The sequence below is a fragment of the Pseudomonadaceae bacterium SI-3 genome, from assembly GCA_004010935.1.
Classification (GTDB): Bacteria; Pseudomonadota; Gammaproteobacteria; order Pseudomonadales; family Pseudomonadaceae; genus Stutzerimonas.
In genome coordinates this window covers 2,818,017-2,931,937 of sequence record CP026511.1, presented here as the reverse complement: position 1 = coordinate 2,931,937, position 113,921 = coordinate 2,818,017, and the positions used below count along the sequence as shown (strand labels likewise).

106 protein-coding genes and 2 tRNA genes (1 of these 108 only partly in view) are annotated in these 113,921 nt (G+C 58.5%); 67 read left to right on the top strand and 41 right to left on the bottom strand.

Annotated elements, in window-relative coordinates; all coding sequences use genetic code 11:
- The 4 genes from C1896_13665 to C1896_13650 all read left to right on the top strand — a co-directional run.
- Positions 1-1,300, top strand: the 3' portion of a protein-coding gene (locus C1896_13665) for a phenylalanine--tRNA ligase subunit beta (protein ID AZZ45853.1). The gene continues 1,079 nt to the left of window position 1, outside the view; only the last 1,300 of its 2,379 coding nucleotides appear in the window; its start codon lies beyond the left edge, outside the window; the stop codon is at positions 1,298-1,300.
- Positions 1,301-1,303: 3 nt separating this feature from the next.
- Positions 1,304-1,606 carry an integration host factor subunit alpha gene (ihfA, locus tag C1896_13660; protein ID AZZ45852.1) on the top strand — a complete coding sequence of 101 codons (303 nt, stop codon included), beginning with the start codon at positions 1,304-1,306 and terminating at the stop codon, positions 1,604-1,606.
- Entirely contained in the window at positions 1,587-1,943 is a 357-nt protein-coding gene (locus tag C1896_13655) for a MerR family transcriptional regulator (GenBank protein ID AZZ45851.1), read from the top strand. The genes ihfA and C1896_13655 overlap by 20 nt, the downstream gene beginning before the upstream one ends.
- Before the next feature lie 82 nt (positions 1,944-2,025).
- Positions 2,026-2,102 (top strand) — tRNA-Pro (locus C1896_13650).
- A gap of 913 nt (positions 2,103-3,015) precedes the next feature.
- Here C1896_13650 and gltA read toward each other — a convergent pair.
- Positions 3,016-4,287, bottom strand: coding sequence for a citrate (Si)-synthase (gltA, locus tag C1896_13645; protein ID AZZ45850.1), 1,272 nt, complete (start codon positions 4,285-4,287; stop codon positions 3,016-3,018).
- Positions 4,288-4,649: 362 nt separating this feature from the next.
- Here gltA and sdhC point away from each other — a divergent pair, with 362 nt between their 5' ends.
- The 17 genes from sdhC to C1896_13560 all read left to right on the top strand — a co-directional run bounded on the left by sdhC (position 4,650) and on the right by C1896_13560 (position 25,609).
- Entirely contained in the window at positions 4,650-5,024 is a 375-nt protein-coding gene (sdhC, locus tag C1896_13640) for a succinate dehydrogenase, cytochrome b556 subunit (GenBank protein ID AZZ45849.1), read from the top strand.
- The gene (gene sdhD / locus C1896_13635) at positions 5,018-5,386 is read left to right on the top strand and encodes a succinate dehydrogenase, hydrophobic membrane anchor protein (protein AZZ45848.1); all 369 of its coding nucleotides are present in this window, start codon (positions 5,018-5,020) and stop codon (positions 5,384-5,386) included. Before sdhC ends, sdhD begins: the two co-directional genes overlap by 7 nt.
- Before the next feature lie 3 nt (positions 5,387-5,389).
- Positions 5,390-7,162 (top strand): succinate dehydrogenase flavoprotein subunit, encoded by a 1,773-nt coding sequence (locus tag C1896_13630; protein AZZ45847.1) that lies wholly within the window; start codon positions 5,390-5,392, stop codon positions 7,160-7,162.
- Positions 7,163-7,172: 10 nt separating this feature from the next.
- Entirely contained in the window at positions 7,173-7,877 is a 705-nt protein-coding gene (sdhB, locus tag C1896_13625; GenBank protein ID AZZ45846.1) for a succinate dehydrogenase iron-sulfur subunit, read from the top strand.
- Between the two features lie 291 nt (positions 7,878-8,168).
- The gene (locus tag C1896_13620) at positions 8,169-11,000 is read left to right on the top strand and encodes a 2-oxoglutarate dehydrogenase E1 component (protein ID AZZ45845.1); all 2,832 of its coding nucleotides are present in this window, start codon (positions 8,169-8,171) and stop codon (positions 10,998-11,000) included.
- A 68-nt stretch (positions 11,001-11,068) separates the two neighbouring features.
- Entirely contained in the window at positions 11,069-12,292 is a 1,224-nt protein-coding gene (locus tag C1896_13615; GenBank protein ID AZZ45844.1) for a dihydrolipoyllysine-residue succinyltransferase, read from the top strand.
- Between the two features lie 93 nt (positions 12,293-12,385).
- Positions 12,386-13,822 (top strand): dihydrolipoyl dehydrogenase, encoded by a 1,437-nt coding sequence (gene lpdA / locus C1896_13610; protein AZZ45843.1) that lies wholly within the window; start codon positions 12,386-12,388, stop codon positions 13,820-13,822.
- Between the two features lie 177 nt (positions 13,823-13,999).
- The gene (locus tag C1896_13605; GenBank protein AZZ45842.1) at positions 14,000-15,166 is read left to right on the top strand and encodes an ADP-forming succinate--CoA ligase subunit beta; all 1,167 of its coding nucleotides are present in this window, start codon (positions 14,000-14,002) and stop codon (positions 15,164-15,166) included.
- A complete protein-coding gene (locus C1896_13600; GenBank protein AZZ45841.1) occupies positions 15,166-16,053 on the top strand; it encodes a succinate--CoA ligase subunit alpha in 888 nt (295 codons plus the stop codon). The genes C1896_13605 and C1896_13600 overlap by 1 nt, the downstream gene beginning before the upstream one ends.
- 272 nt (positions 16,054-16,325) lie before the next feature.
- Complete coding sequence (gene brnQ, locus C1896_13595) at positions 16,326-17,645, top strand: branched-chain amino acid transport system II carrier protein (protein AZZ45840.1); 1,320 nt, start codon at positions 16,326-16,328, stop codon at positions 17,643-17,645.
- Between the two features lie 83 nt (positions 17,646-17,728).
- A complete protein-coding gene (locus tag C1896_13590; GenBank protein ID AZZ45839.1) occupies positions 17,729-18,454 on the top strand; it encodes a DUF599 domain-containing protein in 726 nt (241 codons plus the stop codon).
- Between the two features lie 54 nt (positions 18,455-18,508).
- Positions 18,509-18,967: a PaaI family thioesterase gene (locus C1896_13585; protein ID AZZ45838.1), complete on the top strand. Its 459-nt coding sequence runs from the start codon at positions 18,509-18,511 to the stop codon at positions 18,965-18,967.
- Complete coding sequence (locus C1896_13580; protein ID AZZ45837.1) at positions 18,964-19,410, top strand: PaaI family thioesterase; 447 nt, start codon at positions 18,964-18,966, stop codon at positions 19,408-19,410. The genes C1896_13585 and C1896_13580 overlap by 4 nt, the downstream gene beginning before the upstream one ends.
- Positions 19,411-19,453: 43 nt before the next feature.
- Entirely contained in the window at positions 19,454-20,701 is a 1,248-nt protein-coding gene (locus C1896_13575; protein ID AZZ45836.1) for an MFS transporter, read from the top strand.
- A gap of 143 nt (positions 20,702-20,844) precedes the next feature.
- Positions 20,845-22,752: a molecular chaperone HtpG gene (locus C1896_13570; protein ID AZZ45835.1), complete on the top strand. Its 1,908-nt coding sequence runs from the start codon at positions 20,845-20,847 to the stop codon at positions 22,750-22,752.
- Between the two features lie 176 nt (positions 22,753-22,928).
- On the top strand, positions 22,929-23,951 hold the full coding sequence (locus C1896_13565) for a 5-oxo-L-prolinase (protein ID AZZ45834.1): 1,023 nt from the start codon (positions 22,929-22,931) through the stop codon (positions 23,949-23,951).
- A 419-nt stretch (positions 23,952-24,370) separates the two neighbouring features.
- The gene (locus C1896_13560; protein AZZ45833.1) at positions 24,371-25,609 is read left to right on the top strand and encodes a serine/threonine transporter SstT; all 1,239 of its coding nucleotides are present in this window, start codon (positions 24,371-24,373) and stop codon (positions 25,607-25,609) included.
- Positions 25,610-25,731: 122 nt separating this feature from the next.
- On the opposite strand, the gene C1896_13555 is transcribed toward C1896_13560, so the two are convergent.
- Together C1896_13555 and C1896_13550 are read right to left on the bottom strand one after the other, a co-directional pair.
- Positions 25,732-26,949, bottom strand: a complete 1,218-nt coding sequence (locus C1896_13555; protein ID AZZ45832.1) for a beta-ketoacyl-[acyl-carrier-protein] synthase I — start codon at positions 26,947-26,949, stop codon at positions 25,732-25,734.
- An 11-nt stretch (positions 26,950-26,960) separates the two neighbouring features.
- Positions 26,961-27,476, bottom strand: coding sequence for a 3-hydroxyacyl-[acyl-carrier-protein] dehydratase FabA (locus tag C1896_13550; GenBank protein ID AZZ45831.1), 516 nt, complete (start codon positions 27,474-27,476; stop codon positions 26,961-26,963).
- Positions 27,477-27,893: 417 nt separating this feature from the next.
- On the opposite strand from C1896_13550, the gene C1896_13545 reads away from it, so the two are divergent.
- The 8 genes from C1896_13545 (at position 27,894) to C1896_13510 (ending at position 34,187) form a co-directional block, all read left to right on the top strand.
- Positions 27,894-28,916 carry an NAD(P)H-dependent glycerol-3-phosphate dehydrogenase gene (locus tag C1896_13545; protein ID AZZ45830.1) on the top strand — a complete coding sequence of 341 codons (1,023 nt, stop codon included), beginning with the start codon at positions 27,894-27,896 and terminating at the stop codon, positions 28,914-28,916.
- A gap of 19 nt (positions 28,917-28,935) precedes the next feature.
- Positions 28,936-29,274 (top strand): DUF4389 domain-containing protein, encoded by a 339-nt coding sequence (locus C1896_13540; protein ID AZZ45829.1) that lies wholly within the window; start codon positions 28,936-28,938, stop codon positions 29,272-29,274.
- Complete coding sequence (gene sixA / locus C1896_13535; GenBank protein AZZ45828.1) at positions 29,271-29,729, top strand: phosphohistidine phosphatase SixA; 459 nt, start codon at positions 29,271-29,273, stop codon at positions 29,727-29,729. Before C1896_13540 ends, sixA begins: the two co-directional genes overlap by 4 nt.
- 76 nt (positions 29,730-29,805) lie before the next feature.
- Complete coding sequence (locus C1896_13530; GenBank protein AZZ45827.1) at positions 29,806-30,261, top strand: esterase; 456 nt, start codon at positions 29,806-29,808, stop codon at positions 30,259-30,261.
- Between the two features lie 107 nt (positions 30,262-30,368).
- Positions 30,369-31,175, top strand: a complete 807-nt coding sequence (locus C1896_13525) for an alpha/beta hydrolase (protein ID AZZ45826.1) — start codon at positions 30,369-30,371, stop codon at positions 31,173-31,175.
- Positions 31,172-32,029 carry an alpha/beta hydrolase gene (locus tag C1896_13520; GenBank protein AZZ45825.1) on the top strand — a complete coding sequence of 286 codons (858 nt, stop codon included), beginning with the start codon at positions 31,172-31,174 and terminating at the stop codon, positions 32,027-32,029. The genes C1896_13525 and C1896_13520 overlap by 4 nt, the downstream gene beginning before the upstream one ends.
- Before the next feature lie 178 nt (positions 32,030-32,207).
- Entirely contained in the window at positions 32,208-33,011 is an 804-nt protein-coding gene (locus C1896_13515; protein ID AZZ45824.1) for a DUF4892 domain-containing protein, read from the top strand.
- 81 nt (positions 33,012-33,092) lie between these two features.
- Complete coding sequence (locus tag C1896_13510; protein AZZ45823.1) at positions 33,093-34,187, top strand: AI-2E family transporter; 1,095 nt, start codon at positions 33,093-33,095, stop codon at positions 34,185-34,187.
- 29 nt (positions 34,188-34,216) lie between these two features.
- Here the strand turns inward: C1896_13510 and C1896_13505 are convergent, their stop codons facing one another.
- Positions 34,217-35,203 carry an alpha/beta hydrolase gene (locus C1896_13505; protein ID AZZ45822.1) on the bottom strand — a complete coding sequence of 329 codons (987 nt, stop codon included), beginning with the start codon at positions 35,201-35,203 and terminating at the stop codon, positions 34,217-34,219.
- Between the two features lie 174 nt (positions 35,204-35,377).
- Here C1896_13505 and C1896_13500 point away from each other — a divergent pair, with 174 nt between their 5' ends.
- The 8 genes from C1896_13500 (at position 35,378) to C1896_13465 (ending at position 43,519) form a co-directional block, all read left to right on the top strand.
- Entirely contained in the window at positions 35,378-36,412 is a 1,035-nt protein-coding gene (locus C1896_13500; GenBank protein ID AZZ45821.1) for a selenide, water dikinase SelD, read from the top strand.
- On the top strand, positions 36,412-37,518 hold the full coding sequence (locus C1896_13495; protein AZZ45820.1) for a tRNA 2-selenouridine(34) synthase MnmH: 1,107 nt from the start codon (positions 36,412-36,414) through the stop codon (positions 37,516-37,518). The genes C1896_13500 and C1896_13495 overlap by 1 nt, the downstream gene beginning before the upstream one ends.
- A gap of 27 nt (positions 37,519-37,545) precedes the next feature.
- A complete protein-coding gene (locus tag C1896_13490; protein ID AZZ45819.1) occupies positions 37,546-37,824 on the top strand; it encodes a hypothetical protein in 279 nt (92 codons plus the stop codon).
- A gap of 89 nt (positions 37,825-37,913) precedes the next feature.
- A complete protein-coding gene (locus C1896_13485; GenBank protein AZZ45818.1) occupies positions 37,914-38,516 on the top strand; it encodes a flavin reductase family protein in 603 nt (200 codons plus the stop codon).
- A gap of 177 nt (positions 38,517-38,693) precedes the next feature.
- Positions 38,694-39,611 carry an AAA family ATPase gene (locus C1896_13480; protein ID AZZ45817.1) on the top strand — a complete coding sequence of 306 codons (918 nt, stop codon included), beginning with the start codon at positions 38,694-38,696 and terminating at the stop codon, positions 39,609-39,611.
- Between the two features lie 31 nt (positions 39,612-39,642).
- Positions 39,643-40,605 (top strand): DUF58 domain-containing protein, encoded by a 963-nt coding sequence (locus C1896_13475; protein AZZ45816.1) that lies wholly within the window; start codon positions 39,643-39,645, stop codon positions 40,603-40,605.
- The gene (locus tag C1896_13470; protein ID AZZ45815.1) at positions 40,602-42,623 is read left to right on the top strand and encodes a DUF3488 domain-containing protein; all 2,022 of its coding nucleotides are present in this window, start codon (positions 40,602-40,604) and stop codon (positions 42,621-42,623) included. The genes C1896_13475 and C1896_13470 overlap by 4 nt, the downstream gene beginning before the upstream one ends.
- A gap of 98 nt (positions 42,624-42,721) precedes the next feature.
- Entirely contained in the window at positions 42,722-43,519 is a 798-nt protein-coding gene (locus C1896_13465) for an acyl-CoA thioesterase II (protein AZZ45814.1), read from the top strand.
- Positions 43,520-43,584: 65 nt separating this feature from the next.
- Here the strand turns inward: C1896_13465 and C1896_13460 are convergent, their stop codons facing one another.
- Positions 43,585-45,057, bottom strand: coding sequence for a methyl-accepting chemotaxis protein (locus tag C1896_13460; protein ID AZZ45813.1), 1,473 nt, complete (start codon positions 45,055-45,057; stop codon positions 43,585-43,587).
- 109 nt (positions 45,058-45,166) lie between these two features.
- The gene (locus C1896_13455; protein AZZ45812.1) at positions 45,167-45,979 is read right to left on the bottom strand and encodes a hydrolase TatD; all 813 of its coding nucleotides are present in this window, start codon (positions 45,977-45,979) and stop codon (positions 45,167-45,169) included.
- Between the two features lie 174 nt (positions 45,980-46,153).
- Between C1896_13455 and C1896_13450 the strand changes: the two genes are divergently transcribed.
- Positions 46,154-47,566 (top strand): lytic transglycosylase F, encoded by a 1,413-nt coding sequence (locus C1896_13450; GenBank protein AZZ45811.1) that lies wholly within the window; start codon positions 46,154-46,156, stop codon positions 47,564-47,566.
- A 4-nt stretch (positions 47,567-47,570) separates the two neighbouring features.
- On the opposite strand, the gene C1896_13445 is transcribed toward C1896_13450, so the two are convergent.
- The 5 genes from C1896_13445 to C1896_13425 all read right to left on the bottom strand — a co-directional run bounded on the left by C1896_13445 (position 47,571) and on the right by C1896_13425 (position 53,633).
- Positions 47,571-48,593, bottom strand: coding sequence for a lipase chaperone (locus C1896_13445; GenBank protein AZZ45810.1), 1,023 nt, complete (start codon positions 48,591-48,593; stop codon positions 47,571-47,573).
- Positions 48,594-48,642: 49 nt separating this feature from the next.
- The gene (locus tag C1896_13440; GenBank protein AZZ45809.1) at positions 48,643-49,584 is read right to left on the bottom strand and encodes a lipase; all 942 of its coding nucleotides are present in this window, start codon (positions 49,582-49,584) and stop codon (positions 48,643-48,645) included.
- A 302-nt stretch (positions 49,585-49,886) separates the two neighbouring features.
- Positions 49,887-50,384, bottom strand: a complete 498-nt coding sequence (greB, locus tag C1896_13435; protein AZZ45808.1) for a transcription elongation factor GreB — start codon at positions 50,382-50,384, stop codon at positions 49,887-49,889.
- A gap of 64 nt (positions 50,385-50,448) precedes the next feature.
- Positions 50,449-52,950 (bottom strand): ABC transporter permease, encoded by a 2,502-nt coding sequence (locus C1896_13430; protein AZZ45807.1) that lies wholly within the window; start codon positions 52,948-52,950, stop codon positions 50,449-50,451.
- Positions 52,947-53,633 (bottom strand): ABC transporter, encoded by a 687-nt coding sequence (locus C1896_13425; GenBank protein ID AZZ45806.1) that lies wholly within the window; start codon positions 53,631-53,633, stop codon positions 52,947-52,949. The genes C1896_13430 and C1896_13425 overlap by 4 nt, the downstream gene beginning before the upstream one ends.
- A 10-nt stretch (positions 53,634-53,643) precedes the next feature.
- Here C1896_13425 and C1896_13420 point away from each other — a divergent pair, with 10 nt between their 5' ends.
- The 3 genes from C1896_13420 to C1896_13410 all read left to right on the top strand — a co-directional run bounded on the left by C1896_13420 (position 53,644) and on the right by C1896_13410 (position 55,607).
- On the top strand, positions 53,644-54,249 hold the full coding sequence (locus C1896_13420) for an arylesterase (GenBank protein AZZ47671.1): 606 nt from the start codon (positions 53,644-53,646) through the stop codon (positions 54,247-54,249).
- A 45-nt stretch (positions 54,250-54,294) separates the two neighbouring features.
- Positions 54,295-54,576 carry a hypothetical protein gene (locus C1896_13415; GenBank protein ID AZZ45805.1) on the top strand — a complete coding sequence of 94 codons (282 nt, stop codon included), beginning with the start codon at positions 54,295-54,297 and terminating at the stop codon, positions 54,574-54,576.
- Positions 54,577-54,644: 68 nt separating this feature from the next.
- Positions 54,645-55,607, top strand: a complete 963-nt coding sequence (locus C1896_13410) for a hypothetical protein (GenBank protein ID AZZ45804.1) — start codon at positions 54,645-54,647, stop codon at positions 55,605-55,607.
- Positions 55,608-55,695: 88 nt separating this feature from the next.
- Here C1896_13410 and C1896_13405 read toward each other — a convergent pair whose 3' ends face one another.
- The gene (locus C1896_13405) at positions 55,696-55,950 is read right to left on the bottom strand and encodes a hypothetical protein (protein AZZ47670.1); all 255 of its coding nucleotides are present in this window, start codon (positions 55,948-55,950) and stop codon (positions 55,696-55,698) included.
- A gap of 423 nt (positions 55,951-56,373) precedes the next feature.
- Here C1896_13405 and C1896_13400 point away from each other — a divergent pair, with 423 nt between their 5' ends.
- The gene (locus tag C1896_13400; GenBank protein AZZ45803.1) at positions 56,374-56,664 is read left to right on the top strand and encodes an N-acetyltransferase; all 291 of its coding nucleotides are present in this window, start codon (positions 56,374-56,376) and stop codon (positions 56,662-56,664) included.
- A gap of 40 nt (positions 56,665-56,704) precedes the next feature.
- Here the strand turns inward: C1896_13400 and C1896_13395 are convergent, their stop codons facing one another.
- On the bottom strand, positions 56,705-57,781 hold the full coding sequence (locus tag C1896_13395) for a 3-deoxy-7-phosphoheptulonate synthase (GenBank protein ID AZZ45802.1): 1,077 nt from the start codon (positions 57,779-57,781) through the stop codon (positions 56,705-56,707).
- 264 nt (positions 57,782-58,045) lie between these two features.
- On the opposite strand from C1896_13395, the gene C1896_13390 reads away from it, so the two are divergent.
- Positions 58,046-58,993, top strand: a complete 948-nt coding sequence (locus C1896_13390; GenBank protein ID AZZ45801.1) for a 2-dehydropantoate 2-reductase — start codon at positions 58,046-58,048, stop codon at positions 58,991-58,993.
- 320 nt (positions 58,994-59,313) lie between these two features.
- On the top strand, positions 59,314-60,288 hold the full coding sequence (locus tag C1896_13385) for an HTH-type transcriptional regulator CysB (protein ID AZZ45800.1): 975 nt from the start codon (positions 59,314-59,316) through the stop codon (positions 60,286-60,288).
- A 109-nt stretch (positions 60,289-60,397) separates the two neighbouring features.
- On the opposite strand, the gene C1896_13380 is transcribed toward C1896_13385, so the two are convergent.
- Positions 60,398-61,132, bottom strand: coding sequence for a phosphoadenylyl-sulfate reductase (locus C1896_13380; protein ID AZZ45799.1), 735 nt, complete (start codon positions 61,130-61,132; stop codon positions 60,398-60,400).
- Positions 61,133-61,317: 185 nt separating this feature from the next.
- Here C1896_13380 and thrH point away from each other — a divergent pair, with 185 nt between their 5' ends.
- Positions 61,318-61,935 (top strand): bifunctional phosphoserine phosphatase/homoserine phosphotransferase ThrH, encoded by a 618-nt coding sequence (gene thrH, locus C1896_13375; GenBank protein AZZ45798.1) that lies wholly within the window; start codon positions 61,318-61,320, stop codon positions 61,933-61,935.
- Between the two features lie 41 nt (positions 61,936-61,976).
- On the opposite strand, the gene pabB is transcribed toward thrH, so the two are convergent.
- The 4 genes from pabB to C1896_13355 are packed head-to-tail and all read right to left on the bottom strand — an operon-like array spanning position 61,977 to position 66,428.
- Positions 61,977-63,326 carry an aminodeoxychorismate synthase, component I gene (pabB, locus tag C1896_13370; GenBank protein AZZ45797.1) on the bottom strand — a complete coding sequence of 450 codons (1,350 nt, stop codon included), beginning with the start codon at positions 63,324-63,326 and terminating at the stop codon, positions 61,977-61,979.
- Positions 63,327-63,373: 47 nt separating this feature from the next.
- The gene (locus C1896_13365) at positions 63,374-64,357 is read right to left on the bottom strand and encodes an alpha-L-glutamate ligase-like protein (GenBank protein ID AZZ45796.1); all 984 of its coding nucleotides are present in this window, start codon (positions 64,355-64,357) and stop codon (positions 63,374-63,376) included.
- 3 nt (positions 64,358-64,360) lie between these two features.
- Complete coding sequence (locus C1896_13360; GenBank protein AZZ45795.1) at positions 64,361-65,887, bottom strand: hypothetical protein; 1,527 nt, start codon at positions 65,885-65,887, stop codon at positions 64,361-64,363.
- A 4-nt stretch (positions 65,888-65,891) separates the two neighbouring features.
- A complete protein-coding gene (locus C1896_13355) occupies positions 65,892-66,428 on the bottom strand; it encodes a hypothetical protein (protein ID AZZ45794.1) in 537 nt (178 codons plus the stop codon).
- Positions 66,429-66,694: 266 nt separating this feature from the next.
- Between C1896_13355 and C1896_13350 the strand changes: the two genes are divergently transcribed.
- From C1896_13350 to prpF, 5 genes are all read left to right on the top strand, one after another.
- The gene (locus tag C1896_13350) at positions 66,695-67,417 is read left to right on the top strand and encodes a GntR family transcriptional regulator (GenBank protein AZZ45793.1); all 723 of its coding nucleotides are present in this window, start codon (positions 66,695-66,697) and stop codon (positions 67,415-67,417) included.
- Entirely contained in the window at positions 67,414-68,301 is an 888-nt protein-coding gene (locus tag C1896_13345; GenBank protein ID AZZ45792.1) for a methylisocitrate lyase, read from the top strand. Before C1896_13350 ends, C1896_13345 begins: the two co-directional genes overlap by 4 nt.
- A gap of 77 nt (positions 68,302-68,378) precedes the next feature.
- The gene (locus C1896_13340; GenBank protein ID AZZ45791.1) at positions 68,379-69,506 is read left to right on the top strand and encodes a 2-methylcitrate synthase; all 1,128 of its coding nucleotides are present in this window, start codon (positions 68,379-68,381) and stop codon (positions 69,504-69,506) included.
- A gap of 70 nt (positions 69,507-69,576) precedes the next feature.
- Positions 69,577-72,186, top strand: a complete 2,610-nt coding sequence (acnD, locus tag C1896_13335) for a Fe/S-dependent 2-methylisocitrate dehydratase AcnD (GenBank protein ID AZZ45790.1) — start codon at positions 69,577-69,579, stop codon at positions 72,184-72,186.
- 105 nt (positions 72,187-72,291) lie between these two features.
- The gene (gene prpF / locus C1896_13330) at positions 72,292-73,479 is read left to right on the top strand and encodes a 2-methylaconitate cis-trans isomerase PrpF (GenBank protein ID AZZ45789.1); all 1,188 of its coding nucleotides are present in this window, start codon (positions 72,292-72,294) and stop codon (positions 73,477-73,479) included.
- Between the two features lie 112 nt (positions 73,480-73,591).
- On the opposite strand, the gene C1896_13325 is transcribed toward prpF, so the two are convergent.
- Positions 73,592-74,410, bottom strand: a complete 819-nt coding sequence (locus C1896_13325) for a kinase/pyrophosphorylase (GenBank protein AZZ45788.1) — start codon at positions 74,408-74,410, stop codon at positions 73,592-73,594.
- Between the two features lie 156 nt (positions 74,411-74,566).
- Between C1896_13325 and C1896_13320 the strand changes: the two genes are divergently transcribed.
- The 7 genes from C1896_13320 to C1896_13290 all read left to right on the top strand — a co-directional run bounded on the left by C1896_13320 (position 74,567) and on the right by C1896_13290 (position 81,596).
- Entirely contained in the window at positions 74,567-76,939 is a 2,373-nt protein-coding gene (locus tag C1896_13320; GenBank protein AZZ45787.1) for a phosphoenolpyruvate synthase, read from the top strand.
- A gap of 216 nt (positions 76,940-77,155) precedes the next feature.
- On the top strand, positions 77,156-77,644 hold the full coding sequence (locus C1896_13315; GenBank protein AZZ45786.1) for a ribonuclease E inhibitor RraA: 489 nt from the start codon (positions 77,156-77,158) through the stop codon (positions 77,642-77,644).
- Positions 77,645-77,712: 68 nt separating this feature from the next.
- Positions 77,713-78,705, top strand: coding sequence for a zinc transporter ZntB (locus C1896_13310; GenBank protein ID AZZ45785.1), 993 nt, complete (start codon positions 77,713-77,715; stop codon positions 78,703-78,705).
- Between the two features lie 53 nt (positions 78,706-78,758).
- Complete coding sequence (locus C1896_13305; GenBank protein ID AZZ45784.1) at positions 78,759-79,004, top strand: CrfX protein; 246 nt, start codon at positions 78,759-78,761, stop codon at positions 79,002-79,004.
- A 2-nt stretch (positions 79,005-79,006) separates the two neighbouring features.
- Positions 79,007-79,831 carry a transporter gene (locus tag C1896_13300; protein AZZ45783.1) on the top strand — a complete coding sequence of 275 codons (825 nt, stop codon included), beginning with the start codon at positions 79,007-79,009 and terminating at the stop codon, positions 79,829-79,831.
- 106 nt (positions 79,832-79,937) lie between these two features.
- On the top strand, positions 79,938-80,504 hold the full coding sequence (locus C1896_13295) for an RNA polymerase subunit sigma (GenBank protein ID AZZ45782.1): 567 nt from the start codon (positions 79,938-79,940) through the stop codon (positions 80,502-80,504).
- Between the two features lie 99 nt (positions 80,505-80,603).
- On the top strand, positions 80,604-81,596 hold the full coding sequence (locus C1896_13290; GenBank protein AZZ45781.1) for a porin: 993 nt from the start codon (positions 80,604-80,606) through the stop codon (positions 81,594-81,596).
- Between the two features lie 559 nt (positions 81,597-82,155).
- On the opposite strand, the gene C1896_13285 is transcribed toward C1896_13290, so the two are convergent.
- From C1896_13285 to C1896_13240, 10 genes are all read right to left on the bottom strand, one after another.
- Entirely contained in the window at positions 82,156-83,751 is a 1,596-nt protein-coding gene (locus C1896_13285; protein ID AZZ45780.1) for an isocitrate lyase, read from the bottom strand.
- Positions 83,752-84,260: 509 nt separating this feature from the next.
- Positions 84,261-85,067: a secretin gene (locus C1896_13280; GenBank protein AZZ45779.1), complete on the bottom strand. Its 807-nt coding sequence runs from the start codon at positions 85,065-85,067 to the stop codon at positions 84,261-84,263.
- Positions 85,064-85,690 (bottom strand): histone acetyltransferase HPA2, encoded by a 627-nt coding sequence (locus C1896_13275; GenBank protein AZZ47669.1) that lies wholly within the window; start codon positions 85,688-85,690, stop codon positions 85,064-85,066. Before C1896_13275 ends, C1896_13280 begins: the two co-directional genes overlap by 4 nt.
- Before the next feature lie 6 nt (positions 85,691-85,696).
- Entirely contained in the window at positions 85,697-86,122 is a 426-nt protein-coding gene (locus C1896_13270; protein AZZ45778.1) for a GNAT family N-acetyltransferase, read from the bottom strand.
- Complete coding sequence (locus C1896_13265) at positions 86,115-87,281, bottom strand: cupin (protein ID AZZ45777.1); 1,167 nt, start codon at positions 87,279-87,281, stop codon at positions 86,115-86,117. Before C1896_13265 ends, C1896_13270 begins: the two co-directional genes overlap by 8 nt.
- A gap of 76 nt (positions 87,282-87,357) precedes the next feature.
- A complete protein-coding gene (locus tag C1896_13260; GenBank protein ID AZZ45776.1) occupies positions 87,358-88,728 on the bottom strand; it encodes an adenylosuccinate lyase in 1,371 nt (456 codons plus the stop codon).
- Positions 88,729-88,837: 109 nt separating this feature from the next.
- Complete coding sequence (locus C1896_13255; GenBank protein AZZ45775.1) at positions 88,838-89,461, bottom strand: lysogenization regulator HflD; 624 nt, start codon at positions 89,459-89,461, stop codon at positions 88,838-88,840.
- Entirely contained in the window at positions 89,458-90,537 is a 1,080-nt protein-coding gene (locus tag C1896_13250; GenBank protein AZZ47668.1) for a tRNA 2-thiouridine(34) synthase MnmA, read from the bottom strand. The genes C1896_13255 and C1896_13250 overlap by 4 nt, the downstream gene beginning before the upstream one ends.
- A 118-nt stretch (positions 90,538-90,655) precedes the next feature.
- A complete protein-coding gene (locus tag C1896_13245; GenBank protein ID AZZ45774.1) occupies positions 90,656-91,096 on the bottom strand; it encodes an NUDIX hydrolase in 441 nt (146 codons plus the stop codon).
- A gap of 116 nt (positions 91,097-91,212) precedes the next feature.
- The gene (locus tag C1896_13240) at positions 91,213-93,438 is read right to left on the bottom strand and encodes an NADP-dependent isocitrate dehydrogenase (protein AZZ45773.1); all 2,226 of its coding nucleotides are present in this window, start codon (positions 93,436-93,438) and stop codon (positions 91,213-91,215) included.
- A gap of 366 nt (positions 93,439-93,804) precedes the next feature.
- On the opposite strand from C1896_13240, the gene C1896_13235 reads away from it, so the two are divergent.
- The gene (locus tag C1896_13235; GenBank protein ID AZZ45772.1) at positions 93,805-95,061 is read left to right on the top strand and encodes an NADP-dependent isocitrate dehydrogenase; all 1,257 of its coding nucleotides are present in this window, start codon (positions 93,805-93,807) and stop codon (positions 95,059-95,061) included.
- 57 nt (positions 95,062-95,118) lie between these two features.
- Here the strand turns inward: C1896_13235 and cspD are convergent, their stop codons facing one another.
- Positions 95,119-95,376, bottom strand: a complete 258-nt coding sequence (cspD, locus tag C1896_13230) for a cold shock domain protein CspD (GenBank protein AZZ45771.1) — start codon at positions 95,374-95,376, stop codon at positions 95,119-95,121.
- Between the two features lie 213 nt (positions 95,377-95,589).
- Here cspD and C1896_13225 point away from each other — a divergent pair, with 213 nt between their 5' ends.
- Positions 95,590-95,952: an ATP-dependent Clp protease adapter ClpS gene (locus C1896_13225; protein ID AZZ45770.1), complete on the top strand. Its 363-nt coding sequence runs from the start codon at positions 95,590-95,592 to the stop codon at positions 95,950-95,952.
- A gap of 28 nt (positions 95,953-95,980) precedes the next feature.
- The gene (gene clpA / locus C1896_13220; protein AZZ45769.1) at positions 95,981-98,251 is read left to right on the top strand and encodes an ATP-dependent Clp protease ATP-binding subunit ClpA; all 2,271 of its coding nucleotides are present in this window, start codon (positions 95,981-95,983) and stop codon (positions 98,249-98,251) included.
- A 186-nt stretch (positions 98,252-98,437) separates the two neighbouring features.
- Here clpA and C1896_13215 read toward each other — a convergent pair whose 3' ends face one another.
- The 4 genes from C1896_13215 to trxB all read right to left on the bottom strand — a co-directional run bounded on the left by C1896_13215 (position 98,438) and on the right by trxB (position 101,188).
- Positions 98,438-98,656, bottom strand: coding sequence for a translation initiation factor IF-1 (locus tag C1896_13215; GenBank protein AZZ45768.1), 219 nt, complete (start codon positions 98,654-98,656; stop codon positions 98,438-98,440).
- Between the two features lie 99 nt (positions 98,657-98,755).
- Positions 98,756-99,463 carry an arginyltransferase gene (locus C1896_13210; GenBank protein AZZ45767.1) on the bottom strand — a complete coding sequence of 236 codons (708 nt, stop codon included), beginning with the start codon at positions 99,461-99,463 and terminating at the stop codon, positions 98,756-98,758.
- A gap of 52 nt (positions 99,464-99,515) precedes the next feature.
- The gene (locus tag C1896_13205; GenBank protein ID AZZ45766.1) at positions 99,516-100,196 is read right to left on the bottom strand and encodes a leucyl/phenylalanyl-tRNA--protein transferase; all 681 of its coding nucleotides are present in this window, start codon (positions 100,194-100,196) and stop codon (positions 99,516-99,518) included.
- A gap of 44 nt (positions 100,197-100,240) precedes the next feature.
- The gene (gene trxB / locus C1896_13200) at positions 100,241-101,188 is read right to left on the bottom strand and encodes a thioredoxin-disulfide reductase (protein AZZ45765.1); all 948 of its coding nucleotides are present in this window, start codon (positions 101,186-101,188) and stop codon (positions 100,241-100,243) included.
- A 261-nt stretch (positions 101,189-101,449) separates the two neighbouring features.
- Between trxB and C1896_13195 the strand changes: the two genes are divergently transcribed.
- The 6 genes from C1896_13195 to cobA all read left to right on the top strand — a co-directional run bounded on the left by C1896_13195 (position 101,450) and on the right by cobA (position 109,125).
- Positions 101,450-103,804 (top strand): cell division protein FtsK, encoded by a 2,355-nt coding sequence (locus C1896_13195; protein AZZ47667.1) that lies wholly within the window; start codon positions 101,450-101,452, stop codon positions 103,802-103,804.
- A 15-nt stretch (positions 103,805-103,819) separates the two neighbouring features.
- A complete protein-coding gene (locus C1896_13190; GenBank protein ID AZZ45764.1) occupies positions 103,820-104,446 on the top strand; it encodes an outer membrane lipoprotein carrier protein LolA in 627 nt (208 codons plus the stop codon).
- A 75-nt stretch (positions 104,447-104,521) separates the two neighbouring features.
- Complete coding sequence (locus C1896_13185) at positions 104,522-105,847, top strand: recombination factor protein RarA (protein ID AZZ45763.1); 1,326 nt, start codon at positions 104,522-104,524, stop codon at positions 105,845-105,847.
- Positions 105,844-106,218 (top strand): fluoride efflux transporter CrcB, encoded by a 375-nt coding sequence (locus tag C1896_13180; GenBank protein ID AZZ45762.1) that lies wholly within the window; start codon positions 105,844-105,846, stop codon positions 106,216-106,218. The genes C1896_13185 and C1896_13180 overlap by 4 nt, the downstream gene beginning before the upstream one ends.
- Positions 106,219-106,287: 69 nt before the next feature.
- Positions 106,288-107,568, top strand: coding sequence for a serine--tRNA ligase (locus C1896_13175; protein AZZ45761.1), 1,281 nt, complete (start codon positions 106,288-106,290; stop codon positions 107,566-107,568).
- A gap of 159 nt (positions 107,569-107,727) precedes the next feature.
- Entirely contained in the window at positions 107,728-109,125 is a 1,398-nt protein-coding gene (gene cobA, locus C1896_13170) for a uroporphyrinogen-III C-methyltransferase (protein ID AZZ45760.1), read from the top strand.
- Between the two features lie 29 nt (positions 109,126-109,154).
- On the opposite strand, the gene C1896_13165 is transcribed toward cobA, so the two are convergent.
- From C1896_13165 to C1896_13135, 7 genes are all read right to left on the bottom strand, one after another.
- Positions 109,155-110,153: a glutathione-dependent reductase gene (locus tag C1896_13165; protein AZZ45759.1), complete on the bottom strand. Its 999-nt coding sequence runs from the start codon at positions 110,151-110,153 to the stop codon at positions 109,155-109,157.
- Positions 110,154-110,237: 84 nt separating this feature from the next.
- On the bottom strand, positions 110,238-111,218 hold the full coding sequence (locus C1896_13160) for a glycosyl transferase family protein (GenBank protein ID AZZ45758.1): 981 nt from the start codon (positions 111,216-111,218) through the stop codon (positions 110,238-110,240).
- Positions 111,215-111,550: a TusE/DsrC/DsvC family sulfur relay protein gene (locus C1896_13155; GenBank protein ID AZZ45757.1), complete on the bottom strand. Its 336-nt coding sequence runs from the start codon at positions 111,548-111,550 to the stop codon at positions 111,215-111,217. Before C1896_13155 ends, C1896_13160 begins: the two co-directional genes overlap by 4 nt.
- Positions 111,547-111,849, bottom strand: coding sequence for a sulfurtransferase complex subunit TusB (gene dsrH / locus C1896_13150; GenBank protein ID AZZ45756.1), 303 nt, complete (start codon positions 111,847-111,849; stop codon positions 111,547-111,549). Before dsrH ends, C1896_13155 begins: the two co-directional genes overlap by 4 nt.
- Positions 111,849-112,208 (bottom strand): sulfurtransferase complex subunit TusC, encoded by a 360-nt coding sequence (locus C1896_13145; protein ID AZZ45755.1) that lies wholly within the window; start codon positions 112,206-112,208, stop codon positions 111,849-111,851. The genes dsrH and C1896_13145 overlap by 1 nt, the downstream gene beginning before the upstream one ends.
- Positions 112,208-112,600, bottom strand: a complete 393-nt coding sequence (locus C1896_13140) for a sulfurtransferase complex subunit TusD (protein ID AZZ45754.1) — start codon at positions 112,598-112,600, stop codon at positions 112,208-112,210. Before C1896_13140 ends, C1896_13145 begins: the two co-directional genes overlap by 1 nt.
- Before the next feature lie 88 nt (positions 112,601-112,688).
- The gene (locus C1896_13135; GenBank protein ID AZZ45753.1) at positions 112,689-113,357 is read right to left on the bottom strand and encodes a BAX inhibitor (BI)-1/YccA family protein; all 669 of its coding nucleotides are present in this window, start codon (positions 113,355-113,357) and stop codon (positions 112,689-112,691) included.
- A gap of 128 nt (positions 113,358-113,485) precedes the next feature.
- Here C1896_13135 and C1896_13130 point away from each other — a divergent pair.
- Positions 113,486-113,575, top strand: a tRNA-Ser gene (locus tag C1896_13130).
- The last annotated feature ends 346 nt before the right edge of the window (positions 113,576-113,921 follow it).

Here is a 113,921-nt window from a genome sequence, read left to right as displayed (position 1 = left end):
GCGAGGGGTAGACTCTCAGCTGGCCCGCCGGGCCATGGAGCGGGCGACTGCACTGTTGTTGGATATTGTCGGCGGTAGCGCCGGGCCCGTAATCGAAGCTGCCAGCGACGCCGATCTCCCGCGCGTTGCACCGATTCAGCTACGCAAGGATCGAATCGAGCAGATGCTGGGGTTGAGTATGGCGGGCGATCAGGTCGTCTCGCTGCTGTCAGCTCTGGGTCTGGGTGTTGCCGAACAGGGCGAAGAGTCATGGGAAGTCAGCGTTCCCAGTCACCGATTCGATATCAGTCTAGAGGTAGATCTGATCGAGGAGTTGGGGCGTCTGTATGGCTACGACCGCTTACCGGTGCGTTATCCCCAGGCACGTCTGGCGCCTGAGGCCAACCCTGAATCCCGAGCCGAACTGCCCGCCCTGCGCCGCTTGCTGGTTGCCCGTGGCTACCAGGAAGCGATCACCTACAGCTTCATCGACCCAAAAATGTTCGAGCTGTTCAGCCCTGGCGTCGAGCCGCTGCAATTGACAAACCCGATCTCGTCGGACATGGCGGCGATGCGCGCGACGCTATGGCCAGGATTGATCAAGGCATTGCAGTACAACCTGAACCGACAACAGACGCGGGTGCGTCTGTTCGAGAGCGGCCTACGTTTCGTCGGTCAGCTTGACCAGTTGAAGCAAGAGCCGATGCTGGCCGGTGTCATCACCGGCAGCCGTTTGCCGGAGGGTTGGGGCAACGATAGAGCCGCAGCTGATTTCTATGACATGAAAGCCGACGTCGAAGCCTTGCTTGGATATGCCGGTGACTCTACCGCCTATGGCTTTGCCGCCACCGAGCATCCTGCTCTACATCCTGGACAGACTGCTCGAATCGAGCGGGAAGGGCGTCTGGTCGGCTATATCGGAAGTCTTCATCCTGAGGTGGCCGCCACGCTGGGTATAGATCAGCCCGTCTATCTGTTCGAGCTGTTGGTCGCCGAAATCAGCGAAGGCCGGCTGCCGCGTTTTAGTGAGCTGTCCCGTTTTCCTGAAGTGCGTCGCGACCTGGCGATTCTGGTGACACGTGAGGTTCCTGCTGCCGATGTGTTGCTATGCATTCGTAAGGCCGCGGGCGAGAACCTGACGGACCTCAAGCTATTTGATGTGTATCAGGGTAAAGGTATTGATCCTCTTAGCAAAAGTGTGGCAGTCGGCTTGACCTGGCAACACCCTTCGCGCACTCTAAACGACGACGAGGTGAGTGGTGCGATGCAGCAAATCCTCTCCTCCTTGGAAGAAAGGTTCAACGCCACGTTAAGGAAATAGCGTATGGGGGCTCTGACGAAAGCTGAAATGGCGGAACGTCTATTTGAAGAGCTAGGCTTGAATAAGCGCGAGGCAAAAGAGTTGGTCGAGCTCTTTTTCGAGGAGATTCGCCAGGCGCTTGAGCACAACGAGCAGGTGAAGTTGTCCGGGTTCGGCAACTTCGACCTGCGCGACAAGCGACAGCGTCCTGGGCGTAACCCGAAGACCGGCGAAGAAATTCCCATCACGGCGCGTCGTGTCGTGACATTCCGGCCCGGCCAAAAATTAAAAGCCAGAGTCGAAGCATATGCTGGAACCAAGTCATAACGACGAACTGCCAACGATACCTGGCAAGCGCTATTTCACTATAGGTGAAGTGAGTGAGCTATGTGCAGTTAAGCCGCATGTGCTGCGCTATTGGGAGCAGGAATTTCCACAGCTGAATCCTGTGAAGCGTCGTGGAAACCGGCGCTACTATCAGCGTCAGGATGTGCTGATGATCCGGCAAATCCGTTCGTTGCTTTACGAGCAGGGCTTTACCATTGGCGGTGCTCGCCAGCGGATGTCAGGCGATGAGGCTCGTGAGGACACTACCCAATACAAGCAGCTCATCAGGCAGATGATAACTGAGCTTGAAGACGTGCTTCAGGTGCTTAAAACCTAAGCCCTGGTGACGAAAAAACTTTCACATATTCAGTCGCTTAATGTATAGTTCGTTCCGTTTTCAGCGAACCTGAAGATGCAGTCGGGGCGTAGCGCAGCCTGGTAGCGCACTTGCATGGGGTGCAAGGGGTCGAGTGTTCGAATCACTCCGTCCCGACCAAAAGTCCCCAGAAAATCCAGTCACTTAACGGTGACTGGATTTTTTTATTTCTGAGGTTTTGTGATGCCTCAGAGTTTTCCCGCTTTCTGCTTGCCGCTGAGGTCTGCCGGGTTTGTGAGCGCTCGGGCTACAAATCTAACAGCGCCTGCTGGGTGGCGATGCGTGGTAATGGTTTTGTCGCTTCGGTATGGCTCTCTGACGGCAAAATTGCGGTAGCTCGAGGCGCACAACTCTTCAGTGGTGTTGTGTCGTTTGCGGCTAGCGGCCTCATCATATCCCTCCTCGTTGTCCCAGTGCTGAGGAAGGCGCCCTCACTCCTTTAGTGTCAGCGAGTCGTGCTACTGCCCGGCTGTGCCTGGGAGCGCCCCAAGCTTCGCCGGCTTGGATTCATGCTTGTACTGGTGCAACTTTTGCAGCGTGCGCCCTTGGCTGGCTGTAGGACATAAAATGCAGCCGGTTCTGGGGCGCTAAGGTCTGGGGCGGCAAGCTGGACGTAGCGATGCGTCAGGAAGCGGCGCGGAGGGGAAAGCTGCTCGTCGATTTTTTGTGTCACTCACTCGTGCCCGCTATCGGGCGCCTGCCTCGGCTCAGGCGTGCTATGTATTAATTCTCGCTCGGGACGCCAGTGCTGCAGCCGAGCTAAATCAGCGCATCCAGCGCGGCATGGGTGATGAGGGTTGCGGCTATCATCAGGGCGTTCTGAGTGAGTCAGCGAAAATGAGGTGCTGCCTCGGCCGCACCACGGTCTCGATCGGCTCGTAAGCTAGGTGTGGAGTGATCGGCAATCACAATGGTGGGTGCGGACCGATTCGGTCCAGAAATAAAAAAAACGCCCAGTGCGCTGCACTGGGCGTTGAGGTAGCTGACCCTAAAAAGCTGTAGGTCTATTCAGGGTAAGGCGGTTCGCGCTGCCTTAGCGATTCAGGTCCCGTTGCGGGTGGCCGGTGTACAGCTGGCGTGGACGACCGATCTTCTGACCCATCGCAATCATTTCTTTCCAGTGCGAGATCCAGCCGACAGTACGTGCAAGCGCGAAGATCACGGTGAACATACTGGTTGGAATGCCGATCGCCTTGAGAATGATGCCGGAGTAGAAGTCAACGTTCGGGTAGAGATTGCGTTCGGCGAAGTAGGGATCGTTTAGTGCGATCTCTTCAAGCTTCATTGCAAGTTCGAGCTGCGGGTCGTTGATGCCGAGTTCGCTGAGTACTTCGTCGCAGGTCTGCTTCATGACCTTGGCGCGTGGGTCGAAGTTTTTGTAGACGCGGTGGCCGAAGCCCATCAGTTTGAACGGATCGTTTTTGTCCTTGGCCTTGGCAAGGAATTTTTCGATGTTCGAAACGTCGCCAATTTCGTCCAGCATTGTTAGTACGGCTTCGTTGGCGCCGCCATGTGCCGGGCCCCACAGCGCTGCAATGCCAGCAGCAATGCAGGCGAACGGGTTGGCGCCGGTCGAGCCGGCCAGGCGTACGGTGGACGTCGAGGCGTTTTGCTCGTGGTCCGCATGCAGAATGAAGATGCGGTCCATGGCTTTTGCAAGAACCGGGCTGATCGGCTTCACTTCGCAAGGTGTGTTAAACATCATGTGAAGGAAGTTTTCAGCGTAATTCAGATCGTTACGCGGGTACATCATCGGCTGGCCCATGGAGTATTTGTAAACCATGGCGGCCAGTGTTGGCATCTTCGCGACCAAGCGAACCGCCGAAATTTCGCGGTGGTGCGGGTCGTTAATATCCAGAGAGTCGTGATAGAAGGCCGAGAGCGCGCCTACAACACCGCACATGATGGCCATCGGGTGCGCATCACGACGGAAGCCGTTGAGGAAAGACTTGAGCTGTTCATGAACCATCGTGTGGTTCTTGACGGTGCTGATGAACTTTGCTTTTTCCTCAGCAGTAGGCAGCTCGCCGTTCAGCAAGAGGTAGCAGGTTTCGAGGTAATCGGCTTTTTCGGCCAGCTGCTCGATCGGGTAGCCGCGATGAAGCAAAATTCCTTTGTCACCGTCGATATAGGTGATCTTGGATTCGCAAGAGGCGGTGGACATAAAGCCGGGGTCGAAGGTAAAGCGACCCGTGGAGGTCAAGCCTCGTACGTCGATTACGTCGGGCCCTACGGTGCCGGATAGAACGGGCAGTTCGATGGCGTCTGCGCCTTCGATGATCAACTGCGCTTTTTTGTCAGCCATGTATGGCCTCCTGTTTTATGCTTGGAATCATCATGGCCCCCCACGCAGGGCCCGCATCACTATAGTGAGATAAATCACAAAGTCAATTTGGGCGAGCGGCCAGTTGTAGAGGGGGTTAGGGGTGAATTCGCAACACAGAAAAAGCTATTTACGCGAATTACAAACCGAGGCGCCATCCGCCTTTAGTGGCACTTCACCACATTGTCATTAGCGACCTAACTGTTTATAATCGGCGACCGACCGGCAGGGGCCTTACAGGCAGTTTCCTGTGGGTTGTCACTCGTGGGTGGCGGGTACCGCTGCGTGCTCTTCCCAACAACTTTGCCCTGCGGTTTCGGGGCTCTCAAGTGTGAAAAAAAGCCGTGAAAAGCCAACGACCTGTAAACCTAGATCTTAGGACAATAAAACTCCCAATCACTGCTTACACCTCAATCCTTCACCGCATTTCTGGCGTGATCTTGTTTGTTGGTGTGGCCGTCCTGCTGCTTGCGCTTGATGTCTCTTTGTCTTCTGTCGAAGGCTTTGAAGAGGTGAAGGCGTATCTCGGTAGTCCGCTGGCGAAGCTGGTGGTCTGGGCTTTGCTCTCTGCGTTGCTGTATCACCTGGTGGCCGGTGTGCGCCATCTGGTCATGGATACCGGCCATGGCGAAACGCTGGAAGGCGGGAAGCTGGGCTCGAAAATCGTTTTGGCCGTATCGGCGGTGCTGATCGTTCTGGCGGGAGTTTGGATATGGTAACCAATGTCACCAACTTTTCCCGTTCGGGTCTGTATGACTGGATGGCCCAGCGCGTTTCAGCGGTGGTCCTGGCGGCTTATTTTCTCTTTCTGATTGGATACCTCATTGCGAATCCGGGGCTGGATTACGCTCAGTGGCATGCGCTGTTCTCCGCTCAGTGGATGCGCATCTTCAGTCTCCTTGCACTCGTTGCCCTCAGTGTTCATGCATGGGTTGGTATGTGGACGATTTCCACCGACTACCTGACCAGCATGGCAATCGGTAAGTGGGCTACCGGCGTGCGTTTTCTCTTCCAGGCGGTGTGTGGCATAGCTATGTTCACCTTCTTCGTCTGGGGCGTGCAGATTCTTTGGGGTATCTGATCCATGGCTAGCATTCGTACTCTTTCTTATGACGCCATCATTATTGGTGGCGGTGGTGCGGGCATGCGCGCCGCACTGCAGTTGGCCCAAGGTGGTCACAAAACTGCTGTGGTAACCAAGGTTTTCCCGACCCGCTCGCATACCGTATCCGCACAAGGTGGCATCACCTGTGCGATCGCTTCGGCTGACCCGAACGATGATTGGCGCTGGCACATGTACGATACCGTTAAGGGCTCCGATTACATCGGCGACCAAGATGCTATCGAATATATGTGTTCCGTTGGTCCGGAGGCTGTTTTCGAGCTGGAACACATGGGCTTGCCGTTCTCCCGAACCGAGCAGGGTCGCATCTACCAGCGTCCGTTCGGTGGTCAGTCGAAAGACTATGGCAAAGGTGGGCAGGCTGCTCGCACTTGCGCGGCCGCTGACCGTACTGGTCATGCGCTGCTGCACACTCTGTATCAGGCCAACCTGAAGGCGGGCACGTCCTTCCTCAACGAATGGTATGGCGTGGATCTGGTGAAGAATCAGGATGGCGCCATCGTGGGCATCATCGCGATCTGCATCGAAAATGGCGAAACGGTCTATATCCGGTCCAAGGCTGTGGTCTTGGCTACCGGAGGTGCGGGGCGTATCTACGCATCGACCACTAACGCGCTGATTAACACCGGTGACGGTATTGGCATGGCGTTGCGCGCAGGTGTGCCGGTTCAGGATATTGAGATGTGGCAATTCCATCCGACCGGTATCGCTGGTGCCGGTGTGCTGGTAACCGAAGGTTGCCGTGGTGAAGGTGGATACCTGATCAATAAGCACGGCGAGCGCTTTATGGAGCGTTACGCGCCGAACGCGAAAGATCTGGCGGGTCGTGACGTAGTTGCTCGCTCCATGGTTAAAGAAATCCTGGCTGGCAATGGCTGTGGTCCAGATGGCGACCACGTGATGCTGAAGCTCGATCACCTGGGCGAGGAAGTACTGCACAGCCGTCTGCCGGGCATCTGCGAGCTGTCGAAAACCTTTGCGCATGTCGATCCTGTCACTGCTCCGGTGCCTGTAGTTCCGACCTGTCACTACATGATGGGTGGTGTCGCCACTAACATCCACGGCCAGGCAATGACCCAGGATGCCAATGGGAATGACAAGATCATTGAAGGGCTGTTCGCGGTAGGCGAAGTGGCGTGCGTATCGGTTCATGGCGCCAACCGTCTGGGTGGCAACTCTCTGCTTGACCTCGTTGTATTCGGTCGCGCCGCCGGTCTTCATCTAGAAAAAGCTCTGAAGGACGGTATCGAGCACCGCGGTGCCACTGAGACCGATCTGGACGTTGCGCTGAGTCGTCTCGCCAGCTTGAACGAGCGGACCGAAGGCGAAGACGTCGCTTCGCTGCGTAAAGAGCTGCAAAGCTGCATGCAGAACTACTTCGGTGTATTCCGTACCGGCGAGTACATGCAGAAGGGCATTGCCCAGCTTGCTGATCTCCGTCAGCGCATCGCCAATGTGAAGATTTCTGACAAGAGCCAGGCCTTCAATACCGCCCGTATCGAAGCGCTGGAGCTGCAGAATCTGCTGGAAGTGGCTGAAGCAACTGCCATCGCTGCAGAGAATCGCAAAGAATCGCGCGGCGCGCATGCCCGCGAGGATTTCGAGGAGCGTGATGACGAGAACTGGCTGTGCCACACCCTGTACTTCCCGGGTGAGAAGCGCGTAGCCAAGCGTGCCGTGAACTTCTCTCCGAAGACTGTTCCGACTTTCGAACCTAAGGTTCGGACTTACTGAGGTCGCTGATATGTTGCAAGTGAGCGTATATCGCTATAACCCGGATAAAGACGCCAAGCCCTACATGCAGGACTTTCAGGTCAATACCGATGGTAAGGACCTGATGGTGCTGGACGTGCTCGCCCTCATCAAGGAACAGGACGAAGGCTTCTCTTATCGTCGTTCATGCCGTGAGGGGGTTTGTGGCTCTGACGGCATGAACCTGAACGGCAAGAATGGGCTGGCCTGCATCACACCACTCTCGTCTGTAGTCAAAGGCAACAAGCTTGTGGTTCGTCCGCTACCTGGTTTGCCAGTTATTCGTGACTTGGCGGTGGATATGGGCATCTTCTATAAGCAGTACGAGAAGGTTCGCCCTTATTTGATGAACGATACACCGGCTCCGGCTATCGAACGTCTGCAGAGTCCGGAAGATCGAGAGAAGCTCGACGGTCTGTACGAGTGCATCCTTTGCGCTTGTTGTTCGACGAGCTGCCCGTCCTTCTGGTGGAATCCAGATAAGTTCCTCGGGCCCGCTGCGCTGCTGCAGGCATATCGCTTCCTGGCCGACAGCCGCGACACCGAAACCGAGAGCCGTCTGTCTGCGTTGGACGATCCGTTCAGCGTGTTTCGCTGCCGGGGTATCATGAACTGCGTCAGCGTCTGTCCGAAAGGGTTGAATCCGACCAAGGCTATTGGCCATGTTCGGAACATGCTGCTGCAGAGCGCAACCTGATGCCCCCGAGGTGTCTGCGGTTATTGATGGTAGTTGCAGATCCTTAATGCTTCACCGCGACACCTACGGCGCCAGAGTTCAAACTCGGCGCCGTAGTCTTAGTAGGAATCCCAGCTCACAAAGCCGGGGTTTCGCTCTGAAAATTTGATGACCAGCAGGGGCATCCGGGGTGGTTCTCGGAAACTATCTGCGCGGTCCGTAGTGGCTTTACCTGGGTCGCTGCTTCAGAACTTGGGAAGTCATGCTGCGGTCTCCACGCTGGTGGTGTCTCCTTATCGAAGGTGACCAGACATGCAAGAAAGCGTAATGCAGCGCATGTGGGACAGTGCCCACCTATCCGGTGGTAACGCTGCCTATGTGGAAGAGCTCTACGAGCTCTACCTGCACGATCCCAACGCTGTGCCCGAAGAGTGGCGCACCTATTTCCAGAAGCTGCCGGTCAGCGGTGGCGCTGCGGCCGATGTATCGCATTCGACAATCCGCGATCACTTCGTATTGTTGGCCAAGAACCAACGTCGTGCTCAGCCTGCTTCAGCCGCTAGCGTCAGTAGCGAGCATGAGAAGAAACAGGTCGAAGTCCTGCGTCTGATCCAAGCTTATCGGATGCGTGGCCATCAGACTGCTCAGCTCGACCCGCTTGGGTTGCAACAGCGCCCGGCTCCAGCTGATCTGGCTATCAATAACTATGGCTTGACCGACGCAGATCTGGATACGGTGTTCCGTACCGGCGACCTTGCCATGGGCAAAGATCAGGCCACCTTGCGTGAGATTCACCAGGCGCTGCAAGAGACTTATTGCCGCACTATCGGGGCTGAATTTACCCATATCGTCGATTCAGACCAGCGCACCTGGTTTATCCAGCGGCTCGAGAGCGTTCGTGGACGTCCGTCCTTTTCGCCTGAAATCAAGAGCCACCTGCTTGAGCGCCTTACAGCTGCTGAAGGTCTCGAAAAGTACTTGGGTACCAAGTATCCGGGTACCAAGCGTTTTGGTCTGGAAGGTGGTGAGAGCCTTATTCCGTTGCTGGACGAAATTATCCAGCGATCAGGCTCTTACGGCACCAAGGAAATCGTCATTGGCATGGCCCACCGCGGCCGTCTCAACGTGCTGGTCAATACCTTCGGTAAAAACCCACGCGACCTCTTCGACGAGTTCGAAGGCAAGAAGGTCGAAGGGCTCAGCTCCGGTGATGTTAAGTATCACCAGGGCTTCTCCTCGAACGTCATGACTCCGGGTGGCGAAATACACCTGGCGATGGCGTTTAACCCTTCGCACCTGGAAATTGTTTCGCCAGTGGTTGAGGGCTCAGTTCGCGCTCGTCAAGATCGTCGTTGCGATGCGGTGGGTGACAAGGTACTGCCGGTCACCATCCACGGTGACGCCGCCGTTGCGGGGCAGGGCGTCGTTATGGAAACCTTCCAGATGTCCCAAACTCGTGCATACCGCACGGGCGGCACCATCCGGATCGTGATTAATAACCAGGTTGGCTTCACCACCAACAAGCAGGAGGACGCGCGCTCCACCGAGTACGCGACCGACGTCGCAAAGATGATTCAGGCGCCGATCTTCCACGTGAACGCGGATGATCCTGAAGCGGTTCTGTTTGTCACCCAGCTTGCTGTTGACTACCGGATGCAGTTCAAGCGCGATATCGTCATCGACCTGATCTGCTATCGGCGTCGCGGTCACAACGAAGCGGACGAGCCCAGCGGCACTCAGCCGCTCATGTATCAGAAAATCGCCAAACAGCGCACCACGCGTGAGCTGTATGCCGATGCTCTAACGCAATCGAGCGTGCTCGACAATGATCAGGTCCAGGCCAAGGTCGACGAATACCGCGCCGCGCTTGATAACGGTCTTCACGTGGTCAAGAGCTTGGTCAAGGAGCCGAACAAGGAGCTGTTCGTCGATTGGCGGCCGTACTTGGGCCATACCTGGACTGCTCGATACGACACGCGTTTCGAGCTAAAAGCGCTGCAGGAATTGTCCAGCAAGATGCTGGCGGTGCCGGAAGGCTTCGTCGTTCAACGTCAAGTGTCGAAAATTCTCGAAGACCGCCAGAAGATGGGTGCCGGTGCGCTTGCCATCAACTGGGGCTATGCCGAGACACTGGCTTACGCGACCCTGCTGTTCGAAGGTCATCCAGTTCGCATCAGTGGCCAGGACGTTGGCCGCGGGACCTTCTCGCACCGCCACGCGGCGTTGCACAACCAGAAGGATGGCAGCACTTACATCCCGCTCCAGCATCTCTACGAAGGCCAGCCTCGCTTCGACCTGTACGACTCCTTCCTGTCGGAAGAGGCGGTACTGGCGTTCGAGTACGGCTATGCCACCACCATGCCTAACGCATTGGTAGTATGGGAGGCGCAGTTCGGTGACTTTGCCAACGGTGCTCAGGTCGTCATCGACCAATTCATCACCAGTGGCGAGCACAAGTGGGGCCGTCTGTGCGGATTGACGATGCTGCTGCCGCACGGTTACGAAGGCCAGGGGCCGGAGCATTCGTCCGCGCGCCTGGAGCGTTACCTGCAGCTGTGCGCCGAGCACAACATTCAGGTATGCGTGCCGACAACGCCCGCTCAGGTCTATCACATGTTGCGCCGCCAGGCGATCCGCCCGCTGCGCAAGCCTCTGGTAGCGCTGACGCCGAAGTCGTTGCTGCGTCACAAGCTGGCAACGTCGACCCTGGAAGACTTGACCCAAGGTTCGTTCCTGACTGTGATTCCGGAAATCGATCAGATCGATCCGATCAAGGTCGAACGCGTTGTCATGTGCAGCGGCAAGGTCTATTACGATCTGCTGGATAGGCGTCGCAACGAAGGCCGCGAAGACATCGCCATTGTTCGCCTGGAGCAGCTATATCCGTTCCCGGAAGATGATCTGGCTGAGGTGCTAGCGCCTTACCAGAACGTCAAGAGCATCGTCTGGTGCCAGGAAGAGCCGATGAACCAGGGTGCCTGGTATTGCAGCCAACATCATATGCGTCGCGTTGCCGTCGCGCATAAGAAGGAGCTGTTCCTGCAATACGCGGGTCGTGAAGCCTCTGCAGCACCTGCAGTCGGTTATGCCTCCATGCACGCCGAACAGCAGGAAAAACTGCTGCAGGACGCCTTCACCATTTAATCATTCTTGCAAGAGGCCGCGGACACCGCGGCCTCGATGTAAAAACCGAATCAAATAGGACCCAGCTAATGGCTATCGAGATCAAAGCCCCTCAATTTCCGGAATCGGTTGCTGACGGCACCGTTGCGACCTGGCACAAGCAACCGGGCGATGCGGTAAAGCGTGACGAACTGATTGTCGACATCGAGACCGACAAGGTTGTTATGGAAGTGCTAGCCGAAGCGGATGGCGTGCTGACCGAAATCGCCAAAAACGAAGGCGACACTGTGCTCAGCGGTGAGCTGCTTGGCAAGCTGGACGCTGGCGCTACGGCTTCAGCTCCAGCTGCTGCGCCTGCAGAAGCCGCCGCTCCGGCAGCCGCTCCAGCATCGGCACCTGCAGCGGGTGGAGAAGACGCGATCCTCGCGCCTGCCGCGCGCAAGCTGGCCGAAGAAAACGGCATCGATCCGAACAGCGTAAAGGGCACTGGCAAGGATGGGCGGGTAACCAAAGAAGATCTGGTTGCTGCCATCGAGGCCAAAAAATCGGCTCCGGCAGCCGCCAAGCCCGCCACTAGTGCAGCATCGGCCCCTGTTTCTGCTGCTGGTGACCGCACCGAGAAGCGCGTGCCGATGACGCGCCTTCGCGCGAAGGTTGCCGAGCGCCTGGTTGAAGCACAGTCGAACATGGCGATGCTGACCACCTTCAACGAAGTCGACATGACCGAAGTCATGGCGCTGCGCTCGAAGTACAAGGATCTGTTCGAAAAGACCCACAACGGCGTGCGTCTGGGCTTCATGTCCTTTTTCGTCAAGGCTTCCGTCGAGGCTCTGAAGCGCTTCCCCGCGGTCAACGCGTCGATCGACGGTACCGACATCGTCTACCACGGCTATCAGGACATCGGCGTCGCTGTCTCCAGCGATCGTGGTCTGGTCGTTCCGGTGCTGCGCAATGCCGAGCTGATGAACCTGGCCGAAGTTGAAAGCGGCATCGCCACTTTTGGCAAGAAAGCGCGTGATGGCAAACTGTCGATTGATGAGATGACTGGCGGCACCTTCACCATCACCAACGGCGGCACCTTCGGTTCGATGATGTCGACCCCGATTGTCAACCCGCCGCAAGCCGCTATCCTGGGCATGCACAACATTCTGCAGCGTCCGATGGCCGTTAACGGCCAGGTGGTCATCCGACCGATGATGTATCTGGCGTTGTCCTACGACCATCGCCTTATCGATGGCAAGGAAGCGGTCAGCTTCCTGGTGACCATCAAAAACCTGCTGGAAGATCCGGCCCGTTTGCTGCTGGACATCTAACAAGCGTCACGGGCTGCAGTTGGCAGGCTAGGCAAGTGCCGGGCCTGCTGTCTGCGGCCTTTGATTTTTTAGCTGCACTCAAGAGGATTCGTAATGAGCCAGAAATTCGACGTCGTCGTGATCGGTGCCGGCCCCGGCGGTTATGTTGCAGCCATTCGCGCAGCGCAACTGGGTCTGAAGACCGCCTGTATCGAAAAATATCAGGGCAAGGAAGGCAAGACCGCGCTTGGCGGAACCTGTCTGAACGTCGGTTGCATTCCGTCCAAGGCGCTTCTGGACAGCTCCTACAAGTTCCATGAAGCCCACGAGAGCTTCAAGGTTCACGGCATCAGCACTGGCGAAGTGGCCATGGACGTTCCGACCATGGTGGCCCGTAAGGACCAGATCGTTAAAAACCTGACTGGCGGTGTTGCCGGTCTTATGAAGGCGAACGGTGTAACCGTGTTCGAGGGTCACGGCAAGCTTCTCAGTGGGAAGCAGGTCGAGGTCACTGGCCTGGATGGCAACACGCAGGTACTCGGTGCGGAGAGTGTAATCCTCGCCTCCGGTTCCAAGCCCGTCGATATCCCGCCGGCGCCGGTCGATCAGAAGATCATTGTCGACTCGACAGGCGCTCTGGACTTCCAGAGCGTGCCGAAGAAGCTTGGCGTTATCGGCGCCGGTGTCATTGGCCTCGAGCTGGGATCGGTCTGGGCTCGCCTGGGTGCAGAAGTCACCGTCCTCGAAGCCATGGACAAGTTCCTGCCGGCCGCCGACGAACAAATTTCCAAGGAAGCCTTCAAGGTCCTGAGCAAACAGGGCCTGAATATTCTGCTGGGCGCCCGTGTGACCGGTTCGGAAGTGAAGGGTGACGAGGTCACCGTCAACTTCACCAACGCTGAGGGAGAGCAGCAGCAGACCTTCGACAAACTGATCGTTGCAGTTGGTCGCCGTCCTGTGACCACCGATCTGCTGGCCGCTGATGCAGGCGTCGACATGGATGAGCGTGGCTTCATCTTTGTCGACGACCAGTGCGCGACCAGTGTTCCAGGCGTTTATGCCATTGGTGACGTGGTCCGTGGCGCGATGCTCGCGCATAAGGCATCGGAAGAGGGTGTGATGGTTGCCGAGCGGATCGCGGGCCACAAATCGCAAATGAACTACGACCTGGTTCCGTCGGTCATCTATACCCATCCGGAAATCGCATGGGTCGGTAAGACTGAGCAGGCGCTGAAAAGCGAAGGCGTAGAAATCAACGTGGGCACCTTCCCGTTCGCAGCCAGTGGCCGTGCCATGGCTGCCAACGATACGGCGGGCCTGGTCAAGGTCATCGCTGACGCCAAGACCGACCGTGTACTGGGTGTGCATGTCATGGGGCCGGCTGCAGCCGAACTGGTTCAGCAGGGCGCCATCGGCATGGAGTTCGGCACCAGCGCCGAAGATCTGGGCATGATGGTCTTCTCGCACCCGACCATGTCCGAAGCGCTGCACGAAGCTGCGCTGGCGGTGAATGGTCACGCGATTCACATCGCTAACCGCAAGAAGCGCTAATAGCGCAGCAACGAGCAGCGGCTCGCGCTGGGCTTTTATAGGCCTGGCGCGGCCGTCGAATACCTTCAAGCAAGGTATGACAGGTCCCTGAAAGGTATCTTCGATAGTTTTCAGCGACTTGAGGTGACGCCGCTGCAATGTGGCGTCTGATGCACATCAAACCGAACGGTAGCTAAGATGAATCTTCACGAATATCAGGGTAAGCAACTGTTTGCCGAGTACGGATTGCCGGTTTCCAAGGGTTATGCGATCGACAGCCCCAAAGAAGCGGCTGAAGCCTGTGATCAGATTGGCGGTACCGAGTGGGTAGTTAAGGCTCAGGTACATGCTGGCGGTCGTGGCAAGGCGGGTGGCGTCAAGCTGGTCCGTAGCAAGGACGAAGCCCGCGCATTCGCCGAGCAGTGGCTAGACAAGCGCTTGGTGACCTATCAAACCGACGCCAATGGACAACCGGTCAGCAAGATTCTCGTTGAAGCCTGCACAGACATCGATAGAGAACTGTACTTGGGCGCCGTGGTTGACCGTGCTACTCGTCGGGTGGTCTTCATGGCCTCCACCGAAGGTGGCGTCGACATCGAAAAGGTCGCTCACGACACGCCGGAAAAAATCCTCAAGGCAACCATCGATCCGCTCGTCGGCGCTCAGCCGTTCCAGGGCCGCGAGTTGGCATTCCAGCTCGGCCTGAAGGGTGATCAGGTCAAGCAGTTCGTCCACATTTTCGTGGGCCTGGCCAAGCTGTTCGTCGACTACGATCTGGCTCTGCTCGAAGTCAATCCGCTGGTCGTCAAGAAAGACGGCAATCTGCACTGCCTTGATGCCAAGTTGAATATCGATAGCAACGCGATCTATCGCCAGCCCAAGCTGCGCGGTATGCAGGACCCGTCCCAGGATGACCCGCGCGAAGCTCACGCAGCGAAGTGGGAGCTCAACTACGTTGCACTGGAAGGCAACATCGGCTGCATGGTCAATGGTGCAGGTCTGGCCATGGGCACCATGGATATCGTCAATCTGCACGGCGGCAAGCCGGCGAACTTCCTCGACGTCGGCGGCGGCGCTACAGAAGAGCGCGTGACTGAAGCGTTCAAAATCATCCTGTCCGATGAAAACGTCGCGGCTGTCCTGGTTAACATCTTCGGCGGCATCGTCCGTTGCGACATGATTGCTGAAGGCATTATCGGTGCGGTCAAGGAAGTCGGCGTCAAGGTTCCTGTGGTCGTCCGTCTCGAAGGCAACAATGCTGAACTCGGCGCCAAGATGCTGGGTGAAAGTGGTCTGAATATCATCGGTGCGACGAGCCTGACCGATGCGGCCATTCAAGTCGTCAAAGCCGCGGAGGGCAAGTAATGAGCGTCCTGATCAATAAAGACACCAAAGTTATCTGCCAGGGTTTCACCGGTTCGCAAGGTACCTTCCACTCCGAGCAGGCCATCGAATACGGCACCAAAATGGTCGGTGGCGTGACTCCTGGCAAGGGCGGCACAACTCATCTGGGCCTGCCGGTATTCAACACGGTTAAAGAAGCAGTCGAAGCGACTGGCGCGGATGCATCAGTGATCTATGTTCCGGCACCGTTTTGCAAGGACTCCATTCTTGAAGCAGTGTTCGGCGGTATCAAGCTGATCGTCTGCATCACCGAAGGCATCCCAACTCTCGACATGCTCGAAGTGAAGATCAAGTGTGACGAAATGGGTGTTCGCCTGATTGGCCCGAACTGCCCAGGTGTGATTACGCCTGGCGAGTGCAAGATCGGTATCCAGCCGGGTCACATCCACATGCCGGGTAAGGTTGGCATCGTGTCTCGTTCGGGCACTCTGACCTACGAAGCGGTCAAGCAGACCACCGACGCTGGTTTCGGTCAGTCCACCTGTGTGGGTATCGGTGGCGATCCTATTCCAGGATCGACCTTCATCGACATCCTCAAGTTGTTCCAGGAAGACCCGCAGACCGAAGCGATCGTCATGATCGGTGAAATCGGCGGTTCCGCCGAAGAGGAGGCAGCCGCCTATATCAAGGCCAATGTCACCAAGCCGGTGGTCTCCTACATTGCTGGTGTGACGGCTCCGGCGGGCAAGCGCATGGGGCATGCCGGTGCGATCATTTCCGGCGGCAAGGGCACCGCGGACGAGAAATTCGCTGCGCTGCAAGACGCTGGCGTGAAGACTGTTCGTTCGCTCGCCGATATCGGCAAGGCGCTGGCGGAAGTCACTGGCTGGGACGCCAAGCAGGCCTGATCCCCACCTAGTGGCACCCGATGCCAGTCAGCTTCTCTGACTGGCATCTTCGTTTCTGCAGGACGATAACGGCGTTCTGGCTTGGTCCGAGCGAATATGCCTAGCGGCGTCCGTCTTCTCGCACCATCTCGTTTTGGGGAGTACGACTCCTCGCCCTCGCTAGTCATTTCGATTAAGGTGCGTGCTTTTTTCGCGCGGCGCAGCATGAGCCGTATCCGGGAGTTCACGCTTGGTGCGTGTCGTGCCAGAACCTTCTGTAGTGGGATAGTTCAATGATTCGACTGAAAGGCCTTGATCTGCTGGCCCTAGGCTTCATGACGTTCGCGCTGTTTCTCGGCGCAGGCAATATTATCTTTCCACCCAGTGCCGGGCTGGCTGCAGGGCACTCGCTCTGGTTTGCAGCACTGGGGTTTCTGTTGACTGGCGTCGGGTTGCCTTTGTTGACTGTGGTCGCGCTGGCACGGGTCGGCGGCGGCATGGATCGCTTAACCGCCCCGCTGGGGCGTGGCGCCGGCACGCTGCTGGCGGTAGCGGTGTACCTGGCCATTGGTCCACTGTTCGCTACGCCTCGGACGGCAGTGGTGTCGTTTGAAATGGGCGTTGCGCCCTTTACCGGCAACGCAGCTATCCCCCTTTTCGTTTATACGGTTCTGTTTTTTTCGGCGACATTGTTCCTGGCGATAAATCCAGGTCAGTTGGTGAACCGGGTCGGCAAGTTCATCACGCCTGTATTACTGGCTGCGTTGCTGGTGCTGGGCGGCGCTGCGGTGTTCGCGCCGGCTGGCGACATCGGGACCACAGCTGAGAGCTACCGTAACGGTCCCCTGCTGAAAGGATTTCTAGAAGGCTATCTGACCATGGATACCTTGGGCGCGCTGGTATTCGGCATTGTGATCGCGACCGCCATCCGTGATCGAGGCGTATCCGAGCCGGCGCTGGTGACCCGTTACTCGATGATTGCTGGCGCCATAGCCGCGCTTGGTCTGTCGCTGGTGTACCTCGCGCTGTTCTACCTGGGCGCAACTAGTCAGGGCATTGCCGGTGAGGCGCAAAACGGCGTGCAGATCCTTACGACTTACGTGCAACACACCTTTGGTACTACGGGCAGTCTGCTGCTTGCAGTCGTGATTACGCTGGCCTGCCTGACAACCGCAGTCGGTTTGACGACCGCCTGTGGCGAATTCTTCAGCGGCTTGATGCCCGTCGGCTATCGCACTGTCGCCGTGGTATTCACGCTTTTCAGCCTGTTGGTGGCCAATCAGGGCCTGACCCAGCTGATCAGTGTGTCAGTGCCCGTGCTGGTCGGGCTCTACCCGCTGGCGATCATGTTGGTCGCATTGAGTCTGCTGGATCGCTGCTGGGTTTCGCCCAGTCGGGTGTTCATCCCGGTAATGGCCGTCACGCTGGTGTTCGGTGTTGCCGATGGGATGTCGGCAGCGGGCTTCACCGACCTGGTTCCCGTGTTGTTTACCAGGCTCCCCTTGGCCGCGCAGAGCATGGGTTGGCTGGTTCCAGTGCTGGTGACTCTGGCGATCGCGTTCGCCGTGGATCGGCTGCTTGGTCAACGCCGACTCGCATCAGATGCCGGTTGACTCGGCCGCACGATTGGTTCTCGAGACGTCTAGCAAGCGGTTTCGCTGGCTATAATCAGGCGCATGCGTCCAGAGGGTTCTACATGCTCATTCCCAATCATTTGCTGCCTCATCTGGTTGCTGTCGCGTGGTTCGTACTGTGCTGGGCCGGCTACACCCGCTACGCAAGCTGGCGGGGCAGGGACACCGCATGCCTCGCCAGTGTCCTGCATTTGTATCGGCAGGACTGGATGCGGCGCATGCTGCTGCGCGATAACCGCATCGCCGATGCCAATGTGATCGGCAACCTGGAGCGCAACGCGGCATTTTTCGCATCCAGCACCTTGATCATCCTGGCTGGCATACTGACCGCGCTGGGCGCGTCCGAACGTGCTGTTTCGCTGTTGGCGGATCTGCCGTTCGCACAACCGGTCAGCCGTGGGCTTTCGGAAATCAAGCTGTTGGCGTTGGCGGTGGTGTTCGTTTATGCGTTTTTCACTTTCAGCTGGTGCATGCGGCAGTACAACTTCGCTGCTGTGCTGATTGCCTCGGCGCCGATGGCGGGTGAGCGCAATGTGAATGACCTTGAGCGCAAGTCATTCGCCGAGCGGGCTGCAAGGGTCATCTCGATGGCGGCAAACCAGTTCAACTTCGGCCTGAGGGCTTATTACTTCGGAATGGCCACCTTATCCTGGTTCATTCATCCCTGGTTCTTCATGACCGTAACGACCGGGGTGGTACTGGTCTTGTATCGCCGAGAGTTTCATTCCGATGTGCTTGAAGTCATGGTGTTCACGCCAACCTTGCCTATCGAGCCGCCCAAGGAGTGAGGGGCTAGCCAGTAGAGCCGGTAAACTCTGTGGTTTGGACTTTTGAGAGTTCGCATGAGCGATAGTTTGATATTGGAGCGCACCCAGCGCTTTCTTTCCCTGTTACGCCACTGTCAGGTCCTGGGCATGCGTGTCGAGCATGCGAGCGCCAAGGGGCTCACGTTGTGCCTTCCTTATAGTGAAAAGATCGTCAGCAATCCTGAGACCGGACGCGTCCACGGCGGGGCGATCACGACATTGATGGACACCACTTGCGGTATCTCCACGGCGTGCGCACTGCCTGAGCTCGAGATCTGTCCCACGCTTGATCTACGCATTGATTACATGCATCCCGCCGAACCAAATCATGATGTGTTTGGCTTTGCTGAGTGCTACCGCGTAACACCGACAGTCATTTTCACCCGTGGAGTCGCTTATCAGCGTGATATCAACGAACCGATTGCACACGTTGTGGGTGCTTTTATGCGCATGGGCAAGAACAGCCTAATGAAAGCACCGGAGGCACCGCAATGAGTGTTCCGGACCTGGACGCGTTGGTCCGTGAGGCTCACGCCAGCAATGATTACGATGTGCTTCTGAACATGGTGCCGTACGCCAGGCTCATCGGTATCGAGTGCTTGCGGCTGGGCGATGAGATGGTGTTTCGGCTGCCAAAGAACCAGGACAATATCGGCAATCCTACGCTTCCAGCCATCCACGGCGGCGTGATTGCTGGCTTCATGGAGCATGCGGCAATGCTCCATCTGCTGATGTTCATGGGCGCGCCACATTTGCCCAAAATCATCGACTTCTCGATAGATTATCTTCGAGCGGGTCACTATCGTGACACCTTCGCCGCCTGCCAGGTCTGGCGCCAGGGCCGCCGTGTGGCCAATGTTGCCGTGACGGCCTGGCAAACCAATCAGGCCGAACCGATCGCTACTGCACGTTGCCACTTCAAGGTCAACGAGCCCTGATAGGCCTGGCCGGTGCCACTAGTAGTTGTCTCGAAGGTGTTGAATGGATGCGTTGCTGATACTGGGTGGGCTACTGCTGATTGTAGCGGGTCTGGTCTGGTTGATCGTTCTGGCGTTCGGTACGGGCTTGTTGTGGGGCGTCGGCTGTCTGCTACCCCCGGTGACTCTGCTCTATATCGCGCGCCACTGGAATAACGCCCGGAAGGCGGTGGGGCTGTCCGCTTTGGGCTTTATCCCTCTTGTAGTTGGGTTTACGTTGCTTGCTAACCACGATCCGGAGCGAATCGCAGCCATCACGAGCCTTGAATGGCTCGAGTCGGATGAGAAGCAGGACCAGCAGCTGAGTTTTCGCTTGCACGGGCAGCTCGATGGCAGGCCCTTCGAGCCTAGGGTTGGCAGCTTCACGGATGGCGTACTCATACTGCGTGATGGGGATCAGCTGTTTGCCCAGCAGGAAGTGAGCATTCGCCTTGGCGAAAAGCCGCCTGGAGCTGTGCAGGTCGATGTGCTTCCCGAGGACACCGGTGCTGTCCCGGAGATAGAAATCAACTGGATGCGTCCAGAACAACAGCTACCTGAGGCGCGCCGAGTTCGAAGCGGCTACACCTTACATCTGGATCTGCAGCCGGTGCCGCCGAACAAGCTGGCCGGTGACTTCCATCTGGTCTTGCCGGCCCATTACCACACGAGCCTCAGTGGACACATCGAACTGTTCACCGACAACCTGCGTTATCGTTCGGGCCAGGTGGATCTGACGCATGACTCGGCTGACACACTCGCTTATGTGGCCAAGGATCATCTGCAGCGACGCTTCGAGACGCGGGCAGTGACCATCGGGGCGCTGCCTGCTGTTACCTTCCCTGCGCCGAGCATGATCCTCTCGGTGCAAGCCGAAGTTGAAGGTTCGCCGAGTCTTTTCGAACTCAATATGCACAAGGGTGACCAAGGCTGGGAGGTCGTCGACGATACCTATCCGCCGCTGAAGGCTACAGTCGAAACCCAGCCAAAGGTTGCTACGACCCAAGCAACACCACTGCCCGATAGCGCCGCTTCGGCCCGAATCGATCGCCGCCAGCGGTTCTCTCTGGCGCGGTTGCTGCGCAATCCGGAACGCTACGAACATCTGCAAATACGCGCCCATACCAAGCGCGGTGGTGTTGCGGAAGGGCGCTTCAAAGGGCTTGATCGGGACGGCAACCTGTCTATTAGGCAACGGCTGAAAGGGCCGGGGGAGGCAGTGTTCAATCTCAGCCCCGACGATATCGTTCGGCTTGAGCTACTCGAGCCTTAGTGGGCCTAGCAGGAAGTCGCTGTACAAGGTCTGCAATGGCACCCAGGCATGCATTGCACTTGAATTTTAGCGCCAAGCCCCCATCTGCTTGTCATCGCCGCAGTCGCGGTCCGTGCCATTGACGATGTGGAGTTTGCAAGACGATGAGTGTGGAGACTCAAAACAAAGAAACCCTGGGCTTCCAGACCGAAGTGAAGCAGCTGCTTCACCTGATGATCCATTCCTTGTATTCAAATAAGGAGATCTTCCTTCGCGAGCTGATTTCCAACGCCTCGGATGCTGCTGACAAGCTTCGCTTCGAGGCGCTGGCCAAGCCTGAGCTGCTTGAGGGTGGAGCCGATCTGAAGATTCGTGTCAGCTTCGATAAAGATGCCAAGACCGTCACTCTCGAAGACAACGGCATCGGCATGAACCGTGAAGACGTCATCACCCATCTGGGCACTATCGCCAAATCGGGTACGGCTGATTTCATGAAGCACCTGACCGGTGACCAGAAGAAGGATTCACACCTGATCGGTCAGTTCGGCGTGGGCTTCTATTCCGCCTTCATCGTCGCGGAGCAGGTTGAGGTGTTCAGCCGCCGCGCCGGTACGTCTGCAGAAGAAGGCGTGTATTGGTCCTCGAAAGGCGAGGGCGATTTCGAGGTTGCGAACATCGAAAAGCCGGAACGTGGCACTCGCATCGTTCTGCACCTCAAGTCTGGCGAAGAAGAGTTTGCCGACGGTTGGCGCCTTCGCAACATCATCAAGAAATACTCCGACCACATTGCGCTGCCGATCGAATTGCCGAAAGAGTTTCATGGTGAGGAGAAAGACAAGCCGGCCGAGACCGAGTGGGAAACCGTCAACCGAGCCAGCGCCCTCTGGACCCGTCCACGCACCGAGGTGAAGGACGAGGAATACCAGGAGTTCTATAAGCACGTCGGGCACGACTTCGAGAATCCGTTGGCCTGGAGTCATAACAAAGTTGAGGGCAAGCTCGAATACACGTCGTTGTTGTTCGTTCCTGGCCGCGCGCCGTTCGACCTGTATCAGCGAGAAGCACCCAAAGGACTGAAACTCTATGTCCAGCGGGTCTTCATCATGGATCAGGCCGATGAGTTCCTGCCGTTGTACCTGCGCTTCATCAAAGGGGTAGTCGATTCCAACGACCTATCGTTGAACGTGTCCCGCGAGATCCTGCAGAAGGATCCGGTGATCGATTCGATGAAGTCGGCACTGACCAAGCGCGTGCTGGACATGCTGGACAAGCTGGCCAAGGACAAGCCGGAGGACTACAAGAACTTCTGGAAGCAGTTCGGTCAGGTATTGAAAGAAGGCCCGGCGGAAGATTTCGCGAACAAGGAGAAGATAGCCAGTCTGCTGCGTTTCGCTTCCACCCACGATGGTTCCGGCGAGCAAAGCGTGTCGCTGGCTGAGTACCTAGCTCGCGTCAAGGATGGGCAGGACAAGGTCTACTACCTCACCGGCGAGTCGTATGCGCAGGTCAAGAACAGCCCGCATCTGGAAGTCTTCCGCAAGAAGGGTATCGAGGTGTTGCTGCTGACCGATCGTATCGACGAGTGGCTGATGAGCTACCTGACCGAATTCGATGGCAAGCAGTTCGTTGATGTCGCCCGCGGTGATCTGGACCTCGGCAAGCTGGACTCCGAAGAGGACAAGAAGGCTCAGGAAGAGATCGCCAAAGCAAAGGAAGGCCTGGTAGAGCGCCTCAAGACAGCGCTTGGTGATGAGGTTGCTGAAGTGCGCGTATCGCACCGTCTGACTGATTCGCCGGCAATTCTGGCGATTGGTGAGCAAGACCTGGGCTTGCAGATGCGCCAGATCCTCGAGGCCAGCGGACAGAAGGTGCCGGAATCGAAGCCGATTTTCGAGATCAACCCGGCACACCCGCTGATTGAAAAACTCGACGCCGAGCCGGATGAAGACCGCTTCGCCGATCTTTCGCACATCCTCTTCGATCAGGCTGCGCTGGCGGCAGGGGACAGCTTGAAGGACCCTGCAGCTTATGTGCAGCGCCTCAACAAGCTGCTGGTTGAGTTATCCGCTTAACCTGATCTGCCGCAAAAAAGGCCCGTCACTGACGGGCCTTTTTCGTTCAGCTGCGTTTGCTGAAAGAATCAGGGTAAACCAGGCATTAAACGCGGCTCGCTTGTAACAGCGTTATCGCGTTATGAACCGCCAAGCGACTGGACGGTCTATCTGCGTGCTCATCAGGAGGACATCGGTTGCTCAACATACGAAACTGTCTCGCCGCGTTTTGCCTGGTTGTCTCGGCTGCACCGGTACAGGCACGGGACTACCACTATAGCGACGCCCATCTGCATTTCGTCGACTTTTTCCAGGAAAGCGATGGCATGGACCAGCTGCTTAAAGCCATGGACAAGGGCGACATTGATCACGTGATGATCAGCGGTATACCGGTCGCTAAGAAATGGCACGAGAACGAGCCCAAACGCCCTCGCTACTACGCGGGCGATGACGCGGCCGTCTACTGGTACAGCGCGACCGATGTGGTGGTCGCTGCGGCGCTCAAGGAGTTAGACGAAGAGCAGCGCAAGCGCTTCCATCCGTTTCTGTCGGGCTTCAATCCGAATGACAAGAACGCCGACGCGCATATCCGTCGGATGCTCGATATGGACCCAGGTCTGTGGCAGGGACTTGGTGAGATCTTCACTCGGCATGATGATGTGACGGCTCTGACTCAGGGCGATACGCCCCGTGCCAACAACGAAGCGTTAACGCGGGTCTACCACCTGGCAGCCGAGTTCGATCTGCCGGTCATGCTGCACTCAAACATCACCTCCAAGCGCGAGCGCAATCCGCTCTATCTGGCTGAATTGGAAGAGCCGCTGCGTAACCACCCGCATACACGCTTTATCTGGGCGCATGCTGGTACCAGCAAGGAGCTTCATCGTCACCAGAAGAAGCTGGACTTCCTGTTACCTACCGTCAAACGCCTGCTCGATGACTATCCGAATCTATACGTCGATTTGTCATGGACCATGCTTCGTCCGTATCTGCTGGACAGCGCAGGCGCACCCGATCCCGACTGGGTGGCTTTGGTCGCGCGGCATCCTACGCGCTTCATGATTGGTTCAGATGTTGTGGGGCGCTTCGAAGGTTTGGGAGAGGCGATGCACGCATTTGATCCTTTCCTCGATGCGTTGCCCGAGGCCGTGGCACGCAAAGTGGCGCGTGACAATTTTCTCGCTGTACTTCCGCGTAAGCGGCAGGCGGAGGTGCGGTAAACACTGAAGTGGCGCCAGTTGGCCGTCGGATGGCTCCATGTGCCGCTCTTCACGCCTTCTCAACGCCAAGATTTCAAGATGCCCGTTCCTGCTGATTGATGAAGATTCGTGACCTGTCTCTTCAGCCATCTTTGGGTTCTAACCAGGCCAGCGCCCCGAGCCAGGAGCGGGCATCGCTGGGATTAATCTAAACGAGCGGGTAGTACGATTTACCATCTGGCCCGCTTTGTTTCGGCGACGCCCTGCAAGGGGCTTCGTGTTCTGCACTGTGCTACAAGGTGTCAGTCCATCCGTTTTGCCCCGAAGCTGGGCAGATCGGGTGGAGATGCGTACCATCCGGCGTTTTTCGCAGGGCTTCGGCTGTCGCTTCCAGGGCGATGGGCCTCGCCTGATCCAGCCGTCTACGCCGAGACTTCGCTATGTCCAATCCCTCATCTCCTCTAATTCGAGCTTATAACCGTATCGGTCTGGTCACGCAGATTGTGGTCGGCCTTGTTGCGGGCTGTCTTCTGGCCTGGCTGTGGCCCGAGGCCGCAGCGTCAGTCAGCTTGCTGGGAAGTCTGTTCGTCGCAGGATTGAAGGCGGTTGCGCCGGTATTGGTGTTCGTTCTGGTCACTGCGTCGCTAGCCAACCACAAGCGCGGACAGCCGACGCACATTCGTCCGGTTCTGATGCTCTATGCGTTGGGCACGGTCAGTGCGGCAGCCGTAGCTGTTATCGCCAGCTTCATGTTCCCGACAAGCCTGACGTTGGTCAGCCAGGCAAATGACGTCGTACCGCCTGCAGGTGTCGGGGCTGTTTTGAAAACGTTACTGTTCAACGTCGTGGATAACCCGATCCATGCGCTGATCGAAGGTAATTTCATCGGCATCCTGGCGTGGGCGATTGGACTTGGGTTTGCGTTTAGGCACGCGCGTCAGAGCACTCGCGATCTGATCGCCGATGTCTCGGAAGGCGTTACCTTGATCGTCAAGGTCGTCATCGGGTTTGCTCCGCTGGGTATCTTTGGTCTGGTAGCGGGGACCTTAGCCGAGTCCGGCTTTGCCGCGCTGGCCGGTTACCTGCAGCTCCTGATGGTGCTGGTGGGCAGCATGCTGTTCATGGCGCTGGTGGTTAACCCCTTGATCGTGTTCTGGCAGATTCGCCGCAACCCTTACCCGTTGGTGTTCACCTGCTTGCGGGAGAGCGGTATCACTGCGTTCTTTACCCGCAGCTCCGCAGCCAACATCCCGGTGAACATGCAATTGTGCGAGCGCCTCGGGCTGCATAAGGACACCTACTCGGTTTCGATCCCGCTTGGTGCGACCATCAATATGGGTGGGGCGGCTATTACCATTACGGTGCTGACATTGGCAGCCGTGAACACGCTGGGCATCGTTGTGGATATCCCGACGGCGATCTTGCTCAGCCTGCTCGCGGCGGTTTGTGCCTGCGGTGCCTCTGGTGTCGCTGGCGGTTCGCTGTTGCTGATTCCGCTGGCTTGCAGCCTGTTTGGGATTTCCAACGATTTGGCGATGCAGGTCGTCGCTGTCGGCTTCATCATCGGAGTAATTCAGGATTCGGCCGAGACTGCGCTGAACTCCTCGACGGATGCGCTCTTTACAGCCGCATCATGCATAGCGCATGGGGATGTGGAAGGACAGATGCAGGCTTCCTGATCTACTGATTTTGTCCAGGTCGCGTTCCGGTTTGGTTACGCGATCTGATGATGGCGACATATAAACATCCACAAACAACAACGGCGCCCTGAGGCGCCGTTGTCGTTTACCAGCTGTGGTGATCAGCCTTTCCAGCGCTTCAGTACCAACGTTGCGTTGGTGCCGCCGAAGCCAAAGCTGTTACTCATGACGGTGTCGATCTTGGCATCTTCGCGGGTTTCGCGAACGATCGGCAGATCCGCGACTTCTGCATCGAGCTCTTCGATGTTGGCCGAGCCGGCAATGAAGTTGCCCTGCATCATCAGCATGCAATAGATCGCTTCGTGAACACCTGCGGCGCCCAGTGAGTGGCCTGACAGGCTCTTGGTCGAGCTGATGGCTGGGATCTTGTCACCGAACATGTTGCGTACGGCCTTGCTCTCAGCGACGTCGCCCACAGGAGTGGAGGTGCCATGGGTGTTCAGGTAATCGACATCACCTTCAACCGTGGCCATCGCCTGCTGCATGCAGCGCAGCGCGCCTTCGCCGCTCGGTGCGACCATGTCGTAGCCATCGGAGGTCGCGCCGTAGCCGACAATTTCCGCGTAGATTTTAGCGCCGCGCTTGAGCGCATGCTCCAGCTCTTCGACCACCACCATGCCGCCGCCACCCGCGATGACGAAGCCGTCACGCTTGGCATCATAGGCGCGCGAGGCCTTTTCCGGCGTCTCGTTGTACTGGCTGGAGAGGGCGCCCATGGCGTCGAACAGGCAGCTCTGGCTCCAGTGCTCTTCCTCTCCGCCGCCGGCAAAGACGACGTCCTGCTTGCCCATTTGGATCTGTTCCATCGCATGGCCGATGCAGTGTGCGCTGGTGGCGCAGGCCGAGGCGATGGAGTAGTTGATGCCCTTGATGCGGAACGGCGTCGCCAGGCAAGCGGAAACCGTGCTGCTCATGGTACGCGGTACACGGTATGGCCCGATGCGCTTGACGCCCTTCTCGCGAAGGATGTCGATGGCTTCCATCTGATTGATGGTAGAGGCGCCACCGGATCCTGCAATGAGGCCGATGCGCGGGTTGGAAATATCCTCGGCGCTGAGGCCTGAGTCTTCCAGGGCCTGTTGCATCGCCAGATAGGCGTAAGCTGCCGCATCGCCCATGAAGCGCAGAACCTTGCGGTCGATCAGCTCTTCGAGGTTCAGATCAACCGAGCCGGAGACCTGGCTACGCAGGCCCATATCGGCATAGGCCTGATTGAAGCGAATACCGGGGCGACTGGCCCGTAGGTTGGCGGAAACGGTGTCTTTGTCATTGCCGAGGCAGGAAACGATACCCAGGCCGGTGATTACGACGCGACGCATGCGGAAGTCCTTCAGAAGCTATCAGTAGATGTAAACAGGCCGACACGCAAACCTTCGGCACTGTAAATCTCGCGACCATCCACGCTGACGGTGCCATCGGCGATACCGAGTACCAGAGAGCGGCTGATGGTGCGTTTGATATGGATGTTATAGGTAACCTTCTTGGCGGTCGGCAGGACCTGACCAAAGAATTTGACCTCGCCAGAACCCAGCGCACGACCACGGCCCGGGTTGCCCTGCCAGCCCAGATAGAAGCCGACCAGCTGCCACATGGCATCGAGGCCCAGGCAGCCAGGCATGACCGGGTCACCTTCGAAGTGGCAGGCAAAGAACCAGAGATCAGGGTTGATATCCAGCTCTGCAACCAGCTCGCCCTTGCCGTACTTGCCGCCGACTTCGCTGATATGAACGATGCGGTCAACCATTAGCATGTTCGGCGCGGGCAGTTGCGCATTACCGGGGCCGAACAGCTCGCCGCGGCTGCAACGGAGCAGATCTTCCCGAGTAAAGGCCTGTTGTTTGGTCATGCGTATTCCTCAATGGTCCCTTTATGGAGGGCTTGCTGCGTTCATCCGACTCGAATAAGCGAGTCCGGCCATAAGACTAGTCATAGACTGCCGCCTTGCGCTGAAAGTCACAGCACAGGGACATGGGTACCGCTCGTTTCGACCAACCACGAGACCACCACGGTAGAAACGGGCCGATACTTTAACACTCCTGATCCGTGACAACGACCATGTGACGTTCTGCCTCTTATAGACCATTGGGGAATGCCGCCCCAGGATGCTGACAACGCAAGCCTGGCCACACGGTCTTTCGCTGTCGCTCGGCGCGACCGGAAATTGTAATCGGATGATTCTGCTGGCATCAGGGTTTGCACTGGTTGCGTGCGGAGCGCTACGTATAATGCTGACCATTGCACTCTGTGCCTAAACGGATCCCCCATGACTGAACAGCAACCCATAGCGGTGCTTGGCGGCGGCAGCTTCGGAACCGCTATCGCAAACCTGCTTGCCGAGAACGGCCACAGCGTCCGTTTGTGGATGCGCGATGCCGAGCAGGCCGAGAGCATTCGCACGCACCGCCAGAATCCGCGATATCTGAAAGGTGTGACGCTGCTGCCAGGCGTCTGCCCTGTCACCGATCTTGGGCAGACGTTGGCTGACTGTCAGCTGATCTTCGTCGCATTGCCTTCCAGCGCCTTGCGCCAGGCCTTGGCCCCTTTCGCTGATCATCTATCGGGGAAGATGTTGGTTAGCACTACGAAAGGTATCGAGGCCCAGGGCTTCATGCTGATGAGCCAGATCCTGGAAGAAATCGCGCCACAGGCCCGAATCGGGGTGATTTCAGGACCTAACCTGGCGCGAGAAGTAGCCGAGCATGCACTGACCGCGACGGTTGTCGCCAGCGACGATGAGGCGCTTTGCCGTTGCGTGCAGCAGGCGCTGCATGGGCGCACGTTTCGTGTCTATGCCAGTTCTGACCGGTTTGGCGTCGAGCTTGGCGGAGCATTGAAAAATGTGTACGCGATCATGGCTGGTATGGCCGCAGCCCTCGGCATGGGCGAAAACACCCGCAGTATGCTGATCACGCGCGCCCTGGCTGAAATGACTCGCTTTGCTGTTAGGCTCGGCGCAAATCCGATGACGTTTCTCGGGCTGGCAGGGGTGGGAGACCTGATCGTCACGTGCACCTCGACGAAGAGTCGCAACTTTCAGGTGGGCCATGCTCTTGGTGAGGGGTTGAGTCTCGATGAGGCGGTGTCGCGGCTGGGTGAAGTGGCCGAAGGCGTCAATACCATCAAGGTATTGAAGACCAAGGCCGAGGAGCTACAGGTCTACATGCCACTGGTCGCGGGTCTGCATGCCATTCTGTTTGAGGGGCGTACGCTGGATCAGGTGATTGCGCTGCTGATGCGCGGTGAACCGAAGACCGACGTGGATTTCATTTCCACCGACGGTTTCTGATACGACAACGGAGCTACCAATGAACACATCACACCGCAGCGCAGAGCGCGAGTCGCTGATTCTGCGCGCACTCTGGATGCTGATTTTCTTTTTTGTCTGGCAGTTGGCCGAACTGGCCCTGCTGGTTGTAATCGTGGCGCAGTTGGTGCTGCAGGCGGTGAACGGCAAGGCCAACGACAGCTTACTGGAGTTCGGTGACAGCCTCAGCCAGTACGTGGCGCAGATAGGCCGTTTCGGCACGTTCAATACCGATCGCAAGCCTTGGCCGATGTCCGATTGGCCGAAACCGCGTCCGGCCGATAGGGAAGCGGTGCCTCCAGTACAGCCGGCCCCACCAAAACAGGAGCCGCAGCCATGATGTTGTGGCTGTTGCGCCACGGCGAAGCCGAGCCCCGCAACCGGACCGATGCCGAGCGTAACCTCACCGCTGCGGGTCGAGTCGAAGTGGAGCGCGCCGCCGCGCATCTACAAGGGCAACCGCTGCAGGCCATTCTGGCAAGTCCCTATCAGCGAGCCCAACAGACCGCTGAGATCGTCCGGCAGGCGCTCGGTTTTAGCCGATCGGTGGAAACCGTACCCTGGTTGACGCCGGAATCTGATCCGGCCGATGCGCTGCTTTATCTCGATCGTCGTAGCGAACAGCACGTGTTGCTGGTCACCCATCAGCCCTTTGTCGGTGTGTTCGGCGGGTGGCTGGTCAGTGGTCACCGCGACGCGCCCATTCCGATGGCAACCGCTAGCCTGGCTGAGTTGGAAGGGGAGCACGTTGCGGCGGGGTTGATGCGCCTGGTTGCGCTGCGGCATCCAGTCTAATTGCACTAGCTACTATCGATGCTGCGCTTGCAACTGCAAGTGACTTGCGCAGACAAAACAAAAACAGGAGCGATACGTGAGCATTTGGCAGCGACCACCGAGCCTCGAACAACTCAACGCCAACCGTCAGAACACCATTGTCGAGCTGCTAGATATTCGTTTCGAAGCAGTCGAAGAGGATTGCCTCACAGCCAGCATGGTCGTTGACTCCCGTACTCACCAGCCCTATGGGTTGCTGCACGGCGGTGCTTCGGTAGTGCTCGCTGAGACCGTTGGGTCCATGGCCAGCTACCAATGCATCGACCCGAGCCGATTTTATTGTGTCGGCCTCGAAGTGAACGCCAACCATATCCGCGCGGTACGCAGCGGTCGTGTCACCGCGGTCTGTCGTCCGGTTCATCTGGGACGGTCCAGCCACGTCTGGGACATACGGCTGCACGGGGATGACGGCAAGCTGAGCTGCATTTCGCGTTTGACTGTTGCGGTCGTGCCGATTGGCGAAAACAGTCCGCAGCCTATGGAGGCGTCGTAGGCGCTCTGTTTGGCAGGACTGCCTTTGCTTCTGCCGCTTCGGCCGATTGCCGTTAAGGGAAGGGGCGCCAGACAATGGCCGTCGTGTCCATCCAGCGCCTATAACTCATGACGCAACGCATTTTTTTCGCTCACGCCAACGGTTTTCCATCTGCCACCTATCGCAAGCTGTTTGAAGACCTGACGCCCGAGTACGCAGTCACCCACCTCGATCAGCACGGTCATGACCCGCGCTTCCCGGTCGATGACAACTGGCAGAACCTGGTGCAGGAGCTGATTGAACAGCTAGCGGCGTTGCAGGAGCCGGTCTGGGGAGTCGGGCATTCGCTTGGTGGAATGCTGCACTATCACGCCGCCTTACAACGCCCGGAGCTTTATCGCGGGGTGGTCATGCTCGATTCGCCTATGCCGACCTGGCTGGATCAAACCTTGATCTGGGCGGGTAAACGCTTTGGTTTCATTGATCGTCTGACGCCCGCGGGGCGTACCCTTGGTCGTCGCGAACAGTTCAGTTGCGTCGACGAAGCGCGGCGTTACTTCGCCAGCAAAGCACTGTTTCGCGCTTTCGATCCTGCCTGCCTGGATGCGTATGTCGAGCATGGGCTCGAGCCGACTGCTCAAGGGGTGCGTTTGCGCTTCGACCCGGAGACTGAAATTCGTATCTATCGCAGCGTGCCGCATGTGACGCCCGGCTGGCCCCATGCGCTGAAGATGCCACTGGCTGTCGTGCGGGGACGTGAAAGCCGAGTTGTGCTGCCCCATCATCTTTATCTGCTACGACTGGTCGCCCACGGCGAGGCGCATACCTTGCCCGGCGGGCATATGTTTCCGCTCGAGCGACCGGGTGAAACCGCGGCCCTGCTCAGGCAGTTGTTCGGTCGCTGGACCGAACTGGACAGGCGGGGTGCCGCATGAGTGTCACGTTCGAAGAGATCCGCCTGAGCCTTCCACATATCGAGGTAGCGGCTCACCTGTACGGTCCGGAGGACGGTCAGCCGGTCATTGCTTTGCACGGCTGGCTGGACAATGCGGCCACCTTTTCGCGTTTGGCGCCGTTGCTTGAGGGCGTCCGGATCGTTGCGCTAGACCTGCCAGGGCACGGGCATTCCGATCATCGACCGCTTGGGGCGGCGTACAACATCTGGGACTACGCGCACGACGTCTTGCAGACGGCCGAACAGTTTGGCTGGAAGCGGTTTTCTTTATTGGGGCACTCGATGGGCGCCATCGTGTCGGTGTTGCTGGCCGGTGCCATGCCTGATCGGGTCGAGCGACTGGCCCTGATCGACGGGGTGATCCCCTATACCGGCGAAGCCGAAACGGCGCCGCAGAAGCTTGGGGAATCGCTGCAAAAGTTGCTTGTCGTCGACGACAAGCGAAAGCCGGTCTACGCCAGCTTCGAGCAGGCTGTCGCGGCGCGCATGAAAGGCGTGGGGGCTGTCAGCCATGAGGCAGCCGAGCGGCTCGCGCAGCGAGGGTTGATGCCGGTTCCCGGTGGTTATACCTGGCGCACTGATGCGCGTTTGATGCTGCCGTCGTCGATGCGCCTGACTCGTGCCCACGCGTTGGCATTCGTGCATGGCGTGGCCTGTCCGGCGAGCCTGGTGCTGGCAGAACAAGGTTTGCTGACCCAGCCGGCCATGCTCGAACTGACCCAGGCCTTGCCATTCGTGCTGCATCGGTTGCCCGGCGGCCATCACCTGCACTTGGACGATGAAGTCGGGGCCGAAGCGGTGGCGGCAGTTTTCAACCCGTTCTTCGCAGGGTGAATCGAGGCAGGACGGGATTACGCAAGAATCTGTCGCAAAGCCCCGCTTGACTTGCATTTGCCAACTGGTGACGCTGGGCTATCGCCTCAGCAGGGAACACCGCAATGATCAACCTCCATACCACTGCCACCTCTAAGGGTCTGGACCTGCCGTCGGTGGTGACCCATTGAGGTGTCGTATGCGAGTTAGATGGGTAACAGCGCTGATCTTGGCTATCAGCACCGCTGATGCGGCGGATCTTCCGGGCAGCAGAGACTTCGACTTGCTTCCGCGATACCCGCAATCTGAAATCGTGGGCTTCAAAGAGCGGGACGTGCTGGACCGAACCTATCCGCTGGATTCGATACGGCGTATCAGCGGGCGGCTACGCATGAGCGATCAGATCGCCGCCAGCGGCCACCTGACGGCCGTTACCTATCTTCTGCCCGATGTCCATACCGGCATCGAAGCGTTCGAGCGTGGACGAAATCGTCTGTTGAACGAGGGCGCTGAACTGCTCTTCTGGTGTGAGGGGCGTGAGTGCGGATCGAGCAGTCTATGGGCTAACGAGGTGTTTCATCGCTCTACGCTGTACGGCCCAGAGGCGAGGCAAGCCTATTTGCTGGCGCGCCTGCCAGGCGATTCGGATCGGCTGATGGCGCTATACGGTGTAACCCGTGGCAACGGTCGTCCTTATCTGCACGTGGAGCAGTTCGTGCCTGATCAGCCGCTCGGTATCATCCTGCCAAATCCGGGCACCCTGTTGCGTCAGTTGAAAAGCACTGGCGAACTCTGGCTGCCTCGATTGCCGCAAGAGCCGACGGCAGAGTGGGGCGCGCTGCTGGCCAATGTCCTGCGGCTCGACAGCACGATACGGGTCTCGCTGAAAGGCAAAGGCGTTGCGGCTTGGTACGAAGCGCTTACCCAGGAGCGAATCAAGGCGCGGCGCATGGAGGCGGAGGCCTCCGACGAGGATGGGCTACGTATGACGCTGTTGCGTTGAGGGTATATTTCAGACTGCAATAGCCACTGCTTCTGGTGCACTTTGCTCCAAAGTGCACCGCCTTCTTCCATAGGTAACACCATGCTTAACAACGATCGTCTGCTGGTGCAGATTCTGCTCCTGGTGCTGCTCGGTGCCTGTGTGTGGGTGCTGGCCCCGTTTGCCTCGGCGCTATTCTGGGCAGCGGTGCTGGCATTCGCCAGCTGGCCGATCATGCGCGTGCTGACCCGTTGGCTGAAGGGCAATTCCACGCTTGCCGCAACCCTGTTGACCGGCGGTTGGATGGTGCTGGTGGCCGTGCCGCTGGTCTGGCTCGGATTCAACATTGCCGACCAGATCCGCGAGTTCAACGTGCTAGTGCACAACCTGCAAGTGCAGGGACTGCCAGCACCGCCGGCGTGGCTCGCTGAGCTGCCACTGATCGGCGACAACCTGTTGAATATCTGGAACACGCTGGACGAGCAAGGGACGGCCTTCTTTGCGACGATCCGGCCCTATGTCGGTCAGGTCGGCAACTGGTTGCTGGTGCGCAGCGCGCGCGTAGGCGGGGGGATGCTGGAACTCGCGCTCAGCCTGGTACTCGTGTTCTTTTTCTATCGCGACGGGCCAAAACTGGCGGCATTCGTCCATAGCCTGCTGCACCGTTTGATCGGTGATCGCGCTGATCATTACCTGGAGCTGGTGGCTGGGACAGTTCAGCGCGTCGTCAACGGTGTGATCGGCACTGCTGCTGCCCAGGCGATTCTGGCGTACGTCGGCTTCAGCATTGCAGGCGTACCCGGTGCACTGATCCTCGGTCTGCTGACGTTCGCTTTCAGTTTCCTGATGGTCCCACCCTTGGTCTGGGGCCCTGCCACACTCTGGCTCGCCTGGCAGGGGCAGTACGGCATGGCGATATTCCTGGGTATCTGGGGAATGTTCATTATCAGTGGGGTGGACAACGTGCTGAAACCCTACCTGATCAGTCGCGGAGGCAACCTGCCATTGGTGGTGGTGCTGCTTGGCGTGTTTGGTGGCGTGCTGGCGTTCGGTTTCATGGGGCTGTTCCTCGGCCCGACGCTGCTGGCAGTTGCCTACAGCCTCCTGGAAGACTGGCTGGTCAAGGAAGTGCCTGGGGTCGTCACGCCAGCAAAACTACCGGGCAATCAATCCAACGATGCAGCAGTCCGCGACTAGCCGGCTGTTGCTGATTGTCGGGTCCCTGTTTAGAGCTGTTCGCGCTCGTACTTATCAAGCGCGTCGCTGGCAATTATCTGCCCCAGCTTGATCAGCTCCGGTGCTTTGTAAAACTCGTAGAAACGGCAAGCGCGCTTGGGAATGTTGACCAGCACGTTGGGTGGGTAGCCGGCAATCTTGTATTGCGTCAGTGAGGATTGCATCACCTCGAAGCTCTGGTTGATGAGTTCCAGCAAGGATGCCGGGCCACCCACGTCGATCACCATCGAACCCTCGGCTGACTTCGGTGCGCTTTGCCCAGACGGGGCGCCCGGCGGCTGGCTCGCGCCAGGCCCATCGACAGCAGTGAGTTCGGCTATATGCTCTTCAAGCCCCTTGCTGCGCCAGAACGGAAGGTGCGAGCTGATCGAGCTGACCATGGCATCGAAGCGCCCTGGTCGGACCATTTCCGGCAGGGGGTATTGTCGATGGTTATTGGCGTTGAGGTTGACGGCGATGATGATGTCGCTGTGGCTTGAGACCACCGGCACGATTGGTAATGGGTTGAGTATCCCGCCGTCGACCAGCATTCGGTTGCCTTGCATGACCGGCGTGAACAGGCTTGGGATGGCTGCTGAGGCACGCATGGCCAGTTCCAAGTTGCCCTCCTGGAACCAGATCTCCTGCTGGTTCGTCAGATCGGTCGCAACGGCCGTGAACGGAATCGGCAAATCCTCAATGTTGACCGATCCGAGCATCTCTCGGATCCGTCCGAAGATCTTCTCGCCGCGTATCGCCCCGAGGCTGAAACTCGGATCGACCAATCGCAGCATGTCGAAGTAATCCAGGCTTTCGATCCATTCGCGGTACTCTTCCAACTTGCCTGCTGCGTAAATACCGCCTACGACTGCACCCATCGAACAACCTGCGACGCAGGTGATCTCGTACCCCCGGGTTTCGAGTTCTTCGATCACGCCGATATGCGCATAACCGCGTGCGCCTCCCGAACCCAGTACCAGTGCGACCTTGTTGCCCATGTGATTCTCCCTTTGGCATGGGGCGGTAGCTTCAAGCTTCGGGCTGCAAGCTTCAAGCTAAAGCCGCAGAGCCGGCCGCTTCATTGCAACCCTATTGGCCATGGCGCAGCGATGCGGTGACCAGCCTTGCTACAATCGTCACCCGTTTTGCCAGCATCACGAGACCTTTCCCAGATGAGCGAACCCATCCGCCTCACCCAATACAGCCACGGTGCCGGCTGCGGCTGCAAGATTTCACCCAAGGTGCTGGACGTGATCCTCGCCGGCAGCGGGGCACAGAATCTCGATCCGCGTTTGTGGGTCGGAAACGCCTCGCGTGATGATGCTGCGGTGTATGGCATCGATGAAGAGCGCGGGGTTGTATCGACTACGGATTTCTTCATGCCGATCGTCGATGATCCCTTCGATTTCGGCCGCATCGCCGCGACCAATGCCATCAGTGACATATACGCCATGGGCGGGGACCCGCTGATGGCGATCGCCATCCTTGGCTGGCCCGTCAATGTGCTGCCGCCGGAAATAGCCCGCGACGTCATCGCAGGCGGTCGCGCCGTGTGTGAAGCCGCGGGCATTCCACTGGCAGGCGGGCATTCAATCGACGCGCCTGAGCCGATCTTTGGTCTAGCGGTCACCGGCCTGGTCAACAAGAGCCAGATGAAGCGCAACGACACGGCCACGGTTGGATGCAAACTCTACCTGACCAAGCCCTTGGGAATCGGCATCCTCACCACTGCGGAGAAAAAGGCCAAGTTGCGACCCGAGGATGTCGGCAGGGCGCGTGACTGGATGTGCACGCTCAACACGCCCGGCAGCCACTTCGGCAAGCTTGACGGCGTGCGGGCAATGACCGATGTCACCGGTTTCGGGTTGCTTGGCCATTTGGTCGAAATGGCCGATGGCAGCTCTGTGACCGCGCGCATTGACTACGCCTGTGTCCCGCGTCTGGACGGCGTCGAGTACTACCTCGAACAAGGCTGTGTGCCCGGTGGCACCGGCCGTAACTTCGACAGTTATGGCGACCGCATCGCGGCCATTGACGAGGAGCAGAAACAGCTGCTTTGCGACCCGCAAACCAGTGGCGGATTGCTGGTTGCGGTCGCGCCGGAAGGCGAGGCGGAGTTCCTCGCGGTTGCCGCCGAACTCGGCCTGACGCTCAAGCCCATCGGTGAAGTGATCGAAGCCGGCGCCTATGCCGTTGAGGTACGTTGATGCGTGGTGATACCGAAAATTTCGCTGAGCTGTTCCTTAACGATGTGCCGATGATGGATGCGCGAGCGCCTGTGGAATTTGCCAAAGGCGCATTCCCCGGCGTGGTCAACCTGCCGCTGATGAACGATCTCGAGCGGCAGAAGGTTGGCACCTGTTATAAGCAGCATGGGCAACAAGCGGCGATTGAACTCGGCCACCGGTTGGTGAGTGGTCAAGTCAAGGCCGACCGCATTCAAGGTTGGGCCGACTTCGCGCGCAACAACCCTCAGGGCTACATCTACTGTTTCCGCGGCGGGTTGCGTTCACAGCTGGTGCAGCAGTGGCTCAAAACCGAGGCGGGGATCGACTATCCGCGCGTGACCGGTGGCTATAAAGCGATGCGGCACTTTTTGCTTGAAACCATTGAGCATGCCGCCGCGCATGACAATTTCGTGCTGGTCGGCGGTATGACTGGGACGGGTAAAACCGAGGTGCTGGCACGCCTGGACGACGGAGTCGATCTGGAAGGCATTGCCAATCATCGCGGTTCAAGCTTCGGCAAGCGCGCCACTCCGCAGCCGGTGCAGATCGACTTCGAGAACGCCCTGGCGATTCGCTTGTTGAAGATGCAGAAAGCGGGTGCGAGGCAGTTCGTTTTGGAGGATGAAGCGCGGCTGGTCGGTCGTTGTTCGATTCCGCTGCCCTTATTTCAGGGGATGCAGCACTATCCGCTGGTCTGGCTCGAAGACAGTTTCGATGGACGGGTGGACCGCATCCTCAAGGATTATGTGATCGACCTCTGTGCAGAGTTCACCGTTGAGTACGGCGCAGAAGGATTCACCGCATTTGCCGAGCGTTTGCAGCAAAGTCTGGTCAATATCAGCAGGCGGCTTGGCGGCGAATGCTATACACGGCTGGCGGCAATCATGAATCAGGCGCTTGCCGAGCAAGCGAGTACCGGCTCGGTTGATCTCCACCGCGAGTGGATTGAGACGTTGTTAAGGCAGTACTACGATCCGATGTACGCCTACCAGCGTGAAAGCAAGGCCGCCCGGATCGAATTCGCAGGTGAACAGGACGCGGTCGTGGAATTCTTGCGCGAGCGCGCCGCGGTTCAACAAAACTGAGCAGGTCTCGGAAAAGAGGATGTATCGATGAAGAACATTATCTGTCTATCGCTGTTGGCACTTGCCCTTACCGGTTGCGCAGCCAAGACGGCCTATCGAGACAGCTGCGCATCTCAGCTGAACGCCGCTTGGGAAGAGCAGAGCCTGGCCGAGGCGGAAGGGTTCGCCGGCACGGTTAGCTATTCCAAGGCGATGGCACTGCTGACTGGCGCCAAGACCCAGCAACAATTCGAGGCTTACCAGGGCTGCGTGGAGAAGGCCAAGAAGGCGCGCTTCTATCTGCGTGAATCGCGCGCAGGCCGCTAATACCGCTGCGATTCTGTGGCAGCCGTCCGGCTGCCACTTCTTATCCATCGGTTCTGGCCGAGTGCCAGACCGACTCAGTAGGAATCCGCATGCTGCTCGATTTTTCCAACCTGGCGCCGGTCGAGGCCTACCGCTGGCTGGCGTCCACCATCACACCCCGACCGATTGCCTGGGTCTCGACGTGTTCGACCGCAGGCGTCAGCAATCTTGCGCCTTTCAGTTTTTTCCAGGTGATCAGCAGCAACCCGCCAACGCTGCTGATCAACGTCGGACTCAAGGACGGCCTGCCGAAAGACACCGCTCGCAACGCGCACGAAACGGGGGAGCTCGTTGTGCAGCTTGTCAGTGCAGAGCAAGCCGAAGCGATGAACGCCTCTGCGGCTGCATTGCCTCATGGCATCAGCGAATTTGAACACTGCGGGATTGCCAGCGAATCCGCGAGCCTTGTGAAGGTACAGCGGGTCGCTGGCGCACCCGTTGCCTTCGAATGCCGTGTCGCGCAAATCCTGCCGTACCCTTCCGAGTCGCCCAATTGTCAGCTCATCTTCGCTGAGGTGTTGTTGGCGCATATCGATGACCGCGTGCTAGATGAGCGTGGTCGTGTTGATTCCGCGCGGCTCGATCTAGTCGGCAGGCTCGGCGGTGCTGCATATAGCTATACGCGCGAGCGTTTCGAGATGCAGCGACCCTAGTGGGCGCGTACGTTTCCGACCGTTTGAGTGATGGCGCGCGATCCGGGCTTTGATGAGGCACAACGTCAGCGCACAGGATCAAGCGTCATATCACAAGTTCGTAACACCAGGTTTTCACCGCTTTGCTTGAGCTAGGCCGGGTCAGTAGGATCGACGGATAAAACAAAGGAGAGTTGCATGCGCACCCGATTGGATGTCTGTCTGCGGGCGATCAATGAAGTGCTGCTCGGCAAGCAATCGCAGGTGCGATTGGCCATGGCTTGCCTGCTGGCGAGGGGGCATCTGCTGGTGGAAGACCTGCCTGGCATGGGCAAGACGACGTTGAGCCATGCGCTTGCAAAGGTCATGGGGCTGGACTTCCAGCGCATCCAGTTCACCTCCGACCTGCTGCCCGGCGATATCCTCGGTACCTCTGTTTTCGACAAGGATAGCGGTCAGTTCGTATTCCACCCTGGACCGATCTTCGCCGAGTTGGTGCTGGCTGACGAAATCAACCGGGCCACACCGAAAAGCCAGAGCGCGCTGCTTGAAGCCATGGAAGAAGGGCAGGTAACGATTGAGGGCGCGACGCGACCTTTGCCGGAGCCCTTCTTCGTGGTCGCCACGCAGAACCCGGTCAGCTCTGGCGGCACCTTCGCGTTACCCGAATCCCAGCTGGATCGCTTCCTCATGCGCCTTTCGCTGGGCTACCCGGCCAAAGCGGCGGAGAAAGCGTTGCTGCTCGGTGATTCGCGTCGTGATTTGCTCACTCGGTTACAACCCCAGCTGGATCGCGCCGAGCTAGCTGCTATCCAGCAGACGGTGAGCGCCGTTCGCGTCAGTGATGCTCTGGTCGATTACGTCCTGCGCTTGGTCGAGGCCACGCGCACCCAGCCGCAATTCGCCTGGGGCTTGTCACCTCGCGCCAGCCTGGCGCTGCTGGCGGCAGCCCGTGCCTGGGCCTTTCTCGACGGCCGAGATTACGTGATTCCGGAAGACGTCCAGGCGGTGCTGCCCTCGGTGGTTGGCCATCGGTTGCGCGAACGCGCCGATGCCACCGGGCATGGCGGCGGCGCGCTGGTGCAATGGCTGTTGCGCGAAGTGCCGGCGCTTTGATGCCGCCGCTGCTGGGCTGACGGGGGGCGCTATGCGAGTGCTACCACGGATACGAGACCGCTGGCTGCTGAAACGCATCCCTCCGGGTCCTAGCGTACGCCTCAACCAGCGGCGTATCTTCATCATGCCCACAGCGGTCGGGATGAGCTTCCTGGTCGCGCTGCTGTTGATGCTGCTTGCCGCGATCAACTACGAGAACAGTCTGGCTTATGCCCTGACGTTTTTGCTGGGCTCGGTATTTGTCGTGGCGATTTTGCATACCTGGCGCAACCTGGCGGGTCTCGAATTGCAAGCAGGGGGCGCGGAGGCAGTTTTTCTTGGCGAGCAGGCGTGTTTGCGGGTGCGCCTGGAGAGTCGCGGACGCCTTTACCAAGCCGTCTCGGTCGGATGGCCCAAAAGCGGCCTGCAGTTGGTTGACGTACCGGCCGCAGGCACCTGCGAACTGCAGCTTAGCCTGCCCACCGAGCGCCGTGGCTGGCTACGACCAGGACGGTTGCGCGTTGAGAGTAGATTTCCCTTGGGCATTCTCGTGGCGTGGAGCTGGGTGGATTTGCAGCTCGCCGCGCTGGTGTACCCACGCCCACTCGCGGGTGATCTGCCCCAGGCCGTCGGGCTGGACGAAGAGAGCGGTGAAGGTTCGCGGGCGCTGGGCAGCGGCATCGACGATTACCAGGGCTTGCGTCCCTGGCAACCAGGCGACTCGAAAAGACGATTGCACTGGAAAGCCTATTCCCGCGGTCAAGGCTTGCTGGTGAAGGATTTCACTGCGCTGTCCGGTGAGGACCCGCTACTGGATTTCGATGAACTCGCCGGTGATATCGAATCCCGGTTGTCGTTGCTCTGTCATTGGGTCGTAGAACTGTCGTCGCGCCAGCAACCCTTCGCCCTCCGAATAGCGGATACCACCATCGAGGCCGCTGTGGGCGTGGAGCACCGTAACCGTTGTCTGCGAGCACTGGCGCTATTCGGCCAAGAATCGGCGGCGCCGCAATGAGCAGCTTGCAGCCTATCCCACGCAACGGCCTGGTCTGGCTGTTGGTCGCGCAGGTGCTGGTCATCCTGCCGCATCTGGCTCATCTGCCACTGTGGATCATCGGTCTCTGGCTGGGTTGCGCGATCTGGCGGGTGCAGATCTTCCGCATGCGCGCTCCATACCCGCGGAGCTGGATAAAGGCACTGATGATGCTGGGCGCCGCATTTGGCGTTTATTTCTCACGCGGGGGGCTGATCGGGCTCGATGCAGGCGTGGTGCTGCTGATCGCGGCGTTTATTCTCAAACTGGTGGAAATGCGCAGTCGTCGCGATGCGTTGGTACTGGTCTTTCTTGGCTTCTTTGCCGTGGTCACCAGCTATCTGTTCAATGACGGCCTGCTCGCCGGGATCTACAGCCTGGCGCCGATCATCGCGCTGCTGGCGGCGATGATCGGCTTACAGCAGAGTCCTGCGGGCACTCATCCCTGGCCGACGTTGCGACTGGCCGGTTCGTTGCTCCTGCAGGCGATCCCACTGATGCTGGTGCTGTTCGTCCTGTTTCCGCGCCTAGGGCCGCTTTGGTCATTGCCTCAGCCGAAGGATCGCGGCGTCACCGGTCTGGCTGACAGCATGTCGCCAGGCGATATGGCCGAGCTGAGTCGCTCGAGTGCCCTGGCATTTCGCGCCAGCTTCGAGGGCCCGATCCCTGATAGGGATCAGCTGTACTGGCGAGCAGTAACCTTTGAGCGTTTCGATGGACGGCGATGGTCGCAGTCTTTCAAATCGCAGCTTCCGCAGACCCCAGAATGGTCACCGCGGGGCGCACCGGTTGCATACAGCATCGTCATGCAGCCCAGTGGGCGGCCATGGTTGTATGGATTGGACGTAGCGCAGGTCGACGCGGGCGATGTGCGACTGATGAGTGATTTCCACCTGGCGCGCCCTCGGCCAGTCGACAAACCGCTGTTGTACCAAGCGACTTCCTGGCCGGAGGCACTGCGCGAGCCAAATGCTGGACCTGCTGTTCTGGGAAGGGCTTTGGAACTGCCGGCCACAGGCAACTTACGCAGTAGGGCCTGGGCGGCGGAGCTGCGACGCGCGCATCAGACGCCCAAGGCAACAGTGCAAGCGCTGCTCAGCCATTTCAACCAGCAGCCGTACAGCTATACCTTGCGACCTTCGCCGGTGGGCGAGGACATCGTCGACGGTTTTCTCTTCGATACGCTGAACGGATTCTGCATTCATTACGCAGGCGCGATGACCTTCGTGCTGCGCGCGTCCGGTATCCCCGCGCGGGTGGTCGCTGGCTATCAGGGTGGGGAGGTCAACCCTTCGGGCAACTACCTGTCGGTGCGTCAACTTGATGCCCATGCCTGGGTTGAATATTGGGAGGCGGGCAGCGGTTGGGTCAGTGTGGATCCGACATTCCAGGTCGCGCCGGAACGGATCGAGCGCGGGCTGGAGGAGGCGCTTGACGCTGAGCAGGATCTGATCGAAGGCGCCATCATGGACCTCCGGCGCTACCGCGACATTGGTTGGCTGAACGACCTGCGTTTCGGCTGGGACAGCCTCAATTACGGCTGGCAGCGCTGGGTCCTTAATTACCAGGGCGAACGTCAGCTGGAAGTACTGCAAGGATTGTTCGGCAAAGTCGACTCCCGCAAGCTCGGTCTACTGATGGTCGCCACGGGGGCGTTGCTGGTTGTCCTGCTGGCGCTTCTGCTCCTGAAGCCTTGGCGCCGGGAACAAGATGCGCAACTGCGCCAGTTTCAGGGCTTCGAACGATTGCTGGCGCGGCATGGCGTGGCGCGGCAGGCAGGCGAGGGTGCGCGCGACTTCGCCCAACGTGCAGCGGTGTGGCTGCCAGGTGCTGCCGCCCAGATTCAAGCGTTCGCTGGACTGTACGAACAGGCCCGCTATGCGGGTCAGCCAACTGACCTGGCCGAGATGAAGGCTGCACTCCGCAGCTTGCGACGCCAGCTGCCTTGGCGTGCCACCGTGAGCAAGCCTCGGGGTGGTATCGACGGCGACAACCTATAGCTGCTCGAGATGGCATGACATCACCAACTGTTCGGCGATGCCTCCGCTGGTCCGCGCAGCGATAAGATGAACCGCAATAACAACGAGTCGAGGTAGGAATGACCCTGTCCGAACTGCTACAAGCCGTGCGTGAAACCCCTCAAGATGTCGTCGTGCCTGCCAGCTGGGGGCAAGGCCGGGCCGGTTTTGGAGGGTTGGCCGCGGCGCTGGTATTTGAGGCCATGCACGCCAAAGTGCCGAGTGATCGTCCGGTGCGGTCGCTGTCGATCACCTTTGTTGGGCCGCTTGCGGTTGATGCGCCCGTCAGCTTCGAGGCTGAAGTGCTGCGTGAAGGCAAGGCGGTCAGTCAGGTACTTGGCCGTGCCATCCAGAACGGTCAGGTGGTGACGCTGGTGCAAGGCAGCTTCGGCGCAGCGCGCGTCTCCGCCGTCAGGGTGGAGGCTGAGCCGGCCCCAGAACTGCCGCCGGTGGAGGCCTGCCAGGAGCTGCCCTACATCAGCGGTGCAACACCTGAGTTCACCCGCCATCTGGTCATGCGCTGGGGCATTGGCGGTCTGCCTTTCTCAGGTAATACATCGCGAGAAATGGGCGGATGGGTTCGTCAGCGTGGCGAGGTCGACCGGGAGCCAGTAACCGTCTCGCATCTGCTTGCGCTCGTCGACGCATGGCCACCGGCCGTGCTGCCACACCTGAACAGTTTCGCGCCGGGCAGCTCGCTGACCTGGACCATCGAGTTTGTCCAGCCACTGCCAATACTCGATACCCACGAATGGTGCCGGTACCGCGCGGTGATCGAGCACGCTCAGGACGGCTACGGTCATTGCGCGGCCGCGTTATGGACCGGCAGCGGTGAACTGGTTGCATTGAGTCGACAGACGGTAACCGTCTTCGGATAAGCAGAGCGCCGCCCGCTGGCTCTTACGCCGGCGGGCCAATAGGCCATCCGTACACGCTGATGCGGTCAAAGCTTGAGCTGGTGAATCGCTTTGCTGAGTTCGCCGGAGAGCGCCGCGAGTTCTGCGCTGGTGTTTGCCGATTCGACGGTTTGCTGGACAGTTCGCTCGGTGACGTCGCGAATGCCGGTGACTGAGCGGTTCAGCTCCTCGGCAACTTCGCTCTGTTGTTCAGCGGCCACGGCAATTTGCGTGTTGCTTTCGCGCATCTGTGCGACTGCCGCAGTAATGGCTTCGAGCGCGAGTCCTGCCTCGCGTGCTTCGCGCACGCAGTCGTCTGCCTTGAGTGAGCTTTCCTGCATGAATTCGACGGCGTCGCGGGTCATGGTTTGCAGGCCGGTGATCATCTGGGTGATTTCGTCAGTCGATACCTGAACGCGTTTGGCCAGGCTGCGCACTTCATCTGCAACCACAGCGAAGCCGCGGCCCATTTCACCGGCACGTGCGGCTTCAATCGCCGCGTTCAGTGCTAGCAGGTTGGTTTGTTCGGCGATGCTGTGGATAACGCTGACCACGCCGTTGATTTTCTGGCTGTCGGCCGCAAGCTGGCCGATCGTTTCGGCCGTTTGCTGGACGCCCTGCGACAGGCTGGATATAGAGCGCTCGACCCGTCCCACGACATTTTGCCCGTTGCCCGCGAGGCGGTCGGCACTCTGAGACTGGTCGCGTGTTTCCCTGGCGTGTTCGGCGATGTGGTGGACAGTGGCGGTCATCTCGTTGATTGCAGTTGCTGCCTGGTCGGTTTCGCTCTGCTGGCCGAGCATGCCCTGGCGGACCTCGCTCATGCTTGATGCCAGCCGAGCGGCTCCGTCATCGAGCCGGGTCGCCGCCTGGGCAACGGTGCTGACAATGCGTTGGTAACCGGCTTGCATTGCGTTGAATGCCGCAGCCATCTCGCCGACTTCATCACCGCTGGCCAAAGGTACTCGCATCGACAGGTCGCCGCTGCGCTCGACATGCACCATTACGTTCTTGAGCGTGTTGAGATGGCTTAGCAGGAAGTGGATCAACAACTGTGATGCGGCCAGCAGCACCAACATCAACACAGCAACAGCAACGGCATAGCTGAAGAAATGTTCACCCAGCAGCTGCATGGTGCTGGGCACACGAGCCAGCACGGCCAGAGTGTCCCCGCCCGGTCGGGCTACCAGTTGGGTGCCCACGATCGGTGTCTTGCCGAACAGCTGGTCATGCTCGATTGCAACCCACCCTTGGCGGGCGGTTACAGGTTGCCCCTCGATCGCAACTGCCTGACCAGCCGGAAATACCTGAATGTCGGCGTCCCTGGGTATTGCGGAGCCTTCTGGCCAGGCCTGTAGTAGAGCCCCCAATTGCTGCGCATTGTTCTGAGCATCGTGGCTTCGCGACTGCTGTTCGAGTTGTAGGGCAAAGAGCACCAGTAGCAGCGTGGTAGCGAACGACACCAGGTTCAGCGCCCAGAACTTGTACTTCAGTGAGAGATCGCGAATCCATAAAGCCATTGCATGCTCTTCTTATGTCGATGACCGGAACGTTCGTCGCGCAGTGGCATCGCCGCCTTTTTGCGAACCCGTTCTGTTAACGGCCGAAAGTGGTTGGGCTTGAGCCAGTTCAGTGTTCATTCAGCGGCTCGATGCGGAAGAATTCCTGAGCACAGCGGGTCGTGCTCTGCGCCAGCTGTTCCTCGCTGACACCTCGATGCTGCGCCACTTCACGGAGTACTTCAGGAAGAAATGCCGGCTCGTTCTGGCCACCTTTAGGTTTCGGCCGCAGCGTGCGTGGCAGCAGGTAGGGTGCATCGCTTTCGAGCATCAAGCGAGCTTCAGGGATTTCGCGCACCAGTGGATGCAGGTGAGTGCCGCGGCGCTCATCACATATCCAGCCAGTGATGCCGATGTGGAGGTCGAGATCGAGGTAGGCATAGAGCGCGCGTTTCTCGCCGGTAAAGCAGTGCACGACCGCAGCGCTGAGCTTGTCACGGAACGGCCGAAGTATTTGTACCAGACGCTGGTCGGCGTCGCGCTCGTGAAGAAACACCGGCAGGCCGGTTTCTACTGCCAGCTGCAGGTGTTCTTCCAGGACCCGTTCCTGCTGTGCGCGAGGGGACAGATCCCGGTTGAAATCCAGTCCGCACTCGCCGACCGCGCGCGTCTCGGGTTCGGCGAGTAGGGCTTTGAGCTGTGCACTGGTACTGGATGCCCATTGGCTCGAGTCATGAGGGTGGATACCCGCGGTACAGAACAACCGTTGCCGGCCTTCATCCAGCTCCCGGCAGAGGGCCAGTGCTGCTTCGCTTTCAGCAAGGCTAGTGCCGGTCAAAACCAATTGTGTGACGCCCGCCGTGTAGGCGCGCTGCACAACTGCACGGGGATCACGGGCAAACGTTGGGTGGGTGAGGTTGACGCCGATGTCGACAAGTTGCATGAAGCGTCTCGCTTATAAGATCAAATTATATAGATAAAAATCATGTAGTTGCAGCTGTTAATTAAAGACCATTAGAAGGTGTCGCTGGCGGCCGGGCGAAGGCTATGAGAGTCTTCGCCACCTTGCGGCAGGGTGCCGCTGTGCATTTTGTCTCATTCGAGCCGATACCCGGAAATGACCCGATTATTTTCCCTGCTGCTGTGTCTGCTGGTGCTTGCACCCTGGCCGGCGGTTGCACGGGTGATGGGGCCTCCAGCCTGGCAGTCGGCGGATACCGTACGCGATCTCGCTGATATTCGCCGCAGTGGCGTTCTTAGGGTTCTGGTCAATCAAAGCCGCAACAGTTCCGGCGAGGTCAAAGGCGAGCCCATCGGTGTGGAATACGTGCGCCTGCGCGCCTTCGAGCAGTATCTCAATCGTGGTTCGAAGGGCACGCCGATCAGCTTGAAGATCATTCCCAAGGCTAAGGACCAGCTGCTCGGTGCGCTGCAACGCGGTGAGGGTGATCTGGTTGCCCCTGGAGAGATCTTGCCGCAAGGCGCGGCGCGCCGGATAAGCCGTAGCCGTGCTGTGATCGCTCAGGTGCCGATGGTGTTGGTGAGTCGACAGGGTGGCCCTCGTTATAAGAGCTTCGAGCAACTATCAGGTCGTAGCCTGGCGCTGTCGGCCGGCAGTGCCGCGGGTCCTGCGCTGGACAAGCTAAATCGGAGCCTGATGCAGGCCGGACGGGCACCGATCGCTGTCGAGTGGGTTGACCCCACGTTGGCGGTGGAGGACGTACTGGAGATGGTACAGGCTGGCGTCTATCCGGCTACCGTGGTGGAGCAGCCCATTGCAGAGCGCTGGGCAAAAGTATTGCCTAAGCTGCGCATCGAATCGCAGCTGACACTGGGCGACCCCGCCGATATGCATTGGTTTGTGCAAAAGGATGCGGGAATGCTAAGTGCGAGCGTCGACCGTTTCCTCCAAACCTACAGCGCGCCTGATAACCAGGATGCAGCATTCGTTCGCGTCTATCGCAGACTCTATCGGGTGCAGTATCCACTGGATCGTGTCGGCAGACAGCGCCTGGAAAAAGTCCGTCCGACCTTGCAGCGGCATGCCCAGCAGCAACAGATCGATTGGCTCAACCTGGCTGCGCTAGCCTTCAAAGAGTCGACGCTCGATCCGTCGGCGCGCGGTGCGGGCGGAGCCACCGGGCTGATGCAAGTGACGCCGGCGACCGCTCGTAGCATGGGTGTGAAGGATATCGGTCAACTGGATAACAACGTGCTTGCCAGCGCGAAGTATCTGGCAAATATCCGCCAAACCTTCTTTTCCAGTCCCAGGCTGAATGAGCGCGAGCGCATGGCGTTTGTGCTCGCGGCCTACAACCTCGGACCGCAGCGGGTCCAGAGCCTGCGTGCCGAGGCCCGCCGTCGAGGCCTTAACCCGGACCAGTGGTTTTTCCAGGTTGAGCGCGTTGCCATGTCGAGCATGGGTATGGGTGTGGTCAGCTATGTCAATGCCGTGAACAAGTACTACCTGGCCTACACCCGGGAGCGGTACCTCCTCGAAGGCGGTCCGCAGAGCGCTTCCAGCAATTGAATCCTTAGCCGCGCTTAGCGGCGAGCAGCTGCTCAGCAGCTTGCAGCCGTTGGCGCTCGTTCTCATTGAATTGCTCGGCCGCCAAGCGGGCGATGGCGGCACGTTTATCCGCCTCGCCGAGTCCCTGGCTGCGTTCAATCCGGCGTTTCGCCTGGTTATAGGCGGTGAGCCGGCTTTGCCATGCCTGGCGCTGACGGTCGAGCTCCTCCAGGCGGGCTGCGGCTGCGTTGCCAACCAGCTGCTGGCGTAGCTGTCGTAGATCGGCCGGGTTGCCACCGTTGGCTGCCAGCGCACGTGTCTGCTCGCTCAGTTGCCTTTGCATCTGTACCGCCACTGTATCCTGCAGTTCCGCTGGCAGACTGTCTTGCAACCTGTCCAATGCCGCGCCTTTGCCCGACGCGTCGAGCGTTGCGTCGTGCCGAATGGCCAGGCGTTCTAGCGTGAAGTGGTCAGTCGCCTCGTCTAGCGCGAAGAATGCTTGGTGGACCCGATCATCGAAGATTCCCGCACGCAGCTGCTGAACCGCGCGAAGGCGATCGCGCATGGCGTCTATGTCGGCCTGTTGCGTATGGTGCTGCTCCAGCAACAGCAGCTGCCTTTTGTAATCTAGGTACTGGCTCAGCAGCTGGATGGCATGGTCCGCTGCAGGCTCGGGGAGCTGCGTTTCGATGTAGCGACGTAGCCTGGCGACACTGGTTTTGAGCGGTTCCTCACCAATTGAGGCCAGGAAGTAATCGAAGACACGGCGTATCTCCGCATCGATGATCAGATTTCCGCCCGCGTCAGCCCGCAGTCGCCCGTCCACCCGTGTACCTGCAAAAGAGTCCGGTAGACGGGCAATCGCGTCAGTCCGCGGCAGCTTCCGGGTGGGTGTTGGGCTTTGTTGCGGACTGACCTCGCTAGTGTTGATCTGAACGGGCTGAGGGCGGCCAAGGGCTTGAGCAGGCGTAGGGGCGGGCGGGACACCTCCGTACATCGCGACGCCGAGGATAAGTGTCAATACGAACAGGACGGCAAGCATTTTCATCAGGATGCCTTGTGGTCAGGAGGTGGGGCCGAGCGGCCCCACCGGAGCCTCAGAGGCCTGCGTTCTTCAGGCGGTTGGCGTGCTGGCGGTAAATGGTCACCGGATCGGTTTCGAACAGGCTGGTCAGTCCAAGCACCTGGTTGACCTCATCCAGGTGGTTCATCCGATAGTTATCACGGATGACCATGCCCAAATGCGAGCTGCAGCGGCCAACCAAGCCGTCATTGGCTTCGTCAAAGGCCAGCGAGCCGGCGCCCAGCATGGCGTCACTCACATCTAGCGGGTTGGTCAGCGGGCTGGTGCCGCTCCAGGAGTAATAGCGCACCCCATTGACCTTGTACGCGCCTTCGCCGCAGGCGCTGGTCGGAACCCCTTGCGGATATTTCGCGTTGAAACGGGCGGCGCCTTCGCTGTTGAGTGATTCAAGTGAGCCGAGCGAATTCTGTGGTTCGGTACTGGGGCTTCCCGAAAGGAAATGGATCAATGCCCCCATGCCGTTGGTGAGCCCGGCGAGTATGGCTTCGCCACCCGAGCCCTCGGGGATCTTGCGCAACAGGTCGGCAACGTCGGAGCCTTTGTGCGGCGCGCCTACGCTGGTGACCGACGCGACCAGGTCGGGACGAACGGCGGCAACATAGCGCACGGTTGGCCCACCGTGGCTGTGGCCGACCAGATTCACTTTCGGTTTGCCACTGATCGCAACGATTTCCTCGACCTGTTGAAGAAGTTCCTCTCCACGCAGCTCCGAGGTGTTGAGTTGGCTGACTTCGGTAACGTAAACCTGTGCGCCATCACGTCGAAGCGCCTGGGGAATGCCGTACCAGTAGTCGATGCCAAGCATGCTGTCGAAGCCGAGCATGCCATGTGCCAGCACGATCGGGTAACGCGTCTGGGTGTAGCCGCTGGAGCTGAATAGGCCGGCCTGGGCTTGGCTTGAAATTGCCACGAAGGTTCCGAGGCATAGAGCGAACACAGTCTTGTTCTTATTCATGAATGCACTCAATCAAGGGTGACTGGACATTGGGCAATCCCTCGCCATTCACCGCGCGTAGCGCGTACTGCAGTGGCTACAGGCGCAGCATTCGTGCCAGTTTGCCAGGCGATATAGATAGGAGGCTCTAGCGCAGGCGTTCCGCCTGCGGGATGGTCGCCGGGCGTGGTGGCGGCCACCGAGGCGTCTGTTACCAGATGGAACATCTGGCTGGGTAGGAAAGTGATGATTTGTAAATTAGCCGAAATTAACCGCTAGATCCAAGAAGTACGTGACTGATAGGTCTTAAAATAACTGGCTGGTCATGGGTAGTCGATCGCGACGATGTACCAGAGTTTTGGTCCGGTGGGCGTTTGCACCTGGACTTCAGCATCCAGCGTTTTTCCAACCAAGGCGCGCGCCAACGGCGAATCGATGCTGATCAGCCCCTGGCGCAGGTCCAGCTCATCTGGCCCAACAATACGGTAGCGGGCCTGTGCGCCATCTTCGTCCTCGACTGTCACCCAGGCGCCAAAATAAACCTTGCCGGGGTCGCTGGGTCGTTCACCGACGACCTTGAGTTTTTCCAGTCGTTTGGTCAAAAAACGTACGCGGCTGTCGATTTCGCGCAGCATCTTCTTACCGTAGGTGTATTCGGCGTTTTCCGAACGGTCGCCTTGCGCCGCCGCCTCGCTGACCGACTGGGTGACCTGTGGACGCTTCACGTGCCACAGCTCGTGCAGTTCGGCTCGTAGCCGTGCCTCGCCTTCGGGGGTGATCAGAGGGGTTCCGGCAGGGCGAGGTGGACGATAACGGCTCATGGAGTTTCCAGTTCAGGCACGGGTTGGGCATTCTACAGGTTGTCAAACGCGCAGCCTGCTCCGGTCAATTTTCACGCAGGACGTTCAGTGGGCTGGCATTGAGGGCTCGCCGCGTCCCCAGCACCCCCGCCGCACCGACCAGCAGCGCGCCGATCAGCGGTAGCAGTAGCAGCCATGGATGCGGCTGCCAGCGAAGATCGAAGACGAAGTGATAGAGCAGGGCGCTGACCAGTTCACAACCCAATGCGGCAAGTACACCGCTGGCGGCACCCAATACCCCAAATTCGGTACGTCTGGCTCTGATCAATAACGTTCGCTCCGCTCCGAGTGCTCGGAGCAGTGCACCTTGACGAATCCGCTCGTCCAGCGTCGCTTGTAGACCGGCGAACAATACCGCCAGGCCTGCCGCCAACACGAACATCAGCACATATTCGACCGCTAGCGAAACCTGCGACAGGATGCTGCGCAACTGGCTGAGCAAGGCTTCCACCTGCAATATCGTTGCGGACGGAAAATCCCTGGCTAGCTGTACCAGCTCGCGATCCTTTCCTTCGGCCAGATGAAAGCTGGTCATGTAGGTGGCGGGTATATCCTCCAAGGTCTGTGGCTCGAAGATCATGTAGAAGTTGGGTTGGAAGCTGTCCCAGTTGACTTCCCGCAGGCTGGTCACGCTGACGTCGCGGGTGAGCCCGCCAACTGTGAAGCTGAGCCGGTCACCCAGCTGCACCTGAAGACTCTCGGCCAGCTCGGCTTCCACTGACACGCCAGGCAGTTCGCCTCGCGCTGAAGGCCACCATTGGCCGGCGGTTAGGCGATTGTCGGCAGGTATTTCCTGGGCCCAGGTCAGGCTCAGGTCCCGACGAATCGCGCGCTCGCCCTGGCTTTCCTTGCTGACCAGCTGGCGCACCGGCTCGCCGTTGATGGCAACCAAGCGACCCGGCACCACCGGATACAAAGGCGCGACGTGATCGGAGAGTGCCTCGATGCGTGCGGCGAATGCGTCCCGGTCGGCGGGCAGGACATTCAGAACAAAATGGTTGGGGGCGTCATCCGGCAATTGGTTCTGCCAGGTGTCGAGCAATTCGCCGCGCAGCAGCCCTATTAGCGCCATGGCGAGCAGGATCAGGCCGAAAGCCAGCGACTGACCAGCCGCCGCCAGCGGGTGTCGGAGCAGTTGCCCGAGCCCTAAACGCCATGTCAGCGACGCCCCGGAAAGCGCTCGACGCAGCCCTTTCAGTGCCAGCAAAAGCAATCCGCCAAGGATCGCGGTGGCGAGCAGACCACCCCCCAGCAGCGCGAGGGTAATCTTCAGGTCCAGACTGAGCCGCCACATGATCACGCCAAGGGCGATGACGGCGGCGCCATACACCAGCCAGGAGCTTGGCGGGATCGGCAGCATGTCGCGGCGCAGTACCCGCAGCGGTGGCACACGACCGAGCGCTGCCAGGGGCGGTAGTGCGAAACCGGCCAGTGCAACCAGGCCGGTTGCAATTCCCGCCAGGGCCGGCCAGAGCGTGGCCGGTGGCACTTCGCTGACCACAAGTTCGCGCAGGAGGAAGAACAACCCATGTTGCGCTGCCCAGCCCAGCAGTGCGCCAACCGTGCTGGCAAACAGGCCGAGGTAGGCGAGTTGCAGGGAATAGAGCATTAGTGCTTCGCGGCGTGACAGACCGAGGCAGCGCAACAGCGCGCTGGCATCGAAGCGGCGCGCCGCGAAACGCGCCGCCGATAAGGCCACTGCGACACCCGCGAGCAGCACGGCGGCCAGGCTGGCCAGGTTCAGGTAGCGCTCGGCGCGCCCCAGCGCACCCCCGATTTGGCGGTTGCCGTCTTTGGCTGTCTCGATGCGTTGATGTGGTTGGAGCTCGGCTTTAATGCGCTCTTCATAAGCTCCCAGCTGTTCGGGCGAGCCGCGCCAGAGTTCGCGATAGCTTACACGGCTACCGGGCTGGACCACGCCGGTGGCCTCGAGATCGTCGAGATGCATCAGCACGCGTGGCGTCAAGCTGTAGAAATCGCCGACGCGATCAGGTTCGTAAGTCAGTACGCGGGTCAGCCGCAGCGGCTTGTTACCCACCTTTATTTGATCGCCGATCTGCAGGTCCAGGGCGGCGAACAGGCGCGCTTCGGCCCAGGCTTCGCCTGGCTGCGGGCCAGGACCTGGTTGTTCTGGCTGGTAGGGCGCTGCTGCACTGCGAAGCTCTCCGCGTAACGGATAGCTATCGTCAGCGGCTTTGACGCTGGTCAGCTGCAGGTTGTCATCCGTTGCGACGACGCTGGAGAACTCAACCACCCGAGCGTGCTGGAGTTGTAGTTGCTCGCCTGCCTTGACCTGTTCGGGTTCGGCCGGCGCGCTGCCGCGCAGCACGAGATCGGCGCCCAGAAACTCGGTTGCACGCAGCAGCATGGCGTCGTTCAGGCGAGCGCCGAAATAGCCAATAGCCGTGCTGGCTGCGACCGCGATCAACAGCGCGAAGAACAATACGCGTAACTCACCGGCGCGCGCATCGCGCAACAGCTGACGCAGCGCTAGCGTTGCCAAGCGGCTGGCGGGTACATTTTTCATCGGCTCAACTCGTCGAGGAGTTGGCGACCGCCTTCCAGGCGGAGCAGATGCTGACAGCGCTGTGCCAAGCGTTCGTCATGAGTCACCAGCACTAACGTCGTGCCGCGTTCGCGGTTGAGCTCGAACAACAGTTCGGTGATGGTTGCGCCCGTATGACTGTCGAGGTTGCCGGTCGGCTCATCAGCGAACAGCACCGCCGGTTCCGCGGCGAATGCGCGGGCCACGGCGACACGCTGTTGTTCGCCACCTGACAGTTGCCTCGGGTAATGGTGCAAACGCGCGCCTAGGCCAACCCGGTCGAGCAATTCTGTAGCTTTCGCCTGTGCGTCACGCCGGCCATGCAGTTCCAGCGGCAGCATGACGTTCTCCAGGGCGTTGAGACTGTCGAGCAGCTGAAACGATTGAAAGACGAAACCGACGTGTTCAGCTCGCACGCGTGCTCGCTGGTCTTCGTCGAGAGCGCCAAGCAGGTGGCCGGCCAGGTGGACCTCCCCAGAGCTGGGCAGGTCCAGGCCAGCCAACAAGCCGAGCAGTGTCGATTTACCAGAACCGGAAGTGCCGACTATCGCAAGGCTGTCGCCCTTGTCGAGACTCAACGACACATCGTCTAGTATCGCCAGCTCGCCTTCCGCGCTGGGTACCGCTTTGCTAAGGTTCCGGGCGTAAAGAATGCTGGCGCTCATGGAGATTCCGATGCGAAATTGGTTGAAAGGTGGGGTCCTGGTTTTGCTGTGCTGGGCTCACGGCGCCTTGGCGGGAACGGTGCTGGTGGTCGGGGATAGTATCAGCGCCGCTTTCGGGCTGGAAACCAGCCAGGGCTGGGTACAGCTGCTTCAGCAACGCCTTGATACAGAGAATCTCGATCATCGCGTCGTGAACGCTTCGATCAGCGGTGACACCAGCGCTGGAGGGCTGGCGAGGTTGCCTGCGCTGCTGGAGGAATATGATCCGGAAGTAGTCATTATCGAATTAGGTGGCAACGACGGGCTCCGTGGTCAGCCGCCGAAACAACTGAATCAAAACCTGTCAGCCATGGTCGACCTATCACGCGAGGCCGATGCCAAGATCGTGTTGCTCGGTATGCGCTTGCCTCCCAACCTGGGGCAACGTTACACAAGTGCATTTGCCGACGCGTTCGACTCGCTTGCAGACGAGCAGAACCTTCCATACGTCCCGTTTTTTCTCGAAGGTGTAGGGGGCGTTGAGGGCATGATGCAAGCCGATCGAATCCATCCCACTGCGAGTGCGCAGCAGCAGTTGCTGGACAACGTCTGGCCGGTGCTCGAACCCTTGCTTTGAAACGTGCGCGCGGCTACTGTCGCGCCCCTCGAATCGGAGCCTCAGATGCCGCGCCCAGCCTGGACCCTTTTTGCCTATCGCCTCATCGTTCCAGACGAGCAGTTCGATCTGTTTGCCTGCCGCGAAAATCGGCTGCACTTGGCATTACGGCAACTTGAGTTGAATGGTCAGGTTGATCGCACGCTTTGTGGCGGTTTTCTTCCAGCGCGCCCGCTCTGGCAAGACATAGAGCGCTCGATTCTGAAAGATCGCCGCCTCTGTCCCGCTTGCCGTGAAGCACTTAGCGCACAGCGTAAAGGCCTTCCGTCTGCCGTCAGCGCCTGGTAGCTCGGCGGCCGTCAGCGGTTCGAGTACAATCGCCGCCAACACGAACACTTTCCCAAGGAAACCCCTGAATGCTTTCGCGTGCGTTTGCAGTCGCCTCCAGTGTGTCACTCGCAGCCTTGCTTTCGGCCGGCCAGTCTGTCGCTCTCGAACTACCGCTACCTCCAGAGGGTGAGGACGTGGTTGGGCAGATTCAGGTGATCAAGGCCAATTACGAGGACACGTTTGCTGCACTCGGCGAGACGCATGACCTGGGCTATCTGGAACTGGTTGCGGCAAACCCAGGCGTGGATCCCTGGTTACCGGGTGAAGGAACCGACATTATCCTACCGACGCGGTACATTCTGCCGCCCGGACCGCGAGAAGGCGTCGTGATCAACCTTGCGGAGTACCGTCTGTATTACTACCCGGAAGGCGAAAACGTGGTGCACACTTTTCCGCTCGGCATCGGGCGTGAGGGGTGGGGCTCCCCGGTGGGCAATACACGGATTTCAGCCATGACAAGCAATCCGGCTTGGTACCCGCCGCAATCTATCCGCGATGAACACGCTGCCGATGGCGATCCTTTGCCAAAGGTCGTGCCGCCAGGACCTGATAATCCGCTTGGTCCTTACAAGATGAGCCTCGCGTTGCCCGGGTATCTCATCCACGGTTCAAACAAGAAATTCGGTATCGGCATGCGCGTCAGTCATGGCTGTTTCCGTATGCTCAACCACAACGTGCTAGAGCTGGCGGGCTTGGTCAAGGTCGGCACCCCGGTGCGGATCATCGATGAGCCATACAAATTTGGTGTGAGCCAGGGCAAGATCTATCTGGAAGCACACACGCCACTTCAAGACGAAGAGAAACCGATGACACTCATGGACAAGCATGCGGTGGTTATCAATACATTGCTCAAGCGTGATGAGGCTTCAGGTTCCCTCCAGCTGGATTGGGAAATGGTTCGTGAGATCATCGCTGGCGAGGATGGCCTGCCTATCCAGATTGCCGAGCGGGGCCAAGCGCTGGCCACTCATGAAGAGCACGTCTTCTAGAATCCGCGCCTGTATATCGCGTCAGGAGAATCTGGCGCGCATAAAAAAGCCGACCTGATGGCAGGTCGGCTTTTTCTTTGCCTGAAGCTTACTTGCGGCTGGCGCGTTCCAGCATACGCAGTGCACGCTCATTGGCTTCGTCAGCAGTCTGCTGGGCCTTCTGAGCAGCCTGCAGTGCCTCGTCGGCACGGCTGTACGCTTCGTCGGCACGCGCTTGAGCGCGGGCAGAGGCGTCTTCGGTCGCGGTCAGGCGGGCTTCGCTTTCTTTGGTCATGCTGTTGCTGCAACCAGTGGCCAGAACTGCGGCGAAAGCCAGAGCAGAAAATTTCAGAACGTTGTTCATCGTGTTCCCCTTAAGGATGAAATCCATGGCAACTCCCGTTATGGAAAGTTGGCGCGCACATACTACCGATTAGTTGCGCTAAGTAAACTGAGCCAAGCAGCCGCTACCACATTTTTTCTGCATGCTCATTCATTTAACGGCAACTGCTGGTCAAACTGGCTGAAAAACAGCCAGAGTCAGCCGCTGCACTCGATACATGGACCGGTGTGAGTACCGAAAAGTTGCAGTTTTCATCTGCGTCGGTCATTTGATTACGGCTCGTTCGGCTTATTGCGCGGCGGCTACTGATTTAAGCAATTGAAGCCAAGTCTTACCTGGCGGTAGCATGCGTCGTCCAGCTAACAATAAGAACGGAGAATACGTGTGGACGCTGCACGTAGTTTCCAAACAAACAGGGCAGGTCAAGCCTGCAGAGGAGGCGAGATGACCGAACAGCTAAACATCCATCATGATCGAACGAGCCATCAGTTCGAGACCACCGTGGATGGTCACCGCGCGTATCTGGCCTATGTTGATCTAGGCAAACAAACTCTGGATATCTACCGGACCTTCGTACCCGATGCGCTGCGTGGTCGAGGTATTGCGGCCGTATTGACCCAGCATGCGCTGGATTACGCCGCGAGGGAGGGCTATACGGTTATTCCATCCTGTTCGTATGTGGAGTGGTACATCGAACGGCAGGGTGCTTCCTCGGACGGTCTCGACCGGGAATAAAAAACGCCGGCAAGCCGGCGTTTTTTCGATTCTGACAGCGTCAGCTGCGGGCGCGGTTGGGCAGTACGTCCTTCAGTTTCGTGTGCATGCCAATAACGGCTTTTTCAGTTGCTTCCCAGTCAATACAGGCATCGGTGATCGAGACACCGTATTTCAGATCGCCGAGGTCCTTGGGAATGGGCTGGTTGCCCCAGCCCAGGTGACTTTCCACCATCAACCCAACGATCGAATTGTTACCCTCCAGGATCTGATTGGCCACGTTGTCCATCACCAGTGGCTGCAAGGCTGGGTCTTTGTTTGAATTGGCATGGCTGCAGTCCACCATGATGTTGGGCTTGATGCCGGCTTTGCTCAGTTCCTGTTCGCAGACTGCGACGCTGACCGAATCATAGTTCGGCTTGCCATTCCCGCCACGCAACACCACATGACCATAGGCGTTGCCCTTGGTCGTGACGATGGAGACCCCGCCGGACTGGTTGATACCCAGGAAACGGTGTGGGCTGGATACGGATTGCAGCGCATTGATCGCTACGGTCAAGCTGCCATCGGTGCCATTTTTGAAACCCACCGAAGACGACAGCCCTGATGCCATTTCCCGGTGAGTCTGGGATTCGGTTGTCCGCGCACCGATGGCCGACCAGCTGATCAGGTCCTGCAGGTATTGCGGCGAGATTGGGTCCAAGGCTTCGGTAGCGGTCGGCAAGCCCATTTCTGCGAGATCGAGCAGTAGCTGACGGCCAATATGCAGGCCATCCTGAATCTTGAACGAGTCATCCATGTACGGATCGTTGATCAGGCCCTTCCAGCCGACCGTGGTGCGTGGCTTCTCGAAGTAGACACGCATAACCAGGAACAGAGTATCCGAGACCTTGTCGGCAAGCACTTTTAGACGCTCGGCATATTCATGCGCGGCTTTCAGGTCATGAATCGAGCAGGGGCCTATCACGACGAACAGGCGATGATCCTTGCCGTCGAGAATGTCGCGTATTACCTGGCGCCCTTCGGAGACGGTCGCCAGCGCTGCAGTGGTCAGCGGAATATCACGCTTCAACTGCTCAGGCGTAATGAGTGTCTCGTTGGAAGAAACGTTAAGGTCATCGATCGGTAAATCAGCCATCGTGTTCTCGTCAATCACAGATGCCGTCCGCCAGCCAATCCCGGTGCGGCGGAGCAGAGCTTGAGGGCGCAGCGGGGAAGCGGAACCTTATCGCGTATTGCGCTGCCTCGACAATCATCTTGAAGTCGGACTGCCATATCGCCGGTGGCTGGCGTGCCAGGCAGCTATCCATAGCTGCTGGGCGCTGCCTGGGGACACTGATAAGGTGACCGTTTAACGTGCGCCAACCATGGCGTCCCACTGATCTGTAGTTGGAGTTCCCGCATGACTGCTCCCAAATCTCGAATCGGAATTATCGGTGCTGGCGCTATTGGCGGCTTTTACGGCGTGATGCTCGCCCGGGCTGGTTACGATGTGCATTTCCTTTTGCGAAGCGAATACGAGGCGGTTCTGCAGAATGGGCTGCAGATAAACAGTGCGGTGCATGGCTCGATGCACCTGGACTCGGTACAGGCCTACCGCGCTGCTGCGCAAATGCCCAAGTGCGACTGGCTGCTGATTGGCGCGAAAAGCACCAGCAATTCGGACTTGGCTCCCCTGATCGCCGAGGCTGCAGCGGAAAATGCCAAAGTTGTGGTGTTGCAGAACGGCCTGGGGGTTGAGGAGACCCTGCGCCAGGTGCTGTCAGACAACATCCATCTGCTGGGCGGTCTCTGTTTCATCTGCGCCTATCGATCAGCGTTAGGCGTTGTGGAGCACCAGGCGCTTGGTGGAGTGAATCTTGGCTACCACTCCGGCCCGGCCAGCGCCGCTGAGCAGCAGAGCTTGGTTGAAGAGGGTGTTTCAATGTTTCGTGCGGCGGGTGTCGACTCTAATGTGGCTACGAACCTCGCGCAGGCGCGTTGGCAGAAGCTGGTCTGGAATCTGCCGTATAACGGTCTTTCCGTATTGCTCGACGCCGGTACGGAACCCTTGATGAAAGATCCTAACAGCCGAGCGCTGGTTAGATCGATCATGCTGGAAGCCTGTGGAGCTGCTGCCGCCTGTGGCGAACCGCTGCCCGATGCGCTGGTGGACCGAATGTTGATGGCCACCGATCACATGCCCAACTATCTGCCGAGCATGTATCACGATCATGTACACGGTCGCCCGATGGAGCTTGATGCGATCTACGCCGCTCCGCTGGCTGCTGCGGCAGGCGCGGGATTCGCAATGCCGAAGACCGAGGCGCTTTACCAGGCTCTGCGCTTCCTGTCAGCACGCGCGCTCTGACGATTTTCGCCAACCCGCCCGGCGGGTCATGTCCGCTGGGCGGTTCTCGGTGCCGTAGTGGTTCGCTTCTCGGCTGCTAAGCTCAATAGGACCGCCAGATACGGGTTATGTGACTGGCCCGGAAATGCGATTGGGTTGGCGGACCTATAACGAGCGAGGGTTGGGCTTGTCGCTCTGCCTTGGCGAAGGGCGGAAGCAGTCTATGGCTCGATATCTGCAGGCGACTCATACGGAAATGGCCTAGAATTCCGCCGTTCTGGTGCTTAAAGTTATAAAAATATGGGTGGCGTCCGGGCGCCATTGGCCTTTGAGGGATCTCTATGAAGCTTCAGCAACTGCGTTACATCTGGGAGGTGGCGCATCATGACCTCAATGTCTCGGCAACAGCGCAAAGCCTGTTCACCTCGCAGCCTGGTATCAGCAAACAGATTCGTTTGCTCGAAGATGAGTTGGGCGTAGAGGTTTTCGCGCGCAGCGGAAAGCATCTGACCAGGGTTACGCCAGCTGGTGAGCGGATCATCACCACCGCTGGAGAGATCCTTCGCAAATGCGAAAGCATCAAACAGATCGCCCAGGAGTTCTCCAACGAGAAGCGCGGCACGCTGAGCATCGCGACCACCCATACGCAAGCGCGTTACGCACTGCCGCCCGTGATCAGTGCATTCATCAAGCAATACCCGGACGTTTCGCTGCATATGCACCAAGGCACGCCAATGCAGATCGCAGAGATGGCCGCAGATGGAACCGTCGATTTCGCTATTGCTACCGAGGGGCTGGAACTGTTCGGCGACCTGGTCATGATGCCGTGCTATCGCTGGAACCGTTGCGTCGTCGTGCCGCAAGGGCATCCGCTGGCAAAACTGGAGAAGCTCACGCTGGAAGCCTTGGCCGAGCATCCAATCGTGACCTACGTGTTCGGTTTCACCGGACGGTCCAAGCTGGACGAGGCGTTCAGCCACAGGGGGCTGTCACCGAAGGTGGTCTTTACTGCCGCTGATGCCGACGTCATCAAGACCTATGTGCGCCTCGGATTGGGTGTCGGAATCGTTGCGCGCATGGCCGTCGATGCAAAGCTCGACCCGGACCTGGTTGTGCTCGATGCGAGCGAGCTGTTCGAACCAAGCGTGACCAAAATCGGATTCCGTCGCGGCACATTTCTGCGCGGTTTCATGTGCGACTTCATTGAAACTTTTGCGCCGCATCTCGACCGCGAAATGCTCGAGAAAGCCGTGCATTGCAAAAATAAGGTCGAGCTGGATGAATTGTTCATGAACGTCGACCTGCCAACCTTTTAGGCCCATCTCGACAAGAGGCAGGGAGCGGGCGAAACGGGAACGTTCGGTGCCAAGCTGTGACGAGGGACCATTCGTACGCCCCTTCATCGAGAAAGGCTAGCGTCGGTCGTTAGCTTTTAGCGATCAGGTTGCCAGCGTGTAAACCGCATTCCTTCTGGGTCGACTCTTCCCACCACCAGCGTCCCTCACGTTCGTGCTGATTGGGCAGCACCGGACGTGTGCACGGCTCGCAACCAATGCTGATAAACCCGCGCTCGTGCAGGCTGTTATATGGCAGCTCGAGCATGCGGATGTAGCCCCACACTTCTTCGCTGGACATCTGCGCCAGTGGGTTGAACTTGTACAGGCTGTGGCTGGGTGTGGAAAATGCGCTGTCAATCTCGAGCACCGAAACCTGGCTGCGCGTACCCGGGCTCTGATCGCGGCGCTGGCCTGTTGCCCAAGCGCGAACGCCGGACAACTTGCGACGCAGGGGTTCGATCTTACGAATTCCGCAGCACTCGCCATGGCCGTCGCGGTAGAAACTGAACAGCCCCTTTTCGTTGATCATAGGTTGTAGCAGTGCTGGATCGGGCGTCATGATTTCGATGGGAATACCGTAGTGCTCGCGAACCTGCTCGATGAAGCGATAGGTCTCGCTGTGCAGTCGTCCGGTATCGAGGCTGAACACTTTCACGCTCTTGTTCAGCTTCCAGGCCATGTCGACCAGCACGACATCCTCAGCCCCGCTGAACGAGATCCACAGATCATCACCGAAAAGGTCAAAGGCCAGTTTGAGAATGTCCTGCGGGGATTTGCCGGCATAGGAGGCTGCCAGCGCGGCTACATCAATGGGTTGGCTCATCAGGCGGCTTCCTTGGTTGGCGCTTGGCGCGCTCTGCTGGCGACGATGTTAACAAACAGTTGTTATGACGCTAAATAACGTTTCAGGTCTACGGACCGCTCTTTGTGGAATAAGCGACGCGTTGCTTCGCTGGGTCCATGCCGTTAGAGTGCCGCTTCAATTTTTCTGCTGTAAGGAGCGCGCCCGTGGAAATAGCCTGTCTCGACCTGGAAGGTGTTTTGGTTCCGGAAATCTGGATTGCCTTCGCCGAGGCCACCGGAATCGAATCGCTGCGGGCGACCACGCGCGACATTCCTGATTACGACGTGCTGATGAAACAGCGACTGAGGATTCTGGACGAGCACAATCTGAAGCTCTCGGACATCCAGAAAGTCATCGCCACGTTGAAGCCGCTCGATGGCGCCGTCGATTTCGTGGACTGGCTGCGAGAGCGTTTCCAGGTGGTGATTCTGTCCGATACCTTTTACGAGTTCTCGCAGCCACTGATGCGTCAGCTGGGTTTCCCCACGCTGCTCTGCCATCGCTTGATCACTGACGACTCGGACCGCGTCGTGGACTACCAGCTGCGCCAGAAAGATCCCAAGCGACAGTCTGTGATCGCCCTGAAGAGCCTCTACTACCGCATCATCGCAGCAGGCGACTCGTACAACGACACCACCATGCTCTCCGAGGCGCATGCCGGCATCCTCTTCCATGCGCCGGACAACGTCATCCGAGAGTTCCCTCAGTTTCCCGCGGTGCATACCTTCGATGCGCTCAAGCAAGAATTCATCAAGGCATCTAGCCGCAAGCTGACGCTGTAAAAAAATGGCTCCACGGCAGCATGCCCAGCCGCCGTGGAGCCTTATGCTTCTAGCGTTGTCTCCAGCGTTCCCAGCAACACGCTCACCTTATCCAGGGTTTCCTGATACTCAGCCTGCCAGGCTGAATCTGCCACGATGCCCCCGCCGCCCCAGCAGTAGACGTCTTCTTTTCGGAACAGCAGGGTGCGGATCGCAATAGAGCTATCCATTTCGCCACGCACATCCAGGTAAAGTAGCGAGCCACAGTAAATGGCGCGGCGAGTCGGCTCTAGCTCTCCAATGATCTCCATCGCGCGGATCTTCGGTGCGCCTGTAATCGATCCGCCGGGAAAGGCGCCGGTGAGCAGATCGAGCGCATCCTTGCCCGTTGCAAGTCGCCCGCTGACGCTGCTAACCAAGTGATGCACATTGGGGTAGGTTTCCAGGGAAAACAGCTCCGGCACGCGGATACTTCCGATTTCGCAGCTGCGGCCGAGGTCGTTGCGAAGCAGGTCGACAATCATCAGATTCTCTGCCCGGTCCTTTGTGCTGGCCATCAGCGCGTCGGCTTGTGCCTGATCGCTTTGAGGATCGAGCTTTCTAGGGCGAGTGCCCTTGATCGGGCGGGTCTCGACTGTCCTGTCGCTCACGCGCAGGAAGCGCTCAGGGGAGACGCTGACAATGGCTCCTTCTTCGGTCGCCATAAAGCCAGCGAAGGGGGTCGGACATGCGTCGCGCAGGAGGCGGAACGCCGGCCACGGGTCGCCTCTATAGGTGGCTTGAAAGCGTTGGGCGAAGTTCACCTGATAGCAGTCACCTGCTTGGATGTAATGCTGGATACGCTCGATCGCGTCTTGATACTTGCTGGGTATCAGGTCGGCTGTGAAGGCAGATGACAGGCTGAACGTTACTGGTGGAGATTGCCAATCCGTTTCGAATAGCGTGGTCAGGCGATCGCGCTCCGTCTGATCCATTGATGGATGAAAGACCAGGTGCGTGGATTGACGCTGATGATCGTTCACCACTGCCCAGGCATAGATGCCGAACCGAGCACCGGGAAGACCCAGGTCGTCGGCCGCATCATTTGAAAACTTTTCCAATCGTGAGCCGAAGTCATAGCTGAGATAGCCCAGCAGGCCGCCTATAAAGGGAAGATCGGCGTTCGGCGGCGCTTCAGCATCACCTAATGAACGGAGCGCCTCACGCAGCCTCGAAAAAAAACCAACGCCCGTTTCCGACGCGCTAGGTTCGAGAACCTGTATTGGCCATGCGCTGAGCAAGTCGAATCGGCCACGTTCGGCAATCGGCCGGCCGGAATCGAGCAGCACTGCGCCGGGCGCATGGCGGATGCGCTCGAACCAGAAAGCTGGGTCGGGGCGATAGGGAAGGGCATGGAGCGTGCAGAGGGGCATGATCTGTTTCGTTCGGAGGAAGCCCGGCCAGTGAGCCGGGCTCAGGCTCAGTCGTGAGCCGGGATGTGGCCAAACAGCTCCTGAGCGAATCGCACTCGCTCTTCGGGGGTTTCCTGCACCCCATCCTTCTTGAGCTCGTCGACCCGCTTTTCCACGGCGTGGGCGCGGTGGGTCAGGCCACAGTCGTTAGCGATCTGAATGTTGAGGCCGGGGCGAGCGTTGAGCTCGAGAATCAGCGGCCCCTTATCCTCGTCCAACACCATGTCGACACCGATATAGCCAAGGCCGCAGAGCTCGTAGCAGCCGGCTGCAAGTTTCATGAAGCCGTCCCAGTTCGGCAGTTGTACGCCGTCCACGGCGTTGGTGGTGTCCGGATGTTTAGTGATTTTATTGTTCAGCCAGGTGCCGCGTAGCGTAATCCCTGTTGCCAGGTCTACTCCAACGCCGATGGCGCCCTGGTGCAGGTTGGCCTTGCCGCCAGACTGTCGGGTCGGCAGGCGCAGCATGGCCATTACCGGGTAGCCCAACAGGACAATGATGCGGATGTCCGGAACCCCTTCGTAGCTGATGCTCTTAAAAATCGGGTCAGGGGTAACGCGGTATTCGATCAGAGCGCGGTCACGGTGCCCACCGAGCGAATACAGCCCGGTGAGGATATTGGAAATCTGATGCTCGATCTCGTCGTGAGTAAGGATCTTTCCTGACACCGTCCGGTAACGACCCTCGAAACGATCGGCTATGACGAGAATGCCGTCACCGCCCGCACCCTGCGCAGGCTTGACCACAAAGTCGGTATGGTCCTTGACGATATCCTTGAGCTTCACTATATCGCGCTCGGTTTCGATGATCCCGTACATTTCCGGGACATCGATACCAGCCTCGATTGCGCGCTCCTTGGTGATGATCTTGTCATCGACGATCGGGTACAGGTTGCGCTTGTTGTACTTGAGCACGTAGTCCGCATTGCGGCGGTTGATGCCCATGATGCCTTTGGCTTCGAGGGCCTTCCACGTCTTGATTAGACCGAACATGGCTCAATCCTTCAAAAAGGCTTTGAAACGAAACAGTTCGGTCAGGCGGTAGCCGCGATAACGACCCATCGCAAGCATGAAGCCGACCATGATCAGCAGGACCGCCGGGAAAGTGAAGATGAAGTAGGTCAGTTCCGGAATGTTCATCAGAACGAACGCCAGCGCAGCTGCGATGAGTGTACCGACCGCAACCTTGAATGCATGGCCGCCGCCGCGTTCTTCCCAGGTGATGGAGAGGCGTTCGATGGTCATGGTCAGGATGACCATCGGGAACAGTGAAACGGACAACCCGCGCTCAAGTCCGAGCTTGTGGCTAAACAGGCTGATCACCGCGATCAGCACCACGACGAACGTGAGCACAACGGACAGGCGCGGCAGCATTTGAAGTTTCAAATGCTCCAAATACGAGCGCAGCGACAGGCCCATGGCTGTAATGATGGTGAACAGGATGATGCCGAAACCGATCTGGGTTTCACGGAAGGCCAGCGCAATCAGCACTGGCGTAAAGGTACCCAGTGTTTGCAAACCGCCGAGGTTGCGCAGAATCAGAATCACCAGAACACCGATCGGAATCATGATCATGATCTGGTAGGTCTGCTGAGTTTGCAGTGGCAGGCCGTAAAGCGAATATTCGAGGAAGTCGGCGTCGGTATTTTCGTCAGTCAGTTTTGCCAGACGGATGGCATTCATTTCGCTGCTGTTGAGCGTAAAGGTAACTTGCGGGTTGCGCCCACCTTCGAGGTTCAGCAGCGGCTCGTTACCGGTCCACCAGACCAGACGGTCATCAGGCAAACCTTGCTCGCCGGTTTCCGGATTGAAATACAGCCATTTGTCGCCGTTGAAGCTCCGCAGCCAGAGTTCGGGGGACTGAGCCATGTCTGCCTGCAGTCGAACCGTATGAACGCGCTCCATAGGCACGTGCGCTATGGACAGCAGCAGCTCGATTACCCGTGCCTTGTTCGGCGTGGAAGCGTCACCGCCAAGCAGCAGCTTGACGTTGTCATCGTTGGCATTGTTGACACGCTTTATGGCTTCGCTGATGAAGGTCTCAACGTCGGCCGAATGCTGGCGTATCGGTGAAAGCAATGCTTCTGCGGCGATCTTTTCAGCGCCTTCAACCGGAATGCTGTCGCGGAAAATCGGGCCGGTAGCCTTGGTCTGTTCACCGCTGTAGCGCCTGGTCAGGACCAGTCGGTAGTAAAGCGTCTGCTTGCCATTGACGCGCCGCGCTGACCAGGTAACCCGGCGGTTGCCATCGGCGCGGTTGATGCTCACACCATAGTTGTTGGAAATGAAACTCTCGTTGAGGCTGACGAATTCCTGGTTAAGCGGAGGCACGTACATCTGCAGCTTCACCGGCTCGCGCGGGTTGGCCTGAAATTCAACCTTGGCGTCTATGTTCCAAAGGTCATCGGTTTCATCTTCAGTAACCGGGATGCCCAAAATGAATATCTGGTAGGCAGTGATTGCGATGCCCAGCGTGACGAGCAAAAGAATCAATATTTTCAGGTGCAGTGTAAGGGCGCGCATGGGGTTACTCGTCAGCTTCGGATTCGATAATGCAGCCGGGCTTGCCAGCAGCGTACTTAAGGCCAGGGTCGACCAGGGCACCGAAGCGAGCAAGCGCTTCAGAACCGATTAGAAGTGGGTATTGGAATGCGCTTCGGTCCGTGAGGTTCACTTCAATGCTTCGTTTAGCCTTGCCCATACAGAGATTGAGTTCAACAACCGGGCGAGGTGTATAGGTTTTTTCTTCCTCTGGATCGAAGTCGCCAGCGCGACGTTTGATCTTGCTGATGCGCTGCAAGGGGAGTTCGATGGGCCGGTTATGGGCCTCATCAATAGCCAGGTAGAAGCGTACCCAGTTTTTTCCGTTGCGCTTGAAGCGCTCGATGTCGCGGGCGCTGAGCGAGGCAGTCTGTGCGCCTGTATCGAGTTTGGCTGGCACCTCAAGACCGAAATCGGGCAACGCCACGTGCTCATTCAGGCCGTAGATCGTTTTTTCATCGGCCTGTGCCCAAAACGGAGCGCTTACGAGACAGAGCAATAGAAGGCGGGTTTTGGTGCTCATAAATCCAGGTAGTCGAGTCGAGGAAGTGGCCGGGACAACAGCCATAGTGAAGCACGTCGAGGCGAGCGCCGGGCGTGGCATATACAGCGGCGCATTCTAGCATGGGCGGCTGATCGCGAGGCTAGGCTCAAGCCGTGCTGCGGCGTTAGGCGTGCCGTGGTTAGCTCTTGTAGGTGGATAGATTGTCGACAATCTACTTTTGTATTATTGACCTGCCGCGTTTTCAGGGGCTAACGTATGGCTATTAAGGTTGAGGTGTCGACAATATGCTGGATACGCTGGAAGTCCCTCGCTCCGATCAGGTGGACAGCGGTACGCTCTCCGAGCACGTTTTCCGACGGATTCAGGCAGCCATCGTAAAAGGCGATATCGCACCGGGCAGCAAAATATCGGAACCTGAGCTCGCGCGTACCTATGGCATCAGTCGCGGCCCGCTGCGTGAAGCAATACATCGTCTCGAGGGGCAGAAGCTGCTAGTCCGTGTGCCGCACGTTGGCGCCAGGGTGGTATCGCTCAACCATGCCGAGCTGATCGAGCTATACGAGATCCGCGAGTCCTTGGAAGGCATGGCTTGCCGACTCGCCGCCGAGCGCATGAGTGAGGCGGAAATCGATGAGCTGCGGCGCGTTCTGGATACCCATGAGCGAGACGAGGCATTCCAGGCGGGCGTCGGCTATTACCAGCAGGAAGGCGACTTCGACTTCCACTATCGGATCATTCAGGGCAGCGGCAATCGCACGCTGACTCAGATGTTGTGTGGGGAGCTGTATCAGTTGGTGCGTATGTACCGCATCCAGTTCTCCGCAACGCCCAACCGCCCGCGTCAGGCATTCGCCGAGCACCACCGGATTCTCGACGCCATCGCCGACCGCGACGGCGAGCTGGCCGAGCTGCTGATGCGGCGCCACATCTGCGCTTCCAAGCGCAATATCGAGCGGCATTATTTGGCTGCTCAGCAACAGACATCACAACCAAGAGGTGAGGCATGACACTTCCTACCCCAGGTCAGCGTTTCCGTGACGCGGTGGCCAGCGAGCATCCCCTGCAGGTGGTCGGCGCTATCAACGCCAACCACGCTCTGCTGGCCCAGCGTGCTGGCTTCAAGGCTATCTACTTATCGGGTGGCGGCGTGGCGGCCGGCTCGCTCGGCCTGCCTGACCTCGGCATAACCGGGCTTGATGACGTACTGACGGATGTGCGCCGTATCACCGATGTCTGCGACTTGCCGCTGTTGGTTGATGTCGATACTGGCTTCGGTTCCTCGGCCTTCAACGTGGCACGTACGGTCAAGTCGATGATCAAGTTCGGCGCTGCGGCTATCCATATCGAAGACCAGGTGGGCGCCAAGCGCTGTGGTCACCGCCCCAACAAGGAAATCGTTTCGCAGCAGGAGATGGTTGATCGGATCAAGGCGGCTGTGGACGCGCGAACCGATGACAGCTTCGTGATCATGGCGCGTACCGATGCGCTGGCCGTAGAAGGGCTGGAATCGGCGCTTGACCGTGCGCAAGCCTGTATCGAGGCGGGCGCTGACATGGTCTTTCCCGAAGCCATCACCGAACTGGCGATGTACAAAACGTTCGCAGATCGGGTGAAAGCTCCGATCCTGGCCAATATCACTGAGTTCGGTGCAACGCCTCTGTACACCACCGAGGAACTCGCGAGTGTCGATGTCTCGCTGGTGCTGTACCCGCTTTCCGCGTTCCGCGCGATGAACAAGGCGGCCGAGAACGTCTATACGGCGTTGCGCCGTGACGGTACGCAGAAAAACGTAATCGACACCATGCAGACCCGCATGGAGCTTTACGATCGCATCAATTACCACGCGTTCGAGCAGCATCTCGATTCGTTGTTCGCACAGAAGAAAAGCTAACGCGGGGGCGCAATCGCCCCGTCCGGCTTGATGAGCAGTTTGCAGTATCCAGAACAAATCCAATTAAGGAGAAGGCAATGGCTGAAGCAAAAGTATTGAGTGGCGCCGGCCTGCGTGGCCAGGTTGCCGGGCAGACCGCTCTTTGCACGGTTGGCAAGACCGGCGCAGGACTGACCTACCGTGGTTACGACGTGCGTGATCTGGCCGCACAGGCCGAGTTCGAGGAAGTCGCTTATCTGCTGTTCTACGGTGGGCTGCCGACCGCACAGCAGCTGAGTGAATACAAGGCGCGACTCAAGACGATGCGGGATCTGCCTGCCGCCCTGAAGGAAGTGCTGGAGCGAATCCCCGCCGACGCTCACCCGATGGACGTGATGCGGACCGGCGCTTCCATGCTCGGTACGCTAGAGCCCGAGCACTCCTTCGAGCAGCAGCGGGATGTGGCCGAACGTTTGATGGCGGCTTTCCCGGCAATCATGTGCTACTGGTACCGCTTCACTCACGAACAGGCGCGGATCGAATGCAGCAGCGATGAGGACACCCTGGGTGGGCATTTCCTGGCCTTGTTACATGGCAAGAAGCCGAGCGAGTTGCACGTCAAGGTGATGAACGTGTCGCTGATCCTGTACGCCGAGCACGAGTTCAACGCTTCGACCTTCACTGCGCGCGTCTGTGCTTCGACTCTGTCGGATATGTATTCCTGCGTCACCGGCGCGATCGGTTCGCTGCGCGGTCCGCTGCATGGCGGTGCTAACGAAGCGGCCATGGATATGATCCAGCAGTGGAAATCCCCGGAAGAAGCGGTTCAGGGCATCCTCGGCATGCTCGAGCGCAAAGACAAGATTATGGGTTTCGGTCACGCGATCTATAAGGAGTCCGATCCACGCAACGAAGTCATCAAGGTGTGGGCGAAGAAGCTCGCTGACGAAGTCGGCGACACCGTTCTCTATCCGGTGTCGGTCGCTGTCGACGAAACCATGTGGGCGCAGAAGAAGCTGTTCCCCAACGCCGATTTCTACCACGCCTCTGCCTATCACTTCATGGGTATCCCAACCAAGTTGTTCACGCCGATCTTCGTTTGCTCGCGTGTCACTGGCTGGGCGTCCCATGTAATCGAACAGCGGGCCAACAACCGCATCATTCGGCCGAGTGCCGATTATGTCGGCCCAGAACAGCGCAAGGTCGTCCCGCTCGCTGAGCGTTGATCGTCAGGGGGCTCCGCCGGTCGGCGCTCCCTCGCCTTGCCCTACGAATTTATTGGATGGTCCTTCCGGCATGAATACAGAACACCGCAAACCTTTGCCAGGCACTGGGCTTGACTACTTCGACACCCGCGAGGCGATCGAGGCCATTCAGCCGGGTGCCTACAACAAGCTGCCCTATACCTCCCGCGTCCTGGCCGAACAGCTGGTGCGTCGCTGTGAGCCCGAAGCGCTGACCGACTCGCTGAAGCAGATCATTGAACGCAAGCGCGACCTCGACTTTCCATGGTATCCGGCGCGCGTCGTCTGCCATGACATCCTCGGCCAGACCGCGCTGGTCGATCTCGCCGGCTTGCGTGACGCGATCGCGGAGCAGGGCGGCGACCCGGCGAAGGTCAACCCGGTTGTTCCGACTCAGCTAATCGTCGACCACTCCCTGGCGGTCGAATTTGCAGGCTTCGATCCGGATGCGTTCGAGAAGAACCGTGCCGTTGAGGAGCGCCGCAACGAGGACCGCTTCCACTTCATCGAGTGGACCAAGACCGCGTTCAAGAACGTCGACGTCATCCCGGCCGGCAACGGCATCATGCACCAGATCAACCTGGAGAAGATGTCGCCGGTGATTCAGGCGCGCGGTGGCGTGGCCTTCCCGGATACCTGCGTCGGCACTGACTCGCATACGCCGCACGTCGATGCGCTAGGTGTGATCGCCATTGGCGTCGGCGGTCTGGAAGCCGAAACCGTGATGCTCGGCCTGCCGTCGATGATGCGCCTGCCCGACATCGTCGGCGTTCAGCTCACTGGCAAGCGCCAGCCGGGTATCACCGCCACCGACATCGTACTGGCGATCACCGAGTTCCTGCGTAAGGAGCGCGTGGTCGGGGCCTGGGTAGAATTCTTCGGTGAAGGCGCTGACAGCTTGACGATTGGCGACCGCGCGACGATCTCCAATATGTGTCCGGAATATGGCGCAACGGCTTCGATGTTCTACATCGACCAACAGACTATCGATTACCTCAAACTGACTGGCCGCGAGCCGGAGCAGGTCGCGCTGGTCGAGCAGTACGCCAAGGAAACCGGCTTGTGGGCGACGGCGCTGGAAGGGGCCGAGTACGAGCGCGTATTGGAGTTTGACCTGTCCAGTGTAGTGCGCAACATGGCTGGCCCGTCCAACCCGCACAAGCGTCTGCCGACCTCGGCGCTGCACGAGCGCGGCATTGCTGACGAAGATATGCTGGCTGCGGCGCGGGCCGAAGAGGCTGAAGGGTTGCTGCCGGACGGGGCAGTGATCATCGCGGCCATCACCAGCTGCACCAACACTTCCAACCCGCGCAACGTGGTCGCGGCCGGCCTGCTGGCGAAGAAGGCCAACGAGTTGGGTCTGGTGCGCAAATCCTGGGTCAAGACTTCATTCGCTCCAGGTTCCAAGGTCGCCAAGCTGTACCTGGAAGACGCCGGCCTTCTGACTGAACTGGAAAAGCTCGGTTTCGGCATCGTCGCCTACGCCTGTACGACCTGTAATGGCATGTCCGGTGCGCTGGATCCAAAGATCCATAAGGAAATCATCGACCGTGATCTGTACGCCACGGCCGTACTTTCAGGCAACCGTAACTTCGATGGTCGCATCCACCCGTACGCCAAGCAGGCGTTCCTGGCGTCGCCACCCTTGGTAGTCGCCTATGCCATCGCAGGCACTGTGCGCTTCGACATTGAACAGGACGTGCTTGGCACCGATCAGCATGGCAATCCGGTCACGCTCAAGGACCTCTGGCCATCTGACGAGGAAATCGACGCCATTGTTGCTGCGTCGGTGAAGCCCGAGCAGTTCCGTCAAATCTACATCCCGATGTTCGACCTCGGCACCATCGAGGAAGCTGAAAGCCCGCTCTACGACTGGCGGCCGACATCTACTTACATCCGCCGTCCCCCGTATTGGGAAGGTGCGCTGGCTGGTGAACGCACGCTGAAAAGCATGCGTCCGCTGGCGATCCTGCCGGATAACATCACTACTGATCACCTGTCGCCATCGAATGCCATCCTGCTGGACTCAGCAGCCGGTGAGTATCTGGCGAAGATGGGCCTGCCGGAGGAGGACTTCAACTCCTACGCCACCCACCGCGGCGACCACCTGACTGCACAGCGGGCAACGTTCGCCAACCCGCAGCTGGTCAACGAGATGGCTGTGGTCGACGGCAAGGTGCAGAAGGGCTCGCTCGCCCGCGTCGAGCCCGAAGGTAAGGTGATGCGCATGTGGGAAGCCATCGAAACCTACATGAACCGCAAGCAAAACCTGATCATCGTCGCTGGTGCCGACTACGGTCAGGGCAGTTCGCGTGACTGGGCGGCCAAGGGCGTGCGACTAGCCGGTGTCGAGGTGATCGTGGCCGAAGGCTTCGAGCGTATTCATCGCACCAACCTGGTCGGCATGGGCGTATTGCCGGTCGAGTTCAAGCCGGGTACTACCCGCTTGACCCTTGGCCTCGATGGCACCGAAACATACGACATCGAAGGCGAACTGTCGCCGCGCTGCGACCTGACTCTGGTCATTCACCACAACAATGGTGAAGAAACTCGCGTGCCGGTCATCTGCCGCCTCGACACCGCGGCCGAGGTGGGCGTCTACCAGGCGGGTGGCGTGCTGCAGCGTTTCGCTCAGGACTTCCTCGCGTCAACCACTGCGTGAACCCGTCGGGTGGATGGCCTGCTTCCACCCACCGTGCCGGTCCCGGTGGGCCGGCCGAGCCTGATCCACCCGACCGTTCATTCATTTTCCAGCCAGGACTCACCCATGGCGCAACAATCCCAGATCAAGATTCCCGCAACCTACATGCGTGGCGGCACCAGCAAAGGCGTGTTCTTCCGCCTGCAAGATTTGCCGGAAAGCTGCCAAGTACCTGGCGCTGCGCGCGACAGGCTGTTCATGCGTGTTATCGGCAGCCCCGATCCTTACTCGGCGCATATCGACGGCATGGGCGGTGCGACCTCCAGTACCAGCAAATGCGTCATCCTGTCGAAGAGCAGCCGGCCTGATCACGACGTCGAGTACCTCTATGGTCAGGTGTCGATCGATAAGCCCTTCGTCGACTGGAGCGGCAACTGCGGCAACCTTTCAACCGGCGCCGGTGCGTTCGCGCTGCATGCCGGCCTGGTGGACGTCGAGCGTATTCCGCAGAACGGCACCTGCGTGGTGCGGATCTGGCAGGCCAACATTGGCAAGACCATCATCGCCCATGTGCCGGTCATCAACGGCCAGGTGCAGGAGACCGGCGATTTCGAACTGGACGGCGTGACCTTCCCGGCTGCCGAGATCGTGCTGGAATTCCTCGATCCGTCCGACGACGGCGAGGAGGGCGGTTCGATGTTCCCAACCGGCAATCTGGTCGATGATCTTGAGGTTCCCGGCATCGGTACGCTCACGGCGACCATGATCAGTGCGGGTATCCCAACGGTTTTCGTCAATGCCGAGGACATCGGTTACCAGGGCACCGAACTGCGGGAAGACATCAATGGCACTTCCGAGGCGTTGGCGCGGTTGGAAGCGATTCGAGTTGCCGGTGCGTTGCGTATGGGGTTGATCAGGACAGCGGAAGAGGCCTTGACCCGCCAGCACACGCCAAAGGTTGCGTTTGTCTCGGGGCCGAAAACCTATCGAGCGTCATCCGGCAAGACCATCGAAGCAGGCGAGGTTGATCTGCTGGTGCGCGCATTGTCCATGGGCAAGTTGCACCACGCCATGATGGGGACCTGTGCGGTTGCTATCGGTGCGGCTGCGGCAGTGCCCGGTACTCTCGTTAACCTGGCTGCCGGTGGCGGCGAGCTGACGGCAGTGCGCTTTGGGCATCCTTCCGGCACGCTTCGCGTCGGCGCCGAGGCGGAGCAGGCTGAAGGAAAATGGTCAGTAACCAAGGCGATCATGAGTCGGAGCGCCAGGGTTCTTATGGAGGGGTGGGTGCGTGTTCCAGGCGACGCGTTCTAAGCGGTTGCCGACACAATGATGCAACTCGGCGTTGGCAAAGCTCAAATTTGTTGAGCACGAAAAACAAAAAGTCCGCACTAAGCGGGCTTTTTGTTGTCTAGCAGAACGGTGCTTATTTGAGTCGACGCTCTACGCCTTTTTCCACGAGGATTTTGGCGGATATCTCTTCTACGGAGAAATGCGTGGAGTTGATGTAGTTGATGTTTTCGCGGCGGAAGAGGTTCTCTACCTCGCGAACTTCAAACTCGCATTGGGCGTAGCTGGCATATCGGCTGTTGGGTTTGCGCTCGTTGCGAATGGCGGTCAAGCGGTCCGGGTCGATGGTCAGGCCGAACAGTTTGTCGCGGTGGGTTTTGAGCGCGCTCGGAAGTTGCAGTCTCTCCATGTCGTCTTCGGTCAGCGGATAGTTGGCGGCCCGGATGCCGTACTGCATCGCCATGTACAAGCAGGTGGGCGTTTTGCCGCACCTGGAGACGCCGACCAAAATCAGATCCGCCTTGTCGTAGTAGTGCGTGCGGGCACCGTCATCGTTGTCCAGGGCGAAGTTGACGGCGTCAATTCGCTCCATGTAGTTGGCGTTATGGCTGATCGAATGGGATTTGCCGACAGAATAGGAAGAACGTGACATCAGTTCATGTTCCAGCGGGGCAAGGAAGGAAGAAAAGATGTCGATCATGAAGCCATTGGATTCTGCCAGGATGTCGCGGATTTCCTGGTTTACCAGCGTATCGAATATGATCGGCCGCGCGCCGTCGCTTTCCGCCGCTTTATTGATTTGCTGTACCATTGCTCGCGCTTTTTCAGCCGTATCGATATATGGCCGCGTGAGCTTGGTAAACGTGATGGTTTCGAACTGTGCCAACAGGCTTTGGCCGAGCGTTTCGGCTGTAATCCCGGTACCGTCGGATATGAAAAATGCAGTTCGTTTCATTGCGCATGGGACCTTAAGTCAAGAACGGTTCTCAGCTATAGTAGGCCCCTTCGCCGAGCCTCGATCGGCTGGCATTGTTACTTATTTTGCAGGGCCAGGCCACCGTGCCGCGGATGGGCACGAACCGAGTTTCCAACACAACGTGGAGAGATCACCTTGGTAGAGTACGTAGTTTCCCTCGATAAGCTCGGCAATCATGATGTTGAGCGTGTAGGGGGCAAGAACGCCTCCCTCGGCGAGATGATCAGCAACCTTGCAGGTGCGGGAGTTTCGGTACCTGGTGGTTTCGCCACTACCGCCCAGGCCTACCGTGACTTCATGGAGCTCAGCGGTCTCAACGAGCAAATTCACGCGCTTCTCGATGCGCTGGACGTGGACGACGTCAATGCCCTTGCCAAAGCCGGCGCACAGATTCGCGGCTGGGTCATGGAAGCCGAATTCCCTCCCAAGCTCGATGCCGACATTCGTGCCGCATTCGCTGAGATGGCCGGTGGCAATGATCACATGGCGGTCGCGGTTCGCTCTTCGGCGACGGCTGAAGACCTGCCGGACGCCTCATTCGCAGGCCAGCAGGAAACCTTCCTGAATATACGCGGCGTGGATAACGTGATTCGTGCCGCCAAGGAGGTCTTTGCATCCCTCTTCAACGACCGTGCGATTGCCTACCGCGTCCACCAGGGCTTCGACCACAAGCTGGTTGCGCTGTCCGCAGGCGTTCAGCGCATGGTGCGGTCCGAGACCGGCACGGCTGGCGTGATGTTTACCCTGGACACCGAATCAGGCTTTCGTGACGTCGTGTTTATCACGGGTGCCTATGGCCTCGGCGAAACTGTCGTACAGGGTGCCGTCAACCCAGACGAGTTCTACGTACACAAGCACACCCTTGAAGCCGGACGCCCTGCCATTTTGCGTCGTAATCTCGGCAGCAAGGCAATCAAGATGGTGTATGGCGAGGAGGCCAGCGCCGGCAAGTCGGTCAAAACCGTCGAGGTTGATCAGGCTGAGCGTATGCGCTTCTGCCTGACCGATGAGGAAGTGACCAATCTCGCCCATCAGGCGATGACCATCGAGAAGCACTATGGCCGTCCGATGGACATTGAGTGGGCCAAAGATGGCGATGATAACCAGCTTTACATCGTCCAGGCTCGCCCGGAAACGGTTAAGAGCCGCAGCAGCGGGAACGTCATGGAGCGCTACCTGCTGAAGGAGAAAGGAAAAGTACTGGTCGAAGGCCGTGCTATCGGCCAGCGCATCGGCGCCGGTCCGGTCAAGATCATTCACGACGTCTCCGAGATGGACAAGGTTCAGCCGGGCGACGTGCTGGTTTCCGACATGACCGACCCAGATTGGGAACCTGTGATGAAGCGCGCCAGCGCCATCGTCACTAACCGTGGTGGTCGTACCTGTCACGCAGCCATCATTGCTCGCGAGCTGGGTATTCCCGCCGTTGTTGGTTGCGGTAATGCCACCGAGTTGCTGCAGGATGGCCAGCGCGTCACGGTCACCTGTGCCGAGGGCGATACCGGTCTGATTTTCGAGGGCGAACTGGGCTTCGATATCCGCCAGAACTCTATCGATGCGATGCCAGAACTGCCGTTCAAGATCATGATGAACGTCGGTAACCCGGACCGCGCGTTCGATTTTGCCCAGCTACCCAACGAAGGCGTCGGTCTGGCGCGTCTCGAATTCATCATCAACCGGATGATTGGTGTTCACCCTAAGGCGCTGCTCAATTTCGATGGCCTGCCGGCCGACGTGAAGAGCAGTGTCGAAAAGCGCATTGCCGGCTACGGCGACCCGGTCGACTTCTACGTCGAGAAGCTGGTTGAAGGTGTCAGTACACTGGCTGCGGCATTCTGGCCGAAAAAGGTCATCGTGCGGCTGTCTGACTTCAAGTCCAACGAATACGCCAACCTGATCGGAGGCAAGCTCTACGAGCCGGAAGAAGAGAACCCGATGCTCGGGTTCCGCGGTGCATCGCGTTACATCAGCGAATCCTTCCGCGACTGCTTCGAACTCGAATGCCGTGCCATGCGTAAGGTTCGCGACGTGATGGGGCTGACCAATGTCGAGCTGATGGTGCCGTTCGTGCGCACCCTGGGCGAAGCCTCGCAGGTCATCGACATTCTCGGTCAGTTCGGACTCAAGCGTGGCGAGAACGGCCTGCGCATCATCATGATGTGCGAGCTGCCTTCCAACGCTTTGTTGGCCGATGAGTTTCTCGAGTTCTTTGATGGCTTCTCCATTGGCTCGAACGACATGACCCAGCTAACGCTTGGTCTGGATCGTGACTCCGGCATCATTGCCCACCTGTTCGATGAGCGTAACCCTGCAGTCAAGAAGCTGCTGGCGAATGCGATTGAAGCCTGTAACAAAGCGGGCAAGTACATTGGCATTTGTGGTCAGGGGCCTTCCGATCACCCAGACCTGGCCAAGTGGCTGATGGAGCAGGGTATTGAGAGCGTATCGCTGAACCCGGACTCGGTGCTCGATACCTGGTTCTTCCTGGCTGACGCCGAGATCAAATAAGCACAGCACGGCAAAAAGGGCGGTTTCCGCCCTTTTTTGCGTTAAGCAAAAGCGGGGCTATCTGCCAATGCCATTATCTCTGTCGCGACGCATGCCGCTTCCGCTAATGCTGCTATAGCCATTTTGGCTGGAAACCAGTGCGGGTAGGCAAATTGCTTATCTTTGAAGCATGGTGGCGACCGAGCCTGACGCGTTTCATGTTTGAGGAGATTTACCATGCAATACATCACGCCTGATCTATGCGATGCCTACCCTGAGTTGGTCCAGGTGGTGGAGCCGATGTTCAGCAATTTTGGTGGTCGCGACTCCTTCGGTGGTCAGATCGTCACGATCAAATGCTTCGAAGACAATTCATTGGTCAAGGAGCAGGTAGATGTAAACGGCGCAGGCAAGGTGCTGGTGGTAGACGGTGGCGGCTCGCTGCGTCGTGCATTGCTCGGGGACATGCTTGCTGAGAAAGCAGCGCGCAATGGATGGGAGGGGCTGGTGATCTATGGTTGCATCCGTGATGTCGACGTGATTGCGCAAACGGAATTGGGCGTCCAGGCGCTGGCCACCCATCCCATGAAAACCGACAAGCGCGGAATCGGCGACCTCAATGTACCGGTGACCTTTTGTGGAGTGACTTTCCGCCCTGGTGAATACGTTTATGCCGACAACAACGGCATTATCGTTTCGCCCGAAGAGCTGAAGTTGCCCGACTAGCCGGTGGCGGTTGGTTGATCAAGCCCGGCTATGCCGGGCTTTTTTACGATTTTTAGGAGGCGGGACCGTTGCCTGACGAAATAGGTCGTACAGGGCTTCTACATGCCCTTGTGTTAGACGGGCAAGGTGGTGCGCGCAGAATTGCCTATTCAGACATTTCCTCTTTGGAGTTAGCCGCGCATGAAAGCTTGTGGCTTCATTGGGATCGCAGTCAGGCTCAGGCCCAGGCTTGGTTGCGCGACCGGAGCGGCCTGAGCGCGTTCGCATGCGACGTGTTACTGGAAGAAAATACTCGTCCACGTTTGCTTGCGCTGCCTGGCGACGAGTTGCTGCTATTTCTGCGAGGCGTCAACCTGAATCCCGACGCGGAGCCCGAGGACATGGTTTCGCTACGGGTATTCGCAGATGCGCGCAGGGTTATTTCGTTGCGCCTGCGGCCGTTGCGCTCGACCGAAGTGGTGCTCCAGCAGCTTGATGCTGGTGTCGGCCCGAAAACGGCATCCGAAGTATTGCTTGCCCTGGCAGACGCGCTGACCGAGCGGGTTGATGAGCTCGTTGCCGTTCTGACAGAAAAGCTGGATGGAGAAGAAGACCGCGTCGAGACGGATGAACGATATACACCACCTCAAGACAAGTTGCTGTCGTTGCGGCGCCAGGCGGCTGGTCTGCGCCGTTTTCTGTTACCGCAGCGCGAGATATACGCGCAGCTCACGCGCAATCGTCTGCCGTGGTTTGTTGATGACGATACAGATTACTGGAACGAGCTGAGCAACCGGTTGATTCGCTACCTGGAGGAGTTGGAGCTGGTCCGTGAGCGAGTCAATCTAGTGCTAGAAGCAGAAGAAAGGCGAATGCGCGAGCGGATGAACAGAACCATGTACCTGCTCGGCATCATTACCGGCTTTTTTCTGCCGATGAGCTTTCTCACGGGCTTGCTTGGGATAAACGTGGGCGGCATCCCAGGGTCCGACCATCCTTACGGATTTGCAGTGGCTTGTGTGCTCATTGGTGCGGTGGCCTGTTTCCAATGGTGGATCTTCCGCCGATTGAAATGGGTGTGATGTGACTACTGATATGGCTGTGCCGTCAGAGTCTCACTGTTGCAGAGGTAAACATGCACGATCCCTTTGAAGAATCCCTGCGGGACATGCTTAACACGCAGTCGGAGCGTCATGACGACACCCGCTTGGATCGTGTACTGAAAACGGCCAACCGACAGGTGGGCGCTGGCGACCTGTTTGGCCTGATGGGGCATTGGCTACAGGCTGTGCTGATCGCGTTTAGCGCCGGCGCACCGCACACATCGGCTGTGACTCGACGCCATTCCGGTTCCCGTACTACTTTCAATAAGGTCGACTGATCATGGAACTCGATCCCTGGAGCCAGAGCTTGCTGGGTGCTATGAGCGCCCTTTGGCAACCTATCGCTGCCTTCATTCCTCGTTTGTTCGGGGCGCTCTTGCTAGTGGCTGTTGGTTTTGTCGTCGCCAAGTTACTGGACACTCTGTTGTCGAAGGTCCTGGCAAAACTGGGTCTGGACCGGTTGGTTGCCGGTACCGGGGCGACCAAGTTGCTTGGGCGTGCCGGTATTCGCATGCCGATCTCGGCCTTGATTGGCAAGATCGTATATTGGTTCGTATTGCTGATCTTTCTGGTGTCGGCTGCGGAATCTCTGGGACTCGCTCGCGTTTCGGCGACGCTCGATATGCTCGCGCTATACGTGCCCAAGGTGTTCGGGGCGGGGCTGATCCTGTTGGTTGGGATACTCTTGGCGCAGCTGGTCAACGGTTTGGTGCGAGGCGCTGCTGAAAGCGTTGGCCTTGAATATTCCGCCGGGCTTGGACGAATCGCGCAGGGGTTAGTGATCATCATCATTATCTCCGTCGCAATCGGCCAGCTGGAGGTTAAGACCGAGCTTCTTAATTACGTCATCGCAATTGCACTGATCTCTGTCGGGCTGGCGGTTGCGTTGGCTTTCGGTCTCGGTAGCCGAGAGTTGGTGAGTCAGATTCTCGCCGGCATTTACGTTCGTGAACTTTACGAGGTTGGCCAAAGGGTGCGCATCGAGGGACTGGAGGGTTCGATCGAAGAGATTGGAACCGCAAAGACCTTGCTGCTTACCGATGAAGGTGAGCTGATCTCGGTTGCAAATAGAGTGCTGCTAGAGCAGCGCGTAGGCAGCCGTTAGGCCCGGTATTCTGTTAAAGTGCGCAGCCTCTTCTGCGGGTTACCGCGAACGGCGGCCACGATTATTGCCGGTTCGAAGCGCCTTGACTAAAACCCATCCGCCGACCATGAGCTACGACCCCCGCCAGCTCTCCGATGAGGAGCTGGTGCAGCGCGCCCATGCGGAGCTGTTTCATGTAACGAGGGCCTATGAAGAGCTGATGCGCCGTTATCAGCGTACACTCTTCAACGTATGCGCGCGTTATTTAGGAAACGACCGAGACGCTGATGACGTTTGTCAGGAAGTCATGCTCAAGGTTTTATATGGTTTAAAGAACTTTGAAGGTAAATCGAAGTTCAAGACATGGCTATATAGCATTACATACAACGAGTGTATTACTCAGTACCGGAAAGAGCGCCGCAAGCGCCGCTTACTTGATGCTTTGAGCCTTGATCCTGTGGAAGAGGCGTCTGAGGAAAAGGCGCCGAACGTTGAAGAAAGGCCGGAGCTAGACAAGTGGCTGGTCCATGTGAACCAGATCGATCGGGAGATTCTCGTTCTGCGCTTTGTGGCAGAACTGGAGTTCCAGGAAATTGCCGACATCATGCACATGGGACTAAGCGCAACAAAGATGCGTTACAAGCGGGCGCTAGATAAATTACGCGAAAAATATTCGGGAATCGCTGAAACTTAACGGCATTAAGCTGTCCTATTGTTAGCGAACAGCTTGGGCTTGCAGTTAGCCGGTTTCCTTAGATTGTTCTGATACTCACCACCAGATGGGGATTTACGGATGAAGCTTAAAAACACCTTAGGCGTTGTAATTGGTTCTTTGGTTGCCGCCACTTCTATTAGCGCGCTGGCCCAGGGCCAAGGTGCCGTAGAGGTGGAAGCATTCGGTAAGCATTACTTCACCGATAGCTCGCGCGATGTTCAGCGTGACGGCGAACTGTACGGAGCTGGCGCTAGCTACTTCCTGACTGATGACGTTTCGCTTGGTCTGTCGTACGGCGAATACCACGACTTGACGTCCCAGGACCCGGTCGGCGCAGGCGGGCACAAAGATATCAAGGGTAGCCTGACTTCTCTGGACGCCACTTACCACTTCGGCCAGCCGGGCGTTGGTTTGCGTCCTTACGTATCCGCAGGTGCCGCTCACCAAAGCATTGGTCAGGCTGCACGTGGCGGTCGTGATCACAGCACCTTCGCCAACATCGGTACTGGCGTGAAGTATTACTTCACCGAAAACTTCTTCGCCAAGGCAAGTGTTGACGGCATGTACAACATCGATGCGGACGAAGCTGAGTGGATGGCTGGCGTAGGTGTCGGTCTGAACTTCGGTGGTGGTGCTCAGCAGCAGGTAGCACAGGTCGAGCCGACCCCTGCGCCAGCACCGGCGCCAATGGTCGACAACGAGCCAGAGCCAGAGCCGGAACTCGTTCGCGTCGAGCTGGACGTCAAGTTTGATTTTGACAAAGCCCGCGTTCGCGAAGAGAGCTACAACGACATCAAGAACCTGGCTGATTTCATGCAGCAGTACCCTCAGACCAACACCACCGTTGAAGGTCACACCGACTCGGTGGGCACCGATCAATATAACCAGCGTCTGTCCGAGCGTCGTGCTCAGGCTGTTCGCGAGGTGCTGGTCAACCAGTACGGCGTTGAGAGCCAGCGTGTCGATTCGGTCGGTTACGGCGAAACCCGCCCGGTTGCTGACAACAGCACTGAGGAAGGTCGTCAGATCAACCGTCGTGTAGAAGCTGAAGTCGAAACACAGGTTCGTTAATTCGTATCTTGTTTCGCTAGCTGGTAGGTGCCCTGCTTAGTCTTGGGCTCCTTCTAAGCTTTTCAAAAAATCCGATGCCAGATTCTGGCATCGGATTTTTTTTGCTTTAGCTACGTCCCTTGTAGACCTGAAGGTCTACCTATCGGTGGGCTGTGCATGCGAGATCAGATATACCTTTCATCTGGCTGATACAGCGTTCACGCTGGCTCGCCAGCTTGTTGATGCAGCGCCGTCAGCGCCGTCGTGTGCATCACATCACAGCTAAGGAAGCAGTGGCGGCGAGCATGCCTACTGAGATCGTCTAGAGATCTCCACGCCGTCGTGCAAGTTGTGAGCGCCGCGATGAATGCAGAACGCCTGTGATCGGCTTGTCGGTAGTGCCCTGTCTGGGCGGGGGTGACCAGCGGCGATGCGAGAGGAGGGGGCGGCGGTTAGCTAGGTCTCGTGTGCGCGTCGTACACAAACAAAAAAGCCGCTCCATATCGGGGCAGCTTTAATGCAGATGCCAAGACATCTGTTACACCATTGACCCAGGCGGTGCCTGGGCCATATTCAGCTCTTAGTGGAACTGGTTCATGGTGTTGTCTTTACCGCTTGCCTTCAGAGCCGCTTCGCCAGCGAAGTACTCCTTGTGGTTGTCGCCGATGTCGGAGCCGGCCATGTTCTGATGCTTGACGCAGGCGATACCCTGACGCAGCTCTTCACGCTGTACACCTTTGACGTAGGCCAGCATGCCCTGATCAGCGAAGTACCCTTTTGCCAGGTTGTCGGTCGACAGTGCGGCAGTGTGGTAAGTCGGCAAGGTGATCAGGTGGTGGAAGATACCAGCATGAGCGGACCCATCCTTCTGGAAGGTACGGATCTTCTCGTCGGCAACTTGAGCCAGTTCGGTTTCGTCGTACTCGACGCTCATCAGCTTGGCGCGATCGTAGGCGGAAACATCTTTGCCTTCGGCAGCGAATGCATCGAACACCTGCTGGCGGAAGTTGAGGGTCCAGTTGAAGGACGGGCTGTTGTTGTAGACCAGCTTGGCATTCGGGATCTCTTTGCGGATCTCGTCAACCATGGCTGCGATCTGACCAACATGAGGCTTCTCAGTCTCGATCCAAAGCAGGTCCGCGCCGTTCTGCAGCGAAGTGATGCAGTCGAGGACGCAGCGCGCTTCGCCGGTGCCTTTGCGGAACTGGAACAGGTTACTCGGCAGGCGCTTAGGACGCAGCAGTTTGCCTTCACGCTTGATCACAACGTCGCCGTTGCCGAGGTCGGCTTCGGTGATCTCTTCGCAGTCAAGGAAGGAGTTGTACAGGTCACCCAGGTCGCCCGGCTCTTTGGTCACTGCGATCTGCTTGGTCAGACCGGCGCCCAGAGAGTCGGTACGCGCAACGATGACGCCGTTGTCGATGCCCAGCTCGAGAAATGCATAGCGGACGGCGGCAATCTTGGCCAGGAAGTCGGCATGAGGAACGGTTACCTTGCCGTCCTGGTGTCCGCACTGCTTCTCATCGGAAACCTGGTTCTCGATCTGGATGCAGCATGCGCCGGCTTCGATCATGCGCTTGGCCAGCAGGTAGGTGGCTTCCGGGTTACCGAAACCAGCGTCAATGTCGGCAATGATCGGGACGATGTGGGTTTCGTAGTTGTCGATCTGCGACTGGATCTCGGCGGCCTTGGCAGTGTCGCCGGCTTCGCGAGCGGCGTCCAAAGCGGTGAACAGCAGGTCCAGCTCGCGGCTGTCGGCCTGGCGCAGGAAGGTGTACAGCTCTTCGATCAGGTCGGAGACTGCGGTCTTCTCGTGCATCGACTGGTCCGGCAGCGGGCCGAACTCGGAGCGCAGTGCGGCAACCATCCAGCCCGACAGGTAGAGGTAACGCTTATTGGTGGTTTTCAGATGCTTCTTGATGGAGATCAGTTTCTGCTGACCGATGAAGCCATGCCAGCAGCCTAGCGACTGGGTGTAGGCGGACGTATCGGCGTCGTACTCAGCCATGTCCTTGCGCATAATGTCGGCAGTGTACTGCGCGATTTCCAGACCGGTCTTGAAACGGTTCTGTGTACGCATACGTGCTACGGATTCGGGGTTAATCGCGCTCCAGCTGCTTCCAGCTGCTTCTTTCAGAGCGGCAACGGCCTTGATGTCGTTTTGATAAGCGGACATGGTCAATCCTTCAAAGAAATTCGTGTTTGGTTGAGCACCGACTTTTCCCACTGAAACCTACGTGCTTGCGCTGATGAAGCGGGCAACACGTGGCAGAGCGTCGAAATATCGACCGAGACGAGGATTGAACCAAGAGGAGGAGGGTATGCAGTTACGACCGCAAGAGGATTCGGTTAGCTGTGGAATGATCGTGGCATTCCAACACACAGCGGCGCGGGGCCGTTGAGTGGATCAGCGAACTTATGTCTCGAGCTGATGCGTTAATCGCTTCCCCGTCCCTCAGGACGACTCGTTCCAGTCGCAACCTCGTCAGTCCGCCTTGTGGGCAGTACAGTCACGGAACGCCTCTGCTGGTTGGCTGAGCGCGATCCGGAGACCCTTTCAGAGTCTCTGGTTAGCGGGAGCGGGGCCATGATGCTCCGGCTAAAATGGTTCGTCAAATGTTTTTGTAGTGAACTTTGGTAAGCACTACATTTCTTAACCGAGCGTTATTTGTCTGCTGAACTTTCTTAATTCAGCGTATCTACTTTCAGTCGTAGGGAAAGGTCTTGACTGCCGGCTGTGGAATATCTGCGTAGCATTCCGTTCTCGCTGGAGTTTGCAGATTCGTCAACGCCGCCGAGCTCAATCCATTCGCCGAGCCGCCCGCTGACCCGAGTATCGGTTTGCTGGACGTTGATTGCGCCTGGCTGGGATGCGCTCATACGGTCGTTATGGCTGCTGATCGTAACCTGCACCCGGTCCCCCTGTACCGTAGCGGTGGCGTAGAAACCGCGAGTGACATCCCGATACTGAGTTTGTTGATAGATCTGCCCGTAGCCATCGGCCCCCGTGGTGGTGATTGGTACGCTTTGGCCTATCTGAATCAATGCAGGATAACCCTCGGTGGCTTGGACCTGTTGAACACCTCCGCCTTGGCTGTTGGTGCTGCGACGAATGATGCGCGCCTGGTCTCTGCCTCTCTTCTCGCCGTCGCCACTCTGGATTTCAACGTCACCGATGCGGGTTGTGCCGTCGACCCGATAGCCACTTTCGCTGCCTGCGGCCGAATTTTGGGTATCGACACTTATAAGCAGCCGGCGAGGTTCGGTATCTAGCTTGGACAGCACATCGCGCAGCTCAGTGATCACAGCGGACGGCGCGTTTACAATCAGCTGGTTGCCATATGCGTTGACTTTGCCCTTATCCCCTACAACTGATTGGGCGATCGGTAGCACGTCCTCCGCCATTCGGAAGTCCAGCGGAATTACCTCTGTCGCAGCACTAAGTGCCGAGCTAACGACTAACAGGCAAGCAGCGAAAAAACGACGAGTCATAGCAAAAAGCTCCGCATATCGGGATCAGGAAGGCTACGGTCCCAGGCGGCGTCGAATAGCCTTAGTTGTTGGCGAGCGCGACCAGGGTCTCGGTATAACGCATGCCCAGAGAATTGATCCGCATTCGGGCGAATCAGCATGCCGCACGCATCGACCACGAGGAACGCGGTGGTTTGTAGTTGATAATCCTGATGGGTGCGGCGAATGTGCAAGTTGCTAGTCAATCTGCGGCTCAGAGTGACCAGGCGGTGGCCTTCTTTGACTGCGCGAGACGAGTCGCCCACCAAGATACGCAAGTGGTTGCGTGGATGGGCCCGTAAAAACTGCGAGCATGCCTTTTGAATGCAGCTGTGGTTGTACAGCCAAGGTTCCAGGTCCGGCGTATAGATGCTCAGGCTGCGCGTAACCTGCTCGATCAGCGCAAGCGCATGCTTACGAGCTTCGCCCATGTCATTGAAAGCTTGAACTGTAGTGCTGACGCCTAGCGTAAACGGCGCGGCCTGCCATTCTTGTTGGAGAGCAGGCTGTGCCGCTGGGTTATCAATCTGGAAGCGACCCGGTGATTGGAACTCGATCATCGACGGGGCGTCTTCGCTGATAGAGTGATCCGGGTCGTCATGCATCATATGCTAGTGGCTCTTTCGTAGCATATCGACGTGGGGAAGGCCGGCCTCGAGGAACTCTTCGCTGACTACTTCGAAGCCAAGGCGTTCATAGAACGATGTGGCATGCACTTGGGCGGTGAGTCGCTGTTCGTTGAGGCCGCGCCGCTCGGCTTCTTCAATGACCGCTTTCATCAGTGCGCCGCCGACGTTCATTCCGCGCCAGTCGCGTAATACCGAAACGCGACCGATATGCCCGTCATTAAGCAGTCGCGCGGTACCAATCGGATAGCCGCTTTCCAAGGCAAGGAAATGCACGGCCTCGACATCGTCTGCGTCCCACTCCAGTTCCGGGGGCACGGACTGTTCAGCAATGAACACAGTTTCCCTAATCCGGCGTAGGTCGGCGTTATCCTGCTGCCAGTCGGCGATGCGAACTTCTATGTCACTCATCAGCAAACTCCAGACTTCCCTGTTTGACCAGTTGCAGCACGAGATTACGCCCATCCTCGTCGCTCAGCCAGCCAGCGAGATTTTCGGCATGGAGCGCATCGGCTGAACAGACCATTTTCAATAGCTCCTTCAGATGACCTGGAAGCAACCGACTTTGACCGCTGGCAAACAGCAACAAGCCGATGTCCACTTCACTCCAGGCCAGGCGCGCACTCAGGTTTCGCACGAGTATGGCGCCATCATCCAATGCTGCGAGCATTGCCTGCTCGTCGATTTCCGGACCCTGCACTCGCTCCGGATAGCGCGGTTCGGTCATGAACTGGCCGAACCAGGTTAGCAGCAATCGCTCGTCGCCCATATGCTCGGTGAGCATCGCGCGCAGGCGATCCAGCGCGTCGCTTTGGATCTGGTGCGGGTCTTCGATCGGAAGCATATCGGCATCGCTGTAGCGTTCCTCATCAGGCAGGAACTGCGCCAGGAAGTCAGTGAAATGGGTGAGGACTTCCGCTGCGCTGGGAGCCCTGAAGCCTAGCGAGTAGGTCATGCACGCATCCTCGGCGGTACCGAAATGAGCGAGTCTTGGCGGCAGGTAAAGCATGTCGCCTGGCTCGAGCACCCATTCGTCGGTGCCTTGAAAATCCGCGAGTATGCGCAGGTCGGCATGCTTGAGCATTTTGCTCTCGCTGTCGCACATCTGACCTACGCGCCAGCGACGCTGGCCATGCGCTTGGAGGAGGAATACATCGTAATTGTCGAAGTGCGGACCCACACCGCCCCCCGGCGCTGCAAAGCTGACCATGACGTCATCGATCCGCCAATTGGGCAGGAAGCGAAAGTGCTCGATAAGCTCGGCAACTTCCGGCACCAATTGGTCGACGGCCTGGACGAGCAACGTCCAGTCACGCTCCGGCAGGTTCTGGTAACTATCTTCGCTGAAGGGGCCGCGGCGCAGCTCCCACGGAGTTTCGCCATGTTCGATGACCAGGCGGGACTCGACTTCCTCCTCCAGAGACAAACCGGCCAACTCGTCTGGGGAAACCGGGCTTTCGAACCCGGGAATTGCCTGGCGGACCAGTAGAGGTTTTTTCTGCCAATAATCACGAAGAAACTCGCGCGCGCTGATCCCGCCAAGGATTTGCAAAGGGGTGTCGGAAGTCATGCCAGGTACCTTGCTCTGTTTAAGAGCTGCAAATAAAAACGCCCGGCACAGCCGGGCGTGCAAATAATGGGTTCGCTCAGATCCGCTTGGCCTGATCGGCGGCGTTGCCTATGTAGGCGGCCGGGGTCAGTTTGCGCAGCGCCTGCTTGGCTTCGGCCGGCATATCCAGGCCTTCGATGAAAGTCTGCAGCGCCTCCGGGCTGATGCCTTTGCCTCGGGTCAACTCCTTGAGTTTCTCGTAGGGATTCTCAATGGCATACCGACGCATGACGGTCTGGATCGGCTCGGCCAGTACTTCCCAGCAAGCGTCGAGGTCCTCGGCAATTCGCGCTTCGTTGAGCTCCAGTTTACCGATGCCTTTGAGGCTGGCCTCGTACGCAATGATGCTATGGGCAAAGCCAACTCCCAGATTGCGCAGTACTGTGGAGTCGGTCAGGTCACGCTGCCAGCGAGAGATGGGCAGCTTGCTCGCCAAGTGACTCAGCAGTGCGTTGGCAATACCGAGATTGCCTTCCGAGTTCTCGAAATCGATCGGGTTGACCTTGTGCGGCATGGTCGAGGAGCCAATTTCGCCAGCAACGGTGCGCTGCTTGAAATAGCCCAGCGAAATATAGCCCCAGATGTCGCGATCAAAATCTATAAGAATCGTGTTGAATCGAGCCACGGCATCGAACAGCTCGGCGATGTAATCGTGAGGCTCGATCTGTGTGGTGTAAGGGTTCCAGAAGAGTCCAAGGTCACCTTCGATGAATTCTCGCGCGTTAGCTTCCCAGTCAACGTCGGGATAAGCCGACAGGTGAGCATTGTAGTTGCCGACGGCGCCATTGATCTTGCCGAGCAGCGGTACCGCCGCAACCTGCGCAATCTGACGCTCCAGGCGATAGACCACGTTAGCCAGTTCCTTGCCCAAGGTGGTGGGCGAAGCGGGCTGACCATGGGTACGGGAGAGCATTGGTACGTCTGCATGCGCAACAGCCAAGGCGCGGATTGCGTCCGCTAACTGGCGCATTAGGGGCAGCAAAACCTCATCTCGACCCTGGCGTAGCATCAGAGCATGGGACAGGTTGTTGATGTCCTCGCTGGTACATGCGAAATGGATGAACTCATTGACCTTGGCCAGCTCCGGTAACTGCTTGGCCTGCTCCTTGAGGAGGTATTCCACCGCTTTTACGTCGTGGTTGGTGGTTCGCTCGAATTCCTTAACACGCTCGGCATGTTCCAGCTGGAAGTCTTCGGCAAGCTGATTGAGTAGTGCGTTAGCCACTTCCGAGAAAGGCGCCACCTCTGGAATTCCGGCATGTGCAGCCAGGCGCTGCAGCCAGCGGACCTCAACCTGAACGCGGCAGCGAATCAGGCCGAATTCGCTGAAAATGGGGCGCAGGGCGCTGGTTTTGCCGGCGTAGCGGCCATCGACAGGGGAAACCGCGGTGAGCGAGGAAAGCTGCATAGAGGGCATTCTCGGACAGTCGAGCGACGAAAAGAGGGCGAAGATTATACACGAAGCGGACGGCTAATTGCCGCTGTGGCCAGTAAGCACGTTGCGCTCCGCGTTGCGGTTATTCAGATTTCAGCATGGGATATAGCGCGTCGAGCATTTTGCGCCGGCTGAATACCATCTGCCAACGGTGCCCGCCGAGCTGGCGCCAGAGCCGCGCTGAACGAATCCCTGCCAGCAGAAGTGCGCGTATTTTTGCTGCGTTGTCGTTCTGCTGAAGATGGCGCATGTCGCCTTGGACCTGAATGCGCTGGCGAAAGGTGCTCAGTGTGTCCTGGTACAAACCGCCAAAAGAGGCGATTACGTTTTCGTGGGTCAGCCCAAAGTGATCGGCCTGCTGCTGTATCTGGTCCAGGCGGCTTCCGATCACCTGCAACAGGTCACGGCGTTTATCCAGCTGTCGTTCCAGGCCGATCATCGCCAGCGCATAGCGCAGCGGCTCGCGTTGCAGGCTGCTGGTGTCTCGCTCCAGTGCGCCGACAAGGGCGCGATAGCCCTCGCGGAGATTCAAGTCATCTCCGCCATAGATCTCCAAAGCCGGTTTGTCCTCTCGCACCAACAGGCTGCCCAACAGGTTCGCCAGGGCTGCGTTCGGCACTTGACCGGTTCGGGCTATTCGATCGACCAGTGCTGCAGCTTCGAATACAGCCCCAAGAGCTACTAGTTGTTCCTGTCGTGGCGTCATGGGCGGGCTCCGGCGAACCAGGGCTCTGCGGTCTCGATCACGCCACCACCGAGGCAAACGTCGCCATCGTAGAACACCACGGATTGGCCAGGCGTTACGGCGCGTTGAGGTTCGTCGAACACCGCTCGATAGCCGTTGGCGGTCTGTTCCAATGTGCAGGTCTGGTCGCTCTGCCGATAGCGAACCTTCGCCGTGAGCCGCAGGGGGGCGGTCAGTTCGATCGGATTGACCCAGTAGATTTCTGAGGCGAGCAGGGCGCGCGAGAACAGCCAGGGATGGTCGTTGCCTTGACCTACTACAAGCACGTTGCGCTCCAGATCCTTGCTTAACACGTACCAAGGCTCGTCGCTCGCGTCCTTAAGGCCGCCGATACCCAAACCCTGCCGCTGGCCGATGGTGTGATACATAAGGCCGTGATGGCGACCTATGGTTTCGCCGTCTATCGTTTCGATGTTGCCCGGTTGAGCAGGCAGATATTGCTTGAGAAAATCGCTGAAACGGCGCTCGCCGATGAAGCAAATTCCGGTCGAGTCTTTCTTTTTCGCCGTCGCCAACCCGTGCTTTTCGGCAGCTGCCCGGACCGCTGGCTTTTCCAGCTCCCCCACCGGGAATAAGGTTTTGCTCAGCTGCTCGCCGCCAACAGCGTGAAGGAAATAGCTTTGGTCCTTGTTCGAGTCCAGTCCTTTGAGCAGCTCGCTACGCCCATCGATGTCTCGTCGCCGTACGTAGTGTCCGGTCGCGATCAGGTCGGCGCCGAGCGCCAGGGCATAATCAAGGAACGCCTTAAATTTGATCTCGCGGTTGCAAAGGATGTCGGGATTCGGCGTCCTGCCTGCTTTGTACTCAGCGAGAAAGTGCTCGAACACGTTGTCCCAGTACTCAGCGGCAAAGTTTGCCGTGTGCAGTTTAATGCCGATCCTGTCGCAGACGGCCTGGGCGTCGGCTAGATCCTCCCGAGCAGTGCAATACTCGGTTCCGTCATCTTCCTCCCAGTTCTTCATGAACAGGCCTTCGACCTGGTACCCCTGTTCGAGGAGAAGCAGAGCGGAAACTGACGAGTCGACACCGCCGGACATGCCGACAATGACGCGCAGGTTTTCAGGGGCAACGAACGGTGAATCAGGCATAAAGACTCAGGGTTAACTGCAAAGCGTGCAATTCTAACAGGCCGGTCAAGCCAGCGGTTAAGGTCGCTCAGTCTCGTATCACGGCGAGATCGTGTGGCGGGCCAGCCAGATAGTCATCAATGCAGCGCAGGATCAGCTCGCTGCGCCAACGTTCCGGTTGGTCGGCCAGTTCGTCTCGAGTCATCCAGAGCGCTGCGACAATGCCGCTGTCGAGTTCGCGGTGCGGCTCATGGCGAACCGGAGTGGCCGCAAAGCAGACGCGTTGGTAGGTCACGCCGTTGCTAGGTGCAGTGTATAGGTAGATACCTACTACACCCGCGAGCGCGACCTCCCAGCCGGTTTCCTCTAGGGTTTCGCGCACCGCGGCTTGGCGTAATGTTTCGTGGGGTTCAAGGTGCCCCGCCGGTTGATTCAGTACCAAACGGCCGCCTTTTGATTCTTCGACCATAAGGAAGCGGCCATCGACCTCGACAATCGTCGCCACGGTTATGTGTGGATGCCAGCTCATGTTCGGCCTCAGCTCGTCTATAGATTTCGATGGTAGCGTTCGCGGGCACTGTAAAAAGAAACCCCGGCCTAGCGCCGGGGTTTCTTTGTCTCATGCAGCAGTACCGCCAGCGAAGATCAAGCCAGGGCGGCTAGCGCGGCGTTGAACGTTGCGCTAGGACGCATCGCTTTGCTGGTCAGCTCAGGATTGGAGCGGTAATAGCCGCCGATCTCCACGGGCTTGCCCTGAACCTCGGCCAGTTCAGCGAGAATGGCTTGCTCGTTGTCTTGTAGCTGCTTCGCCAGGGGCGCGAAACGGGCCTGCAGTTGAGTATCTTCGGTTTGTGCTGCTAGCTCCTGCGCCCAGTACAGCGCCAGGTAGAAGTGGCTGCCGCGGTTGTCCAGCTCACCGGTACGACGAGAGGGCGACTTGTTGTTGTCGAGCAGCTTGCCGGTTGCAGCATCCAGCGTTCTGCCCAGCAGTTTGGCTTTGACGTTGTCGGTCTTGATGCCCGTCTCTTCCAGCGACACGGCCAACGCCAGGAACTCACCGAGCGAGTCCCAGCGGAGGTGGTTTTCTTCGATCAACTGCTGGACATGCTTGGGTGCGGACCCACCGGCGCCGGTCTCGTACATGCCACCGCCTGCCATCAGGGGAACGATCGACAGCATCTTTGCCGAGGTGCCGAGTTCCATGATCGGGAACAGGTCGGTCAGGTAATCGCGCAGCACGTTGCCGGTCACGGAAATGGTGTCCTGGCCACGAATCAAGCGCTCCATGCTCACGCGGATGGCTTCGTTGTAGCCCATGATGCGAATATCCAAGTCGCTCAGGTCATGCTCCTGCAGATAGGCTTCAACCTTCTTCTGCAGTTCACGATCGTGCGCGCGCTCTGGGTCAAGCCAGAAGATGGCCGGCGTGCCCGATTGGCGCGCGCGGGTAACGGCCAGCTTGACCCAGTCGCGAATCGGTGCGTCCTTGGTTTGGCACGCGCGCCAGATGTCACCTTTCTCCACTTCGTGCTGCATCAGCACGGTGCCATCGGCCAACACGACGCGCATGGTGCCGTCAGCTTGCATTTCGAAGGTCTTGTCATGGGAGCCGTACTCTTCGGCCTTCTGCGCCATCAGGCCGACGTTCGGTACGCTGCCCATGGTTACCGGATCGAAAGCACCGTTGGTCTTACAGAAGTTGATCATCTCCTGATAGATGCGGGCATAGGTGCTCTCTGGCATCACCGCCTTGGTGTCTTTCTGCTTTCCGTCTTTGCCCCACATCTGACCCGAGTTGCGGATCATGGCGGGCATGGACGCATCAACGATCACATCGCTCGGAATGTGCAGGTTTGTGATGCCTTTGACAGAGTCCACCATCGCCATTTCAGGGCGCTCGGCGTAGCAGGCGTGGATGTCGTGAAGAATCTCTTCCTGCTGGGAGTCGGGCAGCGACTTGATCTTGTCGTAGACGCTGCTGATGCCATTGTTTGGATTGACGCCTAGTTCTTTGAACAGCTCGCCGTACTTGTCGAAGACGTCCTTGTAGTAAACGCTAACGGCGTGGCCGAAGACGATCGGGTGCGAGATTTTCATCATGGTCGCCTTGACATGCAGGGACCACATAACGCCGGTTTCTTTGCAGTCCTGCAGCGTTTGCTCGAAAAACTCACGCAGCTTGTTGCAGCTCATGAACATGCCGTCGAGCACTTCGCCTTCCTGCAAGGCTAGCTGCTTCTTGACTTCAACCTTGCCATCCTTGCCGACAAACTCGATGCGCACATCGCCGGCTGCTTCCATGGTGATGGACTGTTCGCTGGAGAAGAAATCGCCGCCGCGCATGTAGTCCGCATGCGACTGCGACGCCTTGCTCCACTTGCCCATCGAGTGCGGATGCTTGCGAGCAAAGGTTTTTACCGCTGCGGGGGCGCGTCGGTCCGAGTTGCCTTCGCGCAGAACCGGGTTAACGGCGCTACCGAGCACCTTGCCGTAACGCGCACGCACTTCTTTGTCGGCTTCCGTCTGCGGGTCTTCTGGAAAGTTGGGAATGCCATAACCCAATGCTTGCAGTTCAGCGATGGCCGCCTTGAGTTGAGGCACGGAGGCGCTGATGTTGGGGAGCTTAATGATGTTGGCGTCCGGCTGATTAGTCAGCTCGGCAAGCTTGGCCAGGTCATCTTCAACCGCTTTGTCGGCACCCAGCTGATCGGAAAAGCTTGCAAGGATGCGCCCTGCGAGAGAGATGTCACGTGTTTCGACGGCTATATCAGCGGAGGCGGCAAAGGCTTCTACAATGGGCAGAAGCGAATAGGTGGCCAGCGCCGGGGCTTCGTCGGTGAAGGTATAGATAATCTTCGAGCGGGTGGACATGTAGAGTTGACTCTCTCTTGCTGAGCGTGCACAGAACTTCGATTTGCGCAGGTAGGCGCCCTGGCTGCGTTAGCCGTGCCAGTTTCGAGGTTCGCCGCGATGATGTTGGATGCAGCACCACTGGAGTGTTGAGTATTTGACCGACCGGCTGCGGTTGGCAGCCTGGCAGTTCAGGGGCGAGGATCTCGTCGGAGATTAGCTGCCTCTCATGACTCGTTAGTCACCTAAGCAGTATATCACTGCCGCCCGTTGTCAAAGAATGCCCTGGCCATACGACGAACGAACATATGGTTTAGGCCGATTCAACTGGGTTACTCTTCGAAGATGACCACTGTTTAATGTTTAACCACAGAAACGGAGTCCAGCATGGGATACCAAAAGATCCAGGTGCCTGCCAGCGGTGACAAAATCACCGTCAATACCGATAACACCCTGAACGTACCCAACAATCCGATCATTCCTTATATAGAAGGTGACGGTATTGGCGTGGACATCAGCCCAGTGATGATCAAGGTAGTCGATGCTGCCGTAGAGAAGGCTTACGGCGGTGAGCGCAAGATCGCTTGGATGGAAATCTATGCGGGCGAGAAGGCGACGCAGGTGTATGACCAGGATACCTGGCTGCCCAAGGAGACGCTGGAGGTCGTGCGCGATTTTGTGGTGTCGATCAAGGGCCCTCTGACCACCCCGGTCGGCGGTGGCATTCGCTCGCTGAACGTTGCGCTACGCCAAGAGCTTGATCTCTATGTCTGTCAGCGCCCCGTACGCTGGTTCACAGGCGTACCCAGCCCGGTGAAGAAGCCCGCAGACGTCGATATGGTTATCTTCCGTGAGAATTCTGAAGACATCTACGCAGGGGTAGAGTGGAAGGCCGGCTCGCCTGAGTGCGAAAAGGTTATCAAGTTTCTTACTGAAGAGATGGGTGTCAAGAAGATCCGCTTCACTGAAAATTGCGGCATAGGCATCAAGCCGGTTTCTCTGGAAGGGACGAAGCGTCTGGTGCGCAAGGCGCTGCAATACGCAGTCGACAATGATCGCAGGTCAGTGACCATTGTCCACAAGGGCAACATCATGAAGTTCACCGAAGGCGCATTCAAAGAATGGGGCTACGAGGTGGCGCGCGACGAGTTCGGTGCAGAGTTGCTGGACGGCGGTCCATGGATGCAGTTCAAAAACCCTAATACAGGCAAGAACATTGTCGTCAAAGATGCCATTGCTGACGCGATGCTTCAGCAGATTCTGCTGCGCCCTGCCGAGTACGATGTGATCGCCACACTTAATCTGAACGGTGACTACCTGTCAGATGCTCTAGCGGCTGAAGTGGGTGGCATCGGTATTGCTCCGGGGGCGAATCTCTCGGACACAATTGCGATGTTCGAGGCCACGCACGGCACGGCGCCGAAGTATGCGGGGCAGGACAAGGTCAACCCAGGGTCGTTGATCCTTTCGGCGGAAATGATGTTGCGTCACATGGGTTGGGTGGAAGCAGCCGACCTGATCATCAAATCGACCGAAAGCGCTATCGCTGCCAAGACGGTGACATACGATTTCGAGCGTCTGATGGACGGAGCCAAGCTGATGTCCTGCTCGGAGTTCGGTGATGCCATGATCTCCCACATGTAGTTTTGAGGGAGCAACACAAAAAGGCCGATCAATGATCGGCCTTTTTGTTGCCTGGCATCAGGCGTCTACGGTCGAGCCCTGTGAGGCAGATGCAACCGCCTCCGCAGTGGTCTGCAGCGACCGAATGTTGGTTGCGTGCAGGCCCTTGGGACCTTGCAGTATGTCGAACATGACCGCTTGCCCAGCTTTCAGAGTTCTGTACCCTTCCATTTGAATGGCAGAGTAGTGGGCGAACAGGTCCTCATCGCCGCCGTCTGCTACGATAAATCCATAGCCTTTAGCGTTGTTGAACCACTTGACCTTACCGCTTAGCATGCTGTTATCCCTCTGCAAAGGAGTCCATCACTGGAGTAACATCCATTTCATTCCGCGCTGATGCAGCACATGGCCCACATGCGCAGCCCGTTGCCGTTGTGGCACATACTGTTTGTATCATCGTTTTGCCGATAGTCAAGGCGACTCGTCAGGTGGCTGTGAAGCCCTTCTATTTACCCGGCCTCGGCGCCCCGATCTAGAACTGTTATACGCATGCGTGCATTTCCAGAGATTCGACTAGTATTCAATCAAGATCGTCCGAAGCCATCGGACGACGACTCCTCTGGCCTGGCGGTCGAAGAAGCCAAGCCGCAGCTGAAGGCACCACCGATGTTCAAAGTTGTCATGTTTAATGATGACTACACGCCGATGGATTTCGTCGTGGAGGTGCTGGAAGGAATTTTCAATCACAATCGGGAGCTAGCCACCAAGATCATGCTGGCGGTTCATACCGAAGGGCGGGCCGTTTGTGGCGTCTACACTCGCGACGTCGCTGAAACCAAAGCAATGCAGGTCAATCAATATGCAAGGGAATGCCAGCATCCTTTGCTTTGTGAGATCGAGAAGGACGGTTAACCCGACTGCTGGGTAAGAGGTGAAAGCTATGTTGAACCGTGAGCTCGAAGTCACTCTGAATCTGGCTTTCAAGGAGGCACGTACCAAGCGTCATGAGTTCATGACGGTTGAGCACCTTCTGCTAGCCCTGCTGGACAATGAAGCGGCCGCAACGGTGTTGCGCGCCTGCGGAGCCAGCCTCGATAAACTGCGTCATGACCTACAGGAGTTCATCGACTCCACTACGCCTCTGATTCCGCAGCACGATGACGAGCGCGAAACCCAGCCGACCCTAGGCTTCCAGCGAGTGTTGCAACGGGCGGTGTTCCACGTTCAAAGCTCCGGCAAGCGTGAGGTCACTGGCGCTAATGTGCTGGTTGCGATTTTCAGTGAGCAGGAAAGCCAGGCGGTGTTTTTGCTCAAGCAGCAGAATGTCGCCCGCATCGACGTCGTCAATTACATTGCCCATGGCATTTCCAAGGTGCCCGGTAACAACGGCAATCCTGAAAGCGACGGGGAAATGCAAGACGAGGAGGGCGGCGATTCGTCCGCAGCCGGGAATCCACTCGATGCCTATGCAAGCAATTTGAATGATCTGGCGCGTCAAGGCCGTATCGACCCATTGGTTGGGCGTGAACATGAGGTCGAGCGGGTCGCGCAGATTTTGGCTCGCCGTCGCAAGAACAATCCGTTGCTCGTTGGTGAGGCCGGTGTGGGTAAGACGGCGATTGCCGAGGGCCTGGCCAAGCGTATCGTAGATAACCAGGTGCCCGAGCTGCTCGCCAACAGTGTCGTTTATTCGCTTGATCTGGGGGCTTTGCTCGCTGGTACAAAATATCGCGGGGATTTCGAGAAGCGCTTCAAGGCGCTGTTGAACGAGCTTCGCAAGCGTCCGCAAGCTGTCCTGTTCATAGACGAAATTCACACCATTATCGGTGCAGGCGCGGCCTCTGGCGGGGTAATGGACGCGTCCAATCTTCTCAAGCCGTTGCTGTCTTCTGGCGAGATCAGATGCATTGGCTCGACTACCTTCCAGGAATTTCGCGGCATCTTCGAGAAGGACCGTGCACTGGCGCGGCGCTTCCAGAAGGTCGATGTGTCCGAGCCATCGGTTGAAGACACCATTGGCATCTTGCGTGGGTTGAAGGGTCGATTCGAGCAGCACCACAACATCGAATACAGCGATGAGTCTCTCCGCGCTGCGGCAGAGCTTGCGTCCCGCTACATCAATGATCGTCATATGCCTGACAAGGCCATCGATGTCATCGATGAAGCGGGCGCTTATCAGCGGCTTCAGCCCGAGGACAAGCGCGTCGCTCGAATCGAAGTCGAGCAGGTCGAGGATATCGTAGCGAAGATCGCTCGCATTCCCCCCAAGCATGTAAGTACATCAGACAAGGAGCTGCTGCGAAACCTGGAGCGCGACTTGAAGCTGACGGTGTTTGGTCAGGATGACGCAATCGACTCTCTGGCGACGGCAATCAAGCTGTCACGGGCAGGGCTCAAAGCTCCAGACAAGCCAGTAGGTTCGTTTCTCTTCGCTGGTCCCACCGGTGTGGGTAAAACAGAAGCTGCCCGCCAGTTGGCGCGGGCTCTCGGGATCGAGTTAGTACGCTTCGATATGTCCGAGTACATGGAGCGGCATACCGTATCTCGACTCATCGGCGCGCCACCTGGCTATGTCGGTTTCGACCAGGGTGGGTTGCTGACAGAGGCCATCACCAAACAGCCGCATTGCGTATTGCTGCTTGATGAGATCGAGAAAGCGCATCCGGAGGTTTTCAACCTGCTGCTTCAGGTCATGGACCATGGCACGTTGACGGATAACAACGGCCGTAAAGCTGATTTCCGTAACGTGATCGTGATCATGACCACTAATGCGGGTGCGGAGACTGCTGCACGAGCGTCCATTGGCTTTACACATCAGGATCACGCTTCCGACGCCATGGAAGTAATCAAGAAGAGCTTCACGCCTGAGTTCCGCAACCGTCTGGATACCATCATCCAGTTCGGTCGTCTTAGCCATGAGGTCATCAAGAGCATTGTTGACAAATTCCTCATCGAGCTACAGACGCAGCTCGAGGACAAGCATGTCACGCTCGAAGTGTCCGATGCGGCACGCGGCTGGCTGGCTGAGCACGGCTACGACGTGCAAATGGGGGCGCGACCAATGGCTCGGCTGATTCAGGACAAGATCAAGCGGCCACTGGCTGAGGAGATCCTGTTCGGTGAACTGGCCGAACACGGCGGTGTCGTGCACATCGATATTCGTGATGGCGAGCCCAACTTTGACTTTGAGACGTCTGCCGAGTTGGCTTAACGCATTGAGGTAATGGAAGCAAAAAAAACGCCCGGCATAGCCGGGCGTTTTTGTCTGATCAAGGTGGCGAAGCGCAAAGCTGGGGCTACCCAGCGCTTTGCATTCTGTCGCTTGAGATGATCGAGGTCGTGGCATGAGCACAAACAAAAAGCCCGGACTATGCCGGGCGTTCATGCTCGCGTCCTGTCAGCGGGCGCGGTAGGTGATGCGGCCTTTGCTCAGGTCGTAAGGCGTAAGTTCCACGCGAACCTTGTCACCGGTAAGAATCCGGATGTAGTTCTTGCGCATCTTTCCGGAGATGTGCGCAGTAACGACGTGCCCATTTTCCAACTCCACACGAAACATGGTGTTAGGCAGGGTGTCGACGACAGTACCTTCCATTTCGAAGCTGTCTTCTTTCGACATTCAGTAAAACCCTCGGTGTCCAATGATAGACCCGGTACGAAGAATGCCCGGGTAAAAGCGGCAAGTATTGTGCCTGAAAGGGCCCCGAGAGCCAAGGGCTCAGGTTAGAGTTATCCAGCGCTGGTTAACCAACAGTTCAATCGGCCTATATTCGGTTTTGTAGTTCATTTTGCGGCAGTTTTTGATCCAGTAGCCTAGGTAGATTGCTTTCAGCCCGAGGCGGGCAGCTTCACCAACCTGCCAAAGAATTGCAAAGCGACCAAGGCTACGGCGTTCCTCGCTGGGGTCGTAAAAGGTGTAAACGGCGGAAAGCCCATTGGGCAGCAGGTCGGTCACTGCCAGAGCGAGCAGGCGGCCTTCCAGGCGGAACTCGTAAAAGCGAGAAAAGGGCAGATCACGCACTAGGAATGTATGGAACTGGTCTCTGCTTGGCGGGTACATGTCGCCGTCTGCATGGCGCTGTTCGATATAGTTTGCGTAGAGCGCGTAGTACTCTTCGCTGAACGAAGGGCGGACGTCGCTCACAGTCAGGTCGGCGTTGCGCTTGAGGATGCGTTTCTGCTGCCGATTGAGCTGTAACCCGTCGGCCGGTATCCGCGCAGGGATGCATGCTGTGCAACGTTGACAATGCGGGCGGTAGAGGTGGTCCCCGCTGCGGCGGAAGCCCATTTCGGACAGCTCTGCGTACACCTGTACGTCCATCGGCTGGCTGGGGTCGAGGAAGAGCGTGGTGGCCTGTTCGTCGGGCAGGTAGCTGCAGGCGTGAGGCTGGGTGGCGTAGAACTTGAGACGAGCCAGTGAAGTCATGGTCAGCTCTCGAAAATCTTGAAGTCAGTGTAGGTCAGCTTGGCTTCGTCGACTAGGACTCCCATCGGGCTGTACTGGGTTCATCCAGATAGCTGGCGAGCGTATTGGCGAAGGTTTGCCTGGGTACGGGTCTCGCGCCAAAACTGGCCAGGTGTTGCGTGTGCATCTGGCAGTCAATCAGTTTGAATCCCCAGTCTCTGAGACGTTCCACTAGTGCCACAAATCCCGCCTTGGATGCGTCGGTCGTACGGCTGAACATCGATTCGCCAAAGAATAGTTGACCCATTGCGAGGCCATAGAGGCCGCCGACCAACCGTTCGTCTTGCCAGACTTCGACTGAGTGAGCGATGCCGAGTCGATGCAGCTCCAGATAAGCGTCTTGCATCGGCATGGTGATCCATGTGCCGTCAGTGTAGTTGCGCGGGCCGGCACAACCTTCGATGACGTCTCGAAACGCTTGGTCGAGGGTGATGCTGAATGTTCCTTGCCGTAACTTCTTGCGCAGGCTGCGGGCGACATGCAGCTCTTCGGGATAGAGCACTGTGCGTGGGTCGGGTGACCACCACAGCAGTGGCTGTCCTTCCTGATACCAAGGGAAGCAGCCATGACGGTAGGCCGCCAGCAAGCGTTCAGGCGATAAGTCGCCTCCTGCAGCGAGCAGCCCGTTGGGCTCGCGCATGGCTTTTTCGAGTGGGGGGAACGACAGGTTGTCGCGCTGCAGCCAGGTCAGCATATCGATAGCCACGGGGCGGATGGGAGCATCCGCCCTGAGAAGGGTTACAGGTCCAGAAACTTTTCGGCATCGAGCGCGGCCATGCAGCCGGCGCCGGCTGAAGTGATGGCCTGGCGATAAACGTGATCGGCCACATCGCCCGCAGCAAATACGCCTGGGATGGTGGTGCTGGTAGCATCTCCCTCGTTGCCGCCCTTGATGACGAGGTAGCCGTCTCTCATTTCAAGTTGGCCTTGGAAAAGATCGGTGTTGGGCTTGTGCCCGATAGCAATGAAGACACCTGCCAGTTCAAGGTTCCGCTCGTCGCCGGACTCGGTGCTCTTCAGTCTTACGCCTGTTACGCCACTCGCATCACCAAGCACTTCTTCCAGCGTGTGGTTCCAATGCAGGCGAATATTGCCGTTGGCTGCCTTCTCCATGATCTTGTCCTGCAAAATCTTCTCGGAGCGAAGCTTGTCGCGACGGTGGATCAAGTGAACTTCTTTGGCGATATTCGAGAGATACAGCGCTTCTTCCACAGCGGTATTGCCGCCACCGATCACCGCCACAACCTGGTTGCGGTAGAAGAACCCGTCACAGGTGGCGCATGCCGACACGCCACGTCCGGCGAACGCTTCCTCTGAGGGTAAGCCGAGGTACTGGGCGGATGCTCCGGTGGCGATGATCAACGCATCGCAGCTGTACGTTGCGCTATCGCCCTTGAGAATAAAGGGCCGCTGCTGCAGTTCAGCTGTGTGGATATGGTCGAACACGACCTCGGTGTCGAAGCGCTCTGCGTGTTTCTGCATCCGCTCCATCAACGCTGGGCCAGTCAAACCTTCGACGTCTCCCGGCCAGTTGTCGACTTCAGTGGTGGTGGTCAGCTGGCCGCCGGGCTGAATGCCGGTGATCATTACCGGTTTCAGGTTGGCCCGGGCCGCGTATACGGCCGCGGTATAACCGGCCGGGCCCGAGCCGAGGATGATCAGACGTGAATGCTTGACTTCATTCATAAAAAGCCCTCATAAGCCTTTGTTACCAATAGAGAAGCGTGCTCCAGTCGAGTCACGTTTTAAAAACTGGCGTTTATGCTACACCGAAGCACGGACAAAAGCCCAAGCCGGCACGGAACCGGCATGCCATCGAATCGACAAACCCGTACAATGTCCAGGTTCAGGCTGACTACGGTTCATAGAGCGCGCCGCGGGCGCAGGAAATAAAGCGTTTTGAAGAATACCTCCTCTACCGCGCCAGCTTCCGTCTGGCGACAGCAGTTGCATTACCGCCTCAAAGAAGGGGCACTGATCGCGCTCGGCGCGCTTTGTGCCTACCTCTGGATGGCGCTGCTTACCTACGATCCCTCCGATCCTGGTTGGACCCATACCAGCAACGTTCAGCAGGTCCAGAATGCCGCCGGCCGCGCCGGCGCCTGGTTTGCCGATGTGCTGTTCATGGCGCTCGGCTACTTTGCTTTCCTGTTTCCGTTGTTGCTAGGCGTCAAGACCTGGCAGGTCTTTCGCGCACGGCACCAACCCTGGAGCTGGAACGGGTGGCTGTTTTCCTGGAGGCTGATCGGGCTCGTCTTTCTGATTCTTTCCGGATCTGCGCTCGCCTATATTCACTTTCAGTTTGCGGATGGTTTGCCTGCTTCGGCGGGCGGCGCTTTGGGCGAAAGCCTGGGACAGCTCGCCGAGGCCGCGCTGAACGTTCAGGGCAGCACGCTGCTGCTGCTGGCATTCTTCCTGTTCGGTTTGACGGTGTTTACGGACCTTTCATGGTTCAAGGTGATGGACCTGACCGGCAAGATTACGCTCGACCTGGTAGAGCTGATACAGAGTTTCTTTAGCCGCTGGTGGTCCGCTCGTAACGAGCGTAAGCAGGTCGTTGCGCAGCTGCGCGAAGCCGATGATGTGGTAAACGACGTCGCCGGATCGCTCCCAGATCATCGAGAGCGCGCCAAGGTCAAGGAACGGCTGCTTGAGCGCGAGGAGTCGTTGAGCAAACACATGAGCGAGCGCGATAAGCGCCCGCCTCCAGTAATTCCTGCAGCTGCACCGCCCAAGCCGGTCGAGCAGAGCAAGCGAGTGCTGAAGGAAAAGCAGGCCAATTTGTTCGTTGATCCGCTAATCGAAGGCAGCGTCCCACCGTTGTCGTTGCTGGACGCGGCGGAAAAGCAGCAGAAGCAGTACTCACCAGAGTCGCTCGAAGCCATGTCGCGGTTGCTGGAAATCAAGCTGAAGGAGTTTGGCGTCGAGGTCATCGTCGAGTCGGTTCATCCGGGCCCGGTGATCACTCGTTTCGAAATCCAGCCAGCCGCCGGGGTCAAGGTCAGCCGCATCTCCAACCTGGCGAAGGATCTGGCCCGCTCGCTAGCGGTTATCAGCGTGCGCGTCGTTGAGGTGATCCCCGGCAAGACTACCGTTGGTATCGAGATCCCCAACGAGGACCGACAAATTGTTCGGTTCTCGGAGGTGCTGTCGTCCGCGCCGTACGACGATGCCAAGTCGCCAGTCACCATTGCGCTTGGCCACGACATCGGCGGCAAGCCGGTGATTGCTGACCTGGCAAAGATGCCGCACCTCCTGGTTGCCGGTACCACCGGTTCGGGTAAGTCGGTCGGCGTGAACGCGATGATCCTGTCGATCCTGTTCAAGTCGACCCCCGAAGACGCACGGCTGATCATGATCGACCCGAAAATGCTCGAGCTGTCGATCTATGAGGGCATCCCGCACCTTTTGTGCCCGGTTGTGACGGATATGAAAGAAGCGGCCAACGCACTGCGCTGGAGCGTCGCCGAAATGGAGCGGCGCTATAAGCTGATGGCGGCCATGGGTGTGCGTAACCTGGCCGGCTTCAACCGTAAGGTGAAGGACGCGGAGGATGCCGGTACGCCGCTGACCGACCCGCTGTATCGCCGCGAAAGCATGGAAGACGAAGCGCCACTCCTGAAGAAGCTGCCAACCATTGTCGTCGTGGTGGACGAATTCGCCGACATGATGATGATCGTCGGCAAGAAGGTCGAAGAGCTGATTGCACGTATTGCCCAAAAGGCACGGGCGGCAGGTATCCATCTAATCCTGGCGACCCAGCGGCCGTCGGTGGATGTGATCACCGGCCTGATCAAGGCCAACATTCCGACTCGAATGGCGTTTCAGGTATCAAGCAAAATCGACTCGCGGACCATTCTCGACCAGGGCGGTGCCGAGCAACTGCTCGGACACGGTGACATGCTTTACTTGCCGCCGGGAACCGGTCTGCCAATTCGGGTCCATGGCGCGTTCGTTTCCGATGAAGAGGTACATCGTGTTGTCGAGGCCTGGAAGGCTCGCGGTGCCCCGGATTACATCGAAGAGATCCTGGTCGGCGTGGAAGACTCGGGAAGTGGCTTCGATGGTGGAGGCGAGGGTGGCGGCGGTGAGGACAGTGAAGACGATCCGCTTTACGATGAGGCGGTACGCTTCGTCACTGAAAGTCGCCGGGCTTCCATCTCTGCCGTTCAGCGCAAGCTCAAGATCGGCTACAACCGCGCCGCACGGATGATCGAATCCATGGAAATGGCGGGCGTCGTGACCTCTATGAACACCAACGGCTCGCGCGAAGTGCTCGCGCCGCCTCCTACCCGCGACTAGGTCGCCGAGGGCTTCATGCAATTGATTCGTGCGTTGTTTGCATCCGCTCTGCTGTTCACACTGGTTCCGGCTCACGCTGACCAGGCCGCCTCTGTGCAACGCCTGACCGGCCTACTGCAGAAGGCAGAAACCTTGACCGGCCGCTTTTCCCAGCTGTCTCTGGATGGCACCGGAACCCAGCTGCAGGAGACCTCCGGTGAAATGGCGCTCAAGCGCCCGGGCCAGTTTCGTTGGCATACCGATGAACCGATGGAGCAGTTGCTGGTTTCTAACGGTAAGAAAGTCTGGTTGTACGATCCGGATCTCGAGCAAGTTACCATCCAGACGCTCGACCAGCGCTTGACCCATACCCCGGCACTGCTGTTGTCGGGCGATGTATCGGCAATCAATGAGAATTTCGAGGTGTCGCACCAGCAGGCGGGGGAAGTGGTCGATTTCACGCTCAAGCCGAAAGCCAAGGACACACTGTTCGACAGCCTTCGTCTTTCGTTTCGCGGTGGCGTGATCAACGACATGCAAATGGTTGACGGCGTTGGCCAACGCACCAACATCCTGTTCCAAGGCGTAAAGTTGAACCAGCCACTCAAGGCCGAGCTGTTCACCTTCGAAGTTCCTGATGGGGCCGACGTCATCTCCGAGTAACAGGCATTCGCTTTTCCGTTTACCCACACGGCCTGCTTTCCCGCAGGCCGTTTGCATCAGAGGCTTCCGTCGCCGATGGACCTGTTCAGCCGTGAACCTGTCGCTCAACCTCTAGCCGCACGCCTGCGCGCCGCCAGCCTTGACGAATATGTCGGGCAGGAGCACCTATTGGCGCGTGGCAAACCGTTGCGTGAGGCGCTGGAGCAGGGTGCGTTGCACTCGATGGTCTTCTGGGGGCCGCCGGGAGTCGGCAAGACCACCCTAGCGCGCCTGCTGGCCAAAGTGTCTGACGCGCACTTCGAGACCGTCTCGGCGGTGTTGGCGGGCGTCAAGGAGATTCGCCAGGCCGTGGAGATTGCAAAGCAGCAAGCGGCCCAATACGGACGGCGTACGATCTTGTTCGTTGATGAGGTGCATCGCTTCAACAAGTCTCAGCAGGACGCTTTTTTACCCTACGTTGAAGATGGCACGCTGATTTTCATCGGTGCCACCACCGAAAACCCGTCGTTCGAGCTTAACAATGCCTTGTTGTCGCGTGCCCGGGTCTATGTGCTCAAGAGCCTCGACGAGGCTGCGCTACGCAGGCTGGTCACGCGCGCATTGACCGAGTCTAAGGGATTGGGCGACCTCCATCTGAGCCTGCCGGATGAGAGTTTTCAGATCCTCATGGCAGCTGCTGATGGTGATGGACGACGGCTATTGAACCTGCTGGAAAACGCCTCGGACCTGGCCGAAGAGGGCGGCGAGATCAGCGTCGAGCTGCTGCAGGATCTGCTGGGCGACAGCCGGCGGCGCTTCGACAAGGGGGGGGAGGCCTTCTACGACCAGATCTCGGCTTTGCATAAGTCGGTCCGCGGTTCGAATCCGGATGCCTCGTTGTACTGGTTTGCACGAATGATCGACGGTGGTTGCGATCCGCTGTATATCGCCAGGCGTGTGGTCCGTATGGCCAGTGAAGAAGTTGGCAATGCCGACCCTCGGGCGCTGAGCCTGTGTCTGTCGGCTTGGGATGTGCAGGAGCGGCTGGGAAGTCCGGAGGGCGAATTGGCCGTCGCTCAGGCGATCGTCTACCTTGCTTGCGCGCCGAAGAGCAACGCGGTCTACAGCGCCTTCAATGCAGCGATGCGGGACGTTCGGGAAAACGGCTCGGCGGAGGTTCCGTTGCACCTGCGTAATGCGCCGACCCGGCTGATGAAAGAGCTGGGTTACGGCAACGAATATCGCTACGCCCATGATGAGCCTGACGCCTACGCTGCGGGTGAGGACTATTTTCCAGAAGCAATAGAGCCGCGCCATTATTACGACCCCGTACCGCGTGGTCTGGAGAGCAAAATCCGCGACAAACTTGAGCATCTGGCACGTCTCGATCAGCAAAGCCCGCGGCAGCGGAGAAAAACATGATTCGCATGGTTCTGGCCGTGGCCGCCGGCGGTGTTGTAGGTACGTTGATCAGATTCGGCGTCTCGACATGGGTCTCCACTCAGTGGCCTAGGCACTTTTTCTTAGCAACCCTCGCAGTGAATCTGCTTGGCTGTCTGCTGATTGGCTATCTGTACGCCTCTTTTCTGCACCGTCCCGAACTGTCCCCGGAGATGCGCAGCGGGTTGATCGTTGGCTTTCTCGGTGCGTTAACGACGTTTTCTAGCTTCTCGCTGGACGGTTTGCGCCTGCTGGAAAGTGGCCAACCCGCGACAGCCTTCGGTTACATCGGCGTGAGTGTGCTCGGTGGTCTGTTGGCCGCCTGGCTCGGACTTACGCTTGGCAGGTTATGAACCTGGCCTGGATCACAGTAAACTTCGCTTCTTGGCCTTTCCTCAAAGCTTCCATAGACGAGACCCACCATGCTTGATTCGAAACTGGTACGCACACAGCTGCAAGACGTGGCCGACCGCCTCGCGACCCGCGGCTACCAGCTGGATGTGGCGCGTATCGAGGCGCTTGAAGCCCAGCGCAAGACCGTGCAGACCCGTACCGAGCAACTTCAGGCCGAGCGCAACGCTCGCTCCAAATCCATCGGTCAGGCCAAACAGCGTGGTGAAGACATTGCGCCGTTGCTCGCCGATGTCGACCGTATGGGCTCAGAACTCGAAGCCGGAAAAGTTGAGCTGGAAGGCATCCAGAGCGAGCTGGATCAGTTGATGCTGAGCCTGCCGAACCTGCCGCACGAATCGGTTCCAGTTGGCAAAGATGAAGATGAGAACGTCGAAGTTCGCCGCTGGGGTGCGCCCAAGGCCTTCGACTTCGAAGTGAAAGACCACGTCGCATTGGGCGAGCAGCACGGCTGGCTGGACTTCGAGACCGCGGCCAAGCTATCCGGTGCGCGCTTTGCGCTGATGCGCGGGCCGATCGCCCGTCTGCATCGCGCCTTGGCGCAGTTCATGCTGGATCTGCACACCCGCGAGCACGGATACGAAGAGGCTTATACGCCTTATCTGGTCCAGGCCCCGGCGCTGCAGGGTACCGGCCAGCTTCCGAAGTTCGAAGAGGACCTGTTCAAGATCAGCCGTGAGAACGAAGCTGACCTTTATCTGATTCCCACCGCCGAGGTCTCGCTGACCAACATCGTTGCCGGCGAAATCCTGGATGCCAAGCAGCTGCCGTTGAAATTCGTCGCGCATACGCCGTGTTTCCGCAGCGAAGCGGGCGCTTCTGGCCGTGACACCCGCGGGATGATCCGTCAGCACCAGTTCGACAAGGTCGAGATGGTTCAGATCGTCGAGCCGGGTCAGTCGTTCGAAGCGCTGGAAGGCTTGACGGCCAACGCCGAGAAGGTACTGCAGCTGCTGGAACTGCCGTATCGCGTTTTGGCGCTGTGCACGGGTGACATGGGCTTCGGTGCGACTAAGACCTACGATCTCGAAGTCTGGGTGCCGAGTCAGGACAAGTATCGTGAAATCTCTTCCTGCTCCAACTGCGGCGACTTTCAGGCGCGCCGCATGCAGGCACGCTACCGCAATCCGGAAACGGGCAAGCCCGAACTGGTCCATACGCTGAATGGCTCCGGGCTGGCCGTAGGTCGTACGCTGGTCGCAGTGCTGGAAAACTACCAGCAGGCCGATGGCAGCGTCCGCGTGCCGGCGGCACTCAAGCCCTACATGGGCGGTATCGAAGTGATCGGTTGACCCTTCGATAGCGTGCCGACGCAGGTGCAGAGAGACGGGTGATGTGCTTCGCAGGGAAATGGCCGAACGACCATCCGGGCTCTCTTGATTCTCGACAAGGGCCGTCACAGCCGTAAGGTTTGAGATGGCTCTATCTCATATTTTCACCAGGACGGGTCCATGGATTTTTTGCCGCTTTTCCACAATCTGAAGGGCCGTCCGGTACTGGTCGTCGGCGGTGGGGAGATTGCGCTGCGCAAGGCTCGCTTGTTGTCAGAAGCGGGCGCCGTGCTGCGGGTTGTCGCCCCGGAAGTAGAGGCGCAGTTGAGCGAACTGGTAGCGCAAGGCGGCGGACAGACAATCATTCGAGGTTATCTCGCTGGCGACTTGTCAGGCTGCGTGTTGGCGATCGCTGCGACCGATGACGAGCCGCTGAATGAGCAGGTATCCAAAGATGCCCAGGCGCTTGGCATGCCGGTCAACGTGGTGGATTCGCCGCAGCTGTGTACGGTGATTTTTCCAGCTATTGTCGATCGCTCGCCGCTGATGATCGCTGTTTCCAGCGGTGGTGATGCTCCCGTGCTGGCGCGCCTCATGCGAGCGCGCATCGAGACCTGGGTGCCAGCGGTCTATGGCGAACTGGCAGGCCTGGCGAAGAAATTCCGCAGCCAGGTCAAGGCCAAATTTGCAGACGTACAGCAGCGGCGTGTGTTCTGGGAAGAAGTCTTCCAGGGCAGCGTCGCGGAGCGTGCGCTCGCTGGTCAGGCGCAAGAGGCCGAGCGGCTCTTGGCGGAAAAACTGTCCGGTGCGGAGCCGAAAACCCTGGGCGAGGTCTATCTGGTCGGTGCCGGACCGGGCGATCCTGATCTGCTGACTTTCCGTGCCCTGCGCCTGATGCAGCAGGCCGACGTGGTCCTCTACGACCGCTTGGTTGCGCCCGCTATCCTCGACCTGTGCCGGCGCGATGCCGATCGCATCTATGTCGGTAAACAGCGCGCAGCGCATGCGGTGCCGCAGGATCAGATCAACCAGTTGCTGGTTACCCTGGCCAAAGAAGGCAAGCGCGTGTTGCGGCTCAAAGGTGGCGATCCGTTCATATTCGGGCGAGGCGGCGAAGAGATCGAAGAGCTGGCGGCGCACGACGTGCCGTTCCAGGTCGTTCCCGGGATCACCGCGGCCAGTGGCTGCGCGGCCTATGCCGGTATTCCGCTGACCCATCGTGATCATGCTCAGTCGGTACGCTTCGTGACGGGGCATTTGAAGGATGGAAGTTGCGATTTGCCGTGGTCAGAACTGGTCGCGCCCAGCCAGACCCTGGTGTTCTACATGGGGCTGGTCGGTCTGCCGGTTATCTGCCAACAGCTGATCGCACACGGTCGCGCGGCCGATACCCCCGCTGCCTTGGTCCAGCAGGGAACCACGATCAATCAACGAGTGTTTACCGGAACGCTCGCCAACCTGGCCGAGCGAGTGGCCAACGAACAGGTGCAGGCGCCAACGCTCGTCATCATTGGCGAGGTGGTGCAGTTACGCGAAAAACTTGCATGGTTCGAAGGCGCTCAGAACCGCGACAGGTAACTATCGCGGCCTCCGAGACGGTCGCGGCCTTAGCGCGACCAGATGCCCTTTCCGGCCAGGCGATCCCGATCATGCGCGCGGTCCAGCGACAGCTCTGGGCCTTTGGGTACGATGCCGTTGCCGTTGATATGCCGGTGACTGGCGTAGTAGTGGTGCTTGATGTGGGTGAAGTCGACGGTCTCGGCAATCCCCGGCCCCTGGTACAGCTCTCGTAGCCAGTTCGAAAGGTTGGGATAGTCCTCGATCCGTCGCAAGTTGCATTTGAAGTGACCGTGGTAGACGGCATCGAAGCGAACGATGGTGGTGAACAGACGCCAATCCGCCTCCGTCAGGTATTCGCCGGTCAGGTAACGATGCTCGTTGAGACGCTGTTCGAGCCAATCGAGCTCGGCGAACAATTCATCGAATGCTGCTTCGTAGGCCTTCTGCGTTGACGCAAACCCGGCCCGGTAGACGCCATTGTTGACGCGTGGATAGATGCGCTCGTTGAGGACGTCGATCTCGGCACGTAGCGGCTCTGGGTAGAGATCCAGCCTCGAGCCAGTCAGATCATCGAAAGCGCCGTTGAAGATGCGAATGAGCTCGGCCGATTCGTTGTTGACGATGCGTTGCTCCTGCTTATCCCAAAGCACCGGAACCGTCACACGGCCGGTGTACTGAGCGTCATCAGCGGTATAGCGCTGATGCAGATAGCTCAGGCTATCCAGCGCATCACCAGTCGAGCCGCGTTGCTTGTCGAATGTCCAGCCGTGCTCCGCCATCAGCCAGCTGACCACCGAAACGTCGATCAACGGCTCGAGCTGTTTGAGTTTGCGATAAATCAGGGTGCGATGAGCCCAGGGGCAGGCCAGCGAGACATAGAGATGATAGCGACCTGCTTGTGCCTGAACGGCGGGGCGGTTATCTGGCCCTGGCGAACCGTCCGTGGTGACCCAGTCTCGCCGTTGGGCCTGCTCTCGCTGGAATTCTCCATCGTTACTGTTTTCGTACCAGCGGTCTTGCCACTGGCCGTCGACCAGAAGTCCCATGCTCACCTCCACGGTTTCGAATTAAAAACAGTGTAGGTGTCACGGCTCGATTGATGAGTCGTAAAGCCCGGTCAAACCAATCGTTCAGGTCGATAGATTCCGATGCGCCCAGAACTCACGAGCCTGATCGAACGCTGCTTCACGCGGGTGGCCGAGGCCTCGGAGTGCCAAGGCCATCGTCGCAACGACTGCAAGCTCGCCGTAGGCATCTTCGGCACCTTGCCAGACAGCAACCAGATACTGCGGATCGAGCTGCGCAGGTTTGACGTGACGTTGCGGCGAAAGCGCCGGCCAGTCTTCGTCCCAAGACTCGCCCGCCTGGGTACCGTACAGGTGCGCAACGCCATCGGGGTTGACCTCGATCTCGCCCCCTTCGCCCTTGATCACGATTGAGGTGTCGCCCAGTAGCCGACTGGCTTCCCTGTGATTTGCCTGATAGCCCGGGTGGAAAATGCTCTGCAGTCCGCAGCGGGCACTCAGTGGATTGAGGATGCGAGCCAGCGAATGGATAGGGGAACGCAGACCGAGAATGTTGCGCTGATCGATCATGCGCTGAAGCCCCGGCATCCAAGCACCGAGTGGCATGAAAGCGAGGTTGTCTTTATCCAGAGCATTGGCAGTTTCAGCCCAGTCGCGGCAACTAGCGATACCTAATAGCTCGAGCTGCTGCTCGGTATACATCCGACCTGCGGTGTGTGCGCCACCGCCATGCATCAGAATCCGAATGCCGTTGTGTGCCAGGCATTTTGCAGCAAGCAAATACCAGGGCAGATGACGCTTCTTGCCGGCATAGCTTGGCCAATCAATATCCACCGCGATTGCTGGCGCTTGCAGGCGCTCGCGCACGGCTTCGGTGAATCCTGCCAGTTCTTCGGCACTTTCTTCCTTGTGCCGTAACAGCATGAGAAAGGCGCCGAGCTGCGTGTCTTCCGCCTTGCCGTCAAGCAGCATACCCATGGCTTCGCGCGCTTCTTCGCGGGTCAAGTCACGGGCGCCGCGCTTGCCTTTGCCGAGAATGCGGACGAACACGGCGAAAGGATGTTCGGCAGGGGTGACCAGGCTCATATGCAATTGCTCGGTTTCGGCAGGCCTGCCAGCTTTGCAGCCAGCTTGGCAGGGGTGCCTTTGAATAGGCGGTTCAGATGCATGCTGTTGCCCTTTTCCGGGCCAAGTTTCAATGCGGTGTACTTGATCAGCGGACGCGTTGCGGGCGACAGCTGAAACTCCTGATAAAACTCGCGCAGCACCCGGAGAATTTCCCAGTGTTCGGCTTGGAGGGTGATCCCTTCAGCGTTCGCCAGTGCTTCTGCGACCGGCTCGCTCCAATCGTTGAGATCAACCAGGAAGCCTTCCTGATCCACAGCAACGCTTATGCCATTGATGATCAGCCCGTTCATAGCCAAGAATTGGTCCGGTCATAACGACAGCAGAGCTCGACGAAGCCGTCATAGTCGACCTGCTGCAGGCGCGACGGCAGGGAGTTGATGCCACGGGCGGCCACGTCTTCGTCCAGCGCGAACAGTGCGATGCTCTCGGGCATCAGATCCAACGCTTTCCGCTGGGCCGTGCCGTCCTTCAGTGCATATACCGCATCCCCACAAAGCAACAGCGCATCGTCGGCAGTGACTAGATGCAAGCAGCTGGCCAGGCGGCTATCTGCAAACGGGGAGTGTGAAAGCAAGTGGAGAGTTGCCATCAGAGCGTGATCACATGGTCGTAGCGGTTAATAAGGGCGCGCAGGCCGGCATCGTCCAATAACTCTACCGTCAGCGACAGCGTGGCCTCATCCAGCCCGCGCTCGCTGAGGCTGCGCTTGGCCGCGTACAGCGCGTCGATGCCAAATATGGGAAGTGCCTGCAGGTTGGCCGTCAGGTCCTTTTGCTGCAGCTGGGTGGCCTGCTGATCAGGCGCTAGCTGAAATACCCCATCATCGAGAAACAACAGCCCAAGTGGCAATTCGAACGCGCCGCCGGCCAGAACGATATCCAGTGCCTCGCGTGCCGAAGGACCGGACCACGGCGACTGCCGAGTGATGATGAGCATCGAGCGCGCCATCAGTGGCCTCCAAAGCAGACCAGGCGGTCGGCGTGCTGGCTGGCTTCATGCAGCTGCCCCAGACCGGACAGCTCCCAACCCGCTGCAAGGTTCGCTGCAGGGCGCTGGTGGCGTTTGGCTTCTTGTTCATCCAGTACGCCACGGCGCAGACCCGCGGCGATGCAGACCACACCGTCGAGCCCGTGGAGGCTGATGAGTTGACGCCATTGCTCTGCGACATCCAGTTCGTCTTGCGCGGTCACTGTGTTGGCCGACGCGCTGTGTACACCATCCTGATAAAGGAACAGCCGGACAACCTCGTGCCCGCCCGTCAGCACCGCCTCGGTGAAACGCAAGGCGCGGCGTGAGGCAGGGGAGTGGGCGGGGGAAAACAGAGCAATTGCGAATTTCATGGGCCACCGTTGCATGACTGCCTGACATGATACGCCAGCTTTAGAAACGAAAAAGCCCGCCGAAGCGGGCTGATTCGATGGGTACTGATCAGTCGTCGCCACCCATGATACCCATCAGCTGCAGCAGGCTGATGAACAGGTTGTACAGCGAAACGTACAGGCCGATGGTGGCCATGATGTAGTTACGCTCGCCGCCATGGATGATCGCGCTGGTCTGGTAGAGGATGCACACCGACGAGAACAGCACGAAGCCCGCGCTGATCGCCAGCTGCAGACCACTTATCTCGAAGAAGAAACCAGCGACCATTGCGCCGAGCAGGACGAAGAAACCGGCGGTGATAAAACCGCTAAGGAAGCTCATGTCCTTACGGGTGATCAGCACGAACGCCGACAGGCCAAAGAAGACCAGAGCGGTCATCGACAGCGCCGAGGCAATCAGTTCACCACCGTTGGCAGTGCCCAGGTACATGTTGAGGATCGGTCCAAGCGTGTAACCCATGAAACCGGTCAAGGCGAAAGTCGAAAGCAGACCCCACGCGGAATTGCGCAGCTTCACGGTCAGGAAGAACAGGCCGTAGAAGCCGATCAGCACCACGAAGATGTTCGGGTAGGCTGCGTTGGCTTGCATCGCCATGTAGGCGACGAAGGCGCTGAAGCCCAGGGTGATGGCCAGCAGGCCGTAGGTGTTGCGCAGAACGCGGCTGACTTCCTTCTGTTCAACCTGCGTATGCGTAGGTGCGTACTGTTGCTTGAGCATGGCGACACTCCTGTAGATGTATTCAGCCTAAGGTGAATTGCCCCGGATCATAGCAGAGCTTTTGTTTCCTCCTAACGACAGTGTTTGACAGACTGTTTCGTTCGGGTACTATTGCGCCCGCTCTCTGCGGAGGAGTGGCAGAGCGGTTGAATGCAACGGTCTTGAAAACCGTCGAAGGGGAAACTCTTCCGTGAGTTCGAATCTCACCTCCTCCGCCATATCACGAACTGAAGGCCCCGTATTACGGGGCCTTCAGCGTTTCTGGGGTACGGGAACGGCTGTGTAAGCGTTCCCAGATTGGTCCCAAGGGAGCGAGTGCGGCAGGACGAAAGCCGACCTAAGACGCCAAAGCCGCGATTCTCGCCTGCCCCAGCTAGTGTGTGAGGCGTTGAGTGATGGCGCACTGCGTGAACCCTTCAGATGGGATAATTTGAGCGAGCTCGTGGCCTCTGCCCAACGATTGACGTGACCCCGTGCTTAAACGTGAGGTGGTTGGCGTTTCTTTGGCGAGCGATGGGTGCGCTTGGTAACTAAAATTTCCGCTCGGACAAAAGGAATTGTCAG

Excerpts from the sequence above, each read along its gene's own strand:
- C1896_13280 (AZZ45779.1), bottom strand. The coding sequence starts at position 85,067 with ATGACTCGTCGTTTTTTCGCTGCTTGCCTGTTAGTCGTTAGCTCGGCA.
- C1896_13600 (AZZ45841.1), top strand. The coding sequence starts at position 15,166 with ATGAGCGTCCTGATCAATAAAGACACCAAAGTTATCTGCCAGGGTTTC.
- C1896_13295 (AZZ45782.1), top strand. The coding sequence starts at position 79,938 with ATGAGCTACGACCCCCGCCAGCTCTCCGATGAGGAGCTGGTGCAGCGC.
- C1896_13655 (AZZ45851.1), top strand. The coding sequence starts at position 1,587 with ATGCTGGAACCAAGTCATAACGACGAACTGCCAACGATACCTGGCAAG.
- pabB (AZZ45797.1), bottom strand. The coding sequence starts at position 63,326 with ATGCCCCTCTGCACGCTCCATGCCCTTCCCTATCGCCCCGACCCAGCT.
- C1896_13235 (AZZ45772.1), top strand. The coding sequence starts at position 93,805 with ATGGGATACCAAAAGATCCAGGTGCCTGCCAGCGGTGACAAAATCACC.
- C1896_13135 (AZZ45753.1), bottom strand. The coding sequence starts at position 113,357 with ATGCTCAAGCAACAGTACGCACCTACGCATACGCAGGTTGAACAGAAG.
- C1896_13270 (AZZ45778.1), bottom strand. The coding sequence starts at position 86,122 with ATGAGTGACATAGAAGTTCGCATCGCCGACTGGCAGCAGGATAACGCC.
- C1896_13325 (AZZ45788.1), bottom strand. The coding sequence starts at position 74,410 with ATGAAACGAACTGCATTTTTCATATCCGACGGTACCGGGATTACAGCC.
- C1896_13265 (AZZ45777.1), bottom strand. The coding sequence starts at position 87,281 with ATGACTTCCGACACCCCTTTGCAAATCCTTGGCGGGATCAGCGCGCGC.
- greB (AZZ45808.1), bottom strand. The coding sequence starts at position 50,384 with ATGAGCCGTTATCGTCCACCTCGCCCTGCCGGAACCCCTCTGATCACC.
- C1896_13355 (AZZ45794.1), bottom strand. The coding sequence starts at position 66,428 with ATGAGCACCAAAACCCGCCTTCTATTGCTCTGTCTCGTAAGCGCTCCG.
- trxB (AZZ45765.1), bottom strand. The coding sequence starts at position 101,188 with ATGAATGAAGTCAAGCATTCACGTCTGATCATCCTCGGCTCGGGCCCG.
- C1896_13460 (AZZ45813.1), bottom strand. The coding sequence starts at position 45,057 with ATGGCTTTATGGATTCGCGATCTCTCACTGAAGTACAAGTTCTGGGCG.
- C1896_13490 (AZZ45819.1), top strand. The coding sequence starts at position 37,546 with ATGAAGAACATTATCTGTCTATCGCTGTTGGCACTTGCCCTTACCGGT.
- C1896_13405 (AZZ47670.1), bottom strand. The coding sequence starts at position 55,950 with ATGAACAACGTTCTGAAATTTTCTGCTCTGGCTTTCGCCGCAGTTCTG.
- C1896_13175 (AZZ45761.1), top strand. The coding sequence starts at position 106,288 with ATGCTTGATTCGAAACTGGTACGCACACAGCTGCAAGACGTGGCCGAC.
- C1896_13590 (AZZ45839.1), top strand. The coding sequence starts at position 17,729 with ATGCTCATTCCCAATCATTTGCTGCCTCATCTGGTTGCTGTCGCGTGG.
- cspD (AZZ45771.1), bottom strand. The coding sequence starts at position 95,376 with ATGCTAAGCGGTAAGGTCAAGTGGTTCAACAACGCTAAAGGCTATGGA.
- sixA (AZZ45828.1), top strand. The coding sequence starts at position 29,271 with ATGATGTTGTGGCTGTTGCGCCACGGCGAAGCCGAGCCCCGCAACCGG.
- C1896_13240 (AZZ45773.1), bottom strand. The coding sequence starts at position 93,438 with ATGTCCACCCGCTCGAAGATTATCTATACCTTCACCGACGAAGCCCCG.
- C1896_13315 (AZZ45786.1), top strand. The coding sequence starts at position 77,156 with ATGCAATACATCACGCCTGATCTATGCGATGCCTACCCTGAGTTGGTC.
- C1896_13165 (AZZ45759.1), bottom strand. The coding sequence starts at position 110,153 with ATGGGACTTCTGGTCGACGGCCAGTGGCAAGACCGCTGGTACGAAAAC.
- C1896_13180 (AZZ45762.1), top strand. The coding sequence starts at position 105,844 with ATGATTCGCATGGTTCTGGCCGTGGCCGCCGGCGGTGTTGTAGGTACG.
- C1896_13525 (AZZ45826.1), top strand. The coding sequence starts at position 30,369 with ATGACGCAACGCATTTTTTTCGCTCACGCCAACGGTTTTCCATCTGCC.
- sdhD (AZZ45848.1), top strand. The coding sequence starts at position 5,018 with ATGGTAACCAATGTCACCAACTTTTCCCGTTCGGGTCTGTATGACTGG.
- C1896_13605 (AZZ45842.1), top strand. The coding sequence starts at position 14,000 with ATGAATCTTCACGAATATCAGGGTAAGCAACTGTTTGCCGAGTACGGA.
- C1896_13385 (AZZ45800.1), top strand. The coding sequence starts at position 59,314 with ATGAAGCTTCAGCAACTGCGTTACATCTGGGAGGTGGCGCATCATGAC.
- C1896_13250 (AZZ47668.1), bottom strand. The coding sequence starts at position 90,537 with ATGTCCGGCGGTGTCGACTCGTCAGTTTCCGCTCTGCTTCTCCTCGAA.
- C1896_13395 (AZZ45802.1), bottom strand. The coding sequence starts at position 57,781 with ATGGCTGATTTACCGATCGATGACCTTAACGTTTCTTCCAACGAGACA.
- dsrH (AZZ45756.1), bottom strand. The coding sequence starts at position 111,849 with ATGGCAACTCTCCACTTGCTTTCACACTCCCCGTTTGCAGATAGCCGC.
- C1896_13515 (AZZ45824.1), top strand. The coding sequence starts at position 32,208 with ATGCGAGTTAGATGGGTAACAGCGCTGATCTTGGCTATCAGCACCGCT.
- C1896_13225 (AZZ45770.1), top strand. The coding sequence starts at position 95,590 with ATGCGTGCATTTCCAGAGATTCGACTAGTATTCAATCAAGATCGTCCG.
- C1896_13390 (AZZ45801.1), top strand. The coding sequence starts at position 58,046 with ATGACTGCTCCCAAATCTCGAATCGGAATTATCGGTGCTGGCGCTATT.
- C1896_13630 (AZZ45847.1), top strand. The coding sequence starts at position 5,390 with ATGGCTAGCATTCGTACTCTTTCTTATGACGCCATCATTATTGGTGGC.
- C1896_13275 (AZZ47669.1), bottom strand. The coding sequence starts at position 85,690 with ATGCATGACGACCCGGATCACTCTATCAGCGAAGACGCCCCGTCGATG.
- ihfA (AZZ45852.1), top strand. The coding sequence starts at position 1,304 with ATGGGGGCTCTGACGAAAGCTGAAATGGCGGAACGTCTATTTGAAGAG.
- C1896_13185 (AZZ45763.1), top strand. The coding sequence starts at position 104,522 with ATGGACCTGTTCAGCCGTGAACCTGTCGCTCAACCTCTAGCCGCACGC.
- C1896_13205 (AZZ45766.1), bottom strand. The coding sequence starts at position 100,196 with ATGCTGACCTGGCTGCAGCGCGACAACCTGTCGTTCCCCCCACTCGAA.
- C1896_13585 (AZZ45838.1), top strand. The coding sequence starts at position 18,509 with ATGAGCGATAGTTTGATATTGGAGCGCACCCAGCGCTTTCTTTCCCTG.
- clpA (AZZ45769.1), top strand. The coding sequence starts at position 95,981 with ATGTTGAACCGTGAGCTCGAAGTCACTCTGAATCTGGCTTTCAAGGAG.
- C1896_13380 (AZZ45799.1), bottom strand. The coding sequence starts at position 61,132 with ATGAGCCAACCCATTGATGTAGCCGCGCTGGCAGCCTCCTATGCCGGC.
- C1896_13415 (AZZ45805.1), top strand. The coding sequence starts at position 54,295 with ATGCCGCGCCCAGCCTGGACCCTTTTTGCCTATCGCCTCATCGTTCCA.
- C1896_13155 (AZZ45757.1), bottom strand. The coding sequence starts at position 111,550 with ATGAACGGGCTGATCATCAATGGCATAAGCGTTGCTGTGGATCAGGAA.
- C1896_13285 (AZZ45780.1), bottom strand. The coding sequence starts at position 83,751 with ATGTCCGCTTATCAAAACGACATCAAGGCCGTTGCCGCTCTGAAAGAA.
- C1896_13345 (AZZ45792.1), top strand. The coding sequence starts at position 67,414 with ATGACACTTCCTACCCCAGGTCAGCGTTTCCGTGACGCGGTGGCCAGC.
- C1896_13410 (AZZ45804.1), top strand. The coding sequence starts at position 54,645 with ATGCTTTCGCGTGCGTTTGCAGTCGCCTCCAGTGTGTCACTCGCAGCC.
- C1896_13505 (AZZ45822.1), bottom strand. The coding sequence starts at position 35,203 with ATGGGCAACAAGGTCGCACTGGTACTGGGTTCGGGAGGCGCACGCGGT.
- C1896_13510 (AZZ45823.1), top strand. The coding sequence starts at position 33,093 with ATGCTTAACAACGATCGTCTGCTGGTGCAGATTCTGCTCCTGGTGCTG.
- C1896_13580 (AZZ45837.1), top strand. The coding sequence starts at position 18,964 with ATGAGTGTTCCGGACCTGGACGCGTTGGTCCGTGAGGCTCACGCCAGC.
- C1896_13305 (AZZ45784.1), top strand. The coding sequence starts at position 78,759 with ATGCACGATCCCTTTGAAGAATCCCTGCGGGACATGCTTAACACGCAG.
- sdhB (AZZ45846.1), top strand. The coding sequence starts at position 7,173 with ATGTTGCAAGTGAGCGTATATCGCTATAACCCGGATAAAGACGCCAAG.
- C1896_13555 (AZZ45832.1), bottom strand. The coding sequence starts at position 26,949 with ATGCGTCGCGTCGTAATCACCGGCCTGGGTATCGTTTCCTGCCTCGGC.
- C1896_13450 (AZZ45811.1), top strand. The coding sequence starts at position 46,154 with ATGACCCGATTATTTTCCCTGCTGCTGTGTCTGCTGGTGCTTGCACCC.
- C1896_13255 (AZZ45775.1), bottom strand. The coding sequence starts at position 89,461 with ATGACGCCACGACAGGAACAACTAGTAGCTCTTGGGGCTGTATTCGAA.
- C1896_13455 (AZZ45812.1), bottom strand. The coding sequence starts at position 45,979 with ATGCAACTTGTCGACATCGGCGTCAACCTCACCCACCCAACGTTTGCC.
- C1896_13350 (AZZ45793.1), top strand. The coding sequence starts at position 66,695 with ATGCTGGATACGCTGGAAGTCCCTCGCTCCGATCAGGTGGACAGCGGT.
- C1896_13615 (AZZ45844.1), top strand. The coding sequence starts at position 11,069 with ATGGCTATCGAGATCAAAGCCCCTCAATTTCCGGAATCGGTTGCTGAC.
- C1896_13445 (AZZ45810.1), bottom strand. The coding sequence starts at position 48,593 with ATGAAAATGCTTGCCGTCCTGTTCGTATTGACACTTATCCTCGGCGTC.
- gltA (AZZ45850.1), bottom strand. The coding sequence starts at position 4,287 with ATGGCTGACAAAAAAGCGCAGTTGATCATCGAAGGCGCAGACGCCATC.
- C1896_13190 (AZZ45764.1), top strand. The coding sequence starts at position 103,820 with ATGCAATTGATTCGTGCGTTGTTTGCATCCGCTCTGCTGTTCACACTG.
- C1896_13215 (AZZ45768.1), bottom strand. The coding sequence starts at position 98,656 with ATGTCGAAAGAAGACAGCTTCGAAATGGAAGGTACTGTCGTCGACACC.
- C1896_13575 (AZZ45836.1), top strand. The coding sequence starts at position 19,454 with ATGGATGCGTTGCTGATACTGGGTGGGCTACTGCTGATTGTAGCGGGT.
- cobA (AZZ45760.1), top strand. The coding sequence starts at position 107,728 with ATGGATTTTTTGCCGCTTTTCCACAATCTGAAGGGCCGTCCGGTACTG.
- prpF (AZZ45789.1), top strand. The coding sequence starts at position 72,292 with ATGGCGCAACAATCCCAGATCAAGATTCCCGCAACCTACATGCGTGGC.
- brnQ (AZZ45840.1), top strand. The coding sequence starts at position 16,326 with ATGATTCGACTGAAAGGCCTTGATCTGCTGGCCCTAGGCTTCATGACG.
- C1896_13545 (AZZ45830.1), top strand. The coding sequence starts at position 27,894 with ATGACTGAACAGCAACCCATAGCGGTGCTTGGCGGCGGCAGCTTCGGA.
- C1896_13245 (AZZ45774.1), bottom strand. The coding sequence starts at position 91,096 with ATGAGCTGGCATCCACACATAACCGTGGCGACGATTGTCGAGGTCGAT.
- C1896_13520 (AZZ45825.1), top strand. The coding sequence starts at position 31,172 with ATGAGTGTCACGTTCGAAGAGATCCGCCTGAGCCTTCCACATATCGAG.
- C1896_13140 (AZZ45754.1), bottom strand. The coding sequence starts at position 112,600 with ATGAAATTCGCAATTGCTCTGTTTTCCCCCGCCCACTCCCCTGCCTCA.
- C1896_13540 (AZZ45829.1), top strand. The coding sequence starts at position 28,936 with ATGAACACATCACACCGCAGCGCAGAGCGCGAGTCGCTGATTCTGCGC.
- acnD (AZZ45790.1), top strand. The coding sequence starts at position 69,577 with ATGAATACAGAACACCGCAAACCTTTGCCAGGCACTGGGCTTGACTAC.
- C1896_13570 (AZZ45835.1), top strand. The coding sequence starts at position 20,845 with ATGAGTGTGGAGACTCAAAACAAAGAAACCCTGGGCTTCCAGACCGAA.
- C1896_13495 (AZZ45820.1), top strand. The coding sequence starts at position 36,412 with ATGCGTGGTGATACCGAAAATTTCGCTGAGCTGTTCCTTAACGATGTG.
- C1896_13470 (AZZ45815.1), top strand. The coding sequence starts at position 40,602 with ATGAGCAGCTTGCAGCCTATCCCACGCAACGGCCTGGTCTGGCTGTTG.
- C1896_13500 (AZZ45821.1), top strand. The coding sequence starts at position 35,378 with ATGAGCGAACCCATCCGCCTCACCCAATACAGCCACGGTGCCGGCTGC.
- lpdA (AZZ45843.1), top strand. The coding sequence starts at position 12,386 with ATGAGCCAGAAATTCGACGTCGTCGTGATCGGTGCCGGCCCCGGCGGT.
- C1896_13340 (AZZ45791.1), top strand. The coding sequence starts at position 68,379 with ATGGCTGAAGCAAAAGTATTGAGTGGCGCCGGCCTGCGTGGCCAGGTT.
- C1896_13485 (AZZ45818.1), top strand. The coding sequence starts at position 37,914 with ATGCTGCTCGATTTTTCCAACCTGGCGCCGGTCGAGGCCTACCGCTGG.
- C1896_13620 (AZZ45845.1), top strand. The coding sequence starts at position 8,169 with ATGCAAGAAAGCGTAATGCAGCGCATGTGGGACAGTGCCCACCTATCC.
- C1896_13475 (AZZ45816.1), top strand. The coding sequence starts at position 39,643 with ATGCGAGTGCTACCACGGATACGAGACCGCTGGCTGCTGAAACGCATC.
- C1896_13145 (AZZ45755.1), bottom strand. The coding sequence starts at position 112,208 with ATGGCGCGCTCGATGCTCATCATCACTCGGCAGTCGCCGTGGTCCGGT.
- C1896_13300 (AZZ45783.1), top strand. The coding sequence starts at position 79,007 with ATGGAACTCGATCCCTGGAGCCAGAGCTTGCTGGGTGCTATGAGCGCC.
- C1896_13430 (AZZ45807.1), bottom strand. The coding sequence starts at position 52,950 with ATGAAAAATGTACCCGCCAGCCGCTTGGCAACGCTAGCGCTGCGTCAG.
- C1896_13420 (AZZ47671.1), top strand. The coding sequence starts at position 53,644 with ATGCGAAATTGGTTGAAAGGTGGGGTCCTGGTTTTGCTGTGCTGGGCT.
- C1896_13210 (AZZ45767.1), bottom strand. The coding sequence starts at position 99,463 with ATGACTTCACTGGCTCGTCTCAAGTTCTACGCCACCCAGCCTCACGCC.
- C1896_13260 (AZZ45776.1), bottom strand. The coding sequence starts at position 88,728 with ATGCAGCTTTCCTCGCTCACCGCGGTTTCCCCTGTCGATGGCCGCTAC.
- C1896_13560 (AZZ45833.1), top strand. The coding sequence starts at position 24,371 with ATGTCCAATCCCTCATCTCCTCTAATTCGAGCTTATAACCGTATCGGT.
- C1896_13425 (AZZ45806.1), bottom strand. The coding sequence starts at position 53,633 with ATGAGCGCCAGCATTCTTTACGCCCGGAACCTTAGCAAAGCGGTACCC.
- C1896_13360 (AZZ45795.1), bottom strand. The coding sequence starts at position 65,887 with ATGCGCGCCCTTACACTGCACCTGAAAATATTGATTCTTTTGCTCGTC.
- C1896_13160 (AZZ45758.1), bottom strand. The coding sequence starts at position 111,218 with ATGAGCCTGGTCACCCCTGCCGAACATCCTTTCGCCGTGTTCGTCCGC.
- C1896_13480 (AZZ45817.1), top strand. The coding sequence starts at position 38,694 with ATGCGCACCCGATTGGATGTCTGTCTGCGGGCGATCAATGAAGTGCTG.
- C1896_13440 (AZZ45809.1), bottom strand. The coding sequence starts at position 49,584 with ATGAATAAGAACAAGACTGTGTTCGCTCTATGCCTCGGAACCTTCGTG.
- C1896_13465 (AZZ45814.1), top strand. The coding sequence starts at position 42,722 with ATGACCCTGTCCGAACTGCTACAAGCCGTGCGTGAAACCCCTCAAGAT.
- C1896_13550 (AZZ45831.1), bottom strand. The coding sequence starts at position 27,476 with ATGACCAAACAACAGGCCTTTACTCGGGAAGATCTGCTCCGTTGCAGC.
- C1896_13290 (AZZ45781.1), top strand. The coding sequence starts at position 80,604 with ATGAAGCTTAAAAACACCTTAGGCGTTGTAATTGGTTCTTTGGTTGCC.
- C1896_13400 (AZZ45803.1), top strand. The coding sequence starts at position 56,374 with ATGACCGAACAGCTAAACATCCATCATGATCGAACGAGCCATCAGTTC.
- C1896_13365 (AZZ45796.1), bottom strand. The coding sequence starts at position 64,357 with ATGTTCGGTCTAATCAAGACGTGGAAGGCCCTCGAAGCCAAAGGCATC.